The 111,569-nt window shown below is 67.8% G+C and carries 105 protein-coding genes, 2 tRNA genes, 1 pseudogene and 1 riboswitch (2 of these 109 only partly in view); of the genes and pseudogenes, 50 read left to right on the forward strand and 58 right to left on the reverse strand.

Annotated features, from left to right (window positions below; translation table 11 throughout):
• The 5 genes from ptsP to AC1RKE_RS03985 form a co-directional block, all read left to right on the forward strand.
• A protein-coding gene (ptsP, locus tag AC1RKE_RS03965) for a phosphoenolpyruvate--protein phosphotransferase (protein ID WP_306414842.1) crosses the window boundary here: on the forward strand, positions 1-980 show its 3' portion. It extends 1,279 nt beyond the left edge of the window; only the last 980 of its 2,259 coding nucleotides appear in the window; the start codon falls outside the window, past its left edge; it ends in the stop codon at positions 978-980.
• 184 nt (positions 981-1,164) lie between these two features.
• Positions 1,165-2,286, forward strand: a complete 1,122-nt coding sequence (locus AC1RKE_RS03970; protein WP_054764258.1) for a helix-turn-helix domain-containing protein — start codon at positions 1,165-1,167, stop codon at positions 2,284-2,286.
• 49 nt (positions 2,287-2,335) lie between these two features.
• Complete coding sequence (gene ispG, locus AC1RKE_RS03975; protein WP_333895531.1) at positions 2,336-3,481, forward strand: flavodoxin-dependent (E)-4-hydroxy-3-methylbut-2-enyl-diphosphate synthase; 1,146 nt, start codon at positions 2,336-2,338, stop codon at positions 3,479-3,481.
• A 118-nt stretch (positions 3,482-3,599) separates the two neighbouring features.
• Positions 3,600-4,058 carry a translation initiation factor 2 gene (locus tag AC1RKE_RS03980; RefSeq protein WP_348683715.1) on the forward strand — a complete coding sequence of 153 codons (459 nt, stop codon included), beginning with the start codon at positions 3,600-3,602 and terminating at the stop codon, positions 4,056-4,058.
• Positions 4,055-4,588 (forward strand): YajG family lipoprotein, encoded by a 534-nt coding sequence (locus AC1RKE_RS03985; protein ID WP_492896447.1) that lies wholly within the window; start codon positions 4,055-4,057, stop codon positions 4,586-4,588. Before AC1RKE_RS03980 ends, AC1RKE_RS03985 begins: the two co-directional genes overlap by 4 nt.
• A 43-nt stretch (positions 4,589-4,631) precedes the next feature.
• Here the strand turns inward: AC1RKE_RS03985 and AC1RKE_RS03990 are convergent, their stop codons facing one another.
• From AC1RKE_RS03990 to AC1RKE_RS04000, 3 genes are read right to left on the reverse strand one after another with little or no spacing between them, the layout of a single operon-like run.
• Positions 4,632-5,408: a TSUP family transporter gene (locus tag AC1RKE_RS03990; protein ID WP_182713878.1), complete on the reverse strand. Its 777-nt coding sequence runs from the start codon at positions 5,406-5,408 to the stop codon at positions 4,632-4,634.
• 15 nt (positions 5,409-5,423) lie between these two features.
• Positions 5,424-5,879 carry an RrF2 family transcriptional regulator gene (locus AC1RKE_RS03995; RefSeq protein WP_191554697.1) on the reverse strand — a complete coding sequence of 152 codons (456 nt, stop codon included), beginning with the start codon at positions 5,877-5,879 and terminating at the stop codon, positions 5,424-5,426.
• Between the two features lie 45 nt (positions 5,880-5,924).
• On the reverse strand, positions 5,925-6,602 hold the full coding sequence (locus AC1RKE_RS04000; protein WP_348685113.1) for a response regulator: 678 nt from the start codon (positions 6,600-6,602) through the stop codon (positions 5,925-5,927).
• Positions 6,603-6,789: 187 nt separating this feature from the next.
• Between AC1RKE_RS04000 and prfA the strand changes: the two genes are divergently transcribed.
• The gene (gene prfA / locus AC1RKE_RS04005; protein ID WP_395941832.1) at positions 6,790-7,857 is read left to right on the forward strand and encodes a peptide chain release factor 1; all 1,068 of its coding nucleotides are present in this window, start codon (positions 6,790-6,792) and stop codon (positions 7,855-7,857) included.
• On the opposite strand, the gene AC1RKE_RS04010 is transcribed toward prfA, so the two are convergent.
• The 11 genes from AC1RKE_RS04010 to AC1RKE_RS04060 form a co-directional block, all read right to left on the reverse strand.
• A complete protein-coding gene (locus tag AC1RKE_RS04010) occupies positions 7,854-8,843 on the reverse strand; it encodes a DUF2167 domain-containing protein (protein WP_348684186.1) in 990 nt (329 codons plus the stop codon). The genes prfA and AC1RKE_RS04010 overlap by 4 nt on opposite strands.
• Positions 8,844-8,968: 125 nt before the next feature.
• On the reverse strand, positions 8,969-9,313 hold the full coding sequence (locus AC1RKE_RS04015; RefSeq protein ID WP_483458129.1) for a hypothetical protein: 345 nt from the start codon (positions 9,311-9,313) through the stop codon (positions 8,969-8,971).
• Positions 9,314-9,537: 224 nt separating this feature from the next.
• Positions 9,538-11,046 (reverse strand): 2-oxoglutarate dehydrogenase complex dihydrolipoyllysine-residue succinyltransferase, encoded by a 1,509-nt coding sequence (odhB, locus tag AC1RKE_RS04020; protein ID WP_348684183.1) that lies wholly within the window; start codon positions 11,044-11,046, stop codon positions 9,538-9,540.
• A gap of 39 nt (positions 11,047-11,085) precedes the next feature.
• Entirely contained in the window at positions 11,086-14,097 is a 3,012-nt protein-coding gene (locus AC1RKE_RS04025; RefSeq protein WP_054764267.1) for a 2-oxoglutarate dehydrogenase E1 component, read from the reverse strand.
• A 222-nt stretch (positions 14,098-14,319) separates the two neighbouring features.
• Entirely contained in the window at positions 14,320-15,222 is a 903-nt protein-coding gene (sucD, locus tag AC1RKE_RS04030) for a succinate--CoA ligase subunit alpha (protein WP_054764268.1), read from the reverse strand.
• Between the two features lie 18 nt (positions 15,223-15,240).
• Positions 15,241-15,663, reverse strand: coding sequence for a PIN domain-containing protein (locus tag AC1RKE_RS04035; protein ID WP_182713871.1), 423 nt, complete (start codon positions 15,661-15,663; stop codon positions 15,241-15,243).
• Entirely contained in the window at positions 15,647-15,904 is a 258-nt protein-coding gene (locus AC1RKE_RS04040; protein WP_054764270.1) for a ribbon-helix-helix protein, CopG family, read from the reverse strand. Before AC1RKE_RS04040 ends, AC1RKE_RS04035 begins: the two co-directional genes overlap by 17 nt.
• A 72-nt stretch (positions 15,905-15,976) precedes the next feature.
• Entirely contained in the window at positions 15,977-16,861 is an 885-nt protein-coding gene (locus AC1RKE_RS04045) for a hypothetical protein (RefSeq protein ID WP_182713870.1), read from the reverse strand.
• A 116-nt stretch (positions 16,862-16,977) separates the two neighbouring features.
• On the reverse strand, positions 16,978-18,168 hold the full coding sequence (gene sucC / locus AC1RKE_RS04050) for an ADP-forming succinate--CoA ligase subunit beta (protein ID WP_201463390.1): 1,191 nt from the start codon (positions 18,166-18,168) through the stop codon (positions 16,978-16,980).
• 87 nt (positions 18,169-18,255) lie between these two features.
• Complete coding sequence (locus AC1RKE_RS04055) at positions 18,256-19,782, reverse strand: spinster family MFS transporter (protein ID WP_228185937.1); 1,527 nt, start codon at positions 19,780-19,782, stop codon at positions 18,256-18,258.
• A gap of 142 nt (positions 19,783-19,924) precedes the next feature.
• Entirely contained in the window at positions 19,925-22,171 is a 2,247-nt protein-coding gene (locus AC1RKE_RS04060) for a TonB-dependent receptor (protein ID WP_054764273.1), read from the reverse strand.
• A 324-nt stretch (positions 22,172-22,495) separates the two neighbouring features.
• Here AC1RKE_RS04060 and AC1RKE_RS04065 point away from each other — a divergent pair, with 324 nt between their 5' ends.
• Positions 22,496-23,257, forward strand: coding sequence for a TetR/AcrR family transcriptional regulator (locus AC1RKE_RS04065; RefSeq protein WP_348683882.1), 762 nt, complete (start codon positions 22,496-22,498; stop codon positions 23,255-23,257).
• Here the strand turns inward: AC1RKE_RS04065 and AC1RKE_RS04070 are convergent.
• Positions 23,250-23,774, reverse strand: a complete 525-nt coding sequence (locus AC1RKE_RS04070; RefSeq protein ID WP_348683880.1) for a DUF2306 domain-containing protein — start codon at positions 23,772-23,774, stop codon at positions 23,250-23,252. The two genes, AC1RKE_RS04065 and AC1RKE_RS04070, sit on opposite strands and share 8 nt — an antisense overlap.
• A 162-nt stretch (positions 23,775-23,936) precedes the next feature.
• Here AC1RKE_RS04070 and AC1RKE_RS04075 point away from each other — a divergent pair, with 162 nt between their 5' ends.
• Complete coding sequence (locus AC1RKE_RS04075) at positions 23,937-24,701, forward strand: LytTR family DNA-binding domain-containing protein (protein ID WP_336968032.1); 765 nt, start codon at positions 23,937-23,939, stop codon at positions 24,699-24,701.
• 14 nt (positions 24,702-24,715) lie between these two features.
• Here the strand turns inward: AC1RKE_RS04075 and AC1RKE_RS04080 are convergent, their stop codons facing one another.
• On the reverse strand, positions 24,716-25,420 hold the full coding sequence (locus AC1RKE_RS04080) for an FMN-dependent NADH-azoreductase (RefSeq protein ID WP_183216581.1): 705 nt from the start codon (positions 25,418-25,420) through the stop codon (positions 24,716-24,718).
• Between the two features lie 92 nt (positions 25,421-25,512).
• Between AC1RKE_RS04080 and AC1RKE_RS04085 the strand changes: the two genes are divergently transcribed.
• Entirely contained in the window at positions 25,513-26,418 is a 906-nt protein-coding gene (locus AC1RKE_RS04085) for a LysR substrate-binding domain-containing protein (protein ID WP_287395206.1), read from the forward strand.
• Positions 26,419-26,439: 21 nt separating this feature from the next.
• Here AC1RKE_RS04085 and AC1RKE_RS04090 read toward each other — a convergent pair whose 3' ends face one another.
• The gene (locus AC1RKE_RS04090; RefSeq protein WP_233455856.1) at positions 26,440-26,898 is read right to left on the reverse strand and encodes a COG3650 family protein; all 459 of its coding nucleotides are present in this window, start codon (positions 26,896-26,898) and stop codon (positions 26,440-26,442) included.
• A gap of 81 nt (positions 26,899-26,979) precedes the next feature.
• Here AC1RKE_RS04090 and AC1RKE_RS04095 point away from each other — a divergent pair, with 81 nt between their 5' ends.
• Entirely contained in the window at positions 26,980-28,134 is a 1,155-nt protein-coding gene (locus AC1RKE_RS04095) for a DNA cytosine methyltransferase (RefSeq protein WP_348683875.1), read from the forward strand.
• A 21-nt stretch (positions 28,135-28,155) separates the two neighbouring features.
• On the opposite strand, the gene AC1RKE_RS04100 is transcribed toward AC1RKE_RS04095, so the two are convergent.
• The 3 genes from AC1RKE_RS04100 to AC1RKE_RS04110 form a co-directional block, all read right to left on the reverse strand.
• Positions 28,156-28,515, reverse strand: a complete 360-nt coding sequence (locus tag AC1RKE_RS04100; protein WP_054764279.1) for a DUF1318 domain-containing protein — start codon at positions 28,513-28,515, stop codon at positions 28,156-28,158.
• Positions 28,516-28,548: 33 nt separating this feature from the next.
• Positions 28,549-28,737 (reverse strand): YnbE family lipoprotein, encoded by a 189-nt coding sequence (locus AC1RKE_RS04105; protein WP_054764280.1) that lies wholly within the window; start codon positions 28,735-28,737, stop codon positions 28,549-28,551.
• A gap of 76 nt (positions 28,738-28,813) precedes the next feature.
• Positions 28,814-32,002 (reverse strand): intermembrane phospholipid transport protein YdbH family protein, encoded by a 3,189-nt coding sequence (locus tag AC1RKE_RS04110; RefSeq protein ID WP_348683872.1) that lies wholly within the window; start codon positions 32,000-32,002, stop codon positions 28,814-28,816.
• A 338-nt stretch (positions 32,003-32,340) separates the two neighbouring features.
• Between AC1RKE_RS04110 and AC1RKE_RS04115 the strand changes: the two genes are divergently transcribed.
• Positions 32,341-33,696 carry a M23 family metallopeptidase gene (locus AC1RKE_RS04115; RefSeq protein ID WP_182713858.1) on the forward strand — a complete coding sequence of 452 codons (1,356 nt, stop codon included), beginning with the start codon at positions 32,341-32,343 and terminating at the stop codon, positions 33,694-33,696.
• 50 nt (positions 33,697-33,746) lie between these two features.
• Here the strand turns inward: AC1RKE_RS04115 and AC1RKE_RS04120 are convergent, their stop codons facing one another.
• Both AC1RKE_RS04120 and AC1RKE_RS04125 read right to left on the reverse strand, forming a co-directional pair.
• On the reverse strand, positions 33,747-34,463 hold the full coding sequence (locus AC1RKE_RS04120; RefSeq protein WP_191554706.1) for a YggS family pyridoxal phosphate-dependent enzyme: 717 nt from the start codon (positions 34,461-34,463) through the stop codon (positions 33,747-33,749).
• The gene (locus AC1RKE_RS04125; protein WP_191554707.1) at positions 34,460-35,164 is read right to left on the reverse strand and encodes a glutamine amidotransferase; all 705 of its coding nucleotides are present in this window, start codon (positions 35,162-35,164) and stop codon (positions 34,460-34,462) included. Before AC1RKE_RS04125 ends, AC1RKE_RS04120 begins: the two co-directional genes overlap by 4 nt.
• Positions 35,165-35,263: 99 nt before the next feature.
• Between AC1RKE_RS04125 and pdxR the strand changes: the two genes are divergently transcribed.
• Complete coding sequence (gene pdxR, locus AC1RKE_RS04130; protein WP_395941834.1) at positions 35,264-36,700, forward strand: MocR-like pyridoxine biosynthesis transcription factor PdxR; 1,437 nt, start codon at positions 35,264-35,266, stop codon at positions 36,698-36,700.
• A gap of 13 nt (positions 36,701-36,713) precedes the next feature.
• On the opposite strand, the gene AC1RKE_RS04135 is transcribed toward pdxR, so the two are convergent.
• Positions 36,714-37,166, reverse strand: a complete 453-nt coding sequence (locus tag AC1RKE_RS04135) for a MarR family winged helix-turn-helix transcriptional regulator (protein WP_182713855.1) — start codon at positions 37,164-37,166, stop codon at positions 36,714-36,716.
• A 63-nt stretch (positions 37,167-37,229) separates the two neighbouring features.
• Here AC1RKE_RS04135 and AC1RKE_RS04140 point away from each other — a divergent pair, with 63 nt between their 5' ends.
• Positions 37,230-38,072 carry a recombinase zinc ribbon domain-containing protein gene (locus tag AC1RKE_RS04140; RefSeq protein WP_182713904.1) on the forward strand — a complete coding sequence of 281 codons (843 nt, stop codon included), beginning with the start codon at positions 37,230-37,232 and terminating at the stop codon, positions 38,070-38,072.
• On the opposite strand, the gene AC1RKE_RS04145 is transcribed toward AC1RKE_RS04140, so the two are convergent.
• Positions 38,043-38,119, reverse strand: a tRNA-Arg gene (locus AC1RKE_RS04145). The two genes, AC1RKE_RS04140 and AC1RKE_RS04145, sit on opposite strands and share 30 nt — an antisense overlap.
• Positions 38,120-38,263: 144 nt before the next feature.
• Here AC1RKE_RS04145 and AC1RKE_RS04150 point away from each other — a divergent pair.
• A complete protein-coding gene (locus AC1RKE_RS04150; protein ID WP_348684890.1) occupies positions 38,264-40,009 on the forward strand; it encodes a gamma-glutamyltransferase family protein in 1,746 nt (581 codons plus the stop codon).
• Between the two features lie 19 nt (positions 40,010-40,028).
• Here the strand turns inward: AC1RKE_RS04150 and AC1RKE_RS04155 are convergent, their stop codons facing one another.
• Both AC1RKE_RS04155 and AC1RKE_RS04160 read right to left on the reverse strand, forming a co-directional pair.
• Positions 40,029-40,859 carry a lipid A-modifier LpxR family protein gene (locus AC1RKE_RS04155; RefSeq protein ID WP_224764248.1) on the reverse strand — a complete coding sequence of 277 codons (831 nt, stop codon included), beginning with the start codon at positions 40,857-40,859 and terminating at the stop codon, positions 40,029-40,031.
• Between the two features lie 217 nt (positions 40,860-41,076).
• On the reverse strand, positions 41,077-42,966 hold the full coding sequence (locus tag AC1RKE_RS04160; protein ID WP_152949170.1) for a ribonucleoside-diphosphate reductase subunit alpha: 1,890 nt from the start codon (positions 42,964-42,966) through the stop codon (positions 41,077-41,079).
• Positions 42,967-43,240: 274 nt separating this feature from the next.
• Between AC1RKE_RS04160 and AC1RKE_RS04165 the strand changes: the two genes are divergently transcribed.
• The 3 genes from AC1RKE_RS04165 (at position 43,241) to AC1RKE_RS04175 (ending at position 46,257) form a co-directional block, all read left to right on the forward strand.
• Complete coding sequence (locus AC1RKE_RS04165) at positions 43,241-44,023, forward strand: phosphatase PAP2 family protein (protein WP_348683193.1); 783 nt, start codon at positions 43,241-43,243, stop codon at positions 44,021-44,023.
• An 82-nt stretch (positions 44,024-44,105) separates the two neighbouring features.
• A complete protein-coding gene (locus AC1RKE_RS04170) occupies positions 44,106-45,425 on the forward strand; it encodes an acetyl-CoA hydrolase/transferase family protein (protein ID WP_348683194.1) in 1,320 nt (439 codons plus the stop codon).
• Between the two features lie 56 nt (positions 45,426-45,481).
• Positions 45,482-45,663, forward strand: a riboswitch (yybP-ykoY riboswitch).
• A 30-nt stretch (positions 45,664-45,693) separates the two neighbouring features.
• Positions 45,694-46,257, forward strand: a complete 564-nt coding sequence (locus AC1RKE_RS04175; RefSeq protein ID WP_182713849.1) for a TMEM165/GDT1 family protein — start codon at positions 45,694-45,696, stop codon at positions 46,255-46,257.
• Positions 46,258-46,315: 58 nt separating this feature from the next.
• Here the strand turns inward: AC1RKE_RS04175 and AC1RKE_RS04180 are convergent.
• Positions 46,316-46,898 (reverse strand): annotated as a pseudogene (locus AC1RKE_RS04180) (GDP-mannose pyrophosphatase).
• Between the two features lie 22 nt (positions 46,899-46,920).
• Positions 46,921-48,159, reverse strand: coding sequence for an argininosuccinate synthase (locus tag AC1RKE_RS04185; RefSeq protein ID WP_348683196.1), 1,239 nt, complete (start codon positions 48,157-48,159; stop codon positions 46,921-46,923).
• A 196-nt stretch (positions 48,160-48,355) separates the two neighbouring features.
• Between AC1RKE_RS04185 and AC1RKE_RS04190 the strand changes: the two genes are divergently transcribed.
• Positions 48,356-51,220 (forward strand): M16 family metallopeptidase, encoded by a 2,865-nt coding sequence (locus tag AC1RKE_RS04190; RefSeq protein ID WP_152949175.1) that lies wholly within the window; start codon positions 48,356-48,358, stop codon positions 51,218-51,220.
• A gap of 80 nt (positions 51,221-51,300) precedes the next feature.
• On the opposite strand, the gene secA is transcribed toward AC1RKE_RS04190, so the two are convergent.
• Positions 51,301-54,150 carry a preprotein translocase subunit SecA gene (secA, locus tag AC1RKE_RS04195; protein ID WP_182713846.1) on the reverse strand — a complete coding sequence of 950 codons (2,850 nt, stop codon included), beginning with the start codon at positions 54,148-54,150 and terminating at the stop codon, positions 51,301-51,303.
• A gap of 339 nt (positions 54,151-54,489) precedes the next feature.
• On the opposite strand from secA, the gene AC1RKE_RS04200 reads away from it, so the two are divergent.
• Genes AC1RKE_RS04200 through AC1RKE_RS04215 form a run of 4 tightly spaced genes read left to right on the forward strand, consistent with a single transcriptional unit; the run spans position 54,490 to position 57,429 of the window.
• The gene (locus tag AC1RKE_RS04200; RefSeq protein ID WP_348683211.1) at positions 54,490-55,419 is read left to right on the forward strand and encodes a peptidylprolyl isomerase; all 930 of its coding nucleotides are present in this window, start codon (positions 54,490-54,492) and stop codon (positions 55,417-55,419) included.
• A 1-nt stretch (position 55,420) separates the two neighbouring features.
• Complete coding sequence (argJ, locus tag AC1RKE_RS04205; RefSeq protein WP_348683197.1) at positions 55,421-56,815, forward strand: bifunctional glutamate N-acetyltransferase/amino-acid acetyltransferase ArgJ; 1,395 nt, start codon at positions 55,421-55,423, stop codon at positions 56,813-56,815.
• A complete protein-coding gene (locus AC1RKE_RS04210) occupies positions 56,812-57,225 on the forward strand; it encodes a (deoxy)nucleoside triphosphate pyrophosphohydrolase (protein ID WP_228184942.1) in 414 nt (137 codons plus the stop codon). Before argJ ends, AC1RKE_RS04210 begins: the two co-directional genes overlap by 4 nt.
• 24 nt (positions 57,226-57,249) lie before the next feature.
• The gene (locus AC1RKE_RS04215; protein ID WP_054764294.1) at positions 57,250-57,429 is read left to right on the forward strand and encodes a Flp family type IVb pilin; all 180 of its coding nucleotides are present in this window, start codon (positions 57,250-57,252) and stop codon (positions 57,427-57,429) included.
• Between the two features lie 18 nt (positions 57,430-57,447).
• Here AC1RKE_RS04215 and AC1RKE_RS04220 read toward each other — a convergent pair whose 3' ends face one another.
• A complete protein-coding gene (locus AC1RKE_RS04220) occupies positions 57,448-58,377 on the reverse strand; it encodes a methyltransferase domain-containing protein (protein WP_348683199.1) in 930 nt (309 codons plus the stop codon).
• Here AC1RKE_RS04220 and AC1RKE_RS04225 point away from each other — a divergent pair.
• Genes AC1RKE_RS04225 through AC1RKE_RS04255 form a run of 7 tightly spaced genes read left to right on the forward strand, consistent with a single transcriptional unit; the run spans position 58,376 to position 62,614 of the window.
• Positions 58,376-59,182 (forward strand): ComFC family protein, encoded by an 807-nt coding sequence (locus AC1RKE_RS04225; RefSeq protein WP_348683200.1) that lies wholly within the window; start codon positions 58,376-58,378, stop codon positions 59,180-59,182. The genes AC1RKE_RS04220 and AC1RKE_RS04225 overlap by 2 nt on opposite strands.
• 59 nt (positions 59,183-59,241) lie before the next feature.
• Positions 59,242-59,499 carry a glutaredoxin 3 gene (gene grxC / locus AC1RKE_RS04230; RefSeq protein ID WP_348683202.1) on the forward strand — a complete coding sequence of 86 codons (258 nt, stop codon included), beginning with the start codon at positions 59,242-59,244 and terminating at the stop codon, positions 59,497-59,499.
• 4 nt (positions 59,500-59,503) lie between these two features.
• Complete coding sequence (locus tag AC1RKE_RS04235; RefSeq protein WP_348683203.1) at positions 59,504-60,343, forward strand: carbon-nitrogen hydrolase family protein; 840 nt, start codon at positions 59,504-59,506, stop codon at positions 60,341-60,343.
• Between the two features lie 18 nt (positions 60,344-60,361).
• Positions 60,362-60,796, forward strand: a complete 435-nt coding sequence (locus AC1RKE_RS04240) for a DUF1178 family protein (protein ID WP_182713721.1) — start codon at positions 60,362-60,364, stop codon at positions 60,794-60,796.
• 1 nt (position 60,797) lies between these two features.
• On the forward strand, positions 60,798-61,622 hold the full coding sequence (locus AC1RKE_RS04245; RefSeq protein ID WP_348683205.1) for an AraC family transcriptional regulator: 825 nt from the start codon (positions 60,798-60,800) through the stop codon (positions 61,620-61,622).
• Between the two features lie 33 nt (positions 61,623-61,655).
• Positions 61,656-62,126, forward strand: coding sequence for a DUF6265 family protein (locus tag AC1RKE_RS04250; RefSeq protein WP_348683207.1), 471 nt, complete (start codon positions 61,656-61,658; stop codon positions 62,124-62,126).
• Entirely contained in the window at positions 62,081-62,614 is a 534-nt protein-coding gene (locus tag AC1RKE_RS04255; RefSeq protein WP_395941875.1) for a GNAT family N-acetyltransferase, read from the forward strand. Before AC1RKE_RS04250 ends, AC1RKE_RS04255 begins: the two co-directional genes overlap by 46 nt.
• Here AC1RKE_RS04255 and AC1RKE_RS04260 read toward each other — a convergent pair.
• Positions 62,611-62,922 (reverse strand): UrcA family protein, encoded by a 312-nt coding sequence (locus AC1RKE_RS04260; protein ID WP_152949181.1) that lies wholly within the window; start codon positions 62,920-62,922, stop codon positions 62,611-62,613. The genes AC1RKE_RS04255 and AC1RKE_RS04260 overlap by 4 nt on opposite strands.
• Before the next feature lie 222 nt (positions 62,923-63,144).
• On the opposite strand from AC1RKE_RS04260, the gene typA reads away from it, so the two are divergent.
• The 6 genes from typA (at position 63,145) to AC1RKE_RS04290 (ending at position 71,770) form a co-directional block, all read left to right on the forward strand.
• On the forward strand, positions 63,145-64,977 hold the full coding sequence (typA, locus tag AC1RKE_RS04265) for a translational GTPase TypA (protein ID WP_152949182.1): 1,833 nt from the start codon (positions 63,145-63,147) through the stop codon (positions 64,975-64,977).
• Between the two features lie 44 nt (positions 64,978-65,021).
• Positions 65,022-67,724: a [protein-PII] uridylyltransferase gene (gene glnD, locus AC1RKE_RS04270; protein WP_191558678.1), complete on the forward strand. Its 2,703-nt coding sequence runs from the start codon at positions 65,022-65,024 to the stop codon at positions 67,722-67,724.
• A 36-nt stretch (positions 67,725-67,760) separates the two neighbouring features.
• Positions 67,761-69,356, forward strand: a complete 1,596-nt coding sequence (gene murJ / locus AC1RKE_RS04275; protein ID WP_348683960.1) for a murein biosynthesis integral membrane protein MurJ — start codon at positions 67,761-67,763, stop codon at positions 69,354-69,356.
• Between the two features lie 123 nt (positions 69,357-69,479).
• The gene (trpS, locus tag AC1RKE_RS04280) at positions 69,480-70,520 is read left to right on the forward strand and encodes a tryptophan--tRNA ligase (RefSeq protein ID WP_348683962.1); all 1,041 of its coding nucleotides are present in this window, start codon (positions 69,480-69,482) and stop codon (positions 70,518-70,520) included.
• Between the two features lie 75 nt (positions 70,521-70,595).
• Positions 70,596-71,291: a GNAT family N-acetyltransferase gene (locus tag AC1RKE_RS04285; protein WP_348683964.1), complete on the forward strand. Its 696-nt coding sequence runs from the start codon at positions 70,596-70,598 to the stop codon at positions 71,289-71,291.
• 14 nt (positions 71,292-71,305) lie between these two features.
• A complete protein-coding gene (locus AC1RKE_RS04290) occupies positions 71,306-71,770 on the forward strand; it encodes an OsmC family protein (protein ID WP_191554723.1) in 465 nt (154 codons plus the stop codon).
• A gap of 1 nt (position 71,771) precedes the next feature.
• Here the strand turns inward: AC1RKE_RS04290 and AC1RKE_RS04295 are convergent, their stop codons facing one another.
• The 4 genes from AC1RKE_RS04295 to AC1RKE_RS04310 are packed head-to-tail and all read right to left on the reverse strand — an operon-like array spanning position 71,772 to position 74,172.
• Positions 71,772-71,900, reverse strand: a complete 129-nt coding sequence (locus AC1RKE_RS04295; protein WP_260171187.1) for a hypothetical protein — start codon at positions 71,898-71,900, stop codon at positions 71,772-71,774.
• 58 nt (positions 71,901-71,958) lie between these two features.
• Positions 71,959-72,909 (reverse strand): NAD(P)/FAD-dependent oxidoreductase, encoded by a 951-nt coding sequence (locus tag AC1RKE_RS04300; RefSeq protein WP_228184930.1) that lies wholly within the window; start codon positions 72,907-72,909, stop codon positions 71,959-71,961.
• A complete protein-coding gene (locus AC1RKE_RS04305; RefSeq protein ID WP_183216538.1) occupies positions 72,910-73,365 on the reverse strand; it encodes an Rrf2 family transcriptional regulator in 456 nt (151 codons plus the stop codon).
• 57 nt (positions 73,366-73,422) lie between these two features.
• The gene (locus AC1RKE_RS04310) at positions 73,423-74,172 is read right to left on the reverse strand and encodes a dienelactone hydrolase family protein (protein WP_333895561.1); all 750 of its coding nucleotides are present in this window, start codon (positions 74,170-74,172) and stop codon (positions 73,423-73,425) included.
• Between the two features lie 108 nt (positions 74,173-74,280).
• Here AC1RKE_RS04310 and AC1RKE_RS04315 point away from each other — a divergent pair, with 108 nt between their 5' ends.
• Both AC1RKE_RS04315 and AC1RKE_RS04320 read left to right on the forward strand, forming a co-directional pair.
• Positions 74,281-74,919 (forward strand): PadR family transcriptional regulator, encoded by a 639-nt coding sequence (locus tag AC1RKE_RS04315; RefSeq protein WP_191554726.1) that lies wholly within the window; start codon positions 74,281-74,283, stop codon positions 74,917-74,919.
• On the forward strand, positions 74,916-75,725 hold the full coding sequence (locus AC1RKE_RS04320) for a siderophore-interacting protein (RefSeq protein ID WP_395941874.1): 810 nt from the start codon (positions 74,916-74,918) through the stop codon (positions 75,723-75,725). Before AC1RKE_RS04315 ends, AC1RKE_RS04320 begins: the two co-directional genes overlap by 4 nt.
• Here AC1RKE_RS04320 and AC1RKE_RS04325 read toward each other — a convergent pair.
• Positions 75,712-76,335, reverse strand: a complete 624-nt coding sequence (locus AC1RKE_RS04325; RefSeq protein ID WP_395941873.1) for an alpha-ketoglutarate-dependent dioxygenase AlkB — start codon at positions 76,333-76,335, stop codon at positions 75,712-75,714. The two genes, AC1RKE_RS04320 and AC1RKE_RS04325, sit on opposite strands and share 14 nt — an antisense overlap.
• Before the next feature lie 236 nt (positions 76,336-76,571).
• On the opposite strand from AC1RKE_RS04325, the gene dnaK reads away from it, so the two are divergent.
• From dnaK to dapB, 3 genes are all read left to right on the forward strand, one after another.
• Positions 76,572-78,470 carry a molecular chaperone DnaK gene (gene dnaK / locus AC1RKE_RS04330; RefSeq protein WP_054764313.1) on the forward strand — a complete coding sequence of 633 codons (1,899 nt, stop codon included), beginning with the start codon at positions 76,572-76,574 and terminating at the stop codon, positions 78,468-78,470.
• A gap of 173 nt (positions 78,471-78,643) precedes the next feature.
• Positions 78,644-79,843, forward strand: coding sequence for a molecular chaperone DnaJ (gene dnaJ, locus AC1RKE_RS04335; RefSeq protein ID WP_287396811.1), 1,200 nt, complete (start codon positions 78,644-78,646; stop codon positions 79,841-79,843).
• Positions 79,840-80,589, forward strand: coding sequence for a 4-hydroxy-tetrahydrodipicolinate reductase (gene dapB / locus AC1RKE_RS04340; RefSeq protein WP_201463420.1), 750 nt, complete (start codon positions 79,840-79,842; stop codon positions 80,587-80,589). The genes dnaJ and dapB overlap by 4 nt, the downstream gene beginning before the upstream one ends.
• Before the next feature lie 31 nt (positions 80,590-80,620).
• On the opposite strand, the gene AC1RKE_RS04345 is transcribed toward dapB, so the two are convergent.
• Positions 80,621-80,986, reverse strand: a complete 366-nt coding sequence (locus tag AC1RKE_RS04345) for a hypothetical protein (protein ID WP_182713730.1) — start codon at positions 80,984-80,986, stop codon at positions 80,621-80,623.
• A gap of 135 nt (positions 80,987-81,121) precedes the next feature.
• Between AC1RKE_RS04345 and AC1RKE_RS04350 the strand changes: the two genes are divergently transcribed.
• Together AC1RKE_RS04350 and AC1RKE_RS04355 are read left to right on the forward strand one after the other, a co-directional pair.
• A complete protein-coding gene (locus AC1RKE_RS04350; protein WP_054764317.1) occupies positions 81,122-82,060 on the forward strand; it encodes a DMT family transporter in 939 nt (312 codons plus the stop codon).
• 210 nt (positions 82,061-82,270) lie between these two features.
• Positions 82,271-83,314, forward strand: a complete 1,044-nt coding sequence (locus tag AC1RKE_RS04355) for an aspartate-semialdehyde dehydrogenase (RefSeq protein WP_395941872.1) — start codon at positions 82,271-82,273, stop codon at positions 83,312-83,314.
• Between the two features lie 16 nt (positions 83,315-83,330).
• Here the strand turns inward: AC1RKE_RS04355 and truA are convergent, their stop codons facing one another.
• From truA to AC1RKE_RS04405, 10 genes are all read right to left on the reverse strand, one after another.
• On the reverse strand, positions 83,331-84,074 hold the full coding sequence (gene truA / locus AC1RKE_RS04360) for a tRNA pseudouridine(38-40) synthase TruA (protein ID WP_348685422.1): 744 nt from the start codon (positions 84,072-84,074) through the stop codon (positions 83,331-83,333).
• Positions 84,074-84,997, reverse strand: a complete 924-nt coding sequence (fmt, locus tag AC1RKE_RS04365) for a methionyl-tRNA formyltransferase (protein WP_395941871.1) — start codon at positions 84,995-84,997, stop codon at positions 84,074-84,076. The genes truA and fmt overlap by 1 nt, the downstream gene beginning before the upstream one ends.
• Before the next feature lie 18 nt (positions 84,998-85,015).
• Entirely contained in the window at positions 85,016-85,258 is a 243-nt protein-coding gene (locus AC1RKE_RS04370; protein WP_183216513.1) for a hypothetical protein, read from the reverse strand.
• Positions 85,258-85,836, reverse strand: a complete 579-nt coding sequence (gene def / locus AC1RKE_RS04375) for a peptide deformylase (protein ID WP_348685457.1) — start codon at positions 85,834-85,836, stop codon at positions 85,258-85,260. Before def ends, AC1RKE_RS04370 begins: the two co-directional genes overlap by 1 nt.
• A 64-nt stretch (positions 85,837-85,900) precedes the next feature.
• Positions 85,901-86,158 (reverse strand): hypothetical protein, encoded by a 258-nt coding sequence (locus AC1RKE_RS04380; RefSeq protein ID WP_228184917.1) that lies wholly within the window; start codon positions 86,156-86,158, stop codon positions 85,901-85,903.
• A 68-nt stretch (positions 86,159-86,226) separates the two neighbouring features.
• On the reverse strand, positions 86,227-86,628 hold the full coding sequence (locus tag AC1RKE_RS04385) for an acyl-CoA thioesterase (protein WP_395941870.1): 402 nt from the start codon (positions 86,626-86,628) through the stop codon (positions 86,227-86,229).
• A 113-nt stretch (positions 86,629-86,741) separates the two neighbouring features.
• On the reverse strand, positions 86,742-87,404 hold the full coding sequence (locus AC1RKE_RS04390) for a hypothetical protein (RefSeq protein ID WP_348683316.1): 663 nt from the start codon (positions 87,402-87,404) through the stop codon (positions 86,742-86,744).
• 5 nt (positions 87,405-87,409) lie between these two features.
• Entirely contained in the window at positions 87,410-88,582 is a 1,173-nt protein-coding gene (locus AC1RKE_RS04395) for a polysaccharide biosynthesis/export family protein (protein ID WP_348683315.1), read from the reverse strand.
• A 31-nt stretch (positions 88,583-88,613) separates the two neighbouring features.
• Complete coding sequence (locus AC1RKE_RS04400; protein WP_348683314.1) at positions 88,614-89,903, reverse strand: glycosyltransferase family 4 protein; 1,290 nt, start codon at positions 89,901-89,903, stop codon at positions 88,614-88,616.
• Between the two features lie 7 nt (positions 89,904-89,910).
• On the reverse strand, positions 89,911-90,903 hold the full coding sequence (locus AC1RKE_RS04405; RefSeq protein WP_348683313.1) for a KpsF/GutQ family sugar-phosphate isomerase: 993 nt from the start codon (positions 90,901-90,903) through the stop codon (positions 89,911-89,913).
• 167 nt (positions 90,904-91,070) lie between these two features.
• On the opposite strand from AC1RKE_RS04405, the gene otsB reads away from it, so the two are divergent.
• From otsB to AC1RKE_RS04420, 3 genes are read left to right on the forward strand one after another with little or no spacing between them, the layout of a single operon-like run.
• Entirely contained in the window at positions 91,071-91,829 is a 759-nt protein-coding gene (otsB, locus tag AC1RKE_RS04410) for a trehalose-phosphatase (RefSeq protein ID WP_348683311.1), read from the forward strand.
• A gap of 4 nt (positions 91,830-91,833) precedes the next feature.
• Positions 91,834-93,618 (forward strand): glycoside hydrolase family 15 protein, encoded by a 1,785-nt coding sequence (locus AC1RKE_RS04415; protein WP_054764327.1) that lies wholly within the window; start codon positions 91,834-91,836, stop codon positions 93,616-93,618.
• 42 nt (positions 93,619-93,660) lie between these two features.
• Positions 93,661-95,073 carry an alpha,alpha-trehalose-phosphate synthase (UDP-forming) gene (locus AC1RKE_RS04420; protein ID WP_348683308.1) on the forward strand — a complete coding sequence of 471 codons (1,413 nt, stop codon included), beginning with the start codon at positions 93,661-93,663 and terminating at the stop codon, positions 95,071-95,073.
• A gap of 13 nt (positions 95,074-95,086) precedes the next feature.
• On the opposite strand, the gene AC1RKE_RS04425 is transcribed toward AC1RKE_RS04420, so the two are convergent.
• The 6 genes from AC1RKE_RS04425 to AC1RKE_RS04450 form a co-directional block, all read right to left on the reverse strand.
• A complete protein-coding gene (locus AC1RKE_RS04425; protein WP_348683306.1) occupies positions 95,087-96,073 on the reverse strand; it encodes an esterase-like activity of phytase family protein in 987 nt (328 codons plus the stop codon).
• Positions 96,070-97,953, reverse strand: a complete 1,884-nt coding sequence (gene cobT / locus AC1RKE_RS04430; protein WP_348683304.1) for a cobaltochelatase subunit CobT — start codon at positions 97,951-97,953, stop codon at positions 96,070-96,072. Before cobT ends, AC1RKE_RS04425 begins: the two co-directional genes overlap by 4 nt.
• A gap of 41 nt (positions 97,954-97,994) precedes the next feature.
• Entirely contained in the window at positions 97,995-99,236 is a 1,242-nt protein-coding gene (locus tag AC1RKE_RS04435; RefSeq protein WP_054764331.1) for a DUF418 domain-containing protein, read from the reverse strand.
• Positions 99,237-99,286: 50 nt separating this feature from the next.
• Complete coding sequence (locus AC1RKE_RS04440; RefSeq protein ID WP_182713746.1) at positions 99,287-99,832, reverse strand: phthalate transporter; 546 nt, start codon at positions 99,830-99,832, stop codon at positions 99,287-99,289.
• Positions 99,829-100,710 (reverse strand): 3-hydroxybutyryl-CoA dehydrogenase, encoded by an 882-nt coding sequence (locus AC1RKE_RS04445; protein ID WP_152949199.1) that lies wholly within the window; start codon positions 100,708-100,710, stop codon positions 99,829-99,831. The genes AC1RKE_RS04440 and AC1RKE_RS04445 overlap by 4 nt, the downstream gene beginning before the upstream one ends.
• 106 nt (positions 100,711-100,816) lie before the next feature.
• Entirely contained in the window at positions 100,817-101,122 is a 306-nt protein-coding gene (locus tag AC1RKE_RS04450) for a YggT family protein (protein ID WP_054764334.1), read from the reverse strand.
• A 164-nt stretch (positions 101,123-101,286) separates the two neighbouring features.
• Here AC1RKE_RS04450 and AC1RKE_RS04455 point away from each other — a divergent pair.
• Positions 101,287-101,362 (forward strand) — tRNA-Ala (locus AC1RKE_RS04455).
• Positions 101,363-101,376: 14 nt separating this feature from the next.
• Here the strand turns inward: AC1RKE_RS04455 and AC1RKE_RS04460 are convergent.
• On the reverse strand, positions 101,377-101,754 hold the full coding sequence (locus tag AC1RKE_RS04460) for a hypothetical protein (RefSeq protein WP_152949200.1): 378 nt from the start codon (positions 101,752-101,754) through the stop codon (positions 101,377-101,379).
• Positions 101,755-102,035: 281 nt separating this feature from the next.
• Here AC1RKE_RS04460 and AC1RKE_RS04465 point away from each other — a divergent pair, with 281 nt between their 5' ends.
• Together AC1RKE_RS04465 and AC1RKE_RS04470 are read left to right on the forward strand one after the other, a co-directional pair.
• On the forward strand, positions 102,036-104,639 hold the full coding sequence (locus AC1RKE_RS04465) for a TonB-dependent receptor (RefSeq protein ID WP_395941869.1): 2,604 nt from the start codon (positions 102,036-102,038) through the stop codon (positions 104,637-104,639).
• A 66-nt stretch (positions 104,640-104,705) separates the two neighbouring features.
• On the forward strand, positions 104,706-105,539 hold the full coding sequence (locus AC1RKE_RS04470) for a hypothetical protein (protein WP_348684373.1): 834 nt from the start codon (positions 104,706-104,708) through the stop codon (positions 105,537-105,539).
• 4 nt (positions 105,540-105,543) lie between these two features.
• Here the strand turns inward: AC1RKE_RS04470 and AC1RKE_RS04475 are convergent, their stop codons facing one another.
• From AC1RKE_RS04475 to fsa, 3 genes are read right to left on the reverse strand one after another with little or no spacing between them, the layout of a single operon-like run.
• Positions 105,544-106,482 (reverse strand): tyrosine recombinase XerC, encoded by a 939-nt coding sequence (locus tag AC1RKE_RS04475; protein ID WP_348684374.1) that lies wholly within the window; start codon positions 106,480-106,482, stop codon positions 105,544-105,546.
• Positions 106,464-107,177, reverse strand: a complete 714-nt coding sequence (locus tag AC1RKE_RS04480; RefSeq protein ID WP_183216704.1) for a DUF484 family protein — start codon at positions 107,175-107,177, stop codon at positions 106,464-106,466. The genes AC1RKE_RS04475 and AC1RKE_RS04480 overlap by 19 nt, the downstream gene beginning before the upstream one ends.
• Before the next feature lie 36 nt (positions 107,178-107,213).
• The gene (gene fsa, locus AC1RKE_RS04485) at positions 107,214-107,867 is read right to left on the reverse strand and encodes a fructose-6-phosphate aldolase (protein WP_287398013.1); all 654 of its coding nucleotides are present in this window, start codon (positions 107,865-107,867) and stop codon (positions 107,214-107,216) included.
• A gap of 30 nt (positions 107,868-107,897) precedes the next feature.
• Between fsa and AC1RKE_RS04490 the strand changes: the two genes are divergently transcribed.
• Entirely contained in the window at positions 107,898-110,060 is a 2,163-nt protein-coding gene (locus AC1RKE_RS04490) for a primosomal protein N' (protein ID WP_348684375.1), read from the forward strand.
• 40 nt (positions 110,061-110,100) lie between these two features.
• On the opposite strand, the gene AC1RKE_RS04495 is transcribed toward AC1RKE_RS04490, so the two are convergent.
• Complete coding sequence (locus AC1RKE_RS04495; protein ID WP_201463433.1) at positions 110,101-110,514, reverse strand: Tat pathway signal protein; 414 nt, start codon at positions 110,512-110,514, stop codon at positions 110,101-110,103.
• 136 nt (positions 110,515-110,650) lie between these two features.
• Here AC1RKE_RS04495 and ahcY point away from each other — a divergent pair, with 136 nt between their 5' ends.
• On the forward strand, positions 110,651-111,569 hold the 5' portion of the coding sequence (ahcY, locus tag AC1RKE_RS04500; RefSeq protein WP_182713753.1) for an adenosylhomocysteinase. 473 nt of this gene lie beyond the right edge of the window; 919 of the gene's 1,392 nt are visible here — the first part of the coding sequence; it begins with the start codon at positions 110,651-110,653; the stop codon falls past the right edge of the window.

Genomic DNA, 111,569 nt, shown 5'->3' on the forward strand with positions numbered 1-111,569 from the left:
GGGCCCAGTTCGCCCAGTTGCGCGACACCCCCGCCGTGACCCTGGACGGCCAGCGGATCAGCCTTCTGACCAACGCCGGCCTGGCGGTGGATCTGGAGAATCTGAACGAGACGGGGGCGGAAGGCATCGGCCTGTTCCGCACCGAATTCCAGTTCATGGTCTCGGACGAACTGCCCCGGCTGGACGCCCAGACCGCCCTTTACAAGCTGGTGCTGGACGCCGCCGGCGACCGGCCCGTCACCTTCCGCACCCTGGACATCGGCGGCGACAAGGTCCTGCCCTATCTGGAGGCCGAGCGGGAGGAGAACCCCGCCCTGGGCCGACGCGCCATCCGCCTGGGCCTGGACCGGCCGTCCCTGCTGCGGATGCAACTTCGGGCCCTGCTGACGGCGGCGGCGGGCCGCGAACTGCGCGTCATGTTCCCGATGATCGCGACGGTGGACGAGTTCCGGGCCGCGCGCGAACTGGTCGACGTCGAATGCGCCTGGGCCCGGCGGCGCGGCCGCGCCCTGCCCGCCCTGTTGCGCGTCGGCGCCATGGTCGAATGCCCGTCCCTGCTGTGGCATTTGGACGCGCTTCTGCCCCTGACCGACTTCGTCTCGATCGGCACCAACGACCTGTTCCAGTACATGTACGCCGCCGACCGGACCAATCCCCTGGTGTCGGACCGCTACGACCCTCTGTCGCCGCCCACCTTGCGTGCGCTCCAGACCATCCAGAAGGCGTGCGCCGACACCGGCACCCCGGTCTCGATCTGCGGCGAGCTGGCGGGCCGGCCGCTGGAGGCCTTCGCCCTGATCACCCTGGGCTTCACCCGCCTGTCGGCGCCTGCGGGCGGGGTCGGGCCGGTCAAACGGATGATCCTGTCGGCCGATCTGACGGCCGCACGGCGCGGCCTGAACAATCTGCTGAACCTCTCCACCGGTTCGATCCGCAACGAGATCGAATCCCTGGCCCGGAAGTTGAACGTCGCCGCCTGAGGATTGGCGCGCGCATCCCGATTCGGGAAACGCCGTTGATGGGGCTGACGATATGGTTTATCCACAGAACGCATGGGGTCCGCCGAAGGGGAGAGGCGCGTCCCGTCGCGAAGACATGCTACCGGACGGGTCCGTTGCGAGTACGGGGCGGCTCTCTGTCGTTCCGAGTGTGGGGTCAGGCGTCATGGCGCTGGATGCGGGGAACGCCCCCGAAGAGTTCAAGGCTCATCCGGACTGGAAGGACCTCGCGCCCTCCATCACCGAGGCCGCGACTCTGGGCGACGGCCTGCGCCGCGCCCGCGAACAGTCGGGAAAGTCCCTGGCCGATCTCTCCGCCGAAACCAAGGTCCATACCCGCTTCCTGATCGCTCTGGAGCAGAACGACTGGTCGTCCCTGCCCTCGCGCGTCTTCGCCATCGGCTATGTGCGGGGCTATGCGGCGGCCCTGGGGCTGGACGAACAGCTGGCCGTGGAGCGGTTCAAGCGCGAAAGCCCGGACACCTCCGCCCCGTTGAAGGCGCCGATCGGCATCGCCTTTGAGGACGTCAAACGCTATTCGCCGCGGATCATCGGTCTCGTCGCCATAGTGGCCGTCGCCCTGATCGGCTGGAACGTGTTTCAGCGCCTCAACATCCACCAGGAGGTCCGCCCGTCCGACATCGCCGCCGTGCCGGAAAGCTGGCGGCTGGGAGAGGTGCCCGGCCAGGCCGCCCCGATCGCGCTGGGCGCCCCCAGGGCTGCGCCGCCGGACCAGACGACGCCCGCCCTCTATGTCACGCCCGGCCTTGAGGCTCAGCTGACCGGGATCGATCCGAACGATCCGGCGGTGATCGCGGCGGCCCAGGCGGCGGACGCCGCTCCGGTGCAGAAGGCGTTCAATCCGCGCGGCGCCGTCTACGGCGCCCCGGCCACCGCGTCGCAGGTGGTCATTCAGGCCAAGAAGGCCGGCGCCCTGGTGGTCCGTTTGGGCGGGGGTCAGGCCCTGTTCGCCCGCCAGATGGCGCCGGGAGAGGCCTGGCGCGCCCCCATGGGCGTCAACGCCACGATCGACGTGTCTGATCCAGCCGCCTTCGACGTCTATCTGAACGGCGAGCACAGCGGCGTCCTGCCCGCCCTTCTGACCCCGTTGGCCCAGCTGAACAGCCGCGCCGAACAGGCGGCCCGGCAGGTGGCGGAGGAGCAGGCGCGCCGTCAGGCCCAGCTTCAGGCCGAACGCTCGGCTCAGTTTCTGCGCACTCAGGACGCCGCGCCGCCCGTTGACGCGGCCGCCAATCCCGGCGTCGGCGCCGCCGTGACGGCGAACTGATCGTCACGCCGGTGGTCGCAAAGCCGCAAAGCGCCTATATGGGCCGGAGATGAGCGACCACACTTCAGAACTCGGCCACGTCCGTCCCTGGCGCCATATCGAACGGCGCAAGAGCCGTCAGATCCGCGTCGGCTCCGTCCTGGTCGGCGGCGACGCCCCGATCAGCGTCCAGTCTATGACCAATACGCCGACGTCCGACGCGGCGGCGACGATCGATCAGATCCGCCAGCTGGAAGAGGCCGGCGCCGACATCGTTCGCGTCTCCTGCCCCGACGTTGAATCGACCCAGGCGTTTCGCACCATCGTCCGCGAAGCCAAGGTTCCCTTGGTCGCCGACATCCATTTCCACTACAAGCGCGGCATCGAGGCGGCCGAGGCCGGCGCCGCCTGCCTGCGCATCAATCCGGGCAATATCGGCAGCCCCGACCGGGTCCGCGACGTCATCCAGGCCGCCCGCGACAACGGCTGCTCCATGCGGATCGGCGTCAACGCCGGTTCTCTGGAGAAGGAGCTGCTGGAGAAGTACGGCGAGCCCTGCCCCGACGCCATGGTCGAGAGCGCCCTGAACCACGCCCGCATCCTGCAGGACAACGACTTCCACGAGTTCAAGATCTCGGTGAAGGCGTCGGACCCCTTCCTGACCGTCGCCGCCTATCAACAGCTGGCGGAGGCCATCGACTGCCCCCTGCACCTGGGCGTGACCGAGGCGGGGCCGCTGCGCACAGGGACGATCAAGTCGTCCATCGGCCTGGGCTCCATGCTGTGGGCGGGGATCGGCGACACCATCCGCGTCTCCCTGGCCGCCGATCCGGTCGAGGAGATCAAGGTCGGTTTCGACATTCTGAAGTCGCTGGGCCTGCGTCACCGGGGCGTCAACATCATCGCCTGCCCCTCCTGCGCGCGTCAGGGCTTCAACGTCATCGAGACGGTCGGCCTGCTGGAGGAGAAGCTGGCCCATATCTCGACGCCGATGAGCCTGTCGGTCATCGGCTGCGTCGTGAACGGCCCGGGAGAGGCCCTCTATACCGACATCGGCTTCACCGGCGGCGGCAAGGGCGCGGGCATGGTCTATCTGAACGGCAAGATCGCCCACAAACAGGCCAATGACGGCATGATCGACCATATCGTCGAGCTGGTGGAACAGAAGGCGGCCGAGTTGGAGGCCGCCCGAACCGCACCTGCTGCGGCGGAATAATCCATTTACACACCCATAGATTGACGTTTTTCGCGTCAGGATTGACTACGCCGCCCCCAAGTGCAAGGTGAAGCCTATGGCCGCCTGGGGAGCGGGCCTGTCTTCTCTTGGGGGTTTCATGATTTCCGACTTCATAACGCACGCCGGCGTGCGCGCCTTCCTGCTCGCCGGCGTGGCCTTTTCCTTGCCCGCCTGCGCCACCGTGACGCGCGGCTCCAGCCAGCAGTTCACGGTTCAGAGCACGCCGCCGGGCGCGCAGGTCAGCACCTCGAACGGCTTCGAATGCCAGGCTACGCCCTGCACCTTCCGCATGCCGCGCAAGGATGCATTCCGCATCACCGTGTCCAAGGACGGCTATGTTTCGCAGACCTATGACATCACCAGCAGCGTGTCAGGCGCCGGCGGCACGGCCATGGCGGGCAACATCCTGATCGGGGGCCTGATCGGCGGGGCGATCGACGCCACCTCGGGCGCCATGAATGATCTGAAGCCCAATCCGCTGATCGTCACCCTGCGCACCCCGGCCGAAGAAGCCGCCGCGCCCGCCGCAGGCGCCCAGGCGGCGACCCAACAATGATGTTGCGTCGTCTCGCCATGGCCGGCTGCGCGGCCGGGTTCTTAGGCCTAGCCGCCTGCGCCAGTCCGTCCAACCCCGCCATGATGACCCTGCCGGCCACCGCCGGTCTGACCGCCTCTTCAGGCGATCTGGGCTATCGCTCGGTGACGACCGTGACCGTTTCCGGCGGTCAGGCCACCAATCCGATGTGGACGTCCGAAGTCTCCAACGCCGACTTCAAGACGGCGCTGGAAAACTCCCTGGCCGCCGCCGGCTACATGGGAAGCGAAGGGCCGGCCATGACGGTCGCGGCCTCTCTGATCGACCTGAAGCAGCCCCTGGCGGGCTTCGACATGTCGGTGACGAGCCAGGTCCGCTACACGGTGTCCCAGGCAGACCGCACCGTCTTCGATGAAACGGTGGCCGCCACGGGGACGGCGACCATGGGCCAGGCCTTCATGGGGGTCGAACGTCTGCGGATGGCGAACGAGGCGTCCATTCGCGAAAACATCAAGGCCTTCCTGACCCGCTTCCGCGCCCGCGCGCGTTAAGCCGCCTTTCGGCGACGGCGGCCCGCCGCCGTCGCCCCTCGCTTCAGATGACCTTGAACAGCCTCAGCGCCTGATAGCCCGCCGACAGCAGAACCACGGCCCCGACCCCATAGGTCAGCACTCGGCGCGGCGCGATCCGCGCGATAATCCCGGCGAAGGGTGCGGCGATCAGCCCGCCCAGGATCAGGCCCAGCACCGCCATGGCGTGGGTGGCGACGCCCTCGGCCTGGTCCCAGTGGCCGGTCAGCAGGGCCGCCAGGAAGGTGGCGGAGATGGCGGAGGTGACGAAGAACTCGGCCGTATTGGTGGTGCCGATCGAGGCGCGCGGGTCCTGGCCCGATCCCACCAGGGTCGTCGTGACCGTCGGCCCCCAGCCGCCGCCGCCGACGGCGTCGAAGAAGCCCCCGACCACCCCCAGGGGACCGGCCAGTTTCAACGGAAACAGTCGCGCGCGCGTCTGGCGGGTGGCGCGCCAGATGATCACACCGCCCATGATCGCCAGATAGGCGGTGATCCAGGGCTTGATCAGGTCGCCGTCGATGCTGGTGAGGACGAAGGCGCCCAGGCCGCCGCCGACCACCCCGCCCAGGGCCAGGGGGGCGAACAGCTTCCAATTCACATTCTTATTCACCGTGTGCGACCCCGCAGACGCAGCCGTGGTGAAGACTTCTGCGGCATGAACGCTCGCCGACGCCGTCGCGGGCGGCACGCCGAACGACAGCAGGACCGTGGAGGAGATCACCCCATAGGCCATGCCCAGGGCGCCATCGACGACCTGGGCCAAGAACCCGACGCACAGAAACAGCAGGAAGTCTTGCATGGCCCCTCCAGAGGGTCACGAGGTTGGGGCTTTATCTCCTACTGGGTCAATAGGAGAAAACTTCGCTGCGGCTTGTAGAAGGGTTCGCGTCTCGAATACGGCGGCGACGGCGTCCCGACCGTCCTGCAAGACCGAACGCAGAGGGCAGGTGTCCACATCGGGGCAGGTTTCGCAAGGCCCGAAGGCGGTGCGGGATGCACAGGGCGCGAGCGCCAAAGGCCCTTCCAGCGCCCGGATCACGTCGGCGAAGCTGATGCGGTCGGCCGGCGCGGCCAGGGCGTAGCCGCCGGTCCTCCCGCGTTTGGACACGAGCAGATGCCGCCGACGCAGGTCCAGCAATATGGCTTCCAGGAACTTTCGCGGCGCCGCGGCGGCCTCGGCGATCTCGCCGATGGTGGCGGGCCCCCCGCCCGGCAGGCCGGCGAGATGCACCATGGCGCGGAGGGCGTAGCGGGATCGGTTCGACAGCATGCCGTCTGATCGCCCGCCCACCGGCCGGACGCAAGCGCCTCGCTGTCAGTCCTCGCGTCGCCTACCGGCCAGGGCCGCCAGAATCTGCGCCCCCGTATAGGGTTTGAACACGACAGTCTCGGCCGGATCGGCGCGGCGGACCGCCTCGACGTCACCCGACGTCAGCACCACCCGCATGTCCCAGCGTCGTTTCAATCGCTCCGCCAGTCCCCTTCCCGTCGCCCCGTCCGACAGATTGACGTCCAACAGGGCGGCGTCGATGGCGTGCAGCGCCGCGGCCGCCTCAGCCGGCGCCGCGCTGTGGAACGGCCCGACCACCCTGTGCCCGGCCTCGGTCAGAAGCTCGGTCAAGGCGGCTGCGGCGTCTGGATCGTCTTCAACGACCAGCACCGTCAGTGGGCCTGTTTCGACGGGGGCTGGGGTCTGGGTCGGCGCAGGGGCCGGTTCGGCGACCGGTTGGTCCGACGCCCGCCCCACCGTCCGGCTGATGACGGCGCGCAGATCGCGCCAGACCATGGCGGCGGTACGGTCGACGGCCAGGCCGTGTCGAACCGCCAGGGCATCCAGTTCGCGCCTGCGGCTCGGCGACAGATCGCCCCCTCGCTCCGCCAGGCGCCGGTCGTAGAGGCGGCAGAGTTCCTCCACGTCATGATCGACCGGCGGTTCCGCCGACCGGATGGGGTAGGGGGTTTCAGAAGCGCGATGGGGCAGGCGGTCGAACATGGCGTCCTTCTCACAGCGTCGGCGACTCCACGGCCAGCTAAACCCGGACCATGACGTTCGCCACCTCGGCTGACGCCATCGTTATCATAGTTCACGAACCCGGCGCCGGGCGGCGTTGCGATGATCGACATCGCCCCCCCAGGCGGGCTAAGGACGGCCCCTCTCATTGTCCCAGGATGGTTCCGCCTTGCGTCTGCCCCAGGCCCGTCTCGATCAGGTGCTCGACCGTTTCCACGAGGTGGAGGCCCGGATGGGCGCGGCGACCGACGGGGCCGAGATCGTCCGCCTGTCCAAGGAACACGCCGAGCTGAAGCCCGTCGCCGACGCGGTCCAGGGCCTGGCCCGGCTCCGCGCCGAAATGGCCGATCTGGAGGTGATGGCGTCCGACCCCGAAATGGCCGCCATGGCCCAGGAGGAGCTGCGCGACCTGACCGAGCGCCTGCCGCAGTTGGAGCGCGACGTGGCCCTGCTGCTGGCCCCGCGCGACGCCGATGAAAACGCCTCGGCCGTGCTGGAGGTCCGCGCCGGCACCGGCGGAGACGAGGCGGCCCTGTTCGCCGGCGACCTGTTCCGCATGTATTCGCGCTATGCCTCCACCCGGGGCTGGCGGGTCGAGGTCGACAGCGTCTCCGAGGGCGACGCCGGCGGCTACAAGGAAATCGTCGCCACCGTCACCGGCGAAGGCGTCTTCGGCCGACTGAAGTTCGAGAGCGGCGTCCACCGGGTCCAGCGCGTGCCGACCACCGAGGCCGGCGGCCGCATCCACACCTCGGCCGCCACCGTCGCCGTCCTGCCCGAGGTCGAGGATGTCGAGATCGAGATCCGCGACCAGGACATCCGCATCGACACCTTCCGCAGCTCGGGCGCGGGGGGTCAGCACGTCAACAAGACCGACTCGGCCGTGCGGATCACTCACCTGCCGACCGGCATCGTCGTCACCTCGTCCGAAAAGTCCCAGCACGTGAACCGGGACAAGGCGATGAAGAACCTGCGGGTCCGCCTGTACGACATGCAGCGCCAGGCCAAGGATCTGGCCCGCGCCGACTCGCGCAAGTCCCAGGTGGGGTCTGGCGACCGGTCCGAACGGATCCGCACCTACAACTTCCCGCAAGGGCGGGTGACCGACCACCGCATCGGCCTGACCCTGCACAGCCTGCCCCAGGTGTTGGAGGGCGACATCGACCCCCTGCTGGACGCCCTGATCGCCGAGGACCAGGCCACCCGCCTGGCCGATCTGGAGGCCGAGTTCGGCTAGGCCTGGTTTTCGCCTGGGTCCGCGTCGTCCGCGCCTCCCCTTGGCGTGGGATCGGGCTCGGTTTCTTTAACGATGATCGTGTGCGACCCTGCCGGGACCTTGCCGCCCTTGCCAAACTGTCGTCGCAGCCACGTCCAGGCGGCCCCTATCCCGACCAGGATGAACGCGGCGCCCTTTTTCAGGAAAAGCAGAAGGACGCCTAGGAAGCCGACCTTCTTCGCCACCGCAAGCGCAGCGCCGCCGGCTAGGAGCCCTGCCACGCCATAGGCGGCCTTGTGATCCTGACCCGGCTGGTAATCGGTATAGCGCGACCCCGCATCGAAAATAGCGGTGTTCATCAGGGCCGTCGCCGCCGGTCCCACCTCCGCCAGGTCATCCAAACCGGCGACGATGTTCAGGCTCAACACCCCCCGCCGTCCCAACACACGAACATCATAGTTAAGCGTAGAATCCTGATTGCCGCCGAACTTTAGGACCTTCGCCCATATTAGGTTGTGCTTTTGGGCGTCATAACTCGGAGGTTGAGCCCATCCTGCCAGATGCACAGTCTCAAACCCGTTGGCCTGGCGCTGACGATTATTCTCGTCTTCACCTTCGCGTAGCGTCGTGAGGAGTTGGTCGGGGTCGATCTCGGCGGCGTCCTCGTCCGACACATAGCCGTCGCCCGTGTAGGTCACCACCGCGCCCCATGTGTCATCTAGCGGGGAAAGGCCCTTAGGGAAAATCATACCCAGGACGCCTTCAACAGCCGACGGCGGATTGCCCCAAAGTTCCGTAAGCACGCGGCGGGAGTCCGCCCTATCGAGAAAATAGTAGTCGTCACCAAGCTGCAGCGAAGCGTCAGCGGCGGGAATCGCGATGTGGCCAGAGCGCGGCTTCAGACTCGCGACAATTGCTTCCAACCGCGCCTGTTCGGCGGCTGCCTGCTCAGACGCCACTGGCGTCTCGGCGGCCAGCACACCTGTCGCAGCCAGCACGAAATACATTACGGCCAACGCCGCCATGACCCGTCTAAACATTCTTCCCCCCCAAGCGTGACCATATCGCACGCTTTACGCAGGGTTGCGAGACTGATCGGGCTGGCTATTCTGAGAAACTCGTGAGCCCCTATTCAGCCCAGCACACCGACCGTCGGAAGCCACAGCACGATCCCGGTGGCGGCGGTGTAGCCGGTAAAGGCGTGGACCGACTGGCGGCGTCCGCTGACGGCCTCAGGCTCCCCGATACGAGAGACATGATCGGTCCAGAGCAGGTACAGCGCCTGGACCGTCCATCCCGCCATGAAGGCGACGACAGCCCAGCCGCTGAGGGCCGCCAGGGCCGCGCCAGAAAGCATGACCAGCACGCCGGCCAGAACAATCACGCCGTCCCCGACATGCTCGGCGATGGGGATGGCGACCAGGCCCGACAAGGCCCTTTGCAGACGCCAGTTAAGCCAAGCCTGATACAGAAGCATCAGCCCGCCCAAGACGTAGAACACCCCTATCGCGCGCGCCGCCCATTCCATGGCGGGAATAGGGCGCGCCTTTTGGGCGATTTGTCAGTGCGGAAGAACCCGTAGTCACGCAATGACTGCACCTCTGACGTCGCCAAGACACAAACGCCGATATTCGACACTTAGGCGTTGGCCCGGCGTGAGGCCAACAAAAAAGGCGGCGAAATCGCCGCCTTTTCAGTTTCTTACAGGTCCAGCAGGGCCCGCTGCGGGTCTTCCAGCAGCTCCTTGATCCGCACCAGGAAGGTCACGGCCTCCTTGCCGTCGACGATGCGGTGGTCATAGCTGAGGGCCAGATACATCATCGGCCGGATCTTGACCTCGCCGTTGATGGCCATCGGACGCTGGACGATGTTGTGCATGCCCAGGATGCCGGACTGGGGCGCGTTCAGGATCGGCGTCGACATCAGCGACCCATAGGTGCCGCCGTTGGTGATGGTGAAGGTGCCGCCCTGCAGCTGGTCCATGGTCAGGGCGCCGTCGCGGGCGGCCTTGCCCAGGGCGCCGATGCCCTTTTCGATACCGGCCAGGCTCAGGGTGTCGGCGTCGCGCAGCACCGGAACCACCAGACCCTTGTCGGTGCCGACGGCGACGCCGATGTCATAGTGGTTCTTGTAGATGATGTCCGTGCCGTCGATCTCGGCGTTGACTGCGGGGATTTCCTGAAGCGCGGCGACCACCGCCTTGGTGAAGAAGGACATGAAGCCCAGCTTCACCCCGTGGCGCTTCTCGAAGACTTCCTTGTACTGGGCGCGCAGGGCCATGACATTGGTCATGTCCACCTCGTTGAAGGTGGTCAGCTGGGCGGCCGTATTCTGGGATTCCTTCAGGCGACGGGCGATGGTCTGACGCAGGCGCGTCATCTTCACCCGCTCCTCGCGCGGGGCCAGGGCGCGCGGGGCCGAAGGTGCGGCGGCCGGCGCCGGAGCGGCCGCAGCGGCCCCGATCGCGGCGATGGCGTCGCCCTTGGTGATGTTGCCCTTGGGTCCGGTGGCGGAAATCGCCTTGGGGTCCAGGTTGTTTTCAGCGACCACGCGCTGGACGGCCGGCGAAAGGGTCTCGTTCTTCACCTGGGCCGAACCGGTATTGGCCGGAGCGGCGACCGGCGCCGGGGCGGCGGCGGCGGGCGCAGCAGCGGCTGCGCCGGAGCCCGACACCGAACCGATCTTCTGGCCCGGCGTGACCGTCGCGCCTTCGTCGGCGGCGATGGTCAGGACGCCGTCGGCGGGCGCCGACACCTCGACCGCGACCTTGTCCGTTTCGATCTCGACCAGCAGTTCGTCCTTCTTGACCGTCTCGCCGCTCTTCTTGAGCCACTTGCCCATGGAGCCTTCGGCGACGCTCTCGCCCATGACCGGAACGGTGATGTCGATGCTGGAGGCGGCGGCGGCCGGCGCGGCCTTGGCCTCGCCCTTGGCGGCCTTGGCGGGGGCAGCGGCTGGGGCGGCGGCGGCCGCGCCCCCTTCGGTCACCGAACCCAGGACCGTGCCGGGCGCCACGGTGTCGCCCTCGGCGGCGTTGATGGCGCCCAAGACGCCGTCGGCCGGAGCCACGACTTCCAGAGAGACCTTGTCGGTCTCCAGTTCGACGAGCAGTTCGTCCTTCTTGACCGCGTCGCCGACCTTCTTGGTCCATTTCGCGATGGTGGCTTCGGTGACGGATTCACCGAGGGCGGGGGTCAGGATGTCGGCCATGTCGGGTCCAGCTGTCTCTAGGTCTGTCTTAAACGCTTATCAGGCGAAGGCTTCGTTGGTGAAGGCCTCGAGCTCCTTCAGGTGCCGGCTCATCAGGCCGGCGGCCGTGGAGGCCGAGCCGGGCCGTCCGACATAGCGGGCGCGCTTGGCCGCGACGTCCAGCTTGTCCAGCGTCAGCTCCAGCCACGGATCGACGAAGGTCCAGCCGCCCATGTTCTTCGGCTCTTCCTGGCACCAGACCAGTTCGGCCTTCGGGAAGCGGGCCAGTTCCTTGCGCAGCGACTGGATCGGCCACGGATAGAACTGTTCCAGACGCAGGATGTAGACGTCGTCCACCGCCTGGCCTTCCTTCATCTTCTTCTCGCGCACGTCCAGCAGGTCGTAATAGACCTTGCCCGAGCACAGGATCACGCGGCGGATGTCCTTGTCCGCCTTGATCTTGATCCCGGCGACCTCGGGGCGGGTCTGGGCGTCGTCGTGCAGCACGCGGTGGAAGGACGAACCCTCGGCCAGGTCGCGCAGCGGCGAGACCGCCTTCTTGTGCCGCAGCAGCGACTTGGGCGTCATCAGGATCAGCGGCTTGCGGAACGGCCGGTGCATCTGGCGACGCAGGATGTGGAAATAGTTGGCCGGGGTCGTGCAGTTGGCGACCTGGATATTGTCCTCGGCGCAGGCCTGGAGGAAGCGCTCCAGGCGGGCGGAGGAGTGTTCCGGCCCCTGGCCTTCATAGCCGTGCGGCAGCAGCATGGTCAGGCCGCTCATACGCAGCCACTTGCGTTCCCCGGAGGTGATGAACTGGTCGATCACCACCTGGGCGCCGTTCACGAAGTCGCCGAACTGGCCTTCCCACAGCACCAGGGTGTTCGGGTCGGCCAGGGAATAGCCGTACTCGAAGCCCAGCACCGCCTCTTCCGACAGGGCCGAGTCGATGACCTCAAAATTGGCCTGGCCTTCGCGCAGATTGTTCAGCGGCATGTACCGCTCTTCGGTCGTCTGGTCGATGATGCCCGAGTGGCGCTGGGAGAAGGTGCCGCGCACCGAATCCTGGCCGGACAGGCGCACGGGGAAGCCCTCGTCCACCAGTGAGGCGAAGGCCAGGCTCTCGGCCGTGGCCCAGTCCAGGCCCTCGCCGGTCGAGACCGCCTCGCGGCGAGCCTCGATGACCCGCTTCAGCGTCTTGTGCATGTCGACGCTGTTGGGAATGGTGGTCAGGCGCGCGCCCAGGTCCTGGAGCTTGGCCAGGGGCACCGCCGTATCGCCGCGCAGCTCCTCCTTGGCGGCGCCCATGCCCTTCCACTGGCCGTCCAGCCAGTCGGCCTTGTCCGCCTTGAAGGTCTTGCCCGCCTCGAACTGTTCGTCGAGGAATTTCTCGAACCGCTCGATCTCGGCGTCGACCTCGGCCTGGGAAATCACGCCCTCTGCGATCAGGCGCTGCGAATAGAGTTCGCGCGTCGAGGGCTGGGCGCGGATCTTCGAATACATCAGCGGCTGGGTGAAGGTCGGGTCGTCGCCTTCGTTGTGGCCGAACCGGCGATAGCAGAACATGTCCACCACCGCGTCCTTGTGGAACTTCTGGCGGTATTCCGTCGCCACCTTGGCGGCGAAGACGACCGCTTCCGGATCGTCGCCGTTCACGTGGAAGATCGGCGCCTGGACCATCAGGGCGACGTCCGACGGATAGGGCGACGAGCGCGAGTTCCGCGGGCTGGTGGTGAAGCCGATCTGGTTGTTGATGACGAAATGCAGGGTGCCGCCGGTGCGGTAGCCCTTCAGCCCCATCAGGGCGAAACATTCGGCCACCACGCCCTGGCCGGCGAAGGCGGCGTCGCCGTGGATCAGCAGGGGCACGACCTTGGAGCGGTCCAGAGCCCATTCGGCCTCGGGCTTGCCGGCGTTGGCCTCTCGGATGTCGAAGGCCTGTTTGGCGCGCGCCTTGCCCAGGACGACCGGGTTGACGATTTCGAGGTGCGACGGGTTGGCGGTCAGCGACAGGTGGACGTGGTTGCCGTCGAACTCTCGGTTCGAGGAGGCGCCCATGTGATATTTGACGTCGCCCGAGCCTTCGATGTCGCTCGGCACGGCCGAGCCGCCCTGGAACTCGTGGAAGATGACCTTGTAGGGCTTGCCCATTACGGCGGCCAGCACGTTCAGGCGGCCGCGGTGGGCCATGCCCAGCACCACCTCGTCGACGCCCAGATTGCCGCCGCGCTTGATCACCTGCTCCAGGGCCGGGACCATGGCCTCGCCGCCGTCCAGGCCGAACCGCTTGGTGCCGGGGAAGCGTTTGTGCAGGAAGCGCTCGAAGCCCTCCGCCTCGATCAGCTTGTTCAGGATGGCCAGCTTGCCTTCCTTGGTGAAGGCGTTCTGCTCGAACTTGTCCGGCCCCTCGAACCGCTGCTGAAGCCAGGCCTTCTCCTCCGGCTCGGCGATATGCATGTACTGGATGCCGATATTGCCGCAGTAGGTGCGCTTCAGAATGTCCAGCACCTGGCGGATGGTGCCGGTCTGCAGGCCCAGCACGCCGTCCAGGAAGATCGGCCGATCCAGGTCGGCGCCGCTGAAGCCGTAGAATTCCGGCGTCAATTCAGGATTTTCCACCGGCTGTTCGATGCCCAGCGGGTCCAGATTGGCCTGGAGGTGGCCGCGCACGCGATAGCTGCGGATCAGCATCAGGGCGCGGATGGAATCGTGGGCGGCGGCGCGGATCGCCTCGGGCGAGGCCTCGGCCGGCGCGGCTTTGGAGGCTGCGGGCGCCGGGGCGCCGGGCTTCTTGGGATCAGGCTTAGGCGCCGGCCAGCGGCCGTCGAAGACGGCGGTCGCCTCGGTCGGCTCGGCGACGGCGGCGCGGCCCCAGCCGCCGGCCTCGGCCGAGGCCTTCACGGCGGCGGCGTTGTCGCGCAACTGGTCGAAGAAGGCCTTCCATTCCGCCGAGACCGAGCCGGGATCATTGGCCCATTTCTCGTGCAGCTCCTCGATATAGGCCGCGTTGGACCCGTAGAGGAAGGAGGTCTCGGCAAAGACCTGGTTCAGCCGACCCGCATCGTCCGCCATTGTTCTCGTCTATTCCCTGGCCCCCGCGGACACATCTCCGTGAGGGGCGCGCCCGTCATATAGGCCCGCTTTCCTTATGGGTCATGACCGAAACGGGGCAATTCGGTGAGAAATTGGTCGCATGCCGAAAGAAAAACGCCCCCGGCCGAAGCCGAGGGCGTCCAATCCTGCCGAGACCGGCATTTTTGATGCGTGAGGCGATGCCTACGCCGCTTACGGGTCTCAGCCCTTCAGCACTTCCACCAGGGTCTTGCCCAGACGGGCCGGCGATTGCGACATGCGGATGCCGGCGGCCTCCATCGCCGCGATCTTGGATTCCGCATCGCCCTTGCCGCCCGAGACGACGGCGCCGGCGTGGCCCATGGTGCGGCCCTTGGGCGCCGTGCGACCGGCGATGAAGCCGGCCATCGGCTTCTTGCGGCCCTTCTTGGCCTCGTCGATCAGGAACTGGGCGGCGTCTTCTTCCGCGCCGCCGCCGATTTCACCGATCATGATGATCGAGGTGGTTTCGGGATCGGCCAGGAACATCTCCAGCACGTCGATGAATTCGGTGCCCTTGACCGGGTCGCCGCCGATGCCCACGGCCGTGGTCTGACCCAGGCCCTCATTGGTGGTCTGGAACACGGCCTCATAGGTCAGGGTGCCCGAACGCGACACGATGCCGACCGAGCCCTTCTTGAAGATATTGCCCGGCATGATGCCGATCTTGCACTCGTCCGGCGTCAGGACGCCCGGGCAGTTCGGGCCCAAGAGGCGGGAGTTGGAGCCTTCCAGCCGGCGCTTGACCTTGACCATGTCCATCACCGGAATGCCCTCGGTGATGCAGGTGATGAAGGGGATTTCGGCGTCGATGGCTTCGATGATGGCGGCGGCGGCGCCTGACGGCGGGACATAGATGACCGAGGCGTCGGCGCCCGTGGCGTCCTTGGCTTCGGCGACCGAGGCGTAGATCGGCAGGGTTTCGCCGTGTGAACCGGTCCAGTTCGTGCCGCCCTTGGTCGGGTGGACGCCGGCGACCATCTGGGTGCCGTGATAGGCCAGGGCCTGTTCGGTGTGGAAGCCGCCGGTCTTGCCGGTCAGGCCCTGGACGATGATCTTGGTGTCTTTGTTGACGAGGATGGACATGGAGTCTCGCTTGTTGGGTTAGGCGGGAAGGAAGGGGTTTTCGACACGGACCGACCCATAGGTCTGACCGTGATTGAGGTCTTCGGAATAGAGCACCTTGGCGCCCAGCCGTTCGGCGGCGGCGATGATGGCGCCGTCCCAGTAGGAAATCATGTAACGCTGGGCGTTCTCGATACCGCTGCGGACCACCCTGTAGTCGATGGGCTGGAAGGGCTTCTTGGACAACCGAAACACCCACTCCTGCGCCTCCTCCGGAGTCAGAGGGCGCGCACCCTTGCGTTGGGCGGTGACATAGAATTCGGCCAGAACCTGACCCGAGGTGCCGAAGCGTCGGGTCAGAAGTTCAAGCGCACGATCGTACTTCGCCGGTTCATCGACAGAACCGAGCGCGGCGTAGATCAGGATGTTGGTGTCCAGGAAGACGTCAGCGCCAGCGATCAAAACGAGGCTCGCCGCTATATGCATCTTCTCTGGCGGGGCGCCAGTCGCCCATCCGGCCTTCGCTTTCGCGGGCCAGCTTCAGCAAGGCTTCGGTCGCCTCGTCGTGTTCCGTTTCTTCCTCGACCAGTCGAGCCAGGAAACCGCGCACCATCTCATTGACGCTGGTCCGCTTCATAGCGGCCAGAACACGCACCTTGTCGAGCAGGGCGTCATCTATGGCGAGGGTGATGTTGCGGGTCATGTTCGCGAGCGGGGCGGCTTACACGGGTTATGTGGAGCACATAGGCCGCGTGGACAGACCAGGCAAGCCCGGTCAGATATTCAGTAACAACCCGAGCCGTCGCAAGATCGCCTGCTGCCAGGGTTTCAGGGCGTAGAGGTCCGCGAACAGGGCGGCTTCCTCACCCGCTTCTCGCGCCTGAACATAGGCCGCCTGCTGGCGGCGGCGACGGCGCCCCATTTCGGCGGTGTCGCCCGCCGCGACGCGCCGGTCCCACTTGGCCCGCCAGGCGTCCAAGCCGATGGCGTCGTGATGCAGCAGCCAGGCCGTGCGCCCCGTCCCGGGATCGCGCGCCCGCGCCGCCTTCAACGGCCGGTCCCCGCGCTTGGACTCATGGATGCAGACCATGACGTCAGGCAGGCCACGCCGCACCGCGTGCTTGCCCATGTGATGCGCCAGAAGACCACGAACGAAGAAGCGCCCGCGTCCAGGATAGATCAGGTCTGCGAACTGGTCCGACAAAGGGCCGTGATAGGGTTTGCGCGCCAGCGTGGCTCCATACTCGCGCGTCAGGTCGTCGCCGGCCCGCCACACCGCCTCGAGCGAGGGGAAGATGACCGCCTCGCGTTCGGCCGCCACGGCGCCGAGCACAGCGGAGACGTCGACATCGCCCAGGATCATCTCGTCGATGTCCACGACCAGCAGCCAATCGGAGGCCAGGGTGGAATAGGCCTCGGCATAGACGACCCTCTGGCGATCCTCGACCGCCTGGGGCCGACCACCGCGCGTCGCCCAGAAGGCCGCGTCGCAGACTATAAGATCCTTGGGATCGAGCCCGACCTGGACCGGGTCAGGTGCATCCTCGCCGTCGAAATAGATTCTGATCCGCGCCGGGTGCTTAGCCCGATAATGGTCGGTGAAGGCCGCGAGATGACGCGCGGGCGCCAAAGCCATCGCGACCACTTCGAAATCCGGCAAGGCTCCCTCCGTCCATAGGCGACGACTATGGCGGGGCGTCGCAGCCCTCCGCAACGAGAAACGGCGACGCTGCAAGCAGCGCCGCCGTCAGAGCATCAAAGACGATCTCTTGACGTTTAGCCGACCGCCGCGACGATCTTCTGGGCGGCGTCGTCCAGGTCGTCGGCGGCCTGGATGGTCAGGCCGGACTCGTTCAGGATTTTCTTGCCCAGTTCGGCGTTGGTGCCTTCCAGACGCACGACCAGCGGCACCTTCAGGCCCACTTCCTTCACGGCCGCGACCACGCCCTCGGCGATGACGTCGCACTTCATGATGCCGCCGAAGATGTTGACCAGGATACCCTGGACGTTCGGGTCGGCGGTGATGATCTTGAAGGCCGCCGCGACCTTCTCCTTGCCGGCGCCGCCGCCGACGTCGCAGAAGTTGGCCGGCTCCTTGCCGTACAGTTTGATGATGTCCATCGTCGCCATGGCCAGGCCGGCGCCGTTGACCATGCAGCCGATGTTGCCGTCCAGCGAGACATAGGCGAGGTCCCACTTGGAGGCTTCGATTTCCTTGGCGTCTTCTTCCGTCTCATCGCGCAGGGCGCGGATGTCCTCGTGGCGGAACAGGGCGTTGCCGTCGAAGCTGACCTTGGCGTCCAGGACGCGCAGATGGCCGTCCTTCATGACGATCAGCGGGTTCACCTCCAGCATGTCCATGTCCTTCTCGACGAAGGCCTTGTACAGGGCGGGGAACAGCGACTTGCCGTCTTCGGCTGCGGCGCCCGTCAGGCCGTAGGCGGCGTTGATGGCGGCGACGTCGGCGTCGGTCACGCCCGTGGCGGGGTCGATGACGATGTTCTGGATTTTCTCGGGCGTGTCGTGGGCGACGGTTTCGATGTCCATGCCGCCTTCGGTCGAGACGACGAAGGCGATGCGGCCATAGGCGCGATCAACCAGCAGCGAGCAATACAGTTCACGATCAATGTCGGCGCCGTCTTCGATATAGAGGCGGTTGACCTGTTTGCCGGCCTCGCCCGTCTGGGCGGTGACCAGGGTGTTGCCCAGCATCTCCTTGGCGTGGGCGACGACTTCCTCGATCGAGAAGGCCAGACGCACGCCGCCCTTGGCGTCGGCCGGCAGTTCCTTGAACTTGCCCTTGCCGCGGCCCCCGGCGTGGATTTGCGACTTCACCACATAGAGCGGGCCAGGCAGTTGCTTGGCGGCGGCCTCGGCCTGATCGGCCGAGGTGATGGGCACGCCTGCGGCGACGGGGGCGCCGAAGCCCTTGAGAACCTGCTTGGCCTGATATTCGTGGATGTTCATGGAGACCGCCGCAATCTTTGCTGGGAAGAGTTTGCGGGGCTTATAGGCCCCGCGCCTTCGCAGGTGCAACCGTCTGATTATGACCCTTTAGTCCACCCAGTCCCGCTTCAGCGTCCGCGAGGCCCCAAACAGCAGAATGGCCGCCAGCACATAGAAGCTCATGCCGGTGTAGATGGCCCACCTCAGGCTCTCCTCTCCGAACCGGGGCGCCAGGAGGTCGCTCATCCAGCCGAAATAGTAGAAGCCGACCGCGATCCCCAGCAGATTGTTGATCAGCAGAAACAGGGCCGAGGCGGTGGAGCGCATGGCCGCCGGGACCAGATGCTGGACCGCCGCCGTGATCGGCCCCAGCCAGGCCAGGTTCAACCCCGTGGGCAGAAGGAAGATCAGGAAGGCCAGGATCAGCTGCTGCGCATGGCTGCCCCCGCCCGGCAGGACGAGGCCGATCAGCCAGGGCGAGTTCATCGCCAGGATGAAACAGGGCGCCGAGATCAGAAAGGCCACGGCCGGGGTCAGGGGATAGGCGCCCTTGCCCTTCTTCGACAGCTTGTCGGCGATCATTCCGCCCAGCCAAATGCCCAGGAGGCCGCCGATCAGGGCGATGCCCGAATAGTACCAGCTGGTCTGGCGCAGGCTCAGGTCGAAACTGCGCATGAAGAACAGGGGCAACCAGCCGGCGACGCCATAGCCGCATACGGAGGACGAGGCCGCGCCCAGGGCCAGCAGCCAGAAGCTGGGCTTCTTGATCACGACCGATGCGGTGCGCCGCGCGACCATCAAGGAGGCGCCGATCACCCCAGCCAGCAGGCCGCCGAAGGCGAGCACCAGCGGATTGCCGAGCGACAGACCCAGCAGCCAGTCCAGCCCCCCCAGGACCAGAAGACCGGCGCCCAGGCCCAGCATGATCTGGGCCGCGATCTTGCCCGCCCGATCCGTCCCGACCGGCGCGGCGGCCAGGGCCGCGACCTGGGCTTCGGTCTTCACTGCATCGGTTCCGCCGCGCTTGGGATCCTTGACCGTCAGCCGCAGCAGGGGCGCGACCAGCAGACCCGACAGGCCGACGACGATGAAGGCCGTGCGCCAGCCGTAGGTCGCCGCCAGCAGTCCCCCAACCAGGGTGCCCGCGGCCATGCCCAGCGGAATCCCGAAGGCGAAGGCGGCCAGGGCCCGCGCTCTCTGATGCGGCGGGAAATAGTCGGCGATCAGCGAATAGGCCGGCGCCACCCCGCCCGCCTCGCCCACGCCCACCCCCATCCGGCACAGGAACAGCTGGCCGAACGAGCCGGCCATGCCGCACAGGGCGGTGAAGCCGGACCAGACGGCGAGCGCCCCGGTCATGATCCACACCCGGCTGAACCGGTCGGCCAGCCAGGCCAGGGGAATGGCCAGGGTCGAATAGACCGAGGCGAAGGCGATGCCGCCCAACAGACCGAACTGGCTGTCGGACATGCCGAACTCTTCCTTCAGCGGCGCCGCCAGAATGCCGATGATCTGCCGATCCAGGAAGTTCAGCATGTAGATCAGGATCAGCACCGCCAGCACATAGTAGCGGTAGCCGGGCCGCTCAGGCCGCTCGGGCCGCGCATCCTGGACCGTCAGCGTCTCCGTCGTCATCGGCGTTTCCCCTCGGCGTCTTGTTGTTCGTTGCGGAGAGCCTAGCCGCAAGTCCGCCCTGTGCAAAATAGGCCTGGCGGAGCGAAAAGGGGCGGCGGCCCGGAGACCGCCGCCCCTCGTCGTCAGGCGTGATGAATGGGGATCAGAACTTCAGACCCAGGGTCGCCGTGACGGTGCGCGGCGGGCCGTAGAAGCCGATGATCGAGTCGCCGGTCAGGGCGCCGGGGAAGGTGTAGCCGCCGACGCGATAGCGTTCGTCGCCCAGGTTCTTGCCGTGGACGCCGAAGGTCAGGCGGTCATCGGACGAGGTCCAGACGATGCTGGCGTCATACATCCAGTAGGCATCCTGATCGAGCAGCGGCGCGGGCGTCTCGAACTGTTGGTAGGCACCGCGATAGGCGATCGACGGGATGAAGGCGATCGACGAGCCGTTCTCCATGACCCAGTTGTAGTTGGCCGAGATCGATCCGGTCCATTCCGGCGTGTTCTGGAAGTCGCGCTGCGACGACACATCGACGAAACAGCCGACAACTGTGGGGCAGGTCGTGTTCAGCGGGCCTGTCGGGATGTAGGCCAGGAACTCGTCGAACTTGGCGTCGATGTAGCTCAGCGAGGCGTTGAACGTCAGGGCGTCGGTGGCGCGCAAGCGGCCTTCGAACTCCCAACCGCGGATCGAGGACGAGCCGACATTGTCCACCACCGAGGCGATCGTCGCGCCGGCCGGATACTGGGTCGTGATCTGCTGGTTCTCGTAGCTGGAATCGAAGATCGCGGTGGCGAAGGTCAGGCGACGATCCAGCAGCGAACCCTTCAGCCCGATCTCGTAGGTCTCGACCGTTTCCGGCGCATAGCCGTTGACGGTGGCGGGATACAGGACCGCATCGCCGCGCATGTCGAAGCCGCCCGATTTGAAGCCCTCGCCCCACGAGGCATAGGCCGTCAGGTCGGGGCCGAACTTGTAGTTGACCGCGATGCGGGGCGTGAACTTCTCGAACTCGCGCGTGCGGGTGTAGTTGGTGCGGGGAGCCTCGCCCAAGAACGGCACGGCAGTCGTATTGCCGAAATAGGGGCTGCGGATACCCAAGTAACGCTGACGGAAGACCGTACCTTCTTTCTCGTCCTTGGTGAAGCGACCGCCGACCGAGACCGACAGGGCGTCGGTGACGTCATAGGAGAAGTCGGCGAAGACGGCGTAGCTCTTGGTCGCCACCGAACCCGAGGTCAGGGTCGTCAGATTGGCCAGACCCACGACGGTGTCGAACGCGCCAGAGGCGTTGGCGTCCATATAGTAGACGCCGGCGACGCCGTTCAGACGGCCCGCGCTGACCAGAACCTGGAATTCCTGGCTGAACTGGTCGTCGTCATAGGCGGCGGGGATGTCGAGGATGGGCTGGGGCAGGTTGTCGAAGTCGATATTGCCGCGCGTCAGGCCTTCACGATAGGCGGTGATCGACTTGAAGGTGAACATGTCGCTCATCTCCCACTCGCCGGTCAGCGACACGCCGCGCGTCTGGACGCGGTTCTTGTCGCCGGCGCCGGCGTTGGTGTCATAGACATCGGCGGGCGACGGGGCGAACTCGCGGTGGCCGTGGCGCGCGTTGGAGTCGTCGTTCACCAGATCGCCGGCCAGACGGAAGAACAGGCTGTCGGTCGGGCTCCACTCCGCGCTGGCGCGGAAGGCGGTCACGTCCTTGTTGTAGTGTTCGTTGCCGGTGTTCAGGTTCTTGCCGTAGCCGTCGCGTAGATAGCGGGCCAAGGCGGCCGAGACCTTGAACTCGTCGCTGAAGGGCAGTTGGGCGCTGGCGATCACGTCGCGCTGGTTATAGCTGCCGTAGGAGGCGCGCAGGCGTCCCTCGGGCTCGTCGGCATTGATGCGGCTGGTCACGTATTTGATGGCGCCGCCGATGGTGTTGCGGCCATAAAGCGTGCCTTGCGGTCCGCGCAGCACCTCGACCCGCTCCACGTCGAAGATGTCCAGAACGGCGGCCTGCGGACGGGCCACATAGACGTCGTCGATATACAGGCCGACGCCGGGATCGAAGCCCCACAGCGGATCCTGCTGGCCCACGCCGCGAATGAAGGAGATAAGGGTCGAGTTCGAGCCCCGCGCGGCGTTCAGCGTCAGGCTGGGCGTCGAGCGCGCCAGTTCGGTGATGTCCAGGGCGCCGCGCGCCTCAAGCTGTTCGCCGGTGACGGCGGTCACGGCGACAGGCACATCCTGCAGGCTTTCCGCGCGGCGGCGCGCGGTGACGACGATGTCGTCGACGGTGGCGGCGTCCTGAGCATTCGCGGCCTGAGCGGTCGCCTCCGCGTCCTGGGCGACCGTGGCCCCCGCCAGCACGCCCCACGCCGCGCCGGCCAGCAGCGCGCACTTCACATGACGATTCATGATCCTTAACCCCTTTGTCGTTTCCAGCCTGGTTGACGCTTTTATTCAGCGTTCAATGATTTTCTTGAACCTGACCCGGTTTCGACCGTCTGTCAAACCCCGGGGCTGCCGCAACGTCGTCATCCGCCCACACGGACCGTGCAGCGTGGCGCCGTTGCACCGGCGCCGGCCCTGGCCTAGAGCCTGATCCGTTGAGGAGGAACCGCTTCGCGGTTCCGCTGAAACGGTGAATCAGGCTCCAGATTAAAGCGAGAGCATGATTCACGCTTCTGTCGGAACCGCAAAGCGGTTCCGTCCGAAACGATCATGCTCTAGCGTCGCCGCATGAGCCAGATCCCCGCCGCGCCCCGTCCCGTCGCCGCCGCCCGGCGCAAGACGGCCGCGCCGGATGCGACGCCTGCGCGGCGCGGCCGTCCGCCCAAGGCCCAGGCCAAGGCGGCGGGTGAAACCCGCGAGCTGATCCTGGATGCGGCCGAGGATCTGTTTTCCAAACACGGCTTCTACGGCGTCACCATCCGCGAGGTGGCGCGCGAGGCCGGCGTCGACACCGCCCTGGTCCACTATTATTTCGGAGCCAAGCGAGACCTGTTCGATGCGGTCTTCCTGCGTCGGGCCGAGGTGTGGAACAACGAACGGGTCGCCGCCATCGATCGCTACGCCGCCCAGGCTGAAGAGTCGGGACGCCCCATGACCCTGGAGGGTCTGCTCGAAGCCTTTCTGCGCCCCCCGTTCGAATGGTCGCTTAAGGGCGGGCCGGGCTGGAAACATTATTCCGCCCTGGTGGCCCAGACCAACGCCAACCCGACCTTCGGCGGCGAGACCATGGCCCGCTATTTCGACCCGGCCATCCGCCGGCTGATCGAACTGATCGCCCAGGTCCTGCCCGAGGCCAGCGAGGTGGATCTCTACTGGGGCTATCACAATCTGTCGGGCGCCCTGACCCTGACCCTGGGCGAGACCGGACGTCTGGACCGACTGTCCGGCGGCCGCGCCCGATCCGGGGATCTTCAGACGGCCGGCGACTATATGGTCCGGTTCGCTGCGGCCGGCTTTCGCGCCGTGGCGGGGCTGTCGCCTTCTAGCTGAAGAAGACCGCCCACATCAGCCGGCCCGGCAGGAAGGTCAGAAGGCCCGCCACGATCAGTCCTCCGACGAACATGGAGGTCATGGCCCGCCGATGGACCTGCACCCTGTGGCGACGGGCGGCGTAGACCGCCATGGGCAGGCCGACCACCGTCCAACCGCTGAGCAGATGGATCAAGGACAGGCCCGCAGGCCCGCCGGGATTGATGGCGTGAATGAAGAAGGAGCTGATCGCCGTCGTTCCCATCGCCGCCACCCAGGCCCAGCCCAGCGTCCGGTGCAGCCGCGTGCCCTTCACCCCGATCAGCAGCACGATCCCGATCGCCAGGGCCGTCAGGGCGGCCGCCACATGAACTTGGATCGCCGTCGGCGCGGCGGCCAAGAGGTCCAGCTTCGGCGCGTGCGGACGGAAGCCCAGCCGTGCGATCTGACCATCGTCTCGGGTCAGATAGAAGAGGATCGGAACGCCGAGCAGGAGAAGACCGGCGGCGGACGGCAGATGACGGGCGAGGCGGGACATGGGACGAAGGCTCCGGGAAAACTCGCCCCCTTCCTGATGGGGCTGCGATCGCCGCGCACCCGTCTCTGCGCGAACGACCACATCGACTTCGCGAACGTCCGCCCCCTTCCGCCCTGAAGGAAATCATGGTTTCAGATCGGCCTTGGAAGACAGAAGGCCCTCATGACGTCACCCGCCGCCGACCGCCGTCGAACCTTTCTGCGCGGGCTTGTCGTGGCTGTCCTGGTCGGCGTCTTCCTGGCCTCGACCGGCGCCTTCGGCAGCGCCGGCGCGCCCTATCTGGAACGGCTGGCCTATTGGGTTCTGATGATGATCCTCGGCGGCCTTTGGGGCCACCTGTGCAGCGGTTTGGTCACGCGCTTCATCGACGTGGACGACCGGCCGTGGCTGACGGTCGGCCTGATGACGGCGGTCATCACCGGCCCGCTGAGCCTGATCGTCTGGGCCGCGACGGGCCTCTTCTTCGCCCAGCGGCTTTACCCGCTGTCCGCCCTGCCCCAGCTGTTCGGCCCGGTCCTGATCGTCACCCTGGCGGTGACGACGGTCAATGTCTTCCTGGGCCGCGCCCAGCCGGTTCAGACCCACGCCGCGCCGCCCAGCCAGCCGACCCGTCCGGCGCGCTTTCTGGATCGCCTGCCCCCCAGGCTGAAGGGCGCGACCCTCTACGCCGTTCAGGCCGAGGACCACTATCTGCGCCTTCACACCGATCGCGGCTCGGACCTGATCCTGATGCGCCTGTCCGACGCGGTCGAAGAGTTGGAGGGACTGGAAGGCGCCCGCACCCACCGCAGCTGGTGGGTGGCCCGTTCGGCCGTGCGCGGCGTCGAGCGCGGCGACGGCCGCGCCACCCTGACCTTGGAGGGCGGGCTGAACGTCCCGGTCAGCCGCCGCTACGCCCGCACCCTGCGCGAAGCCGACTGGTGGTGAAGCGTCGGGCCGCCTCAAGTGGCGGGGTACTCTGCCATGGCCAACTGATCGACCAAAGCATCCACGGACATCTCGGCTTCCGAGATCGAGGCGGCGAGACGATCGTCGGAAAACTCGTCGTATTCAACGGCGACGACTTCGCTTTCGTAAAGACCGATGTAGGCAAGGGGAATCTTCAGCCCCGCCTCCACGAGATTCATGTGCGCCAAACGGCCGTCCGGTCCATAACCATAGTCACCACGCGCCGTCAGAATGATCAGACGCTTGCCTGTCGGCAGCATAGGCCAATAGGGAACGTCTGATCGCGCGCGATCGAAACCGAAGGTCACCCCGACACGCACCACATTGTCGATCCAAGCCTTTAGCGGTGCGGGCAATCCGAAATTGTACATGGGCGCGCCGATGACGACGAGATCCGCCTTCATCAAGGCGTCAGTCAAGGCGTCGCTCTCCGCCAATACGACCTTCTGAGCTTCCGTGCGCAGTTCAGGCGGACAGAAGGCGGCGGCGATCCAGGCCTGGCTCACCGGCGTCGGCGGCGTCCGTCCCACGTCAAGATAATCGACGATGTCCTGCGGCCTCATCTCCCTCCAACGATGGATGAAACGTCGACTGAGGCGGCGGGTATGCGATCCATGCTTGTCGCGCCCGGACTCTCCCTGCCGTGCGCTGGAGTCGATGTGAAGCAGGCGAATTGGGTCTAGGATGGAGGGGCTCATGACAAGCTGAACTCACGTGATATGGAAGACATGCGAGCTTATTTTTCTGTAGGTAGGGTTGACGAACGCAAAATTTTCGATGGATGGGTGAAATGGATTCATCCGTAGTGACACAGCGAAGACTGCCGCCCCTGGGGGCTTTGCGCGCGTTCGAGGCGGCCGCCCGACGTCTGAGCTTCCGGCGCGCGGCCGAAGAGCTTTGCGTGACGCCGACCGCTGTCAGCCATCAGGTCCGCCTTTTGGAAGAGTGGCTGGGACAGCCGCTCTTCCTTCGCCTAGTCCGCCGGGTGGTCTTGACGAAGGCCGGCGAAACGCTTCTTCCAACCCTCCAGGGCGGCTTCGACGCCTTCGAACGAACGCTTGCGGACATCCGGCAGCACGACCGGCGAAAGGCGGTGACCTTGACCGCGCCCGTCCTCTTCACCGCGCGGCGGCTGATCCCGGCCCTCGCAGATTTCCAGGCCGGCGATTTGGATTTGCGGCTCCACGCGAGCGACGCCGTGGTCGATCTCAACGGAGGCGGAGCCGATCTGGCGGTGCGCTATGGAGCCGGCCCCTTTTCCGGCTTGGTGTCAGAACCGCTCGTCTCGGAACGTTTCGGCGTGGTCAGCAGCCCTCGTCTCCGCCTGACCCGCGTCGACGACCTGTTTAGCGTCCCCTTGCTTCATATCGACTGGAGACGCGCCGGGGACGACCCCGATTGGAAGCGATGGGCGACGGAGGCTGGGCTAAGCGGATTGGCCGTGGAAAAGGGCGCTCGCTTCTCTGACGACACCCATGCGTTGGCCGCCGCGACAGCGGGCCGGGGCGCCGCAATCGCGGCCCTTGAGCTGGCGCGACCCGAGCTGGAAGCGGGGCTTCTGGTCAATCCCTTCGGTCCGATTCTCCAGGGGCAACCATACCATTTGGCCGCGACCCCTGAAGCTTGGGAGGACGAAAGGGTTCAGGCGGTGGCGTCTTGGCTCAGACAGGCGATCATCGGGGCAGCGGCCGACTGAAGATAGGCGCCTAGCTGTGACTCAGCCGGCCTCGTCTCTGGTTGCCAACGCCGCCACCGAGGCGGCGCAGCCGGTCAGGGTGTCGTCGCCGATCTCGACCTTGGCCGTCAGCGGATAGGCGCGATCGCTCATGCCGTCCGAACATTCCGTGGCGATCAGGACGACGTTTAGCGCTTCGTTCAGATCGGTCGAGGTGGCGTAGGTCGCAACCGTGCCCTGCACCGTGGCGCCCCGGTTCGGCGCATGCTGCGCCGGCTGATCCACACGGGTGTAGGTCAGGCCGTCCGGCGTGATTTCGACGCTCCAGAAGGGTTCGGTTCCGAGAGCGCGCACCGGCTTGCCCAGATCGACGCCCGCCAGCACGGGGGCGGGCTCGGGCGGCGGCGCCGCCTCCGGCGCTTGATCCTTGCGATCATAGCAGCCCGCCAGCAGGGGCAGGACCAGAATGATCGCCGTCAGGGCGGCGGGGATCGGGCGCATGCGGAGACCTCTCTCGATTGGCCAGCAAGTGTGGGCGACATCCTCTTCGGTCAAGGGCGGCGGCTGAGTTATGGTGCGGGAATGTCGATTCGCCTGACCGCATACGAGTTCTTCGCCGGCGGCGGTTTGGCCGGCCTCGGCCTGAACGGGGCGAATCCCGGCGGCGTCTCGGGAATAGAGACCGTCTTCGCCAATGACATGGACCGGGCCAAGGCGGCCGCCTTCACGGCCAATCATCCACGGATCCCGTTTCATCTGGGCGACGTCTGGGACCTGACGACGGCGGACCTGCCCGGCGCGCCGGACCTGGCCTGGGCTTCGTCCCCCTGCCAGGACGTCAGCCTGGCGGGTGGGCGCGGCGGGCTGACGGCGGGGCGGTCCGGCGCCTTCTGGGGTTTCTGGCGTCTGATCGAGGGCTTGTCGCGCGAGGGACGCGCGCCCGGGATCATCGTTCTGGAGAATGTAATCGGTCTGTTGACCTCGGGCGCAGCGCAGGGCGAGGACTTCGCCGCCGTCTGCACGGCCATGGCGGCCGGCGGCTGGCGGATCGGGGCCTTGGAGATGGACGCCGCCCACTGGCTGCCCCAGTCGCGCCCGCGTCTGTTCGTCGTCGCCATGGCCGAAGAGATTGCTGCGGCGGCGCCGCAGACGCGCGCGCCGAACGGGCCTTTCCACTCGTCCCGGCTGATCGCGGCTGAGGCCCGTCTGCCGCAGGCGGCGCGTGACGCCTGGACCTGGTGGAGCCTGCCGGTCCCCTCGCGCCGCAATCTTGATCTCGACGCCCTGCTCGAACCGGACGAGACCGCCGTCTGGCTCGACGACGGCGAGGCGATCCTGGCCCTGGCCGCTCCGCTGCACCGCGCCCGGCTGGAGGCGGCGATCGCCTCGGGCCGGCGCACGGTCGGCGCGGCCTATCGCCGGGTTCGCCGAGAAAACGGCCGCAAGGTCCAGCGGCTCGAAATCCGGTTCGACGGCCTGGCGGGCTGCCTCAGAACGCCGGCCGGCGGTTCGTCGCGCCAATATGTCGTCGTCTGCGACGGGGGACGCGCTCGGGTGCGGCGGCTGACCGGCCGCGAGGCGGCGCGCCTGATGGGCGTGTCGGACGACTATCTGTTGCCGCCCAGCCAGAGCGCGGCCCTGAAGCTGATGGGCGACGCCGTCGCCGTGCCGGTGGTGCGCGCCCTGGCGGAGGGACTGCTGAAGCCCGCGCTTTCGGCGCGGCGAGCGGCGGCCTGAGGCGTCAGGCCGCCCAAGACCTCAGCGCTGGACCCACTGGCCCTGGGCGTTTCGATACCATTGGCCGGCCGGAATCCGGGGCAGAAGCTGGCTCTGGAACATCCGGGCCCCGGCCACGTCGGGGGTGGCGCCCGCCTCGGCGGCGCTGCGGGCGTAGGCGGCGCGGCGGCCGGCGTTGGTCGCTTCGACGGCCGCGCGCAGATCGGCGTCGGCGCTTGAGGTGCGGAAGCCCAGATAGCCGTCCGCCTGTTCACCCACGACCCCGGCGGCCTTGGCCTGATCGATCATGGCCTTTTGGGCGCTGGTCTGAGCCAGGGCGGCGCCGGCCATGGAGACGGCGGCGGCGACGGCGCCGACGGCGATAAATCTGCGAAAGCTCATGTCAGCCTGTCCTTTCAGGAAAAAGCGAGGCGATCAGAAGAGGTTGGGGTTCTGTTGCAGCAGTTGCTGCAACTCTTGATCCAGCCGGACACGCACGTCTGCGTCCAATTTGGCGTAGATCTGGATGGGCGCAACCTCCAGACGGACCGTCGGGGCGCAGGCCGCGACGGCCGCGGCGGCGGCTCCGAGGCCCAGTCCGGCCAACTGGCGCTTGGTGATCATGGCTTAGACTCCGGCTCGATCAGGTTTGAAGATGCAATAGCACGGCTGCGCGTGAACGGTCTCTGAATGGCCGGGTTCACGGCGCCGCCTCTTCCTGCTGCCCTTGGCGGGCGCGATTCACCGCCAGCAGATCCGAGAACAGCTGATTGGCGTTCAGGGTCGTGTCCAGCGTCAGGTCGATCTGGGTGCCGGACGGCAGGGGCAGTTCCCGCTTGAGGAATTCGCGACTGATCAACTCCGCCAGGGTCAGACGCAGTTCCTGACGTTGGGGCGGCGCGTGCCGGCCGCGAATACGGAACAGAACCGACAGCCGCCCGCCGTCCAGACTGTTCACATCGGCGCTGAGCACGTCGAAGGCCAGGTTCTCCATCGCCTGATAGGCCAGATCCTCGACCATGTTCGGCGGCACATCCCCGCCTCCGCCGGCGTCCACGTCGGTCAGCACCTCGCGCTTGATCGACAGCCGTCCCGGCTGGACCGCCGCCAGGGACCCGTTGCGGATCGTCAAGCCGGTCTTGGGATCCATGGTGAAGGGCAGACGGCCCGAGACCACCGCATCCAGCACCACCTTGTCGTCGAAACCGGTGTCGGCCACCACATCGCCCAGTTGGACCCGGTCCAGCACCACCACCCCGTCATAGGGCTGGGCGGCGTCCAGCGGCACGACGAACGGCTCCACCGAGACGACGCCGCCGCCGGCTTGAACCGAGCCTGCGGAGATCTTGATCCCGGCTGCGTCGACGGCGAAGGTCAGGTCCAGATCCGTCGCCTCCGTCCCCACGGCCAGACTGTCCACCGTCAGCTTCTGATCCGGCGCGGTGATCAGCGGCGTCAGGCTGGTGAAGACGATGTCGCCCTTGACGCCCTTGACCGCCCCGGCCGGGCTGACGAAGTCCAGCCCCGGCACGCTCAGACGCCCGCTCGACGTGGGTTCGGCGGTCTTGGTCCAGTCGAACCGGCCCTCGAAGGCGACCGAACCGGTCACGGGCGACTGCACCAGGTCTGCAACCAGGGGCGTCAGCATGGCTGGTTGCAGGCCGCCCTCGACGAAGGTCACCTGGGGAACCGAAATCTGGAGGCCGCCGGCGCCGCTGCGGCCGTCGTGGGTCAAGGTCAACCGCCCCAAGGCGGCCCCCGCCGCCTTGCCGGTCCCTTCCAGGTCGAAACCGCCGCGCCACACCTCCTCGGCCAGCCGCACCTGTCCGACGGCGGCGAGCGGTTCGAACCGCTTCGGGGTCAGGGCGTCCACCGCCCGCGCCTGGGTCACCGTCGCCGTCAGCCCCACGCCGGAGGATGCGCCCTCCACCGTCACCCGACCGGCGGCCCCTTCGAACCGCATGCCCAGGAAGGGCGCCTGGGCCGAAAGGCGATCAAAGCCGCCGACGACGCGCCAGACCCCCTCCTTGGCGCTGAGCAAGGGCGCGTCCGTGGGACAGAGGGCGCCGGCGACTTCATGGACGTCGTTCTCGTCCAGCTCCAGCCGTTCGACCGTCAGGTCCACACATTCGGGGGTGGTGTAGGTGATCCGTCCGTCCGCAAGGGCCAGAAGCCCCCGCGTCCGGGCGTCGATCCCGCGCGCCACGTCGAAATCCAGTCGCGCACGGCCGTCCAGTTGAGCCTCGAAGCCGGCGTCGGTCAGCCGCCACTGCGGCACGTCCACCTCCATTTCCGGCAGTCCCCGTCCCCGCGTCGCCGTCAACCTCAGCGCGCCGCCGCCCAGCCGTCCCGGCTCGGCGGCGTAGGCGGTCTGGCCCGCCGGCTGCGACAGGGTCAACACGCCGCCGTTGGCGGGCTTGGCCGTGACCGGTCGCAGGACGCTGGCCTCCGTCCCGGCCGACCCTGTGACCAGGCGAACCGCCGGGGCGTTCAGGGCGAAACCGCCCAACGCCCGCTTCATCTCGGCCAGTTCGGCGATGTCGTCGGGCCCGACCGGCCCGAACAGGGGCCAGGCGCCGTCCGCCGACCGGATTGCGCCCTGGGCGACGATGCGGACCGCCTCGTCCTTGACGACGTCCAGGCTCAGATCGGCGGTCCCACGCCTTAACGTCAGGTCGCCCCAGCCGATACGGTCGAAGCCGGCCTTGACCGGCCCGGTCGCCTCGAAAGCCGCGTCGCGCCCGCCCAACGTCAAGGCTCCGGAACGGATCGAAAGACCGCGCGCCTCGACCCCGCCCGCCGCGCCGGCCTCGGCGGTCAGGACCAGCGGCGTCTCCAGCCCCCAGCCCAGGGCGTCTGCGCGCTTGACCTCAAGGCGTCCGCCCTCCGCCCGGACCCGCGCCTGCGTCGCCTTCAGCCGGGGACCGTCCACGGCCGCCGCCGCCAAGGCCAGGCCGGTCTCGCCGTCCAGCTGGAAGTCTTCGATCCATCCGGCGGTTCGACCGTCGAACCGGGCCTGGATCTCTGCATCACGCGCCTGGGTCGCCCCCAGGCCGAGAACCTCGCCCGTCAAACGCGCATGGAGGCGCGCGCGACCATCGCCGCGTCGCGTCTTCAAATCCGGATAAGGCAGGTCTCCGTCCAGGCTCAGCAGGGCCCGACGCCCGCTCAGGCCGGCGCCGACGAAACGCTCGGCCTCACCACGCAATTTCAATTTCACCCGGTCGCCGGTCGTCGTCAGATCGATCGCAGCGGCGAACCCCTGGGCCTGAACCTCGCCGCTTTGAAGCACGGTCGCCGGAACCGCCGCCTTCAGCCGCATCAGCTTGCCGTCGTCCACCCGCGCATCGCCCAGAATCCGCACGGCGCCGTAGTCCGTCTCCAACAGCGCCCGGCCGTCTTCGACGATGACCAGGGGCGCGCGCGCATCCGGACGCGGCGGGCCGCCCGTGAAGGATTTGATCACCGGGTCCAGCGATCCGAACGCCAGCTTCCCGTCCTTCCAACTGGCGCGCATCACCGGCCTGACCAGTCGAACGCGGCTGGGCGTCACTCCCAGCCCCGTCTTCGACCAGGGCCAGGCCACGGCGTAGTCCACCTCGACCCGCTCGACCGTCACGTCCGGATTTTTGGGATCGCCGATGCGGATACGCCCGACGAAGCCGTCCAGCTCGATCCGCTCGACCTCGACCTCCGCCTGGACCCCGCGCCGGTCCAGCCAACCCACCAGGACCTCGCGCGCCGCCGCTCGACGATTCAGATAAAGCGCCGCCAGCAGGAGGGCGACGACCAGCACCCCAACGCCGGCGACGCGGCCGAGCCGACGCAGCGGATCGTTCCGCCGGGACGGCGGACGCGACCGGTCGGATGGCGTCGTCGTATCGGTCAAACGTCCAGACCGGAAAGCGAAAGAACCATTTTCCAGACCGCCATCGCTGCCCCCGATGAAGATTTACGCCCCAAGCGTCGCCTTGAAGACGCGCGTCCGCAACGTCCGTTCTCATCTTCCGTTGCAGCCAAGCGGGGCGACAAGAGGGCAACCTATGGAACGGGGGCAGGACGACTACGCACCCTTACGGGCTTGAGCCGTCTCTTAACGCCTTGTAAGCAACCGCCTTCCCAAAGTGGAACAGGCGAGGTATAGGCCTAGCCTTCGCATTTTCAGGAATGCGGCGCAGTTTGGTGACTATGGTTTGACGCCTCTGGCGTTGCAGCACGACGAGACCGATGGCTCAGTTCGACCCTCGCCGACAGCCGATGCGCCTCGCCCCGCACGCTCTGACCGCCGCCGCCGCGGTCTCGGTGGCGCTTCTGGCCGGCAGAGTCTATCAACCCGCCAGGGCTGAAGAAGTTCCCGTCCCCTCCTCGGCCCAGATGGCCGCCATGGAGGTTCAGGCCTTCGCCGCCGCCAATGCTCCGGCCGGCATGACCGCCCCGGAGGCCGTTCCCGTCCAGATCCGTCGCGGCGAAACCTTTGAAGAGGCCGTGCGCCGCACCGGCGTCGCCCCGGAAGAGGCCAGCGCCGTCGCCGCCACCGTCGCCAACGCCTTCGACCTGTCCGACCTGCGCGCCGGCCTTCGTTTCGAGACCGCCATCGCCAAGCCGCGCGACGGCCGAGGCGACGCCCGCCTGATCGGCCTGACCATGCGAACCGGCCCGGCCAGCCAGCTGACGGTGTCGCGCAGCTTCGACGGCGCCCTGCGCCTGCGCTCGCTTGAGGAAAAGGTCACCCACGAGACCGTGGTGCTGAAGGGGGACGTCGAACGCTCCCTGTCCGCCAGCGCCCGCGAACTGGGCGCCACCGCCTCCATCGTCCGCGCCGCCAGCCGACTGTTCGCCACCAAGTTCGACATGCAACGCGACATCCGCGCCTCGGACGAGTTCACCATGGTCTTCGACCGGGACGTGACCGAGGCCGGCCGCACCGTCGCCGTGGGCGATCTGGTCTATGCCGAACTGCGCGGCGTGACCTTCTATCGCTTCAAGCCGGCCGGCGCCAAAGAGGCGCAGTTCTTCGACGCCTCGGGCAAGAACCTGCGTTCGGCCATGATGCGCACCCCGCTGCAGAACTTCCGGCGCGTGTCGTCGGGCTTCGGCTTCCGGACCCATCCGATTTCCGGCTATCGCAAGATGCACCAGGGCATCGACTTCGCCGCCGGCACCGGGACGCCGGTCGTCGCCCCCGCCGACGGCGTGGTGGTCGAGGCGCGCCGCTGGGGCGGCTACGGCAACTGGCTGCGCATTCGCCATAACAACGGTCTGGAAAGCGGCTACGGCCACCTGTCCCGCTACGGCGCCGGCATCCGCGCCGGCCAGCGGGTCAGCCAGGGCCAGATCGTCGCCTATGTCGGCTCGACCGGCGCCTCCACCGGTCCGCACCTTCACTATGAAATTTGGCGCAACGGACAACGGATCAATCCGGCCGGCGTCAAAACCCAGGAGGGCACCGAACTGTCCGGCGCCGACCTGGCCGCCTTCCGCGCCGAAAAAGCTCGGATCGACCGCATCATCGCCTCCGGCGGCCAAAAACGCCCTGCCCTCCAGCAAGCCTCCGCCGACGGTCTGCGCGCCGCCCAGGGATAATCTCGACCGGCTGACGAAGCGGCGATAGGGATTGGGGCGACGTCTGACTTTCAGGACGGCCAATAGTGCGAATCCGGCAGCGGGCGCGGACCGAACACCGCCTGGCCCACGCGCACGATGGTCGCCCCCTCTTCGATCGCCCAAGGATAGTCGCCCGACATGCCCATCGAGAGATCGGCAAGCGCGGCGCCCTGCGGCGCGTCCTGGCGCGCCCGGTCACGGACGTCGCGTAGCAGGCGAAAGCAGCGCCGCACCTCGGCCTCGTCCGGCGTAAAGGTGGCGAGCGTCATGAAGCCCTTGGGGCGTATTGCGTCACACGCCGCCACATCCTTGAGGAAGGCCGATACGTCCTGCGGCGCCAACCCGTATTTGCTTGCCTCACCGGAGGTATTGACCTGGACCAGCACATCAAGGCCTCGGCCGAGATGCTGAAGCCGCTTGTCCAGCGCTTCGGCGAGCGACAGGCGGTCAAGCGACTGCACCTCATCAGCGAAGCGCAGCACGTCCTTGACCTTGTTGGTTTGCAAGTGACCGATCATCGACCAGCGTACCGGCAGGTCGGCCAATGCTTCGGCCTTGCTGCGTCCTTCCTGAACCTTGTTCTCGCCAAGGTCGGTCTGGCCTTCCCAAATCGCCTCGCGTATCCGCTCAGGCGAGACGGTCTTGGAGACGAGGACGAGGCGGACCGCATCGGGCGCGCGGCCCGAGCGCGCCGCCGCCTCCCGGATCGTCGCGCGGGTTTTCTCCAGATTGGCGGCGACCGTCATGCCCGCAGCGCCTGCAGCCAATCGGACAGCATCTTGCGGCCGCCGTCGCGAAGGGCAGGCCCGAATTTGGCGGCGTCCTCGCGTATTTGGCAGAGGTCGATGCCGGCCGCCGCCAGCTCACACGCATGGCCGATCAGCCAGCGTTCGAACCCATCTGACACGTCCGCCTCGGGATGGAACTGGACGCCGAGGATATTGGGACCAAACGAGAAGGCCTGATTAACGCAGAGCGGCGTCTGCGCCAATCGCTCGCCTCCGGCAGGCATGCTGAACACATCGCCGTGCCAGTGCAGTACCGGCACATCGGCGAGATGGCGCAGTGGCCCGGCCGCGCCCGCGGGCGTGAGCGTCAGGGGGGCGAAGCCGATCTCCTTGGCGCCGGTCGACGCGACAGCGGCGCCGAGCGCCGCCGCGACCAACTGCGCGCCGAGGCAGATGCCGAGTGTCGGGCGCCCTTCGGCGAGCCGCGCGCGCAGAAAGTTCAGTTCCTCGGCTAGGAACGGATAACGCTCGGCCTCATACACGCCGATCGGGCCGCCCAGCACGATCACCAGCGCGGTCTTGACCGGGTCCAGCGTCCACAACGCATCCACGCCGATGTCGTAATAGTGGACCTTGTAACCTGCGGCCTCCAGCACCGTCTGAAACGATCCCAGATCCTCGAATGCGACATGCCGGAGCGCGACGGCGGTTCGGAGCATGACGGCTGCTCTCCTGATTTGATTGGACCTTTCAGATTCAGTAAAGCGAAGCTGGATGGTCAATCATGGCCAGTTTTCAGAATTTCGACAGGCCAGTTGATGCAGGAAATCGTCTTTGGCCTGAACGAGGCGTCTGGGCAGCCGGTATTCCTCCGACTTTCACAGGCGATTATCGAGGCGATCGAGCAAGGCCGGCTGAAGCCCGGCCAGCGCCTGCCGGGTACGCGCACGCTGGCGGCCACGCTGAAACTCCATCGCAACACGGTCGATGCGGCCTATCACGAAGCAGCGACGCAGGGATGGCTCGTCACCGAGGCGGCGCGCGGCACCTTCGTCGCCCGCGACCTGCCGATCGAGAGCGGCGCCCGGCGCAACGGCTCCCCGCCGCCTGCCGCACAGCCCACGAAGCCGTCCCGTGTCGCGGCCGATCGCGACATGCTGCGCTTTTCCGATGGCGTTCCGGACGCCCGTCTACTGCCCTCTGCCGAACTTGCCCGCGCCTTGCGTCACGCGCTCGGCCGGCCCGATTTCCTGACGGCGAGCGGCTATGGCGATCCGCGCGGCGCGCCGGCCCTGCGCGACGCCCTGGCCGGGCATCTCGCCAGCGAACGCGGCATGACTGTTTCGGCGGACGACCTCATCGTCACACGTGGCAGCCAAATGGCGCTGTTTCTGGCCGCGAACGTCCTGCTGTCGCCCGGCGAGGCGATTGCGGTGGAGGAGCCGGGCTACCCGCTCGCCGTCTCCGCCTTCCGCGCGGCCGGCGCCCGCGTCGTGCCGATCCCGGTCGATGGCGAAGGCCTATCGCTCACGCATCTGGAGGCCGCGCTCGCCGCCACGCCGGGACTGCGCGCGGTCTATGTCACGCCCCATCACCAATATCCGACGACGGTGACAATGAGCGCCGCGCGGCGGATCGGCCTGATAGACCTTGCCGGTCGTCACCCCCTCGCGATCATTGAGGACGATTACGATCACGAATACCGTTTCGACGGCCGGCCTGTGCTGCCGCTCGCCGCGCGTGCCGGTTCCGGGGTGAAACTGGTCTATGTCGGGTCGTTGTCCAAGGTGCTGGCGCCCGGTATCCGGCTCGGCTACGCCGCCGGACCAAGGAGCCTCGTGCAGCGGATGGCCGACACGCGGCAGGCGATCGACCGGCAGGGCGACATGCCGATCGAACATGCGGTCGCGACCCTGTTCGCCGAGGGCGATCTCGGCCGTCATGTCCGCAAGACCCGCCGCATCTACCGCTCGCGGCGCGATCATCTCGCCATGCTCCTGGGCGACAGGTTGGGAAGCCGGCTGTCCTTCGCGATCCCGGCGGGCGGCCTCGCCTTATGGGCGCGGTTGGCGGATGGCGTCGACGCCGAGTGCTGGAGCAAGACGGCCCGCGGCCTCGGCCTTGCGGTGACGCCGGGCGTCGCGCTCTGCATCGATACTGCGACGGCGCGCCAGGCGTTCCGTCTCGGCTTTGCGAACCTCGACGAAGACGAAATCACGCGCGCGGTCGAATTGCTGACGACAGCAGCGCCTTAACCGATCCCCTCCCTTAGGCGGACTTCGACTCCTCGAAGCAAGCCAGCCATTTGGCGAGCAGCCTGTCGAGTTCGGCGCTTTCCCTCTTGTCCAAACCCTCCATCAGGCGATGCTGGTTCGCGACGTGCTCGCCGATCAATGCGTCGATCAGGGTGAAGCCTTCGTCCGTCAGAGCCACGACGCTTGCCCGGCCGTCGCTGGGATCAGGTGAGCGCGAGACCAGCCCCGCCCTTTCCAGACGGTCGATCCGATTGGTCATCGTGCCGGAGGTAACCATCGTCCAGTCGATCAGGGCGGACGGGCTAAGCGCATAGGGCGGCCCGGACCGGCGCAGCGTGGCGAGCACGTCAAAGCTCGCTGCGTTCAACCCCCCCGCTGCAAAAACGGCATTGCGAGGCCAAGGGCTGGGAAGCGACGGCGGAGTATGTCGAGCCGGGCAACACCGCCTCCGACGACCGCCGCCCATCCTTCCAATCCATGGTTGAGGCGGCCCTGACCAAGCCGCCCGCCTTTGTCCGAGCACGCCGTCATGGCGGTGCCGCCGATTGTCTCAAAGGCGGACTATGAGGCCGTTCGGGCGCGCTTGGCTTCCCGGAACCCGAAGTGGACGCCGCCGCGTGTCTCGACGGGGCCGAACCTGCTGACCGGAATCTGCTTCTGCGGCGCCTGCGGCGGCGCCATGACACTGCGGACAGGAAAGGGCCAGGCGGGCGGCCAGTATCGCTACTACGCCTGTTCGACCAAGGCTCGCATGGGCGAGGCGGGATGCACGGGCTTGGCCGTCCCCATGGACAAGCTGGACGACGCCATTATCGACCACCTGGAAACCCGGCTGCTCGATCCGGACAGACTTGCCGCGCTGATGGAGCAGCTTTTGGATCGTCGGGAGGAATGGGCTGACCAAAGGCGCAGCCATATCGCGGAGATGCGCAAGCGCGCGACTGAGGCGGAGGCCAAGCTCAATCGGTTCTACGAGGCTATCGAGAACGGTCTGCTGTCGCCGGACGACGCCTCGCTGAAGGATCGGGTCGCTGAACTCTCCGGCGTTCGCGATCAGGCCCGAGCAGACGCTGAGCGGATCAGCGCGTCCGTGGAGCGGCTGGCGCCTACGATTACGCCGGACGCCCTAAACCGATTTGCCAGCGCCGCGCGGCGCAAGCTGCGGGATCGCACCAGCGGCTATCGGCGGGATCACCTGCGCGCCCTGACGCAGCGGGTGGAGGTCATCAGCAAGACCGAGGCGCGCATCATCGGCTCACGAACCGAGCTTCTGCGGGCCTTGGCGTCTAGCGATGGTGGGAGTTACGCCGCCGCTGGCGGATTTCTCGGTTTTAAACCGAAGTGGCGCACCCGAAGAGATTCGAACTCCTGACCCCCAGATTCGTAGTCTGGTGCTCTATCCAGCTGAGCTACGGGTGCGTCTGCCTTGCGGCGAGGGCGGGTCTTTAGCCGCTGAACGGGGTGGACGCAAGCGGGGGAATGCAGTTTCTGTAGCGGGGTTGATCGGCGTGGTCCCCTGGCGGGCCTCGTCGCCCGGACCTCTCCCCCTGTCGGACCGCCTGAATGTTGTTTTTGCGTCGTCGTCTCGTGTCCCTGTTGGTCGCGGCGGTTTCCGTCCCGACGCTTTTGGCCGGATGCCAGACCCCGGCCGCGGCGCCTTCGCTGGAGGCGCGGTCGGACCCGGCCGGGGCCCCGTCGATCGCGCGCGGGCCGTTCGTCGCCGCCGCCAACCCGCTGGCGGTCGAGGCCGGGATGAAGGTGCTGCGCCGGGGCGGCTCGGCGGTGGATGCGGCGGTCGCCGTCCAGGCGGTGCTGGGGCTGGTGGAACCCCAATCGTCGGGCCTGGGGGGCGGGGCCTTTCTGATGAGCTATGAGGCCAAGACCGGCCGGATCACCGCCTATGACGGGCGCGAGACGGCCCCCGCCTCGGCCACGCCCGAACTGTTCTATGAGGACGGCGAGCCCCTGCCCTTCATCGACGCCATACTGTCGGGCCGATCGGCCGGAGCGCCGGGGGCGGTGGCCATGCTGGCCATGGCCCATCAGGATCAGGGACGGCTGGCCTGGCGCGATCTGTTCGATGACGCCGAACGGCTGGCGCGCGACGGCTTTGTGGTCAGTCCGCGCCTGGCGGGCATGATCAATGGGTCATCGCCCCAGGCCAAGACCCGTTGGGCGACCGCCCTGTTCACCGGCCCAGACGGCCGCCGCTACCGGACCGGGGACGTGATGCGCAATCCGGCCTACGCCCGGACGGTTCAGGCTCTGGCGACCGAGGGGCCCGGCGTCTTCTACGGAGGGCGCATCGGCCGGGAGATCGCCCGCACCGTCGCCGAGGGTCCGCGGCCGGGCGGCCTGACCGAGGCGGACATCGCCGCCTATCGTCCGCTGCGCCGGGACGCCCTGTGTCGGCCCTATCGGATCTATGTGATCTGCGTTCCGCCCCCGCCGTCCAGCGGGGTGGCCCTGTTGCAGTTCCTGGCCATGGCGGAACACACGCCCGACATCCGGAAGGGCGCCGACAGCCCCGAAGCCTGGGTGGCCTTCGGGCGTCTGCAACGACTGATGTATGCGGACCGCGACCGCTATGTCGGCGACGCCGATTTTGTCGGGGTGCCGGTCGCCGGGCTGCTGGACCCCGCCTATGTGGCCCAGCGCGCGGCCCTAGTGCCGGAAATCGACGGGCCGGTTCCGGCGGGCGCGCCGCCCGGCTCTCCGCCGCGCAGTGCGGACGCCACGGCCGAGCCGGGCGGAACCTCGCACATGGTCATCGTCGATGCGGACGGGAATGCGGTCAGCATGACCACCACGGTCGAAAGCATCTTCGGCGACGGGCGGGTGGTCGAGGGCTTCTTCCTGAACAATCAGCTGACCGACTTTTCCTTCACCCCGACCGAAGACGGCCGTCCGGCGGCCAACGCCGTAGCGGCGGGCAAGCGGCCGCGCTCGTCCATGACCCCCGTTCTGATCCTGGATCAGCAGGGGCGTCTGGTCGGGGCGATCGGGTCGCCCGGCGGGTCCAGCATCCTGGCCTATGTGGCCAAGGCCCTGGTCGGGATGATCGACTGGAACCTGCCGGTCCAGGAGGCGATCGCCCTGCCGAATCTGGTGGTGCGGGGCGGTTCGGTCGGCGCTGATACGGCGCAGATCCCGCCGGACATCGCCCAAGCCCTGGGAGCGGCCGGCATGGGGCTGAGGTCCAACGCCACGGAGACCTCGGGCCTGCATGGGGCGATGTGGCGCGACGGCCGCTGGGACGGCGGGGCCGATCCTCGGCGGGAGGGGGTCGCGGTGTCGGAAGCGCCTTGAGGCCCGGAGCCGGACGCGGTCAGCGGCGGGGCTTGATCGAGAGCTGGAAGGCGATCAGCCCTTCATCCACATCGGTGTCCAGCCCGTTCATGCCGCGCAGCCCCTTGCCGGCGTCGATTTCGCGATAGACCAGCCCGACCGAGGTCTGGATGGCGCCCCGGCGATAGGCCACGCCTACGGAGGCGTCGCCCAGGAAGGCCCCGCGGTCCTGAGTATAGCCCGACCGGGCGTAGTCGCCGTCGCGTGTGCGGGCGAAATTATAGCCGACGGCGCGGCCCGAGCCGGCGGCGTACAGGTACCAGCGCGGACGCTGGCCGAACCGGGCGTCGCCGTCGGGCGCCAGGCGGTCCAGCCCCTCGCCGATCTTCAAAGTGGCGCCGGCCTCGGCCGATCCGCCCTCGCTGCCCAGGCCGACGCCGGCATGGGGCGTCAGACTGACCTCCAGGCCAGAGGCCGTGCGGCCGACCGCGCTGCGGAAGCCGCGCACATAGCGCAGATCATAGGCTTCGGGCTCCAGAACGGCCCGGTCCTGGAGGGTGACCGGCAGAGGGGAGCCGTCGGCGCGTGTCAGGCGGCCCGCGGTCTCTAGGCTGAGCCGATCGGTGAAGCCTTGGCGGTCGATCCAGATGTCGCGGCGGGTGCTGGCGGCGATCCCTTGAGCCTCGCCCGAGATCGCCAGGGGCGTCTTCATCTCGATCTCAGGGCCGAAGGGCGCGTCGGGAGAGACCCGAAAACTCTGCTGTTCGTTCAACCGAGCCGTGACGTTCGATCCGGTTTCGGGTGCGGCGTCAAAGGCGTCGGGGACCCAGGCCTGGGCGCGAGCATCGACCGCGCCGGCGGACGCCAGCACGCTTGCCACTCCAAACAACCAGGCCGCTACACGCATTCGGTCTCCCCACCGTCCGCTGTTCTCCAGCTTGCACCATGCAGGGCGGGAGTCCAACAGACATTTTCACGACATTCTTTGGTCGTTTTTCAACGCCGCGCCTTGTGGCGGGTTCCGAACACGAAAAAAGGGCTCCGTGACCACGGAGCCCTTTCACGCCAGTTGCTGCGGCGCAGGAGGCCTATTGGCAGGCCAGACACTCGTCGTAGTCGGTCTTGGGCATGGAGAAGAGGTCTGGCTGGTTCGGGTCGATCTCGGCCTCGGCCTTGTCCTCGGCGCCGGCGAAGGCGGCGCGCTGAACCGACTTGGATCGCAGATAGTACAGGGACTTCACGCCGCGTTCCCAGGCCGACCAGTGCAGCATGTGCAGGTCCCACTTGTTGACGTCGCCGGGGATGAAGAGGTTCAGCGACTGGGCCTGGCAGATTTCCGGGGCGCGGTCGGCGGCCAGTTCCACCACCCAGCGCTGGTCCAGTTCGAAGGCGGTCTTGAAGATCCCCTTCTCGTCCTCGCTGAGGGCGTCCAGATGCTGGACCGAGCCCTCGTGCTGGAGGATGGAGCTCCAGACCGCCTCGGTGTTGATCCCCTTCTCGTCCAGCAGACGCTCCAGATAGGGGTTCTTGACGGCAAAGGAGCCCGACAGGGTCTTGTGGGTGTAGATATTGGCCGGGATCGGCTCGATGCCGGCCGACGTCCCGCCGCAGATGATCGAGATCGAGGCGGTCGGGGCGATGGCCAGCTTGTGGCTGAACCGCTCCATCACGCCGCGCTCCTCGGCGTCCAGGCAGGGGCCCTTCTCCTCGGCCAGGATGCGGCTGGCCTTGTCGGCCTCGCGACGCAGGTGCTTGAACAGGCGCATGTTCCACGACTTGGCCATGGCGCTCTCGAAGGCCACGCCCTGTGACTGCAGGAAGGAGTGGAAGCCCATCAGGCCCAGGCCCACCGAACGCTCGCGCTTGGCCGAATAGACGGCGGCGGCCATGGCGGGCGGGGCGCGGCGGATGAAGTCTTCCAGAACATTGTCCAGGAAGCGCATCAGGTCCTCGACGAAGCGGGGCTCCTCGCGCCATTCCAGGAAGGTCTCGGCGTTGACCGACGACAGGCAGCAGACGGCGGTCCGGTCCACGCCCAGGTGGTCGCGGCCGGTGTGCAGCATGATCTCGGCGCACAGGTTGGACTGTTTGACCTTCAGCCCCAGCTCCCGCTGGTGCGGCGCCATCTGGCGGTTCACCGTGTCGGAGAAGATCATATAGGGCTCGCCGGTCTGCATCCGGATGTCGAGCAGCTTGGTCCACAGCGAGCGGGCGTCGACGGTCTTCAGCACCTCGCCGGTCTTGGGCGAGCGCAGGCCGAAGGTGGAGCCGGTCTTCACCGCCTCCATGAACTCGTCGGTGACGTTGACGCCGTGGTGCAGGTTCAGGGAGCGACGGTTGAAGTCGCCCGACGGTTTGCGGATCTCGAGGAACTCCTCGATCTCCGGGTGGTGGATGTCCAGATAGACGGCGGCCGAGCCGCGCCGCAGCGACCCCTGGCTGATCGCCAGGGTCAGGCTGTCCATCACGCGGATGAAGGGGATGATGCCCGAGGTCTTGCCCGCGCCCTTGACCTTCTCGCCGATCGAGCGGACGCCGCCCCAGTAGGTGCCGATGCCGCCGCCGTTCGAGGCCAAGGCGACGTTCTCGTTCCAAACGCTCTGGATGCCGTCCAGACTGTCGCCGACGGCGTTCAGGAAGCAGGAGATCGGCAGGCCGCGATCGGCGCCGCCGTTCGACAGGACCGGGGTCGCCGGCATGAACCACAGGCGGCTCATATAGTCATACAGGCGCTGGGCGTGGTCGGCGTCGTCCGAGAAGGCGGTCGAGACGCGGGCGAACATGTCCTGATAGCTCTCGCCCGGCAGCAGGTAGCGGTCCTCCAGCGTCTTCTTGCCGAAATCGGTCAGCAGGGCGTCGCGCGAACGATCCACCTGGACCGATTTCACGACGGTCAGATGAGGTTTCTCAGGCGCCGCGTTCGTCGCAACACCTTGGAATTCCGCCGTCTTCAAAGCCTCGCCGCCAGCCATAGTCATCTGCGTCCTGAACAATAAACTGCCTAGAGCCACCTGCGCCGTAACCACATCATCTAGTGGCTCCAACGCTCCCCGAGCCCACATATAGGGCGCACATGCCTAATAAGCCGTCAACGTCTTGACGCTCGCTTTGTCGGCGAATCGGTCGGACAAGTCGGCCTCGCCTGGGGAAAGTTCAGCGCGCAAGCCAGCAAACCCCTCACGGGCCTTCGCGGCCGCGACATCACGAAGGCGTGATCGGAACTTCGGCCCAGCTTGGCCGTTTCGACGCCCCATGGCCGTTTCCGACTTCCGTCCCTTTTTGATACGCCTGCTAACGGTCGCGCGCGCCGAGACGGCCGCTCTGACGGCCCTGTTCGTCGCCGCCTTGGGCGTGACGGCGTTCGTCGAGATCGCTGACGACATGACCGAGGCCGACGGTCAGAGCTTTGATCGCCAGGTGCTGGGCCTGATGCGGCCCTATGCCGACGATCCCGGCCGCCCCTGGGGGCCGTGGTGGCTGAAGGAGGCGGCGGCGGACCTCACATCGCTGGGCGGCATATCGGTGCTGGGCCTGTTCGCCCTGATCGTCGTCCTCTTTCTGCTGAGCCAGAGGAAATGGCTGTCGTCGCTGCTGCTGGTCCTGGGGCTGACGGGCGGCGTCATGCTGAGCGAGGGGCTGAAGGCGGTGTTCGAACGCGAGCGTCCGCCCCAGGCGCTTCAGGCGGTCGAGACGATCAACGCCAGCTTTCCCTCCGGTCACGCCCTGCTCGCGACAGTCTTCTATCTGAGCGTGGCCGTCATGCTGACCCGCGCCTTTCCTCGCAGGCGGTTCAAGATCTTCGTCCTGGGCGTCGGCATGGTCATGGCCCTGCTGGTCGGCCTGACCCGCATCTATCTGGGCGCCCACTGGGCGACGGACGTCTTCGCCGGCTGGGCCGTGGGCTCGGCCTGGGCCATGCTTCTGTGGCTGGCCGCCTATGGGGTCGCGCGTTGGCAGAAGCGTCGCCGGGCGCCCTTGCAGGACGAACCGTCTCCGACGGCGGACCAGACGCCCGGCGATCCGACCAAAGTCTAGAACCCGCTCAACCGCAGGAGGCCGCATAGTCGGCGCCGACGACGCCTCGTCCGAACAGGGGCGCGCAAACGGGAGAGACGCCATGGATCACGCCGCCTTCTACGCCGAGCGGCTGAAGACGCCGGACCAGGCTGCGGCCCTGATCCGATCCGGCGCCAGGATCGCCATGGGCCTGGGCGTGTCCCAGCCCCCGGCCCTGCTGAAGGCCCTGGCCGAACGGGCAGAGCGCGGCGAGGTCGAGGATGTGAACCTCTATTATCTGCTCTCCACCGCCATCGCCGGCGATACGGTGCTGCGTTACGAACTGATGGACCGCATCCGGCCCTGGAGCCTGTTCCACAGCGCCGTCGAACGCCGGCTGGAGCAGCGTGCCTTCGAGGAGGGGCGGCCCAGCCCGGTCCAGTTCATCCCGACCGGCTTCCAGCAGTCGCCCCGCCTGCTGTGCGACGAGGTCGACGTCGACACCTTGGTCTGCACCGTCTCGCCGATGGACGCGGACGGCTTCTTCTCCTTCGGCACCAATACCGACTACGCCAAGCCGGTGTCGGAGACGGCCCGCACCATCGTGGTCGAGGTCAATCCGCATATGCCGCGCGTGTACGGCGACTGCACCGTCCATGTTTCCCGGGTGTCCGGAATCGTCGAACACGCCGCTCCGCTTCTGGCCGTGCCCAGGGCCGAGCCCCAACCGGCCGACCTGGCCATCGGCCGGATCATCGCCGACCTGGTCGAGGACGGCGCGACATTGCAGATGGGGATCGGCGCCCTGCCCAACGCCGTCTGCGACGCCCTGAAGAACCACCGCGACCTGGGCGTCCACACCGAAATGCTGACACCGGGCCTGGTCGAGCTGATGCAGGTCGGGGTGGCGAACCATACCCGCAAGACCCTGCACCCCGGCGTCGGGGTCTTCGCCTTCTCGATGGGCGACCAGAACACCTATGACTTCCTGCACGAGAACCGGGGGCTGGAGGCCCGGCCTGTCTCCTATGTCAACGATCCGGCCGTCATCGCCCGCAACGCCAGGATGGTCTCGGTCAACGCCACGCTACAGATCGACCTGAGCGGCGCCTGCTGTTCGGAGTATCTGAACGGCCGCCAGTTCACCGCCTCGGGCGGACAGCTGGACTTCGTGCGCGGCGCCTATGGCTCCGACGGCGGCAAGTCGATCATCGCCTGTCATGCGACGGCGGCCAGGGGGAGCTGCTCGCGCATCGTCGCCCGGCTGGACGGCCCGGTCACCACGCCCCGCAACGACGTGCATATCGTCGTCACCGAGCACGGGTGGGCCAACCTGAAGGGCCGATCGACCGGCGAGCGGGCCCGCGCCCTGATCGCCCTCGCCGCGCCCGAGTTCCGCGACGGCCTCACGGCCGAGGCCAGGCGGCAGGGTCTGATCTGAACCCCTTCTTGCGAGTCGTTATCAGCTTTTCATTTCCGACCTCCTGGCCTAAACCCCGCCCCGTCATCGGGGAGTAGCCGCCCGCAACCATCAGCGGGGCCCGCGTCAACATACTTCCTCTCCCGGAGAGGATGGCGCGGGAACGGTCCAGGGTCTTTCAGATCCGGATCACGGCAAGACCGGCGGCTTTCGCAGGGACGTCCATGCGGGGCTCGGCTGCGAACGCCACAGGTCCGTCCGCCGAGGCTCCCGCGCATATAGGTTCCCGTTGGAAGCCTTCCTCATTTCGACCGGCCTGGTCTCCATCGCGGAGATCGGGGACAAGACCATGTTGCTGTCCATCGTGATGGCGGCGACCTGGCGACGGCCCACGCCCATCATCCTGGGCATTCTGGCGGCCACCCTGCTGAACCACGCCTTCGCCGCCCTGGCCGGCACCGTCCTGGCCCATTTCATCACGGGCGAGTGGATGCGCTGGATCGTCGGCCTCGCCTTTCTGGGTTTCGCGGCCTGGGCCCTGATCCCCGACACCCTGGACGAACAGAAGGGCGAGGTTCAGCGCGGCTTCTGGGCCATCTTCTGGACCACCGCCTCGGCCTTCTTCCTGATCGAGATGGGCGACAAGACCCAGGTGGCCACCGCCATGCTGGCCGCCCGATTCGAGAATCTGCCGGTGGTGGTCGCCGGCTCGACCCTGGGCATGATGCTGGTCAACGGGCCCGCCGTCCTGCTGGGCGAGACGGCGGCGAAGAAGCTGCCGCTGAAATGGATCCGGTTCGCCGCCGCGGCCGGTTTCGCCGCGACGGGCCTGTGGATTCTGCTGACGCCTTAGAGCCTGATCGGTTGAAGCGGGATCGCTTCGCGATCCCGCTGAAGCCGTTAGGCATGCTTCAGCGGAAGACCGTCAAAGCGAGGTGCTGCAACAGCATGATGGTTTTGGCGTCGCGGATGCGGCCGTCGGCGATCATGGCCAGGGCCTCGTCCACGGTCGGCTCCAGCACCTCGATGTCCTCGCCCTCGTCCGGATGGCCGCCGCCGTCGCCGATCCGCATGGATCGCATCATATTCGGCGACGAAGAAGTGCAGGATTTCGGTGACGGAGCCGGGGCTCATGAAGGCCTCGAAGACCTTGCGGACCGCGCCGAGGCGATAGCCCAGCTCCTCCTCGACCTCGGCGCGGATTCGCACCTCGGGCTGGGCGTCGTCCAGCAGACCGGCCGCCGCCTCGATCAGCAGGTCGTCATAGCCGTTCAGATAGGCCGGCAGGCGGAACTGGCGCACCAGCAGCACGGTGCGCGCCGCCGGATTATAGGGCAGAAGCACCGCCCCATTGCCCCGGTCGTAATGCTCCCGCTCCTGGGTCTGCCAGACGCCGTCGCGCCGTTTCCAGTCGAAACGGGTCGTCTTCAGCACATACCAGTTGTCCGAGAGAAGCCGGGTCTGATGGATCCTGATGCGGTCCTTTACGGTCATTCGGCTTCTCCCGCGACGCAGCCTAGCCCTGGCGCGCGCCGCGCTTGGCTAGAACACGCAGGCGGAGCGCATTCAGCTTGATGAAGCCGGCGGCGTCCTTGTGGTCATAGGCCTGGACGCCTTCTTCGAAGGTCACCAGATCCTGGTCGTACAGGCTGTTGGGGCTCTCGCGGCCGATGACCGAGACATTGCCCTTGTAGAGCTTGACCTTGACCGTGCCGGAGACCTTCTCCTGGCTCTTGTCGATGGCGGCCTGCAGCATCTCGCGCTCGGGCGAGAACCAGAAGCCGTTGTAGATCAGCTCGGCGTATTTCGGCATCAGCTGGTCCTTCAGGTGCATGGAGCCGCCGTCCAGGGTGATGCTTTCGATGCCGCGGTGGGCCGCGATCAGGATGGTCCCGCCGGGGGTCTCATAGACGCCGCGCGACTTCATGCCGACGAAACGGTTCTCGACCAGGTCCAGACGGCCGATGCCGTTGTCGTGACCGTACTGGTTCAGGGCGGTCAGGATGGTCGCGGGGCTCATGGCCTCGCCGTTGATCGAGACGGCGTCGCCCTTCTCGAAACCGATCTCGATGACCGTGGCCTTGTCCGGCGCGTCCTCGGGCGAGATGGTGCGCTGGTGGACGAACTCGGGCGCCTCGACCGCCGGGTCTTCCAACACCTTGCCCTCGGAGGAGGAGTGGAGAAGGTTGGCGTCGACCGAGAAGGGCGCTTCGCCGCGCTTGTCCTTGGCGATCGGGATCTGGTTCTTCTCGGCGAAGTCCAGCAGGGCCTCGCGGCTGCGGAACGCCCACTCGCGCCAGGGGGCGATGACGCGGATGTCCGGCTCCAGGGCGTAATAGCCCAGTTCGAAGCGGACCTGGTCGTTGCCCTTGCCGGTCGCGCCGTGACAGACGGCGTCGGCGCCGACCTGACGGGCGATCTCGATCTGGCGCTTGGAGATCAGCGGACGGGCGATGGAGGTGCCCAGCAGATAGTCGCCCTCGTACTGGGCGTTGGCGCGGAACATAGGGAAGACGAAGTCGCGCACGAATTCCTCGCGCAGGTCGTCGATGAAGATGTTCTCGGGCTTGATGCCCAACTTCAGCGCCTTCTCGCGTGCGGGGCCAAGCTCCTCGCCCTGGCCCAGGTCGGCGGTGAAGGTCACGACCTCGGCGTTATATTCGGTCTGCAGCCACTTCAGGATGATCGAGGTGTCCAGACCGCCCGAATAGGCGAGGACGACTTTCTTCACGGGCTTGTCGGCGGGGGCGGACATGGCGGCTCTTTCGGTAAACTCGACGGCGCGATGGGGAGAATTGACGCGCGCATAAGACCGGGGGTCCGGCGATGCAACCTTTTCCGGGGCGGCCCCACGGAAAGATGAAGCTTTGTTCATGTTCATTCGGTCGCGTTGCCAGTGGATCGACCGTCGTTATGGTCGTCGTCCATCTGTCACCAAGGATGTCGAACCCATGCGTCGCGCCTCTTGCTTCGTCGCCGCTGCCGCCCTTCTGGCGGTCTCCACCCCGGTCTGGGCCTCAAACGCCGCCGCGTCGGCCCCCGTAGCCTCGGCCCAGGCCGCCGCGCCCGCCCTGCGGGCCGCACCGGTGTCCGAACTGGTCGCCGAGGTGGACATTCCCTACACCCGCTTCACCCTGGACAACGGCCTGACCGTTCTGGTGCATGAAGACCACAAGGCCCCGGTCGTGGCCGTATCGGTCTGGTACAACGTCGGCTCCAAGGACGAGCCTGAGGGCAAGACGGGCTTCGCCCACCTGTTCGAACACCTGATGTTCGGCGGCTCGGAGAATGCGCCGGGCAGCTATTTCACCCCGATGCGCAACATGGGCGCGACGGACATGAACGGGACCACCTGGTTCGACCGCACCAACTATTTCGAGACGGTTCCGACCCCGGCGCTGGAACAGGCCCTGTTCATGGAAAGCGACCGCATGGGTTATATGCTGGGCGCCATCAGCCAGGAGACGCTCGATCTGCAGCGCGGCGTGGTCCAGAACGAGAAGCGCCAGGGCGACAACCAGCCCTACGGCCTGAACGAATACAAGCAGCTTGAGGCCCTGTTCCCGGAGGGCCACCCTTATCGCCACTCGACCATCGGCTCGATGGCCGACCTGGACGCGGCCTCGATGGAGACGGTGCGGGACTGGTTCCGCTCCAACTATGGTCCGAACAACGCCGTCCTGGTCCTGGCCGGCGACATCACCCCGGCCAAGGCGCGGGAGCTGACCGAGAAGTATTTCGGCCCGATTCCGCGCGGCCCGGTCAACACCCCGGCCCAGGCCTCCGTACCGACCCTGCCGGCGCCGGTCAGCGAAACCACCCACGACCGCGTCTCCAACGCCCGAATTCAGATCAGCTGGGCCGTGCCCGGCCTGTTGGACGCGGACACCGTGCCGCTCAGCATCGGCGCCTCGGTCCTGGGCGGCCTGGCCAGCTCGCGGCTGGATAATGAACTGGTGCGCGGGGAGCAGACCGCCGTCTCGGTCAGCGCGAACAACGGCGCCTTCCACCGCGTCGGCATGTTCGAAATCACCGTCGACGTGAAGCCGGGCCAGGACCCGGCGGCCGTCGAGGCCCGCGCCCGCCAGATCCTGAACGATCTGATCGCCAACGGCCCGACGGCGGCCGAGGTGGAACGGGTCAAGACCCAGTACGTCTCGCGCACGGTTCAAGGTCTGGAACAGGTCGGCGGCTTCGGCGGCAAGGCCGTGGCCCTGGCTGAGGGCCAGCTCTACGCCGGCGATCCGGAGCACTACAAGAAGGAGCTCCAGGCCTATGCGGCGGCCACCCCCGCCCAGGTCCAGGCGGCCATGCAGAAATGGCTGACCCGTCCGGCCTATACACTGACCACCCTGCCGGGCGAGCGTGAGGCCTATCAGGAGGCGGCGGAGGCTCCCTCGGGCGCCAACCGCACCCCGGCGCCCCCGATCGAGCGCGTGGCCCGCATGCCCAAGCCCGAGATCGCCGCCGTCGCCAACGTCGACTTCCCCACTGTGGAGCGCACGCGCCTGTCGAACGGGGTCGAGGTGGTCTACGCCCAGCGCGACGCCGTGCCTGCGACCAAGATCGCCATCGAGTTCGACGCGGGCATCGCCGCCGACGAGGCGTCCAAGCTGGGGCTGCAGACCCTGATGCTGGACCTGATGGACGAGGGCACCCGCAGCATGAACGCCACCCAGCTGGCCGAGGCGCAAGAAACCCTCGGCGCCGCCATCTCGACCGGCGCCTCGATGGACCGATCGGTGGTCCAGTTGTCGGCCGTGACCCCAAACCTGGAGCCCTCGGTCGCCCTGCTGGCCGAGGTGGTCAAGACCCCCGCCTTCGCCGCATCCGAGCTGGAGCGGCTGCGCGCCACCCGCCTGGCCCGCATCGCCGCTGAGCGCACCCAGCCGGCCGCCCTGGCCAACCGCGCCCTGCCCGAACTGATCTACGGCTCGGCCAACCCCTATGGCCGCCCGTTCAGCGGCAACGGCGACGAGGCCAGCGTCAAGGCCATCACCGAGGCCGACATCCGCGCCGACTACGCCGAGTGGATCCGGCCCGACAACGCCAAGATCTTCGTGGTCTCGGACAAGCCTCTGGCGGAGATCAAGCCTCTGCTCGACGCCCAGTTCGGCCATTGGGTCCCCTCGGCCACCCCCAAGGGCGTGAAGGATTATTCCGCGCCGATCCCCGCGACCCCGTCGAAGATCGTGCTGATCGACCGGCCGCAGTCGCCTCAGTCCTACATCATGGGCGGGACGGTCTTGTCGGCCAAGGGCTCGGACGACCTGCTGGTCTTCAACGCCGCCAACAATGTGCTGGGCAACGACTTCCTGTCGCGCATCAACTCGGACCTGCGCGAGACCAAGGGGTGGTCTTACGGCGTCAACGCCTCGACCGCCGGCTTCGTCGGCCGCGTGCCCTATCTGATCACCGCCCCGGTCCAGGCCGACCAGACCGGGCCGGCCATCACCGCCCTGAACGCCCAGTTCAACGACTTCCTGAAGGGCGGCAAGGGCGTGACGCCGGCTGAGCTGGAGCGGACCGTCAACGGCAATACCCGCCGTCTGGCCGGCAGCTATGAAACCTCCTTGGCGGTTCTGAACGCCATGCGGGTCAACGACATGCTGGGCCGTCCGGACGACTATCCGGAAACGGTGGCCGCTCGCACCAACGCCCTGACGACGGCCGAACTGGACGCCGCCGCCCAGGCCGCGCTCGACCCGTCCCGCTTCGTCTGGGTGGTCGTCGGCGACGCCTCGGTGGTCAAGCCCCAGCTCGACGCCCTGGGCCTGCCGGTCGAGGTTCGCTCGGCGAGCGGCGCCGCCCAGTAAGAGCCTCGTCAGTCGCAAACGACAAAGGCCCGGAGCATTTGCTCCGGGCCTTCTTTTTCGTCCTTACCGCGCCGAAAGGCTCAGATCAGGGCGCCGTGGCAGTGTTTGAACTTGCGGCCCGAGCCGCAGGGGCAGGGTGCATTGCGGCCGGTCATCTCCCAGCCCGGCGGAAGCGCCTCGACCGGCAGTTTCGACCGGTCGTCGCCGATCAGCTGGCCTTCGGGGTTCTGAGCGGCCGGATCGGCCATCTCATTTTCGCCGGTGCCGGGGTTCAGGTGGATTTCCTGGAACTCAGGCAGTTCAGGCGGCGCCTGGAAGCGGAACTCCACCGTCATCAGCCAGCGGGTGACGTTGTGGCGCAGGTCGTAGAGCAGACCTTCGAACAGGTTGAAGGCCTCGGTCTTATACTCCTGCAACGGGTCGCGCTGGCCGTAGCCGCGCAGGCCGATCACGCCGCGCAGATGGTCCAGATGGACCAGGTGTTCGCGCCACTGCATGTCGATCATCTGCAGCATGAATTGCTTTTCCAGGCCGCGCGTCTGTTCGGCGCCGATCAGCTCCAGACGTTCGGCCGCGCGGGCGTCGGCGGCGGCGAGCAGCCGCTCCTCGATCTCCTCGTTGGAGACGCCTTCCTCGGCTGCCCAGTCGTGGAGCGGCAGCTCCAGCCCCAGGGTCGAGCGGACCTTTTCATCCAGGCCGTCGATGTCCCACTGTTCGGCATAGGCCTTGGGCGGCATGTAGCGTTCGACCAGGTCGGACACCACGTCGCGGCGGAAGTCGCCGACCAGTTCGGACAGATCCTCGGAATCCATGAACTCCTGGCGCTGTTCGAACACGGCCTTGCGCTGGTCGTTCACGACGTCGTCGTACTTCAGCAGATTCTTGCGGATGTCGTAGTTGCGGGTCTCGACCCGCTTCTGGGCGGTCTCGATGGCGCGGTTCAACCAGGGGTGGGTGATGGCCTCGCCTTCCGCGACCCCGAAGGTCTTCATGATCGAGTCCAGACGATCGCCGGCGAAGATGCGCAGCAGGTCGTCCTCGCAGGACAGATAGAATTTCGACACGCCCGGGTCGCCCTGGCGGCCGGTGCGGCCGCGCAGCTGGTTGTCGATCCGGCGGCTCTCATGGCGTTCGGTGCCCAGGACGAACAGACCGCCGGCGGCCAGGGCCTTCTCGCGGTTGACGGCAATCTCGGCCTTGAACTCGGCCTCCTTGGCCGCGTGCATCTCGGGCGTGACCTCGACGGCCATGTTCCGCTGTTCCAGCAGCCATTTCTGCATCTTCATCTCGAGGTTGCCCCCGAGCTGGATGTCGGTGCCGCGGCCGGCCATGTTGGTGGCGATGGTCACCGCGCCCGGCAGACCGGCGTCGGCGACGATATAGGCCTCCTGCTCATGCTGGCGCGCGTTCAGGACCGAGTGCGGAATGCCGCGCAGCTTGGTCTCATAGGTGATGTCATAGGCGGCGTCGCCGATCTTCTCGGCCTCCTTGGCCTTGCCCTCGTACTGGGGCTTCAGCTTGCGCGAGACCTCGACCTTGTACTCATAGGTGCGCAGCAGCTCGGACAGTTGTTCGGAGCGCTCGATCGAGACCGTGCCGACCAGGATGGGCTGGCCCGCCAGGTGACATTCGGCGATCTGTCGGGCGATGGCCTGGCTCTTTTCCGCATGGGTCCGATAGACTTCGTCGTCATAGTCCTTGCGCTGGATCGGCCGGTTGGTCGGCACCTCCAGCACCTCCATCTTGTAGATGTCGCCGAACTCCTGGGCCTCGGTCGCGGCCGTGCCGGTCATGCCGGACAGCTTCTGATACAGGCGGAAATAGTTCTGGATCGTGACCGAGGCCAGGGTCTGGTTCTCGGGCTGGATCTTGACGTCCTCCTTGGCCTCGATGGCCTGGTGCAGGCCTTCGGACAGGCGCCGGCCGGTCATCATCCGGCCGGTGAACTCGTCGATCAGAATGATCTCGCCGCCCTTGATGATATAATCCTTGTCCCGCTGATACAGGGTGTTGGCGCGCAGGGCCTGGTTGGAGTGGTGGACCAGGCTGATGTTGGCGGCGTCGTAAAGACCGGTGGTGTCGGGGGCGAAGTGGCCGCCCTTCTCCAGGGCCTCTTCCAGACGCTCGGAGCCCAGCTCGGTCAGCAGAACCTGCTTCTGCTTCTCGTCCAGCTCATAGGTGTCCTTGTCCTTGATCAGATCTTTGATCAGGGCGTCCAGCACCTTGTACAGGTCCGACCGGTCCTCGGTGGGGCCCGAGATGATCAGGGGCGTGCGCGCCTCGTCGATCAGGATGGAGTCGACCTCGTCGACGATGGCGAAGTTGTGGGGGCGCTGCACCATCTCGCGCCGGTCATAGACCAGGTTGTCGCGCAGATAGTCGAAGCCGAACTCATTATTGGTGCCGTAGGTCACGTCGGCCGCGTAGGCGGCCTGGCGCTGGCCCTGGGACAGGCCGTTGACGATGACCCCGACCTCAAGACCCAGGAAGCGATAGACCCGGCCCATGGTCTCGGCGTCGCGGCGGGCCAGATAGTCGTTGACGGTGATGACGTGGACGCCCTTGCCTTCCAGGGCGTTCAGATAGACCGGCGCCACGGCGACCAGGGTCTTGCCTTCGCCGGTCCGCATTTCGGCGATGCCGCCCTCATGCAGGATCATGCCGCCCGCCAGCTGGACGTCATATTGACGCTGGCCCAGCACCCGCTTGGACGCCTCGCGCACGACGGCGAAGGCTTCCGGCAGGATCTTGTCCAGGCTTTCGCCATTGCTCAGACGGTCGCGGAAAGCGTCAGTCATCATCCGCAGCTCGTCGTCCGACAGGGCGGCGAACTTGGGCTCTAGCGCATTGATGCGCTGGGCATGGTCCTGGAAAGCCTTGACCTTGCGGTCGTTGGAAGAGCCGAAGAGTTTCTTGGCGAAGCCGAGCATGTCAGATCCGGTAAAGGTCGAGCGTCATTAAGGAGCGGCTCTGAAATCCCGTGAGGGGCGGCGAGGATCGCGCCCCAAGCGGCGTTCGGACCGATGACGACCCCGCCGCGCCGACACAGGCGCGCGCGAAGGGCCGCGCAGACGATCAAAACCCCTCGACTTGGGCGCAGGCGGGACTTAAGCACCGCCCTAACCCCTGTCAACGCGGGGGCTTTCGGCCGCCTTCGACGGAGCGTCCCCTTGATCCCATTCCGGCGCCTCCATTTCCGACACGCCCCTTCCCGAGGAGGCCTTGGATCGGTCGGCGGCATCGCCTTGGTCGCCGCGACGGCCTTGGCGATGATGCTGGCCGCCTGTTCGCGCGGCGGCGACGACGATCGGGCGCCGCAGCCGGGCGACCGGCAGGTAGCCAAGGTTCAGGACCAGATCATCTGGGCCTCGGACGTCAAGCGCGAGGCGGTGGCGCAGGGTCTGGTCGGGGAAGGCGAGCCCCTGGATGTGACCTCCGAGCTTTTCCGCCGGGTTCTGGACGAGGTGGTCGATCAGAAGCTGCTGGCGCGCGAAGCGGAGCGCCGTCGCCTGGACGCCTCACCTCTGGCGCAGCGGCGGCTGGAGGCGACCCGCGAACGGATTCTAGGCGACATGCTGGTCGAGAGCGTCGTCAACGGCGCCATCTCCGATCAGGCGATCCAGACGCTTTACAATGAGCAGCTGCGCCTGGCGAAGACGTCCGAGGAGATCCGGGTCCGCCTGATCCTGTCGCGCACCAAGCCCGAGGCGGACGCCGTCATCGGCATTCTGGGCCAGGGCGCCAGCTTCGAGGCCGTGGCCATGGAGCGGTCGATCGACGAGGCCACCCGCTTTTCTGGCGGCGACCTGGGCTATTCCACCCTGGACGTCATGCCCCAGGCCTATGCCGGCGCCCTGCGTGACAAGCCGGCCGGTTCGACCGTCGGTCCCTTCCAGACCGAGGGCGGCTGGGCCGTGCTGCGGGTCGAGGACCGGCGCAAGGAAAACCCGCCGACTCTGGAACAGGCTCGGCCGCAAATCGTCCGCTACCTGACCTATGAAGGGGTGAGACGCCTGTTGGAACAGCTGCGCGACAAGGCCAAGGTCGATATTCTGCTGCCCGGCGGTTCCGGCGCGGGTGACGAGGAGCCGGCGTCGGCGCCGTCGGGGGGCCTGCCCCGCCCCGCTTCCGCCCCCGCTTCCGCCCCGCCTTCCGCCCCGCCTTCCGCGTCTGACACCCCCCTCTCACCGGCCGCCTGACATGACCAAGACCCCCACGACCGGCCAGAAGATCGAACAGGCGTTCGAAAAGGCGCTGGACCCCTTCGCTGCAGCCCTGAAGCGCGCCACCCGCCCGGCCGAGGCCGCCGCCGCGCCCGCCGCCCCAGCCGCCGGAAAGCCCGGCCTGGCCGTCTCGCCCCTGGCTGTGCCCTTCCCGACCATTCCCCCTATCGGCGGGGTCGAGATCGCCACGGCCCGCGCCGGCTTCTACAAGCATGAACGCGACGACCTGGTCGTTTTCCGGTTCGCGCGCGGCACCAGCTGCGCCGGGGTCTTCACCCGCCACAAGATCGGCTCGGCGCCGGTCGACTGGTGCAAGAAGCATCTGGGCGGCGCTGAGGGCGGCAAGGACGTGCGCGCCCTGGTGATCAACGCCGGCTGCGCCAACGCCTTCACCGGCAAGGCCGGCGCCGACGCCGCGCGGCGGGCGGCCTCCGAGGTCGCCAAACGGTTCGGGTGCCGCCAGCGGGACGTGATGATGGCCTCGACCGGGGTCATCGGCGTGGTGCTGGACGACAAGAAGATCGTGTCCAAACTGCCGGACATCGAAGCCGGTCTGGACGCCGACCTCCATCCGTCCGAACAGTGGGCCCGCGCCGGGCGCGGCATCATGACCACCGACACCTTCCCCAAGGGCTCCTACGCCGAGGCCGAGATCGAGGGGTACAAGGTCCGGATCGCCGGGATCGCCAAGGGGTCGGGCATGATCGCGCCAGACATGGCGACCATGCTGGCCTTCATCGTCACCGACGCCGACATCCATCCGAACGTGCTGAAGGCCCTGCTGGGCCTGCACGTCCGCACCACCTTCAACTCGGTGACGGTGGACGGCGACACCTCGACCAACGACACGGCCCTGCTGTTCGCCACCGGAACCTCGGGCGCGCCGCGGATCGGCCGGGTCGGCGACCGGCGGCTGAAGAGCTTCTCGGCCGCCCTGGACAAGGTCATGCTGGATCTGGCGCACCAGCTGGTGCGCGACGGCGAGGGGGCGACCAAGTTCGTCAAGGTGACGGTGGACGGCGCCGCCAGCCCCGCCTCGGCCCGCAAGCTGGCCAAGTCGATCGCCGACAGCCCCCTGGTCAAGACCGCCATCGCCGGCCAGGACGCCAACTGGGGCCGGGTGGTCATGGCCGTGGGCAAGACCGAGGAGCCGGTGGACCGCGACCGTCTGGCGATCAGGTTCGGCCCTCACCAGGCCGCCGTCGATGGCGCCCCGTCCCCAACCTACGACGAGGCCAAGATGACCGCCTATATGAAGAATCCCGAGATCGACATCACGGTCGACGTCGGCGCGGGCCGAGCCTCGGCCACGGTTTGGACCTGCGATCTGACCAAGGGCTATATCGAGATCAACGGCGATTACCGCTCGTGACGGATCGGCCGCTTCCCACCGTCCTCGTCGTCGCCGTCGCCCTGATCGACATTGACGGACGGGTGCTGATCGCCAAAAGGCCCGAGGGCAAGACGCTGGCCGGCCTGTGGGAGTTTCCCGGCGGCAAGGTCGAGCCCGGCGAACGGCCCGAGGCGGCTCTCATCCGAGAACTGAGCGAGGAACTGGGCATAGAGGTCAGCGAATCCTGCCTGGCGCCCTTCGTCTTCGCCAGCCACGCTTATGATTCCTTTCACCTGTTGATGCCACTGTATCTGTGTCGCCGGTGGAACGGCGTGGTCGCCGCGCGTGAACACGCCGCCCTGGCCTGGGTCAGACCGAACCAGCTTTCGGACTATCCCATGCCGCCGGCGGACGAACCCCTGGTCGCCTGGCTGCGCGACCTGTTGTGACCACCGCCGTCCATGGAGCGGGACATGAACGGATTCATCGCCCGGTTCCTGAGCGACGAGCGCGGCGCGACCGCCATTGAATACGGTCTGATCTGCGGCTTGATCTTCGTCGCCATCCTGGGCGGTTTGAACGCCCTGGGGGGGGCCAACGGCGCCCTCTACAAAGACGTCATGCAGAAGATCGCGGACGCCCTGGGACGCTGACGCGTTCCCGCAGCGCGATCAGGCCGGATCGCCCTCCTCCCCCGTCAACTCCTTGACCCCCAAGGCGTCGGCCAGCCGGACCTTGGCCGAGCCGCGCGGCAGCGGCTTCTGCTGGCTCTCGTGCGGCTTCCAACCGGCCAGGTGAATGATTTCGAAGGTGGCGGAGATCCGCCCGTCCGCGTCGCCGTAGCGTTCGGCGTAAAGATGCGCCGCACGGCTGATGATTGCGCGATTCAGGGGGCGGATCGGCCCGTGCAGCACATTGGTCTCGCCCATGGCGCGGAGATCGCGGACCAGGGCGAACATGTCCGGATAGCGCACCACGAAACGGTCCACGTCCGAGACCGGCAGGGCGAAGCCGGCGCGTTGGAGAAGGGCGGCCCCGTCATAACCGTCGGCGAAGGGCGAAACACGCGCCTGGGCCCCGCCGCGTTCGGCCAGCTCGGCCTCGGTCAGGACGGCCCGGAGCTCCTTCAGGGCGCCCGCCCCGAACAAGGCGCCCAGAAACAGCCCGTCCGGTTTCAAGGTGCGCCGGATCTGGGCCAATGCGCCGGGCAGGTCGTTGGCCCAGTGGAGATTGAGCAGGGAGACGATCAGATCCGTCGTCCCGTCTTCCAGCGGCAGGGCGTCGCGACCGGGCGCGGCCCGCTCGGCCCGCGAGGTCGGAGCGACGATCCGCCCCACCCGATCCGCCGCTTCGCTGGACGCGAGGGCCCGGGCGAAGGGGCCCGGATGGGCGGACAGATCGACCGCGACGGGAAAGTCGCGCAATATGGCCTCGAGACTGCCGACCGCGTTTTCGGCCGCGCGGACGTGAAGAAAATCGGCCTGCGTCAGCCGCCTTTCAGACCGCGCCAGTCGCGCCTCTCGACGCCCGGCGTCAAAGATGCGCGGGGGGGCGGTCGTCGGCGGCACGGCGTCGGGGCCGGAGGAGGGGGAAAGGCTCATGGACCTTCAGGATGGGGGTTTGGGGCGCGCCTGGGAAGGGGCGGCGCGTCATTTGCGGCGGGCCGGCCTGGACTTCGCGCGGGGACTGGCCGATCTGGTCCTGCCGCCCCTGGCGCATGACAGCCCCGAGGCCACGGCCGCTGCCGGCCTGACGCCCGACGCCTGGAGCCGCATACGGTTCTTGGAGGCGCCGGTGTGCGACGGCTGCGGCGCGGCCTTCGAATTCGACGGCGGCCCTTTCGCCGAAACCCGCTGCGCAGCCTGCATCGCCCAACCCTATGTCTTCGCCCGCGCCCGCGCCGCCTGCGTCTATGACGAGGCGTCCCGAAGCCTGATCCTGCGCTTCAAACACGGGGACCAGCAGCAGTTCGCCGCCCTGTTCGCGCGCTGGATCAGCCGAGCGGGCGCTGAACTGGTCGCTGAGGCCGACGCCGTGGTCCCCGTGCCCCTGCACCCGTTGCGACTGCTGTCGCGCCGGTTCAACCAGGCCGCCGAGATCGCCCGCCCCCTGGCCCGGCGCGCCGGGCTGGATTATCTGCCCGACGCCCTGATCCGGGCCAGCCATACGGCGAGCCAGGGCGGCAAGAGCCGCCGCGGCCGACGGCTGAACGTGAAAAAGGCCTTCGCCGTGACCGAGGCCGGGCGACGCCGCCTGAAGGGACGCCGCATCCTTCTGATCGACGATGTGTTGACCACGGGCGCGACCGGCGAGGCCTGCGCGCGCGCCCTGCTCGACGCCGGGGCGCGGGCCGTGGATCTAGCCGTGATCGCACGGGTGCGAAACGCCCGTGAACTGACTATGTAGTTCCTATCGCTCCCCGCGCGGCTCGCTGCTTGAGGGACGCCCTTATCTGGAGTTCTGATTTGGCTGACGTCGTCATCTACACCAAGCCCGGCTGCCCCTATTGCTACAGCGCCATGGCGCTGCTGAAGAAGAAGGGCGTCGACTATTCGGAGATCGTCGCCTCCAACGACCCCGAAAAGAAGGCCGAGATGGTCGAGAAGTCGGGCGGGCGCATGACCTTCCCCCAGATCTTCATCGACGGTCAGCACGTCGGCGGCTCGGACGACATCCACGCCCTGGACCGCGACGGCAAGCTCGACCCGCTTCTGACGGCCTGATGCGATGAGCGGCGGGCTCGACATCGCCCTGATCCAGACCCGCACGCCGGCGACGGCCGAGGCGGCTTTGGCCCATGTCGAGCCCCTGATCCGCGAGGCGGCGGCGGGCGGGGCGAAATTCGTCCTGACGCCGGAAGGGACCAATCTCCTGGAGCAGCGCCGCGACCGACGCGACGCCGCGATAACGGATGAAGAGGCTGACGTCGCCGTCCTGGGCCTGCGCCGTCTGGCGGCGGAGCTGGGGATCTGGCTGCTGATCGGCTCGGCCATCGTTCGGTCCGGCCAAACGGGCGACGGGCGAGCGGCCAACCGGTCGCTGCTGGTCGATCCGGCGGGCGCGATCACGGCCCGGTACGACAAGCTGCACGTCTTCGACGTCGAACTGCCCAATGGCGAAAAATATCGCGAAAGCGCCACGGTGCGGCCCGGCGACGGGGCGGCGGTCGCCGACACGCCCTGGGGGCGGCTGGGCCTGACCATCTGCTACGACATCCGCTTCCCCCACCTGCACCGCCAGCTGGCCAAGGCCGGGGCCTCGATGATCGCCGTGCCCGCCGCCTTTACGGTTCCGACCGGAGAAGCCCATTGGGAGGTGCTGCTGCGCGCGCGGGCCATAGAAGCCGGCGCCTTCGTCCTGGCCCCGGCCCAGGGCGGGCTACATGAGGACGGTCGCCGCACCTGGGGCCGCTCGACGGTCGTGGGCCCCTGGGGCGAGATTCTGGCCAAGGCGGATCACGACGACCCTTGCGTTCTTAAGGCCAAGCTGGACATGGAGGCGGCGGCCAAGGCCCGAACGGCCGTGCCCGCTCTGACCCACGATCGCGACTTTCTGCCCGCCCGCTGATTCAGCCCCTGACCACCCATGATCCGATACGCTCTCAACTGCGATCAGGCCCACGGTTTCGAAGCCTGGTTCGGCTCGTCCGCCGACTATGACGACCAGGCCGCGCGCGGTCTGGTCGAATGCCCCTTCTGCGGCTCGCGTTCGGTGCAGAAGGCGATCATGGCCCCGGCGGTCAGCGGCACGCGCAAGTCAGACGCGGCCCCCGAGATCGCGGCCCGGATGCAGACCATGATGATGGAGGCCGCGCGCGAGGTGCGCGCCCATGTCGAGGCGAACTTCGACTATGTCGGCGACGCCTTCGCCCGCGAGGCCCGCGACATCCATGAAGGCCGGTCCGAAAAGCGCGAGATCTACGGCGAGGCCACGCCCGCCGAGGTGAAGAAGCTGAAGGAGGACGGCGTCCCGGTCGCCCCCCTGCCCGCCCCGCCGCCGGACCCCTCCAAGGTCAACTGAGGTGACCTCGGGGGAGGAGCGGTATCAGGAGTTCGCGCCGCCAGCGGCCCTGCGGCCCTTCGTCCGCGTGATCTGGACCTACGCCGCCCCCGATCCCAGTCCAACCGTCCAGCGCATCGCGCCTGACGGCTGCCCCGAACTGGTGTTCGACCTCGGCGCCCCCTACGCCGAACAGGGCGAGGACGGTGCTTTCCACCTGCAGCCCCCGGCCCTGTTCGCCGGACAGATGACCTGTCCCCTGGCCATGAAGCCGACCGGTCCCATCGAACTGGTGTCCGTCCGGTTCGAACCGGACGGGGCGCGTGACTTTCTGGGTCGACCGCTGGTCGAGGCGACCGACAGACGGCTGGACATGGTCGAACGCCTCATCGGGTTCGATCCGCCGCCGGGCGATCCGACGGGCCAGGCGGAGGCCTTCGTCGCCTGGCTGACCCGCCAGAAGCAGCACGGGGACTGGACGATCGACCCGATCGTTCGCCCAGAGATCGATGAGGCGGCCGCCGAGCGGCCCGCGCCGCCTCGGTCGTCGGGGGCGCAACGGGCGCTTCAGCGGCGCTTCGCCGACCGGGTCGGTGTCTCGCCCCGCCTGCTGCGTTCGATTTTCCGCTTTCGCCGGGTGTTCGACCACGCCGCACAGCCGGACGGCGAGGCTCAGAGCTGGCTCGAAGCGGGGCTACAGGCCGGCTATTTCGACCAACCGCAGATGGCCCGCGATTTCCGGCGCTTCCTGGGCTGCACCGCCACGGAATGGGCCCGGGAGCAGCACGCCCTGGCCCGAGCCATAGCGTCGCAAACCTACAAGCCGTCGAGCCCGCACGCCGCCTAGCCTGTCGACATCGACCGGAGAGGGAAACCCACCATGCTGACCCCGCTGCTTCTCGCCGCCGCCCTTCAGACCGCGCCGGATCTGCGTCCCGATCTGGGCTGGATGGCCGGCTACTGGCTGTCCTGCGAACCGGGCCGCGAAGTGTCCGAGACCTGGACCGATCCACGCCTGAACCTGATGCTGGGGACCTCGCTGACCGTCCGCGGCGGACGGGCCGGGTGGGAGCTGTCGCGCATCGCCCCGGTCGATCCGAACCCGGCCGCGCCCCTGGCCTATTTCGCCCAGCCGGAGGGCCAGCCTGCCGCCGTCTTTCCGGTGATCGTCTCCGGGCCCAGCCGGGTGGTGTTCGAACAGGCGGCCGACGACGACTTTCCAAAACGGGTCGTCTATGAACGCGACGGCGATGTCCTGAACGCCCGGATCGAAGGCGTGCTGGACGGCCAGGAGAGGATTATTCGATGGCGGTTCCAGAAGGCGGAGCTGAACGCGCGCTGCCCCAGCTAGTCTGGCGGCCCATGCGGCCGGGCGATATCGACGCCGTGGTCGAGATCGCCCGTCTGTCCTTCCCCGATCATTTCGAGGCAGGGGCCTGTTTCGAGAACCGGCTGGCCCTTTATCCGCGCGGCTGTTTCGTCCTGGCGGACGGGGACGCCCCGGCGCAGGGCTATCTGATCGCCTATCCCTGGCGGGCCGACGGGGCGCCGCCCTTGAACACGGTGATCGAAGGCCTGCCGACGGACCCGGCTGTCCTCTATCTACACGACCTGGCCCTGCACCCCGAGACGCGGGGCGGCGGGCTGACGCACGCGGTGGTCGAACGGCTGGCGGAACTGGCGACGGAGGACGGCTGGCCCGCCGTCGCCCTGGTGGCCGTCAATGACGCCGTCGCCTTCTGGTCCCGCCACGGCTTCGTTGAGCAGACGGCGCCGGGCATGGCCGCCAAATTGGCCAGCTACGGCGCCGACGCCCGCTATATGGTGCGTCGTCTCTAAAACTGGTTCAGCAGGCGACGCCCGCCGGCCTTGACGAACAGGCGGCGTTCGGAAGCAGGCAGCTGATAATAGGCGCGGCGCCGCATTTCCCGCTCGCACACCTGCGGCAGCCCCAGGTCGCTAGGCGTCAGAACCGCCCGATGCTGGGCGCACCAGTCTCGGCTGGCCGTCTGAATTCGATCGGCCAGAACCGCTGCGTCCCCCGTCCGGCCCATGCTCAGCCCCTTGGCGTCCACGCGCATGTCCGGCGCGCCGCCGGGCGCCAGAACGGCCGCCGCCAGCATCAATCCCATTAAGCCCGTCATCATCGTCTCCCTTGTCCAAACGGTCACGCCGTCGAGGGGTAGAGGAGTGGGCTCGACCGCGCGGATGCGGCGTCCGGAATGAAATATCGGTAAGGCGGCGGCAGGCGGCGAAACGCCCGCTCTGGTCTTTCCGTCCACATGGCTGTAAGAGGCGCGCGCTCCCTGCACGCCTTTTCATGACCAGCGGCCGCCCGCATCTCGGCCGCGCCTTTTCGCGATTATCAAATGAACCTGCGCAACGTCGCCATCATCGCCCACGTCGACCACGGCAAGACGACCCTGGTGGACCAACTTCTGGCCCAGTCCGGCGTCTTCCGAGCCAATGAGGCGACGACCGAGCGCGCCATGGACTCCAACGACCAGGAGAAGGAACGGGGCATCACCATCCTGGCCAAATGCACCTCGGTGCTCTGGAACGGCGAGGCCGGCGAAACCCGGATCAACATCATCGACACCCCCGGCCACGCCGACTTCGGCGGCGAGGTGGAGCGGATTCTGGGCATGGTGGACGGCTGCGTCCTGCTGGTCGACGCCGAGGAAGGCGTCATGCCCCAGACCAAGTTCGTGCTGACCAAGGCGCTGAAGATGGGCCTGCGCCCCATCCTCTGCATCAACAAGGTCGACCGCGCCCACGCCGATCCGGACCGGGTCCACAACGAGACCTTCGACCTGTTCGCCGCCATCGGCGCGACCGACGAACAGCTGGACTTCCCCCACATCTACGCCTCGGGCCGCAACGGCTGGGCGACGCTGGACCTGAACCAGCCGAACGACAATCTGGCGCCCCTGTTCGACCTGATCGTCCGTCACGTCCCGCCGCCCAAGCAGCAGCAGAACGTCGACAAGCCGTTCCAGATTCTGAACGTCCTGATCGAATCCGACCCCTTCCTGGGCCGTCTGCTGACGGGCCGGATCGAGAGCGGCAAGGCCGTGCCCGGCATGGCCATCAAGGCCCTGGACCGCGACGGCAAGGAGATCGAGCGCGGTCGCATCACCAAGGTCCTGGCCTTCCGCGGCCTGAAGCGCCAGCCGCTGGACGAGGGCTCCGAGGCCGGCGACATCGTCGCCATCGCGGGCATGTCCAAGGCGACCGTGGCCGACACCCTGTGCGCCCTGGAAGTCACCGAGGCCCTTCCCGCCCAGCCGATCGACCCGCCGACCATCTCGATGACCGTCTCGGTCAACGACAGCCCCCTGGCCGGTCGCGAGGGCGACAAGGTCCAGTCGCGCGTCATCCGCGACCGCCTGCTGAAGGAGGCCGAGGCCAACGTCGCCATCCGCGTCACCACCACCGAAGGCGGCGACGCCTATGAGGTGGCCGGCCGCGGCGAACTGCAGCTGGGCGTTCTGATCGAGAACATGCGCCGCGAAGGCTTCGAACTGTCGATCTCGCGTCCGCGCGTGGTCTTCCAGGAAGGGCCCAACGGCGAGAAGATGGAGCCGATCGAGGACGTCATGATCGACGTCGACGACGAATTCTCGGGCATCGTCATCGAGAAGCTGTCGGCCCGTAAGGCCGAAATGACTGACATGGGTCCGTCGGGCGCCGGCAAGACCCGTATCCAGCTGAAGTGCCCGTCGCGCTCCCTGATCGGCTATCAGGGCGAGTTCCTGACCGATACGCGCGGTTCGGGCGTGCTGAACCGGGTGTTCAGCCACTATGAGCCGCACAAGGGCGCCATCGCCGGCCGTCTGAAGGGCGTGCTGATCTCGAACTCCGACGGCGAGACCGCCGCCTTCGCCCTGTGGAACCTGGAAGACCGCGGCGTCATGTTCGTCGGCGCCGGCGAAAAGACCTACCAGGGCATGATCATCGGCGAAAACGCGCGCTGGGACGACCTGGACGTCAACCCGATCAAGGGCAAGCAGCTGACCAACGTCCGCGCCGCCGGCAAGGACGAGGCCGTGCGCCTGACCCCTGCGCGCCAGATGTCGCTGGAACAGGCCATCGCCTATATCGACGACGACGAGCTGGTCGAGGTGACGCCGAAGTCCATCCGTCTGCGCAAACAGGTGCTGAACCCGTCGTTCCGCAAGAAGCGCGTTCGCCCCGAGTAATCCTTCACTGACGCATAGGGGTTCGGCGCCTATATGGGCCGGACATGACCCTCGTTCCGCCCAGTCTGGATGACCGCCTTGACGAGGCCGCCCGCGCGAAAGACCCGCGCGCGGCGGTCTCTGTCGTTCTGCGCGAAGCCTATGACGTCGCCCGCGCTCGCGCCGAGCGCAAGCTGGACGGCGGAATGAAGGGGCGGGAAGTCGCCCGCCTCTACGCCAGGGCCGCCGACGACATGCTGTCGGCCCTGTGGCGCGTGGCGACCGAGGTCCTGTTCCCGGTTTCCCCGGTCGAGAGCGAGCGTCTGTCCCTGGTGGCCGTGGGCGGTTACGGCCGGGGCGTGCTGGCGCCCTATTCCGACCTGGACCTGTTGTTCCTGCGGCCCGCCAAGGCGACGCCGCGCGGGGGCACAGTGATCGAATTCGTCCTTTATGTTCTGTGGGATCTGGGCATCAAGGTCGGGCCTTCCGTGCGATCGGTGGAGGAGTGCCTGAGCCTGTCGCGCACGGACATGACGGTGCGGACCACCCTCTTGGAGGCGCGCCATCTGGCGGGGGACGCGCGCCTGTCCGAGCTGATGATCGGCCGGTTCCGCGACATGGTGGCCAAGGCCGACCCCCGTCCCTTCATCGCCGCCAAGCTGGAGGAACGCGCCGCCCGGCACCAGAAGGCCGGCGTGACCCGTTACAAGGTCGAGCCGAACGTCAAGGACGGCAAGGGAGGCTTGCGCGACCTCAACACCCTGTACTGGATCGCCCGATCCCTGGCGCCGGACAGCCGACTGGGCGCGGCGGTGATGGACGAACTGTTCACCCCGCGCGAACGCCGGACGTCCGACGACGCCTTCGACTTCCTGTGGCGAGTGCGGATCCATCTGCATCTGGTCGCCGGGCGGGCGGAGGAGAAGCTGACCTTCGACATGCAGCCCGAGGTCGCCCGGCGCATGGGCTGGCAGGGTCGGGGCGACGAGCCGGCGGTCGAGCGGTTCATGCGGCGCTATTTCCTCTACGCTCGTGACGTCGGCGCCCTGACGCGGGCCATGTCGGCCAAGCTGGAGGCGCGGCACCAGAAGACGGCCCAGGGTCTGTCGCGCCTGATCGCCTTTCGACCCAGTCGCCGAAAACTGGACATCGAGGGCTTCTGGATCGACCAGGGGCGGCTGTCGGTCGAGGACGCCTCGGTGTTCGAACGCGATCCGGTCAAGCTGTTGACCCTGTTCGTCTGCGCCGACCGGCACGATCTCGACCTGCACCCCGACGCCTTCTCCGCCGTGACCCGCTCCCTGTCGCTGGTGACGCCCCGTCTGCGACGCGATCCGGTGGCGTCGCGGGCCTTCCTTGACGTCCTGGCGCATGGTCAGAGGCCCTATCGCACCCTGACCATCATGAACGAGACGGGGCTGCTGGGGCGGTTCCTGCCGGAATGGGGGCGGATCGTCGGCCAGACCCAGTTCAACATGTACCACGCCTATACGGTGGACGAGCACACCCTCCAGGCCATCGGCGTCATCAACGACATCGCCCGGGGCAAGTTGAAGGCCGACCACCCGATGGCCAGCGAGATCGTGCACCTGATCTCGGACATGGAAGCCCTGATGCTGGGCATGCTGCTGCACGACGTCGGCAAGGGGGGCGAGCGCGGCCAGCTGGAGGACGGGGCCATCGCCGCGCGCCGGGCCTGCGAGCGACTGGGCGTCGATCCGCGCCGCATCGAACTGGTGGTCTGGCTGGTGCGCAGCCACCTGGCCCTGTCCGACTACGCCCAGAAGCGCGACCTGTCCGATCCGGGCACCATCCGCGCCTTCGCCGAACTGGTGGGCGATCCGGAGCGGCTGCGGATGCTGCTGGTCCTGACCGTGGCCGACATCCGCGCCGTTGGGCCGGGGGTCTGGAACGGCTGGAAGGGCCAACTGATGCGGACCCTCTATGACCAGGTCGCCGCCCTGTTCCGGGGCGAAGACGTGGCGCGCGCGGATCCGCTGGCGGCCCATCCGGCCCTGGTGGAGCGGGCGCGCCAGACCGGCGCCGCCGCCCAGGCCGCCCCCCTGACGCCGGTCGAGGGTCTGCCGGTCCAGGCCACGGAAATCTCCATCGCCGCCCTGGACCGGCCCGGCCTGTTCGCCGACCTGGCCCAGACCATGGCCGCCCTGGGCGCCGACGTCACGGACGCCCGGGTGGCGACCACGGACGAGGGAGTGGTGCTGGACGTCTTTCGGGTTCAGGACGGGGCGGGCCTGCCCTACGGCCAGGCCGAGCCGCGCCGGCTGAACGCCCTGATCGAGGCGCTGGAGAAGGCCGCGCGCGGCGAGGGCCGCATCGGCAAGGCGCCCGCCCCCGCCGGCAACGCCAGAAAGGCCGCCTTCGAGGTCCGGCCCGTGGTCATGGTCGATCACCACGCCAGCGAGACCGCCACCGTGGTCGAGGTCTCGGGCGCCGACCGGCCCGGCCTGCTTGCGGCCCTGTCGCGGGTCTTCAGCGACGAAGGGCTGAACATCCGCTCGGCCCATGTCGCCTCCTATGGCGAGCGGGCGGTGGACAGCTTCTATGTGGTCGATCGCAAGGGTCGGAAGATCACCTCGGAACAGCGGGTCGCCGAACTGCGCGCGGCCCTGGAAGCGGTACTGGACAGCCGCGCCCCGGCGCCGGAGGGCCGCAAGGTCGCCTCGGCCCGCGCCAGCGCGCGCGACGTCTCCGAACTGGGGCGGCGGACCCGCGCCAAATCCGTATCGCCGCCGACGGAAGCGCGCTAAGCCTCGCCTTTCTCCAGCCTTCCTCCCCCGGTCCGCATGAGCCTCGCCCGCAACACCCTGGTTCAGTCCAGCCTGACCCTGGGCAGTCGAATTCTGGGATTTGTCCGCGACATGGCGCTGGCGGCGCGCTTCGGCCAGGGGCCGATGATGGACGCCTTCACCACGGCCTTGATGCTGCCCAACATGTTCCGCCGCCTGTTCGCCGAGGGCGCCTTCGCCCAGGCCTTTGTCCCCGTCTACGGCGGGGTCCGGGCGCGCGAGGGCGAAGAGGCCGCCGCCGTCACCGCATCCGAGGCGCTCAGCTTCATGCTGGCGGTGGTCGCCGGCTTCTGCATCCTGCTTCAGGTCGTGATGCCCTGGATCATGCCCTGGCTGCTGTCGGCCTATCAGGGTCGACCCGAGGTGCTGCGCGCCGCTGTGATCGCGACCCAGCTGGCCATGCCCTATCTGGCCTGTATGACCGCGGCCTCGCTGCTGTCAGGGGTGTTGAACACCGGCGGACGGTTTGCGCTGTCGGCCGCCGTACCGGTGTTTCTGAACCTGTGCACCCTGGCCGCCCTGCTGCCGCCGATGTTCCTGCCGATCCCGCAGGAGACCGTGCTGCTGATGGTGACGGCTGCGGTGACGGTGTCAGGCGTCATTCAGACGGGCCTCTTGTGGTGGGGCGTGCGGCGGCTGGGCGTGCGACTCAGGATCGGCCTGCCCCGGATCACGCCCAATGTCCGCCACACCCTGGCTCTGGCCGTGCCCGGCGCCCTGGCGGGAGGCGCCCTGCAGATCAACTCCCTGGTGTCGCAGTTCCTGACCGGATCGGACGAAGGCGCGCGGTCGGTGCTCTATAACGCCGACCGGCTGTACCAGCTTCCCCTAGGTCTGGTCGGGGTCGCCATCGGCCTCGCTTTGGTGCCGCGCCTGACCAAGGCCTTCGTCTCCGGGGATCACGTGGGCGGGCAGAAGACGCTGGATGACGGGATCAACCTGGCCATGGCCTTCACCCTGCCGGCCGCCGTGGCCCTGTTCGTCATCCCCTTCTTCATCATCGACGCCACGGTGACGCGCGGCGCCTTCACCAGCGCCGACGCCGCCCGAACCGCCGATGTGCTGCGCCAATTCGCCTGGGGCGTGCCGGCCTTCGTCCTGGCCAAGGTTCTGACCCCGCCCTTCTTCGCGCGCCAGGACACGCGCCGGCCGATGATCTTCGCGGTGGTCAGCGTGGTCATCACCGTCGTCCTAGGCTCGGGCCTGTTCTTCTGGTTCAGCGCCCAGGGCTGGGACGGGGTGCTGGGCCTGGCGATCGCCACCAGCGTCTCGGCCTGGATCAATGTCGGCCTGTTGGCCGGGGTTCTGGTTCGCGAGAACAGCTGGCGGCCGTCGCCGGCCTTCGTTTCCCGGCTCTCGCGCGTCCTGGCCGCCAGCGCGGTCATGGCCGGCCTGCTGCTGCTGGCGGGGATCAACTACGGACTGCTCAGCCGTTTGTTTCTGGCCAAGGAGATCGCCGTGCTGGTGGTCTGCGGCCTGGGCGCGGGCGTCTATGGCGTCTGTCTTCTGGCCTTCCGCGCCGTCACCGTGGCGGAGCTGAAGGCGACCCTGCGCCGCGAGCCCGGCGGTTCGGCCGCCTCCGGTCTGGACTGAACCTCTTCGAGGCGATAAGCGCGAGCCATGATCCTTTCGGGCCTGATCTCCACCTGGCGATGGCGCGGCTGAACCGCCGCCCCCTTCGTCACGCCTGATTCCGACTTTCCGAGACCCGACCCCATGACCGATCAAACCCCTCCGGCCCTCTACACCGGCCCGCGCCGTATCCTGTCCGGCATCCAGGCCTCCGGCGCCCTGCACCTGGGCAACTATCTGGGCGCCCTGAAGCGGTTCGTCGAACTGCAGGACCAGGGCGCGCCGGTCTTCGTCTTCGTCGCAGACCTGCACGCCATCACCGTCTGGCAGGAGCCCGACAAGCTGGCGGCCCAGACGCGCGAGATCGCCGCCGCCTATCTGGCCTCGGGTCTGGACCCGGCCCGGTCGATCATCTTCCCGCAATCGGCCGTGCGCGCCCATGCCGAACTGGCCTGGATGTTCAACTGCGTCGCCCGCCTGGGCTGGCTGGACCGGATGACCCAGTTCAAGGAGAAGTCGGGCAAGCACAAGGAGCGGGCCTCGGTCGGCCTCTATACCTATCCCGTGCTCCAGGCCGCAGACATCCTGCTGTACAAGGCCACGGAAGTGCCGGTCGGCGAGGACCAGAAACAGCATCTGGAACTGACCCGCGACATCGCCGCCAAGTTCAACAACGACTTCGGCGCGCCCGGCTTCTTCCCCCTGCCCGATCCGGTGATCCAGGGACCGGCGACCCGGGTCATGAGCCTGCGCGACGGGGCGGCCAAGATGTCCAAGTCGGACCCGTCCGACAACAGCCGCATCAATCTGACCGACGACGCCGACACGATCGCCGCCAAGATCCGCAAGGCCAAGACCGACCCGGAGCCCCTGCCGGAAACCCTGGACGGTCTGAACGACCGGCCGGAGGCCAAGAACCTGGTGGCCATCTACGCCGCCCTGGCCGGGCTGACGCGCGAACAGGTGATCGAACAGTTCGGCGGCCAGGGCTTCGGCGCCTTCAAGCCGGCTCTTGCGGACCTCGCCGTCTCGGCCCTGGCGCCGGTCACGGCCGAGATGCGCCGGCTGATGGACGATCCCGTAGAGATCGACCGGGTGCTGAAGGCCGGGGCCGAGCGCGCCGCCGAAATCGCCGATCCGGTGGTGGAAGAGGTCAAGAAAATCGTCGGCTTCTGGCGGGCTTAGGCGGCCGGCGGTTTCCGGACGCGGCGTTGCGGCGACCGGTTCCGCCGCCGCGTCTCCGGGACTAGAAGCCCCGCCATGAGCCATCCCCTCGATCGCGCCGTCTGGAACGCCCTGACCACCCGTCTGTCGTCCTTCGCGACGCCGGAGTCCGATACGCGCGCCGTGCGGATCGACCCCGAGGTGGGGGTCTTTCTGTCCGCCGCCGACGCCTCGCCCCAGAGCCGCGCCCGGCTGAGCGAACTGGCGCGACTCCATCCAGGCGCGGGCCTGGTCGAGCGCGCCGACGGACCTATGGCCGACGTCCTGCCGGACGGGATCGCCGTGGCTCGCCGCATCAACCTGGTGCAGATGACCGCCGGAGCCCTGACCCCGTCCAAGGCCCCGACCATCGCCTTCGAGACCCTGACTGCGGCCGACGCCCCGGCCATGCTGGCCCTGGCGACCCTGACCCGGCCCGGCCCCTTCCGTTCGAGAACGCGCGAACTGGGCCCCTTCGTCGGGATCAGGCGCGACGGCGAACTGGTCGCCATGGCGGGTCGGCGGCTGCGCGTGGACGGCTTCACCGAACTGAGCGGGGTCTGCACCCACCCCGACCATCGCGGCCAGGGCTATGCGGCCGCCCTGTCGCGGGCGGTGGTCGGCGAGATCCTCGCCTCGGGCGAGGCGGCCTTCCTGCACGCCTTCGCCGACCATCCGGCGACCATCGCCTTTTACCAGTCTCTGGGCTTCGAGGTTCGGGCGCCGATGGTCTATACGATCCTGGCCGACTGAAGGAGGAGATCACCATGGGGGTTTATGAGGCGAAGGTCGCCTGGAGCCGCGGCGATCAGCCCTTCCTGGACAAGCGTTACAGCCGCGCCCATTCCTGGACCTTTGACGGCGGGGCGGTCGTGCCGGGGTCCTCGGCGCCGGCCAGCGTGCCCCTGCCGATGTCCGATCCTTCCGCCGTCGATCCCGAAGAGGCGATGATCGCCTCCCTGTCCAGCTGCCACATGCTGTGGTTCCTGGCCTTCGCCGCCAACGCCGGCCTGGTGGTCGACACCTATGTCGACGAGGCTTTCGGCAAGATGGGCAAGAACGACCAAGGGCGCGGCTATATCGCCGAAGTGACCTTGAACCCATGCACCAGTTTCACGGGTCGCGTGCCGACGCAGGACGAGTTGGACGCCTTGCACCACCAGGCCCACGACCATTGCGAAATGGCCCACTCCGTACGCGCGACGATCACGACGATCGCGACGATCGGCTGACCTAGCCGTTCAGCGCCATTGCCATGAAGACCGGCGCGCCGAGAATGCCGACCGCCCCGACGAGCGCAACAAGGCCGCCCAGAACGAGCAGCCCTTTGAGCGCGATGGATGTCTTGGCGGAAACTTGCATGCGCACAACCTAGCCTGATCAGACTCGCGCGGAAGGCGACATGTTGTCGCCGCGCCAATCAGGCCGCGCGCTGCGTCTCCTCCTCCACCAGCGAGCGGAACAGGGCGTGGCCGGCGATCATGCCGTCCGAGGTCGCCAGGGTGATGTTGGACGCGGCCCGCGCCAGGTCGCCGGCGGCGAAGACGCCCGGCTGGGTCGTCTGCTGCATCCCGTCCACCTTGATCACCCGGCCCATGGGCGTGTCGGTCATTTCGCACCCCAGGCGCTCGGCGAAAGGATTGCCGACCTGGATCTGGGCGCCGACGAAGAGGGCCTTTAACGCCACAAACCGCCCGTCGGCCAGGCGCGCGCCCGTCAGGGTGGGGGCGTCCCCCTCCAGCCGCTCTATGGGCGTGGTCTCGATGGTCACGCCGCGCCGGTACAGCAGATGGGCGTCCTCGGGCGACAGTCCGACCTCCAGCCCCATGAACAGGGTGACCTGGCCCCACTCCGCCACGGTGGCGGCGTACTGGACCGCATGGTCGCCGCGCCCCAGCACCCCGATCGAGCCGCCGCCGATCTCATAGCCGTGGCACCAGGGACAGTGGAGCGCCGTCCGGCCCCAGCGTTCCTTGACGCCCGGAATGTCCGGCAGCACGTCCTCGACCCCGTGCGACAGCAGCAGACGGCGGCCGGTGGTCCGCGTCCCGTCGGCGAAGACGACCGAAAAGCCGCCGTCGATCCGCTCGACCTCGACCGCCTCGGCCATGCGAAAGGCTGCGGTAGGATAGGCGGCGACCTGGGCCCGAGCGGCGGCGGCGATCTCGGCCCCCGGCCTGCCGTCCTGGCTCAAAAACCCATGGGCGCGCGCGGCGAACCTGTTGCGCGGCTTTCCGTCGTCAATGACCAGCACCCGACGACGGGCGCGGACCAGTTGCTGGGCGGCGGACAGGCCGGCGTAGGAGCCGCCCAGGATCAGGGCTTCGTGCGGCATGGGCTCACTCGGGACGATGGAGGTTGAGATGGGCATTCAGCAGATCCTTTTTGGGTGGTCGGCCATTCGGCGCGCGAAGTCCGCCGCCAGATCGGCCAGGGTGATCTCGTTCAGCCGTGCGACCAGCAGGGCGCGGGCCTCGGCGTAGGTCTCGGCCAGGGCGTCGTTGACCGCCGCCTCGACCAGACAACCGTCGGCCTCGACCGGCGGGGTTTCGGGAAACAGACCGGGCTCGCCCAGGGCCGTATTGACCTGGCCAAGGGTGACCTGATCCAGGGGCCGGGCCAGCCGCCAGCCGCCACCACGCCCCTTTTCCGAGACCACCAGCCCCTGTTCGCGCAGACCCGCCATGGTCCGGCGCACCACGACTGGATGGGTCGACAGGCAGACAGCCAGCTGATCCGACGTCATGGACGCGCCGGTCCTCGCCTCGTACTCGGCCATGTGCAGCAGGGCGTGGAGAATGTTGGAGAGGCGGGAGTCCCTTTTCATGTAACTTCAATTGTTACGTGAGGGGCCCGACGTCAAGACGGGAGCTGGGGGTATTTTTCAGACGTGCGGCGCGACGTCGGTCAGAAAGGCGCGGAAGCGGCGCAGGGATTCCTCGGTCAGGTCCGGGTCGTGGCGCATCGGGCCGTTGTTGGTCGGTTCGTCGAAGGCGTGGGTGCCGGCGGCGACCCAGCTCTCGACCTCGGCGCCGCAGTTGCGGATCATGGCGTTGACCAGTTCGGCGTTGCGCACCGTGGTCAGATGGTCGCGTTTGCAGGTGACGGCCAGCACCCGGGGGCAATGCCGCCAGGGCTTCATCCGGTTGAAGGCGAAGGGCCCGATATAGGGATAGGCCAGCCAGACGGCGCGAACACCCGACAGGTCGGCCGCGCCGGGATCGGCCACGCCCAGGGTGTTGGGCGCAGGGCCGGCGCTCATCATCTCCATGATCGACCAGCCGCCGTGGCTCCAGCCGGCTAGGGCCAGCCGGGTCGCGTCCACGTCCGGTCGGGCCGAAATCCCCTGGATCGCCGCCAGGACGTCGCCGGCCCGCTCGTATCCCCGGAAGGCCAGGCCGGTGCAGACCGCCGTCAGGGTGAAGGCCCGGCCCCATCCGCGCGGCCCATAGGAATCGACGATGAAGGCCCGCCAGCCGGCCGCCTTCGCCGCCTCCGCATAGCGGGGCAGATGGCTGCGCAGACCGCCGCAGCCGTGGAACAGCAGGACCGCTGGGCGGGGCCGGTCGTCGTCGGGCCCGACGACGGTCAGGTGGGGTTCGAGGCGGGCCCAGCGGCGTTTCAGATCGTCCATCCTGGACATACGCCGCAGCGGCGCGCCGAAAACCAGCCCCCCTTGCGGATTTCGATATTTCGATATATCTGAAAACTCATGAATAGATATATCGAAAAGGAAGCGATGATGAGGACCACGGGGATGTTCTACGGCCGCAACGGATGCGGCGAAAAACACGGCCGTCACGGCTTCGGCCACGGCTTCGGAATGGGGTTGGGGCGAGGCATGCGCGGCGGACGCGGCGCGGGCTTCGGTCCGGGCTGGGGCGGCGAAGGGCGAGGGCGCGGCCATGGGCCCGGACGCCACGGCGGCGGCCGCCTGTTCGATCATGGAACCCTGCGCTGGGTTCTGCTGTCGCTGATCGCGGAAAAGCCCAGCCACGGCTATGAGTTGATCAAGGCGGTCGAGACGAAACTGGGCGGCGCCTATTCGCCCAGCCCCGGCGTCATCTATCCCAGCCTGACCCTACTGGAGGAAATGGGCGCGCTGGACTCCGAGGCCCAGGGCGGCAAGAAACTCTATTCGATCACCGAGGCCGGGCGCGCCCTGCTGGCCGAGAACGAGGCGATCCTGCGCGCCGCCGAGGCCACGATGGACAAGTTCGCCGCCCGCGCCCTCAGGCCGACCGCCATCCAGGACGCCATCGGCCGCCTGCGCCACACGATTCACGGCCGTCTGACGGGCGAGACCGCCCTGACCGAGGCCCAGATTCAGACCATCGCCGCCATACTGAACGAGGCCGCCGACAAGGTGGAACGGGCATGACCGGGCTCTTGCGCATCCCGCGTCGCGTGCGGCACGAGTTGAAGTTCCGCACCCTGACCGTCGCCTTGATCGAGGATCTGACGCCGACCTATCGCCGCATCGTGCTGGAAGGCGCGGATCTGGACGGCTTCGTCTCCCTGGGCTTCGACGACCATGTGAAGATCTTCCCGGTCGCCGAGGGTCAGGCGCCGGTCCTGCCGACGCTCGGGCCGGACGGTCCAGTCTTCGCCGAGCCGCGCCCGGTGATGCGCGACTACACCCCCCGCGCCTATGACGCCGCCGCCCGTCGCCTGACCCTGGACTTCGTCACCGGCCACGGCGGTCCGGCGACCGAATGGGCCATGGCGGCGAAGACCGGCTCGCTCCTGGGCGTCGGCGGGCCGCGCGGCTCCTTCATCGTCCCCACCGCCTATGCCGATCATGTGCTGATCGGCGACGAGACCGCCCTTCCGGCCATCGCCCGCCGTCTGGAGGAACTGCCCGCCGGCGCGCGCGCCCATGTGGTGGTCGAGGTTGCGGATGTGGAGTCGACCTGGACCTTCGAAAGCGCCGCAGATGTCGCCGTCACCTGGGCGATCCGCGACGGCGCGCCCCGAGGCCGCTCCGACGCCTTGCTGACGGCGGCGGATCGGGCCGTGACCGAGGTGGATCGCACGGACGCCTATGTCTGGATCGCCGCCGAATCCGCCGTAACCAAGGCCCTGCGCACACGTGTGCTGACGCTCGGCTTTTCGGCCAAGTCGATGAAGGCCGCCGGCTACTGGCGCCTGGGCGGCGCCGGCGCCCACGAGGTCATCGAGGACTGATCCCCGCCACGCGCAGGGTCAGATTCAGCCGTCCCCCGCCCGGGATCAGGCGCGACGAGCCCGCCAGGACGCGGTCGACCCCGTGCCGGGCCAGTCGCGCCGGCCCGGTCAGGGCGCAGACGTCGCCGCTGTCCAGCCGCAGCGTCGCAGTGCGACCGCCCTCGACCGCCCCGATACGGAACAGGGCCGCCTCGCCCAGCGACACCGAAAGAACCGGAGCCGTCAGGTCCGCCTCGTCCCTGTCCTGGTGCAGGCCCATCTTCGCCCCCTCGCGGTACAGATTGACCAGACAGGCGTCCGGCTGCTGAGGCCCGCCGACGGTCGCCCGCCACAAGTCGAGCAGCACCGGCGGAATATCCGGCCAGGCCCGCCCGGTCTGCGGGTGCGTCGGCTGATAGCGATAGCCGCTGCGGTCCGAGACCCAGCCCAGCGGCCCGAAATTGCTCATCTGCACCGAAAACGGCCGCCCGCCAGGGGTGATCGGCCGATAAAGGGGCGCAGCCTCCAGACGCGCGAACACCGCATCGACCAGATCGGCCTGGGCCGGACCGTCCAGGGCGCCGGGCCACAGGCGGAAGCCTTGAACGGCGGTTTGGACCTCTGAAATCATGCTGAAACCGGGGACATGGCCTCATCCTGCGGGAAAACCGGGGCCGGCGCATCGCTGAATCGCAGAACGCCCTTGCAGGCCTAGGGGACTTTCCCATATCGGGGCCAGCTTCGGAGAAACCCCGCGAAACCTGGGGCTATCCGGCACCATCACGCCAACCCACAGGGGGCGGTCACGCGCGGCGCTTCATCCAAGGCCGCCGCATCGCCCGCCGATACGGAGAGAACAGTACGCCCATGGCCAAGATTATCGGCATCGACCTCGGCACCACCAACTCCTGCGTGGCCGTCATGGACGGCAAGAACCCCAAGGTCATCGAGAACGCCGAAGGCGCCCGCACCACCCCCTCGGTGGTCGCCCTTCAGGACGGCGGCGAGACCCTGGTGGGTCAGCCGGCCAAGCGTCAGGCCGTCACCAACCCGGCCAACACCTTCTTCGCCATCAAGCGCCTGATCGGCCGCAACTTCGACGATCCCGTCGTGGCGAAGGACAAGGGCATGGTGCCCTATGAGATCGTCAAGGGTCCGAACGGCGACGCCTGGGTGCGTGCGCACGGCAAGGACTATTCGCCCCAGCAGATTTCGGCCTTCACCCTGACCAAGATGAAGGAGGCCGCCGAGGCCTATCTGGGCGAGAAGGTGACCCAGGCCGTCATCACCGTCCCGGCCTATTTCAACGACAGCCAGCGCCAAGCCACCAAGGACGCCGGCAAGATCGCCGGTCTGGAAGTCCTGCGCATCATCAACGAGCCGACTGCGGCCGCCCTGGCCTATGGCCTGGAGAAGAACGACGGCCAGAAGATCGCGGTCTATGACCTGGGCGGCGGCACCTTCGACGTCTCCATCCTGGAGATCGGCGACGGCGTCTTTGAGGTGAAGTCGACCAACGGCGACACCTTCCTGGGCGGCGAGGACTTCGACCTGCGCCTGGTCGACTATCTGGCCGACGAGTTCAAGAAGGAGCAGGGCGTCGACCTGCGCCAGGACAAGCTGGCCCTGCAGCGCCTGAAGGAAGAGGCCGAGAAGGCCAAGAAGGAACTGTCCTCGACCACCCAGTACGAGGTCAATCTGCCGTTCATCACCATGAACGCCTCGGGCCCGCTGCACCTGAACATCAAGCTGTCGCGCGCCAAGCTGGAGGCCCTGGTCGACGACCTGGTCGCCCGCACCATCGAGCCGTGCAAGAAGGCCCTGGCCGACGCCGGCCTGAAGGCGTCGGACATCGACGAGGTCGTCCTGGTCGGCGGCATGACCCGCATGCCCAAGGTTCAGGAGGCCGTGAAGGCCTTCTTCGGCAAGGAGCCGCACAAGGGGGTGAACCCCGATGAAGTCGTGGCCCTGGGCGCCGCGGTTCAGGCCGGGGTGCTGCAAGGCGACGTCAAGGACGTGCTGCTGCTGGACGTGACGCCCCTGACCCTGGGCATCGAGACCCTGGGCGGCGTCTTCACGCCCCTGATCGAGCGCAACACCACCATCCCGACCAAGAAGAGCCAGACCTTCTCGACCGCCGACGACAACCAGTCGGCCGTGACGATCCGGGTCTTCCAGGGCGAGCGGCCGATGGCGGCGGACAACAAGCTCCTGGGTCAGTTCGACCTGATGGGCATCCCCCCGGCGCCGCGCGGCATGCCGCAGATCGAGGTCGCCTTCGACATCGACGCCAACGGCATCGTCAACGTCTCGGCGAAGGACAAGGCGACCAACAAGGAACAGTCGATCCGCATCCAGGCCAACGGCGGCCTGTCGGACGCCGACATCGAGAAGATGGTCAAGGAAGCCGAGGCCAACGCCGCCGCCGACAAGGCCCGCAAGGACCTGGTCGAGGCCCAGAACGCCGCCGACAGCCTGATCCACTCGACCGAAAAGGCCCTGGCCGACCACGGCGACAAGGTCGAGGCCGACGTCAAGACCGCGATCGAGACCGCTCTGGCCGATCTGAAGACCGCCCGCGAGGGTACGGACGCCGAGGACATCCGCGCCAAGACCAACACCCTGGTCCAGGCCTCGATGAAGCTGGGCGAAGCCATGTACGCCGCCCAACAAGGCACGCCCGCCGAAGGCCAGCCGGCTGACGACGGCGTGGTGGATGCGGAGTTCGAGGACGTCTCGGACACCGACGAGAAGAAGAGCGCCTGATCCGCAACAGGTCGCTGAAATGATACGGCCCCGCTTGTCTTGCGATAGGCGGGGTCTTTTCATGAAACTTGCATCAAGCGTTCCGGCCCCCATGTCAGCCGGGACACCGCCTTTTCCAGAGCCCGCAGAGGTTCGGGCCGGGCGGCAGGGGAAGTAATGAGGACTGACGCCCGATGGCGCGTGACTATTACGAAATTCTGGGCGTCGAGCGGACGATCGACGCCGCCGGCCTGAAATCGGCCTATCGCAAGCTGGCGATGATCCATCACCCGGACCGGAACGGCGGCTCGGAAGAGTCCATGGCCAAGTTCAAGGAGATTTCCGAGGCCTATACGGTTCTGTCCGACGACCAGAAGCGGGCGGCCTATGACCGGTTCGGCCACGCCGGGGTCAACGGCGGCGGGGGCGGCAATCCCTTCGGTCAGGGCCAGGGCTTCTCCGATCTGAACGACATCTTCTCCCAGGTCTTCGGCGACGCCTTCGGGGACGCTTTCGGCGGCCGCCAGGGCCGGGGCCAGCAGGGCGGACCGCGCCGCGGTTCGGACCTGCGCTACGACCTGGAGATTTCGCTGGAGCAGGCCTATCGCGGGGCCGAAGTCCAGATCGACGTGCCCGCCACCCTGACCTGCGAGACCTGCGAGGGTTCGGGGGCCAAGCCGGGCACCAAGCCCGTCACCTGCACCACCTGCAACGGCGCCGGCCGCGTGCGCCAGGCCAACGGCTTCTTCCAGGTCGAGCGGACCTGCCCCCGTTGCCACGGCGCGGGCCAGATGATCGCCGACCCCTGCACGACCTGCCACGGGCACGGCCAGGTGCGGAAGACTCGCACCCTAAACCTGAAGATCCCCGCCGGCGTCGACGACGGTTCGCGCATCCGCCTGACCGGCGAGGGCGACGCCGGCCAGCGCGGCGGCCCGCGCGGCGACCTGTACGTCTTCCTGTCGGTGACGCCGCACGACCTGTTCGAGCGCGACAACCTCGACCTGCTGGTCACCGTGCCCGTGCCGATGACGGTGGCGGCCCTGGGCGGCGAGATCGACGCCCCCTGCCTGGTCTCCGACGCCTGCGACGGCAAGTGCAAGGCCGCCGTCCAGGTGCCCGCCGGCGCCCAGACCGGCAAGACCGTGCGGATCAAGGGCAAGGGCATGCCCCATCTGAACGGCCGCACGCGCGGCGATCTGGTCGTCGAACTGTTCGTCGAGACCCCCACCGACCTGACCCCCCGTCAGAAGGAATTGCTGCAAGAGCTTGCCCTGTCCTTCGGCGAGGCGCAGAACCCCCGGAATTCCAGCTTCGCCGGCAAGGCGAAGCGCTTCTGGGCCGACATCCTGGGCAGCCAGGATGCGGACGGGTCGAAAGAGAACGCGGCTTGAGCGCAATCTTCCACGCCGGCATTTCCGGCTATCGCGGCCGGATGGGCCGCGCGGTGTCACAGGTTCTGGATGCGCGCGAGGACGTGGTCGTCGCCGCCCGGTTCGACTGGGGCGAGACGGCCGACATCTCTCTGTGCGACGTCATCATCGACTTTTCGACGCCCGACGCCTCGGTCGCCCTCGCCCAGTCTGCGGCCGAGCGCGGCGGTCCGGCCCTGGTCATCGGCTCCACCGGCTTCACCCCGGCCCAAGAGGCCGAGCTGATGAAGGCCGCCGAGAAGATCGCCATCGTCAAGAGCGGCAACTTCTCCCTGGGCGTGAACATCCTGATCGGCCTGGTCCAGCATGCGGCCCAGCGTCTGGACGCCCAGGACTGGGACATCGAGATCACCGAGGCCCACCACCGCCGCAAGGTGGATTCTCCCTCCGGCACCGCCCTGATGCTGGGCGAGGCCGCCGCCGAGGGCCGCTTCACGGATCTGGCCGAGATCCGCTCCAAACCCTATGACGGCGTCCAGGGCGAGCGCGAGACCGGCAAGATCGGCTTCTCCTCGATCCGGGGCGGCGGCATCATCGGCGAACATACGGTGCTGTTCGCCTCGGAAGACGAGGTCCTGACCCTCAGCCATTCGGCCATCGACCGGTCGCTGTTCGCCAAGGGGGCCGTCGCGGCGGCCGCCTGGGTCCGCACCCGCCGACCCGGCCTTTACGATATGCAGGACGTGCTGGGCTTCCGGCAGGCTTGAATCCGCGCCCGGCCGCCCGAGCCCGCTGAACTCAGTGCAGCACCCTGCGGCGCCCGAAGGCCGCGCCCGTCAGCAAGGTCTTGATGAAGAAGAAGACGGCGATGACGATGGCGTAGCCCAGGAACAGGGCCAGGCCCGTCAGCCAAAACCCCGCCGTCAGGATGGCCGGCAGGGCGAAGTCGCCGCCGTTCAGGACGGGCAGGACGGCCAGGACGATCAGATGAACCAGGGTCGCCCCCAGGGCCGTCGATCCCAAGGATCGCCAGTCGACCATCATCAGGGCGGCGATCACGGCGATGATCAAACCCATGACCTGATTGACGCCGTCGAAACCGGCGCTGGCCAGGCCCAAGAGGCCGTTCAGAAATTGACCGATCTGATCCAGCAGATTTTCCATAGAGCGCCTCCGAACCCTGTCGATGTTGCAGCGAAGCTTGCCGATCCGGAGGCTTAACGCGGCCGGATGGAAATCGCTCCGCCGGGGTGGGCGGCGGCGACGGGAAGGCCTATGGGTTCGTCCGACAGGAGCGGCATGAGCAAGACGACCGGAAGCGAAGACATTGCGAGGGGCATCGCCCTTCGAATCGCCGCGGCGGGCGCCTTTTCCATCATGGCGGCGGTTCTGAAACTGGCCTCCCTGGACGGGGTCACCGCGCCGGAGATGCTGTTCTACCGCGCCTTCTTCGGCCTGCCGGTGGTGTTGATCTGGGTGCTGACCCAGCCGGGCGGCCTGGCGGGCCTGGCCACGCGCCGCCCCCTGGCGCATCTGGGCCGCAGCGCCCTGGGCGTCGCCTCCATCCTGTGCGTCTTCCAGACCCTGACGCTTCTGCCGCTGGCCGAGGCCACGACCATCAGCTTCACCGCCCCGATCTTCGCCACCATCCTGTCCTTCCTCATTCTGAAGGAGGCGGTCGGCCCCCGGCGCTGGGCGGCGGTAGCGGTCGGATTCATTGGAGTGCTGATCGTCACCCGCCCCCTGTCGCTTGTTTCCGGGGCGAACTCAGCCCCCTTGCCTTTGGCCGGCGTCGGCTTCGGCCTGGCCGCCGCCCTTCTGACGGCGGCGGTCACGATCACCCTGCGGCAGCTGCGCGACACCGAACATGTGGCGGCGATCGTCTTTTGGTTCTTCGTCTGCTCGTCCATCGTCGGCGCCCTGCTTCTGCCCTTCGTCGGCCGGATGCACGCCCTGACGACCTTCGCCCTCCTGGCCGGGTCGGGCGTGGCGGGCGGCGTCGCCCAGCTGTTGATGACCGCCTCCCTGCAAAAGGCGCCCGTCGCCGTCGTAGCCCCGTTCGACTATCTGCAGATCCTCGGCGCGGTCGCCTTCGGCGCTTGGCTGATGAAGACCACCCCGACCGCCGACACCCTGGCCGGCGCCGCCCTGATCGCCGCCAGCGGCCTCTATACGGCTTGGCGTGAACGGGTCCGCCGCCGCCAGGCCCTGTTGCAGACGACCGCCCCGCCCGTCTGAGGTTTACACATCGCAGTTTCGGCCCTAGAGAGCTTGGCCGTGACCGCCTCCATGACCAAAGCGATTACCCTGAAAACCACCGGCTTCGGCGGGGCGGTTTCGGGTATGCGCGAGGTCTGAAGCGCCGAACCCCGATCCCAAGCCCCGCCGATGCGCGGGGCGGTCGATCCGGCTGAACCCCGCGCCTCCATCCCTCCAGGAGACGCATGAATGTCCTTTTCCCCGTCCAATCCGCCCCATGTGGGCATCGTCGGCGCCACCGGCCTCGTCGGCGAGATGATGCGCGGCCTGCTGGCCGAGCGGAACTTCCCCCTGGCCTCGCTACGCCTGTTCGCCTCGGCCCGGTCGGCGGGCAAGACCATCCGCTTCGGCGAGACCGACATTGTGGTCGAGGATGCGGCGACGGCGGACTACGCCGGGCTGGACATCGTCTTCTTCTCGGCCGGCGGGGATACCTCCAAGGCTCTGGCGCCCAAGGTGGCGGCCGCTGGGGCGGTGGTGATCGACAACTCGTCCGCCTGGCGCAGCGACCCCCAGGTGCCGCTGGTGGTCGCCGAGGTGAACCCCCACGCCCTGGCTGACCTGCCCAAGGGGATCATCGCCAACCCCAACTGCACCACCATGGCCGCCATGCCGGTGCTGAAGCCCCTGCATGACGCGGCGGGGCTGAAGCGCCTGACCGTCTCGACCTATCAGGCCGTCTCGGGCGGCGGGATCGAGGGCATTCGCGTGCTGGAGGACCAGTCGCGGGCCACCGTGGGGCAGGGCGCGGCCCTGGCCCGCGACGGCGGGGCCGTGGACTTCGGCGCGCCTGAAAAGTGGATCGTGCCGATCGCCGCCAACGTCGTGGCCCTGAACTACAAGCTGGGCGAGGACGGCTATACCGACGAGGAGCTGAAGCTGCGGGACGAGAGCCGCAAGATCCTGGACATTCCCGGCCTGCCGGTCTCGGGCACCTGCGTCCGGGTGCCGGTCTTCACCGGCCACTCCCTGTCGATCAACGCCGAGTTCGAGCGCGCGATGTCGGTCGAGACGGCGCTGGACTTGCTGGCTCAAGCGCCGGGCGTGGTGGTCACGGCCGTGCCGAACCCGCTGGAGGCCGCAGGCCAGGACCCAGTCTTCGTCGGTCGGGTGCGTCCCGACCCGACGGTCGAGCACGGCCTCGCCCTATTCGTCTCGAACGACAATCTGAGGAAGGGCGCGGCCCTGAACGCGGTTCAGATCGCCGAGGTGCTGGTTCAGCAGCGCGGCTGACCGGTCTAGGCGGGGTTCAGTCGTAGCGCACGCCGCTGAGATAGAGCCCCGCCGAGGGGGCGACGGGGCCGCACCGGGCGCGGTCCTTCGCCTCCAGCGCCGCCTTGACGTCATGGGCGGTCCAGCGGCCCAGGCCCACCTCGACCAGGGTCCCGGCCATCGACCGGACCTGGCGGTGCAGGAAGCTGCGGGCCTGGAAGACCAGATGCACCTCCTCGCCGAACCGGCTGACGCGGGCCACGTCCAGGGTCTTGACCGGCGACTTGGACTGGCAGCCCACGTCGCGGAAGGTGGTGAAGTCGTGCAGGCCGACCAGGACCTGGGCCGCATGGTGCATGGCCTCGGCGTCCAGGCTCTTCTTGACGTGCCAGACGCGGTCGCGCTCCAAAACGGGTTGAGGCCGGCGGTTCAGGATCCGGTACAGATAGCCCCGGCCGGTGGCGGAGAAGCGGGCGTGCCAGTCGGGATCGGGCGCGTATTCGGCCGACAGGACGCAGACGTCCTGTTTGATAAGATGGGCGTTGACGGCGTTCAGCACCGTATCGACCGGCCAGTCGCGCTCCAGATCGGCGTGGATGACCTGGGCCGTCGCATGGACGCCGGTGTCGGTGCGGCCGGCGGCGGCGATCCGCACCCGCTCGCCTGAAAAGGCCAGTATGGCGGCCTCGACCGCGCCCTGCACCGTCGGCTGGTCTTCCTGAGCCTGAAAGCCGTTGTAGGCCGTGCCGTCGTATTCGAGGATCAGCTTGTAGCGCGGCATCAGCCGAGCACGGTCCCGACCGGCAGGGCAAAGCCGCGCAGCATCTCATCGGCCGATTGCGCCGCCTTGCCCTCGCGCTGAACCCGGATCAGCCGCACCGCGCCGGTTCCGCAGGCCACGGTCAGGGCCTCGTCCAGCGCCGCGCCGGGCGCGCCAGAACCGTCGGCGACGGCCGACAGCAGGGCCTTGATCCGAACCGGACCAGCGTCTGAGGGGGCCTCGAACCAGGCGCCGGGGAAGGGCGACAGGCCGCGGATATGGGCGTCGACCTCGGCCGCCGGACGGGTCCAGTCGATCCGGGCCTCGGCGGGGGTGATCTTCTTCGCATAGGTCGGCTCGCCGACCTGTTCGGTCGGGGTGACGCCGCCGCGCTCGATGGCGGCCAGGGCGCGGGGCCACAGGGCGGCGCCGACATGGGCCATGCGCTCGGACAGGCTGGCGGCCGTGTCGTCGGGCCGGATGTCCATGATTTCGCTGAGCAGGATCGGCCCTTCGTCCAGGCCCAGGCTCATCTGCATGATCTGGACCCCGGTCTCGGCGTCGCCGGCCATGATGGCCCTCTGGATCGGCGCCGCGCCGCGCCAGCGGGGCAGCAGCGAGCCGTGCAGGTTCAGGCATCCCAGCCGGGGCGCGGCCAGCACCTCAGCGTTGAGGATCTGGCCGTAGGCGACGACGCAGGCGGCGTCGAGGTCCAGGCTCTGGAAGTCGGCGACGGCCTCGGGCGACTTCATGCTTTCAGGCGTGAAGACCGGCAGGCCCATGGTTTCGGCGAAGGCGTGAACCGGCGACGGCGTCAGCTTCTGGCCCCGGCCCCTGGGGCGCGGCGGCTGCGAATAGACGGCGACGATCTCGTGGCCCGAGGCGAGAAGCTCGGCCAGGGACGGCACGGCGAAATCGGGAGTTCCCATGAAGGCAAGGCGCATGGGCACGCCTTTAGAGGTTTACTGCCAGCGAGTGAAGACGCCGCCGCCCTCGTCCCATTCGCCGCCCGCGTCCAGAGCGTCGTCGAAATCGAGCAGCCGGTCCAGCAGCAGGCCCGCCACCACGCCCAGCAGGGCCACGCCCGCCAGGGTCGCAACCCCGGCGACGCCGATCTTCTGGCTGCGGGTCAGGCGACGGCGCCCTTGGGTGTCGATCACCAGGGACTGGCCGCGGCGGATGGGGCGAGGGCTGCGCTTTGTCATCAGGCGGCGATCCTGTCCTTGGCGGCCTTCTTGACCTTGGTCACGGCGCGTTCCCGCTTCAGCCGCGACAGGTGGTCGATGAAGAGCACGCCGTTAAGATGGTCCATCTCGTGCTGGATGCAGACGGCGTAGAGGCCCGAAGCCTCTTCCTCCACCGACTGACCGTCACGGTTCAGATAGCGAATGCGGACGCGGGCCGGGCGTTCCACCTTGTCGAAATACTCGGGGATGGACAGGCAGCCCTCTTCATAGGTGTAGAGTTCGTCCGACGCCCACAGGATCTCCGGATTGGCGAAGAAGCGCGGGTTCCGGCGCGCCTCGGCGGCCTCCGGCGTGTCTTCCTCTTCCGTTTCGCACACGGCGCCGTCGCGATCGCCCAGATCCATGACGATGACCCGGTCCAGGGCGCCGACCTGAACGGCGGCCAGGCCGATGCCGGGCGCCGCGTACATGGTCTCCAGCATGTCGTCCATCAGGGCGCGCACGGCGTCATCGACAGCGGCGACCGGTTGGGACACCTGTTTCAGGATCGCCAGGTCGGCGGCGTTGTCGATGGTGAGGATACGTCGGATGGCCATGGTCGGGACGTAGGCGCGACCCGGCGACAGGTCAAGATTTCCGCCGTCGGAGGGGCCAGCCCCCTCAAGCGCGCAGGATGACGCTCAAGACCCCCCACACCGTCCAGCCGACCGCGCAGGCCAGGACGACGGCGCCCAGACCCATGGCCTTAAAACGGCTCTTGGCCAGGGCTGCGAACCTTTGAGGGTCCTCAGCGCGGCGGATCGTCTGACGCCTATGGCCGCGCGTCTGGATTTCGCCGGTGGAGACCGCGCGAATCCAAGGGATGGCTTCGCGCAGGATCAGAAACAGACCGGCGACATAGGCAGCGATGATGATCATGACGTCCCCCGGTCGAAACTAATCTGAAGCCGGAGACGGAGTCGAGGCCTGGCGGGCGGCCTGCGGCTCTATTCCTTGCCCGGCAGGGGGCGCGGCTTGCGGTTCTGGTCGATGGCCACATAGGTGAAGACGCCCTGGGTCACGCGCACAGACGTAGCCAGCGGCTGACCGCGCGACCGCTTCCAGGCCTCGACATGGATGCGGATCGAGGTGCGGCCCGTGCCGATGACCTTGGCGTAGATGCTGACCTCGTCGCCGACGGAGACGGGCTGATGAAACACCATGCCGTCCAGAGCCACGGTGGCGCAGCGGCCCTGGGCCATTTCGAAAGCGGGGGTCGCCCCCGCCACGTCCATCTGGGCCAGCAACCAGCCGCCGAAGATGTCGCCTTCGGGGTTGGTGTCGGCCGGCATGGCGATGATCCGGCCGACCGGCTGGGTTTCGGGGGGGAACTGGGGCGCGTCGGACATGGGAGGCTCTGGCGTTCGAGGACAGCTCGCTCTTAGATCAAGTTTGCGCGATACAAAACAGAGCCGGCAATATTGTTGCGAGTTACGCCGCCTGCAGAAACGGGCCGCCCGCCTCAGCCCGGCTTGGCGGGCTTATCCGCCGTTGCAGCGGAGGCGGCCTTGGACCGGCGCTTCCTAGGGGGCATGGCTGCCGGTTCGGTCGAGGGTTTGGCCGAAGGCTTGCGGGGCGTCTTGCGGGGCTTGGGTGCGCGTGGGGCCGCCGACGCAGGCGCGGCCTTGGCGTCCCTCAACGCCCGCCAGGCCCCGCCGAGTTCCATGGCGACCAGCAGATGATCTTCGGTCAGAACACCCCTCCGCGCGAGGCGCAGATCGGCGATCTCGTTCAGCAACCGTGACGCCGCGCGCAGGTCGGGACGATCGGATCGCGCGCCCAGATCCTGAAGCCGGGCGAAGCGCCAACCCGTCTCCGGCGGATGCTCCAAGGCCAGGGCGAATCGCACCTGAGGCGTCAGATTCGCAGCGACGAAATCCCAGACGGTCTGGTTCGGCGCCCGACGATAATGGCCGGGGCGGGTCGGGAGGCCGGCGCCGGCGTAGACCTCCAGGGCGCCCGCCTCGATCTCATCCAGCGCCTGATCCAGAGGCGAGGGATCCCCCGAGGGGATTTCCGCAGGACGGACGAAGGGGTCTGCGGCGACGGCCGGATCGACCGTACCAGTCCCGACGGCGGCGGCGCGCCCCGTCAGCCGGGACAGAAGGGCGCGCCACGCCTGCACGGGCGTCAGTCGACGTTGATCGCGCTGGTCACCGACACGTCATAGACGACGCGGGTCACGCTCTGAACGAACTCGAAGAACTTGCGCGCCTCTGCGGCGCCGGCCAGGGGCACATAGATCACGTCCTCGGGCATGATCTCCAGATTGGTGGCGGCGAAGACGTTGGCGGCGTTGTTGAAGTCCAGCTGATAGACCACCGGCACCCCCTTGGGCGTGGCCGGCTGGTTGATTCCCAGAGCCTGGGCCACCTCCGGTCGCTCGAAGCGGAAGACCAGAACGCGCCGGGCGTTGGCGGTGGCGGTGTTCAGCCCTCCGACCTTGGACATGGCGCCCGTCAGGGTCATGGGTCCGGCGGGCATGTCGACCTGCGTCACGGCGTTCAGTGCGCCGAAGGTGGAGAACCGACGCGGCTTGTACTGGACGTTGATCACGTCGCCCTTTTGCAGGCGCACGTTCTCGCTGAACTCGGTCGTCACGGCCGACAGGGGGGCGGTGTAGGTCTGCCCGCCGCGCTGGATGCTGATCGTCAGATCGTCAGTCGGGCGGGCCGATCCGCCGGCGGCGGCGATGACGTCCAGAATCCGGTCGCTGTTGACGCCCAGCGGCGCACGCCCCGGCTGGCGAACGTCGCCCAGGACGTTGACGGTGTTGGAGGCGTTGCCGGAGATCCCCACCAGAACCTGGGGATTGGCGACCTTGCCGACCAGGGCGCGGCGGATCGCGGCCGCCGCCTGGGTCGAGGTCAGGCCGACGACGCGGACCGGACCGGCGAAGGGCACGGAGACCGAGCCGCTGCGATCGACCGTGACGCCCGGAAGGGCCTGGGAACCGCCAGACAAGGTGGGCAGGCTGCGAGCCGTTGTGGATCCACCGCCCAGGCTGCCACCAAACAGGGCGCCTGAAGGATCATAGATCGAGATCGCCAGCGTATCGCCCTCGCCGATCACATCGACCGGCTGTTCGCTGGAGGCGGCGGCCAGGGTGCCGAAAAACTGAGGCGGCACCGCCTTCATCCGCTCCGTGACCTCATAGGTCAGGGGCACCAGGGCGTAGCTCCCCAGGGCCTGGGACGTAGAAGCCCCAGCGTCGATGGAGGCGCCCGAGGGCCCGTCGCGCGGCAGGGTGGAGCACCCGCTCAGTATGGCGACGATGGCAAGCGGCAGGATGGTGCGAGTCATGGAAACGGATCGGCCCTTGTTCGCGCGTTGATTACCCGCCTTTCGCACCGCCCGCCAGAGGCGAGGCCGCCGCCAGGCCGACCGCCCGAGCGACGATGTCGAAATGGGCTTCCCACGACGGCGCAGCGCGAGCCTCCGAGGGGGCGGGCGGAGACGTCATGGTCGCCCGCTCGATCGCCGCCAGCCAGCCCAGCCCGTCCAGGGGATCAATCAACTCGGCTCGGGGCGTCAGTTCCCTGTGCGGCGGAATGTCGGAGGCGATCAGGGGGCGGCCCATGGCCACCGCCTCGACCGCAGGCAGGTCGAACCCCTCGACCGACGACGGCGCCAGCACCGCCCGCGCGCCCCGCATCAGGCGCGCCAGCACCTCGTCGGACAGGTTGGCCGCCTGGTGAACGATCCCCCGCAGATTGGGCGAGCGCTGCAGATGATCCAGCACCGCCTCATTCTCCCAGCCGTAGCGCCCGACCAGGACCAGGGAGGGGGTGCGTTCGCCCAGCCGTTCCTCCAGCCGCCGCCACAAGGTCAGCAACAGGGCCAGGTTCTTGCGCGCCTCTATGGTGCCCACATGGACGAAATAAGGACGGCTGGTCGCCACCGCATCGCCGGCGACGAAGGCCGGTTCCAGGCCCAGGTGCGCCACATGGACCGGCGGCTGCGGCAAACCTTCTCGCGCCGCAAAGGCCCGCAACTCGTCGCGGGTATAGGCCGAGTTGACGATCACCCGACTGGCGTGACGCAGGGCGTGGGTCACTCGGGCGTGGTGTTTGGCGCCGTCGCCCGGCCGACAGAACTCCGGATGGGTGATGGGGATCAGATCATGGATCAGAACGACCCGTTCCACACCCGCCGCTTCCAGATCCCTCAGAGCGTCGGCCTGATGCAGGGTCGTATGGCCCACGTTCAGATAGAGGTCGGCGGCCGGCAGGGGCGCGACGTGACGGGATTTGAAGAACTGTTTCAACACCCGTCCCTTGTCCGCCGGCTTCTCACGCTCCGGCGGGGGCGGGGGACTGATGACAGACTCAGCGGGTCGGGCGGGGGCGGCCAGGGCCTCGAGCAACAAGGCTTCATGCGCCACGTCGGCAGGGGCGACGCCCGCCCCGCTCCAACGCGCGCGCAGATCGACCACGAAGTCCCGGAACCACTCGGGCTGGACGGCGACCAGGCGGTTCTTGCGCCCGCGAACCGGCAGGGTGAGGACGTCGGGCCGTGACAGCAGCCATTCGGCATAGGCCAGACAGACGCGATCGACGCCAGTGGGGGCGGAACGTTCGGCCCGGCTCATCAGCCGGCTGGCGTCATAGAGGATACGCATCATCAGCGGCTCAGGCGACGTAGCCGGCCTGCATCAGTTCCGCGATATGGACGATGGCGGTCGGCCGCCCCTCCTCCACCACAAACAGATTGGAAATCTTGTTCGCGGTCAGCAGGTCGACGACGTCGCTCATCCGCGCGTCCGGATCGACCGTGATCGGATTGGCCCCCATGATGTCGGCGGCGGTCAGGCCGGTGATGTCGCGCTGGAAGGCGCGACGCAGGTCACCGTCGGTGACGATCCCCGCCAAGGCGCCGTCCGCCTTCAAGACGGCGACCGCCCCCTTTCGGCCTTCCGTAATGGCTGAGACCACTTCGCTGAAGCTGGCGCTCAGCGGCACGCTGGCCGGGGCCGCGGCATTGTCGCCCATCCATTCCCGCACGCTTTGCAGGCTCATGCCCAAGGCGCCGCCGGGGTGGTGCAGACCGAAATCCAGGGCGCTGAACCCGCGCCGGTCCATCAGCACCATGGCCAGGGCGTCGCCCAGGGCCAGGGTCATCAGGGTCGAGGTGGTCGGCGCCAGGCCGTTCGGACAGGCCTCAGCCACCTTGGGCATGGTCAGGCAGACCGCAGCGTTGCGGCCCAGGAAGCTGGTCGGGCGCTGGGTGATGGCGATGACCGGAATGCCGTTGCGCTGGCAGAAGATCAGCGGATCGCGCAGTTCGCGGCTCTCGCCCGAGTTGGAGATGGCCAGGACCGTCACATCCGGTCGCAGCATGCCCAGGTCGCCGTGGCTCATCTCCGCCGGATGGACGAAGAAGGCGTTCGTGCCGGTGGACGCCAGGGTGGCGGCGATCTTGCCGCCGATATGGCCGGACTTGCCGATGCCGGTGACGACCACATAGCCGGGACGGCTCATGATCACATCCACCGCCCGGGCGATCGAGACGTCGATCGTCCGCTCCAGCGCTTCCAGCGCCTCGATGTTCAGCCGCATCACCTCGCGAGCGCGGCCGGTCATGGCGGCTATGTCTTCGGACGAAGAATGGGCGATCTCGGTCATGTTTCGTCAGGCCCGCGGCCGGGCTCTCCTTGTTTCAACGCACGGCCGCAGACAGTCCCCTCGGCGGCGCGCACAGCCTCTTTCAGACGACTTTGTCGCTTTCGGGTCAACCTTTGCCGCTTTGGCGCGTTATAGGGCCTGGGGAAGCCGTAAAGAGTCAGATACCTATGCCGTCTCACGCCGGAGCCGCCGATCTGTTGTTGCCCCGACCGCCGGTCGTCGCCCAGGGAATCGCCCTGTTCCTCGACCTGGACGGCGTCCTTGCGCCCATGGCGCCGACGCCGGACGAGGTCGGTCCCGTGGCCCGCCGCACGGCCGTGCTGAAGGCGGTGCAGCATCGCCTCGACGGCCGGGTGGCCGTGGTCAGCGGCCGCACCATAAGAGAGATCGACCGGATCACCGACCGGGCCCTAGAGTCCGCCTCGGGCGTTCATGGACTGGAGCGTCGCCTGAAAGGCGGCCCGGTCCAGAGGACGACGGCCGACGCCGCTGTCGCCAAGGCTTTGGACGCCTTTCACGCCTTCGCCGCTGACCGGCAGGGGGTGATCGTCGAGGACAAGGGAGTCTCTGCAGGCCTGCATTATCGACTGGCGCCTGACCAGGGCGCGGCGGCGCAGCGACTGGCCCGGCAGCTGCAGGCCGAGACGGGCCTGACGCTGCAGCCTGGCCATATGGTGCTGGAATTGAAGACGCCGGGCGCCGACAAGGGCACAGCCGTCGCCGCCTTCATGCAGGAGGGGCCGTTCAAGGGGGCGACCCCCGTCATGCTCGGCGACGACCTGACCGACGAACATGGTTTCGAGGCCGCCGCCACCCTGGGCGGCTATGGCGTGCTCGTGGGGCCTGAGCGCGAAACCGCGGCCCGCTATCGCCTCGACGATGTGAACGACGTCCTGACCTGGCTGGAAGCGGTGGCGGGGGCCTGAATCGATGACGCCCAATCTCGATCTCTTCCCCATCGGCAATTGCGCGATCAGCGCCCTGATCGACCGTCAGGGCCGGTTCGTCTGGGCCTGCGCCCCGCGCGTCGACGGCGACCCCGTCTTTTCGGCCCTGATGAACGGAGAAGCGCCCGAGCATGGCTATTGGTCCGTCGAGCTGGAGGGGCTGAAACACGTCAGCCAGGCCTATGTCCGCAATACGCCGGTGCTCAAGACCGTTCTGACGGCCGAAGACGGGGCCGCGGTGGAGATCATCGACTTCGCCCCGCGCCATCCGAAACATTCGCGAACCTACCGCCCCCTCGCCTTCGGGCGGATCATTCGACCGCTGCACGGCACGCCGCGTATCCGCGTCCGGCTGCGCCCCTCGTCCGACTGGGGCGCGCGGCGGGCGCCCCACACCTCGGGCTCCAATCACATCCGGTTCCTATGCCCGGACGTCACCTTCCGTCTGACGACCGACTGTCCCGTCTCTCACGTTCTGGAGGAGCGGATCTTTCGGCTGGAACGGCCGCACGCCTTCTTCTTCGGCCCGGACGAGGGCTATGATCAGGATGTGGGACCGGGGGTTCAGGCCGCGCTGGACCGCACGGTCGCCTATTGGCAGGACTGGGTCCGCAAACTCTATCTGCCGCTGGACTATCAGGAGGCCGTCATCCGTGCGGCCATCACCCTGAAGCTCTGCGCCTATGAAGAGACCGGCGCCATCGTCGCGGCCATGACCACCTCCGTTCCCGAATTCAAAGAGAGCGGGCGCAACTGGGACTATCGCTACTGCTGGATCCGCGACGCCTATTATACGGTGCGGGCGCTGAACCGGCTGGGGGCGGTCGACATTCTCGAGAACTACTTGGGCTATCTGCGCAATCTGGTTGACGCCTCGGCCGGCGGCCATGTCCAGCCGGTCTATGGGGTGGGGCTGGAGCCGGGCATCGGCGAGAGCATCGTCGATACGGTCGAGGGCTATCGCGGCATGAAGCCGGTGCGGATCGGCAATCAGGCCCATGAGCACCTGCAGCACGACGTCTATGGCCAGATCGTCCTGCCCCTGGTCCAGGCCTTCTATGACCAACGCCTGCTGCGTCCCGGAACGATCGAGGATTTCCACGCTCTGGAGAAGGTCGGCGAGCGGGCCTTCGCCATGCACGACCAGACCGACGCAGGGCTTTGGGAGTTCCGCACCATCGCGCGGGTTCACACCTATTCCTCCGTCATGTGCTGGGCGGCCTGCGACCGTCTGGCCAAGGCGGCGGATCATCTGGGCCTGCAGGCCCGCGCCGACGTCTGGCGTCAGCGGGCGGCGGCCATCCGAGAGCGGATCGAGGCGGAAACCTTCCTGACGGACGAGGGGCGTTTCGCCGCCAGTTTCGGCGGACGCGAACTGGACGCCTCCCTGCTGCAGCTGACGGACCTGGGCTTTCTGGACGCGCATGATCCGCGCCAGGTGGCCACCTTCGATGCAATCGAGCGGGATCTGAAAAAAGGACCCTTCCTGTTCCGCTATGTCGAGCCGGACGACTTCGGCGAGCCGGAGACCGCGTTCAACTTCTGCACCTTCTGGTTCATCGAAGCCCTGCATCAGAACGGCCGGGTGGAGGAGGCGCGCGCCATATTCGAAGAGATGCTGGCCCGTCGCACCCAGGCCGGCCTGTTGAGCGAAGACATTTCCGTCGAGGACGGGGAGCTGTGGGGCAACTATCCCCAGACCTACTCCCTGGTCGGGATCATCAATTGCGCCGTGATGTTGAGCCGATCCTGGACCGACGTGCGTTGATCTTTCTGGTCCCGGGGCTGGGATCGCTGCCGAAGTGAAGTCATGAGCCGTCTCATCGTCGTATCCAACCGGGTCTCGGCCCCGACCGATCCCGCTGCGGGCTCCGCCGGCGGGCTGGCCATGGCCCTGTCTGCGGCCCTGCGAAAATACGACGGCCTCTGGTTCGGCTGGTCTGGAGAGACGATCGACAGCTTCACCGGCGAGATGAAGGTGGAGGACCGCGCCGGCGTGACCGTCGGACTGGTCGATCTGGAGCCCCAGGACGTCGAGGAATATTACAACGGCTACGCCAACAAGACCCTGTGGCCGCTGTTCCACCACCGGATCGACCTGGCCCAGTACGAACGCTCCTACGGCGAGGGTTATGAGCGGGTGAACCGCCGCTTCGCCGAGGTTCTGGCGCCGGTGATCAAGCCGGACGACGTCATCTGGATCCACGACTACCATATGATCCCCATGGCGCGGGATCTGCGTCGTCTGGGCGTCCGCAACCGGATCGGCTTCTTCCTGCACACCCCCTGGCCGACGCGCCAGCTGCTGGTGACCCTGCCGCATCACCGGCGGCTGGTGGAGTCCATGTTCGACTTCGATCTGATCGGCTTCCATACGCGCGAATGGTGCGACCTCTTCACCGACTATGTGGTCAGCGAGGCCCAGGGCGAGCTGTTCGGTCATGGCGGGCTGGAGTGTTTCGGTCGCCGGGTTCAGACCGGCGTCTTCCCCATCGGCATCGATGTGGACGGCTTCCTGGCGGCGAAGAACTCGACCCTCGGGGCCCGGACCTATGATCGGATGGCGGCCTCGGCGGCCTTCCGCGCCATGATCGTCGGCGTGGACCGGCTCGACTATTCCAAGGGGCTGGAGGAGCGGCTGCTGGGCTATGAGCAGTTTTTGCAGGACAATCCGTCGATGCGTGGCGAGGTCTTCCTGCTCCAGGTCACGCCGATCTCGCGGGACGATGTGGATTCCTATCAGGACATGCGGGCGCGGCTGGACGCCCTGGCCGGGCGGGTCAACGGGGCCTTCGCCGACATGGATTGGCAGCCGATCCGCTATCTGAACCGCACCTACCGCCGCGACCAGCTGGCGGGGATTTATCGCGCCGCCAGGGTTGGGCTGGTGACGCCGCTGCGCGACGGGATGAACCTGGTCGCCAAGGAATATGTCGCCGCCCAGAACCCCGACGATCCCGGCGTCCTGATCCTGTCCCGGTTCGCGGGGGCGGCGGAACAGATGCGTGAGGCGCTTCTGGTCAATCCCTACAGCCGCGAGGAGCTGTCGGACGCCATCCAGAAGGCCTTGACCATGCCCCTGGCCGAGCGGGTGCGGCGATGGGAGGCCCTGATGCAGGTGGTGCGCGACACCGACGTGGGCATCTGGCGCGACGCCTTCGTCAAGGCCCTGCTGGCGGTCGAGACCGAGCCGGAAAAGGCCCAATGGGCCGGGGCGGCCTGATCTAGCGCCGCATCTAGCGAATATCGAAGGCCAGGAGCAGGGTGCGCTGGGCCGGATTGGCGTTGTCGTCCGACAGTAGATAGAGCCGGGTCGCCTGGCCGCGCCGCTCAGCGGCGACGCCTTCGAAATTGTCTGTCGTGCCGGGCAGTTTCAATTCGATCAGGACAGGTCCCACCGTGCCCTCCGCCGACAGGCGACGCACCCGCGCCCGCATGTCGATCGGCGGCGTATAGCGGCGTTGCACCAGAAACCAGCCTTCGCCGGTCGGGTCGCGGTCCAGGCCCGTGGGGCGATAGTCGCCGTCCAGCAGGTTCTGTGACACGGTCGGCCCCGCCCCTCGGCATCCGCCCGATGTACAGTCCCACACGCCGCCGCCTTCTCCGACCACCCGCCAACCGTCCTCGCCGCGACGTGTCAAACCTGCGGCGAGGCCCTCCATCCCCTCATTGTCCGGGAAGGGAAATTCCGGCGACGGCGCCGGGGTTGGCTCCCGTATCCCAGACAGGGGGCCATAGTTCCAAATTCGATGGCGACGTTCGAAACTGACCAGCAGGTCGCCGGAGCGCGTCAAAGCCAGCCCTTCCGCATCGCCGTCGATCTTGGAGGCTATGGGCCGTCCGTCCTCCAACGTCAGTTCGCGCGACGCCAGTCTGTCCAAGCCGATCAGACGGCCGCGCGCGTCCAGGCGCAAGACGCCGCGAACCAGATCCCCCGCGTCGGACACGGCGACAAAACCGCCGTCTCCGCTCAGTTTGAGATCGGAAAGCCCGTGCAGCGGCGATTCAGGGCCGGCCACGATCTCGATGCCGCCCGCGAAACGCACGCCGGGCGCCAGCACGGCGCCGGGCAGGCCTAGGCCGACCGGCTTCAACTCGGCGGGTGCGAAGGTCCAGCCGTCGTGGTCCGACGGGGACGGCTGGGGCGGGCCCAGGGTCGCGGCGCAGGCCGTCAGGGCCAGGGCCGCCCAGGCCGCCGCGAGACGCGGTAGACGACGTCTCATGCGGCGATCTTCTGACGCGGCCGGCGGGCGGGCGTCGCCGCGACGTCCGCCTCGAACAGTTCGGCCAGTTTTTCGGTCATGGCGCCGGCCAACTGCTCCACGTCGACGATGGTCAGGGCCTTGCGGTACCAGCGGGTCACGTCATGGCCGATGCCGATGGCCAACAGTTCGACCGGCGAGCGATCCTCGATCTCGGCGATGACCTGGCGCAGGTGTTTGTCCAGATAGAGGGCGGCGTTGGCCGACTGGGTCGAGTCGTCGACAGGCGAGCCGTCGGAAATGACCATCAGGATGCGGCGCTGCTCGGTGCGGGCCAGCAGGCGATTGTGCGCCCATTGCAGGGCCTCGCCGTCGATGTTCTCCTTCAGCAGGCCCTCGCGCATCATCAGGCCCAGATTCTTCTTGGCCCGGCGCCAGGGCGCGTCGGCGGCCTTGTAGATGATGTGGCGCAGGTCGTTCAGCCGGCCGGGATTGGCGGGTTTGCCCGCGCTGATCCAGGCCTCGCGGCTCTGTCCGCCCTTCCAGGCGCGGGTGGTGAAGCCCAGGATCTCGACCTTGACGCCGCAACGCTCCAGCGTGCGGGCCAGAATGTCGGCGCAGACCGCCGCCACCATGATCGGCCGCCCGCGCATCGAACCCGAATTGTCGAGCAGCAGGGTCACGACCGTATCGCGGAACGGGCTCTCGCTCTCGGCCTTGAAGGACAGGGGGGCGGTCGGGTCGGTGACGATCCGGGTCAAGCGGGCCGTGTCCAGCATCCCCTCTTCCAGATCGAAGGTCCACGAGCGGTTCTGCTGCGCCAGCAGACGGCGCTGCAGCTTATTGGCCAGGCGGGAGACGACGCTGGCCAGCAGGGTCAGCTGTTGGTCCAGCAGATTGCGCAGCCGCTCCAGCTCCATCGGATCGCACAGGTCGGCGGCGTCCACCACCTCGTCATAGGCGGTGGTGAAGACGCGGTAGAAGTCGACCGCCCGGCCGTCGTCGGCGGTCTGCTGGCGATTGGGCTGCTGGCCCTCGTTCAGCTCCGGCCCGTCCTCGGCGCCGTCGCCCTCCGGATCGGCGGGCGCGCCCTCAGGGCGGCTCTCGCGCTCCTGCTCCGACGATTGATCGTCGGCGTCGCCCTCCATGGACTGGGAGCCCTCGCCGCCCTCCTCCTCCTCGTCCTCGTCCGGCCGGTCGTCGGCGTCGGGTTCCGGGGAATCGGGCTCCTGCTCGCCCGGATCGTCTGAGGCGTCCTCGCCCTGGCCGTCGCCCGGGTCCAGGTTCAGGGCGCGCAGCACTTCGCGCATCTTTTCGGCGAACAGAGCCTGGTCGCCGGCGGTCGCGGTCAGGGCGTCCAGCTGATCGCCCGCCTTGGCCTCTATGCCGGCTCGAACCAGATCCAGCAGGGATTTGGTTCCGTCGGGCGAAGGCCGGCCCGTCAGCCGTTCACGCACCAGGAGAGCCACGGCCTCCGAAACCGGCGCCCGTTCGGGCTCGAGGATGCGAAGCGCCCCGGTCTTCTCCAGCCGCGTCACCAGGGCGGCGTCCAGATTGTCCCTGACCCCCGCCAGGAATTCGGAGCCCACCGCCTCGACCCGCGCCTGTTCAACCGCGTCGAAAACCTCGGCCGCCTGGGTGTCGGCGGGGCGCATACGGGCGTCGATCCCCGCGTCATGATTGGCCAAACGCAGGGCCAGGCGGTCGGCCTGGCCTCGCAGGGACGCGCTCTCGTTACCGGAGGGGTCGCGTGGGGGATGCGGCAGAGTCAGAATCCCGCCAGCCAGCTTGGGTCCGTCCGACCCGAACACCACCTCCAGCTCAGGCTGCTCGGCCAGGGCGCGGGCGGCGTGGCTGAGCGCGCGTTTGAAGGTTTCGGCGGGAGTGTCCGGGGCGGCCATGCTCCTCAGTTAATCTTTTCACGCCGCTGATAAAAGCGCGATCAGGCGGCTTTTCGGATCGGCACGCGCCGCCCATAGGTCAGGCAGCGCCACACCCATTCCAGCGGCCCCATTCTGAACCGCGCCAGCCACAGCGGAGACCAGATCAGCTGGACCGCCCAAACGGCCGCCACCAAGCCCCACATGCCGACATAGTCCACCTGACCGAACAGACGCGGCCCCCAAGGCATGTAAAAGAGGGTGGTCATGATCAGCGTCTGGCTCAGATAGTTGGTGAGGGCCATCTGCCCCACCGGCCGAAGCGGGGCGACCAGCCAGGCCGGTCCGCGCGTGGTCACGAGCACGATCAGGCTGACATAGGCCAGGGTCACCAGGATCGGGAAGGCCGCGACCGCCTCCGCCAGCCCTTGCGTCGGATGGGCGTCGGGCGCGGCCATGATTTCGGTCCAATGGGTCGTCGCCACAAGGGCCAGGACCGCGCTCCCGACCGCCAGGACGAAGAGATAGAGCCAGGTCGGCGCCCGGCCGCTGAGGAAACCCGCCTTGAACAGACCCATGCCGGTCATCATCAGGGCGACGGTCGAAAAGACGAACATGGCCAGGCTGGCGCCCTGGAGGAAGAACCAGGCGGTCAGGTTCTGGCCCATGGCCCCGGCCCAGCCGCTGCGATAGGCGGCGATGGCGGCGGCGACGGCCTCCTGGCTGTTCTGCGGCTGGCCCTGTTTCATCGCCTCGACCACTTCTGCGGGGCCGGCGACCATCAGCCAGCTCAACCCCGCCTGCATCGCCCCCAGCGCCAGGGTGACCCCCAGCCCGACCCCGATCAGAACGGGGGCGGAGAAGGACCGCATCAGCATGACGAACAGGCCGGACCAGGCGTAGAGCAGAAGGACGTCGCCGTACCAGAAGGCCAGGCCGTGGATCAGGGCGATCACAGCCAGCCAGAACAGGCGCCGGCGCAGCAGCCGCCCCCGCGCCGCATCGCTTCGTTCACCGCCCACCAGAAAGATCGAAGCGCCAAACAACATGGCGAAGAGGGTGATGAACTTCTGGTGGAAGAAGACGTCCATCGCCCAACGGGCCACGGCGTTGGCGCCCGTCACAGGAAAGGGGCTGAGGTCCGCATCGCCATAGACCATGAAGGGCAGGCCGAAGGAGACGACGTTCACCGCCAATATGCCCAGGACCGCCAGCCCCCGCATCACGTCCAGAGAAGCGATACGGGCCGGCGCCTCGACCGGCGCCAATCCGGTCGGTTCCGTCGTCTGGTTCACCGTCGACATTCACAGCCTCCCCCGAAGCGTTTCAGCGCCTGAGCGGCGCTCGGATAATCTTAGCGACGCCGCCCGACCTCGATCGTCGGGCGCGCCTCAAAGGCGATGAAGGCCACGCAAAGACCCGCCCACAGGGCATAGCTGACCCCGACGATCATGGCGATGGGCAGGCCGCCCACGCCGAAGATCAGGAGGGTCGTCTCGGTCGCGCCGAGACCCTGCATCAGGTCGCCCGCCTCCAGCCAGCCCAGGACCACCATCACCAGGCTGACAACCACCTGGACCAGGGCCGCAGTCAGGCCGCCGAACAGCATGAAGCGCCAGACCACGCCCAGGCGCGACCCGGGCCGACCCTCGCGACGGCGTTCCTGATTGATCCGCCAAAGGCCCGCAGGAACGGCCGCCAGACCGATCAGCAGCACCAGAATCCGCCAGTCGATGTCACGCCCCATCCCGATCGCGTTGGGCGGCCAGAAGGGCAGGGTCAGAATCAGCGGGGGCCAGGCGGCGCCGGCCAGAGAGGCCAGGATCGGATAGAGCGGCGCCGGCCGCGACTGGATGGTCGCCTGGCCCGGCAGGTCGGCATAGGTCTCGAACCGGCTCATCGCGTCGGCGCCGGCGTCTCGCCGGAATAGTCATAGAAGCCGCGCCCGCTCTTGCGGCCCAGCCAGCCGGCCTCGACATATTTCACCAGCAGCGGACAGGGGCGGTATTTGCTGTCGGCGAGCCCGTCGTACAGGACGTTCATGATGGCCAGGACCACGTCCAGTCCCATGAAGTCCGCCAGCTCCAGCGGCCCCATCGGATGGTTGGCGCCCAGGCGCAGCGCCTTGTCGATGGAGGCGACGTTGCCGACCCCTTCATACAGGGCGAAGATCGCCTCATTCATCATCGGCACCAGGATCCGGTTGACGATGAAGGCCGGGAAATCCTCGGCGTCGGTCGTGGTCTTGCCCAGGCTCTCGGCGAAATCTACGGCCGCCGCGTGGGTCTCGGCCGAGGTGGCGATGCCGCGCACGATCTCGACCAGTCGCATGATCGGCGCCGGCTTCATGAAGTGCAGGCCGATGAACCGGTCGGGCCGGTCCGAGGCCGAGGCCAGTCGGGTGATCGAAATGGAGGAGGTGTTGGAGGCCAAAAGGGTCTGCGGGCCCAGATGGGGGGCGACCTCGGCGTAGAGGGCCTTCTTGACCGCCTCGTCCTCCAGCGCCGCCTCGATGACCAGGTCCGCGTCAGACACCGCCTCGGCCATGTCCGTCGTGACGGCGATCCGGGCCAGGGCGGCGTCGGCCTCGGCCTGGGTCACCAGATGGCGGCCGACGTGGCGCGACAGGCTGGCGGCGATCTCGCCCTGGGCCAGCGGCAGCCGCGCGGGCGCCACGTCGTAGAGTCGGACCGAATAGCCGCCCAGGGCCACCGCATGGGCGATGCCTGCGCCCATCTGTCCGGCGCCCAGGACGGCGACTGTGGTGATCGTGCTCATGAACCGTGGTCAATAATGGTCGGGGCCGGCACCTTTAGGAAGCTGGCGGCCGGGCGCAAGGGCGGAATCGCCGTCTCGCGTCGGAATCTCCCGCCGCCGTGGCGCCTCAGCCCAACATGCCGATCAGGACCGGGGCCGCCGAGGCGTTGAACAGGATGCGGACGAACTGAAGCAGCAGCAGGACGACGATGGGCGAAATGTCGATCCCGCCCAGCGGCGGAATGATCCGCCGGAAGGGTTCCAGAATGGGGGCGGTGATCCGGTCCAGGAAGTCGGCGACCTGGCTGACGAACCGGTTGCGATGGTTGATCACGTCGAAGGCGAACAGCCAGCTCAAGATCGCCTGGATGATGATGAACCAGACCATCAGGCCGATGACGGTGTTCACAAGCCAGACCAGGGCGGTGCCCATATGTATTCTCCTGCAAGGCGCGAACCTCGGCTTCTAGCCGTCCCCCGCCCATCCGACAATCTTCTGCGGTCGCCTGCGCGGATTGCGCGCACAAGCCCGTTGACACCACGCCCGCCCGCCTTCTATGTCCCGCGCTCGCCTGGAGGCCTGCTCCTGACTGGAACGGGGCCGTAGCTCAGTTGGTAGAGCGCGTCGTTCGCAATGACGAGGTCAGGGGTTCGACTCCCCTCGGCTCCACCAGGCGTCCTTAGAGCCTATTTCAGCACCACATAGCCGCGCTCGACCATGCGACGCAGGGCTTCATAGACCTCGGCGAGTTCGTCGAAGGCGGTGCGGGCGGCGGTCAGGCGGGCGACCTGGTCGGGGGTGACGGGCGAGCCTGAATGGGCCAGACGCAGGGCCTCGGCCGCCCATTTGGCGCGAGCGCCGGCGGTCAGGACCGCCAATTTCTGAAGCGAGGCGGCGTCCAGACCGGTCAGGGTATGGCCGATCAGCTCCTTATTGGCGACATAGGCGGCGTAGTCGATCTGCTCCAACTGGCCGCGCAGGCGGCGCTGCTCGTGCGGATCGGTGTCCTGCGGTTCGAAATGGTCGCTGTGGCGACGCACGCTCGAAGTCATCTTGGTCGACATGGGCCGGCCCTCCACGGCCGACCAGACGTTTCCGGCGGCCACATTGACAAGAGGGTGCGCCGCTTCGGTTAACGTCCCGTTTGCGCCGAGGCGGCTCAGGTTTTGACAATCGACCGACTGTCGCAATCTCCGCACAGCCTCGGGTCGCAAAGGGCGCGTAGCGGCGAAATCGCCATCGAATCTCCACCCACTGTTGTCGGGCGCGACACAGAACAGACGCCTGCACGTCGCCTCCGCCCCCTATGCGAGCCCCGTCGAAATTCGACGTTGGGGGATAGAACATGTGTTTTTCGTCACAGAGCCGGCAACGGTTTCTGCTCGCCACCACCGCCCTGATCAGCGCCGGACTTGCGGCCAGCGCCCAGGCCCAGGTTCAGGACAACCCGACCGCCGAGGTCGATGAGATCGTCGTGACCGGCCAGCGCGAGGCGCAGCGCGCCGCCATCGCCGTGAAACGCGCTGAGTTCGAGGTGATGGACGCCGTCTCCGCCGACGACATCGGCAAGCTGCCGGACCACAACACCGCCGCCGCCCTGCGCCGCATTCCCGGCGTCTCGGTGATGGAGGATCAGGGCGAGCCGCGCTGGCCGATCCTTCGGGGCCTGGCCTCCACCTACAACCGCACGACCATCGACGGCGCCTTCGTGGGTTCGGTGGATGAAAGCGCCCGCACCGTGCCGATGGACATCGTGCCCTCCGTGATGGCCGGCCGGGTCGAGGTGATCAAGACGGTCACGCCCGAGAACGACGGCAACGCCATCGGCGGCGTGATCAATGTCGCCACCCGCAGCGCGTTCGACGCCGCCAAACCCTTCTTCAACGGCATGGCCTCCTACGGCGTCTATGAACAGCACGGCGACGTCCGCAACGACGATCCGTCCTATCGCCTGGCCTTCGCCGCCGGTCGCCGCTTCGGCGCGGCCGACGAATGGGGCGTGGTGATCGGCGCCTCCCACGAGCAGCTCGACTACGACATTCCCCAGGCGGAATCGGCCGCGCCTTCGATCCGCGAATACGACGCGGCCGGCAAGCCGGTGAACTCGGGCGCTCCGACCGGCAACGGAATCCAGGTGCCGACCCAGCTGCGCCTGTTCTGGTACAACAACACCAAGCAGCGTTCGGGCGCGAACGGAAAGCTGGAATGGCGGCCGAGCGTCGATTTCCGCTGGGAGGCCTCGGCCCTGTACGCCCGGATGGAGGACGATGAGGAGCGGACCGAGTTCCGCACCGAGCCGGTCGGCAATGTGACCAACCAGACCCGCACCTCGGGAACCTTCGCCACGGGCCGCAACATCATCGGTCTGAACCAGCCCATCACCCGTCGCGAGATCGGCCTGGGCCGCACCGCCTTCCGGTGGGACGCCGCCCCGCAATGGCGGCTGGACGGCGATCTGGTCTATTCACAGGCGGGCTCAGAGACCCCCAACACCTCGATGGAGTTCCGCACGGCGTCGAACGCCAACTTCGGCTTCCGCTACGACACCTCGAACTTTTTCCCGGTGTTCACGCCGACCAATCCGACGGCCTTCCGCGATCCCACCCTGTTCAATCTCCAGCAACGGCGCGTGTCCTTGCTGCGGACCGATGAAGACACCACCCAGGCGCGGTTCAACCTGGCCTTCGACGACGGCGGCGAGACGCGGAACCTGAAGGCGAAGGTCGGCGCCGTGTGGCGCTCCAACGATCGCAGCTATCGGTCCAGCCGCACCGACTACACGGCTAAGCCGGGCTTCATCTATACCCTGGATCAGGTCGATCGGCCCGGTCCGGACAAGCTGATCGAAGGCCAGTATCGTCTGACGCCGCGCATCGACGTCGCCACGGCGGAGGCCTTCTATGCGGCCAACGCAGACAGCTTCAACGTCAAGACCGCCGCCCCGACCGGCGACTATGACGTCACCGAGGACGTCTTCGCCGGCTACGCCCAGGCCAGCTACAGGGTCGGCGACCTGACCCTGCTGGGCGGACTGCGCTATGAGAAGACCGAGGTCAGTTCGGACGCCGCCCGCCTATCCGGCGGCGTCCTGACGCCGGTGTCGAACAGCGGCGACTATGACAACTGGCTGCCCAGCCTGCACCTGCGCTGGAATCTGCGTCAGAACATGGTCGTCCGCGCCGCCTGGACCAACACCATCGGCCGGCCGGACTTCGGTTCGCTGGCCGCCAGCGAGAGCATCAGCTTCGACGGCTCGCAGCCGACCCTGTCCCGCGGCAACCCCGGCCTGAAGGCGCGCGAGAGCGAAGGTCTGGACCTGTCGTTTGAATACTATCCGACCGACGGGCTGATGTCGGTCGCCCTGTTCACCAAGGACATCGACAACGAGATCTTCACTCTCAGCTCGGTCCAGAACCTGGACGTGGGCCGGGGCGTGGAGGCGGTGATCGTCTCGACGCCGACGAACGCCGAAACGGCCAAGATTCGCGGCGTCGAAGTCGCCTTCCAGCAGGCCCTGACCATGCTGCCGGCGCCGTTCGACGGCCTGGGCGTCAGCGCCAACGCCACCTTCCTGGACACGGAGTTCACCTTCCTGACCACGGCGGGCAAGCGTCACACGGGTCTGTTCCAGCAGCCGGCGACCACCACCAATGAATCGATCTGGTATCAGCGCGGCCCCATCGAGGCCCGCGTCTCGCACAACTATATCGGCGGCTTCCTGGAAACGATCAACGACACCATTCCGAACGCCGACCAGTATTGGAAGGGGCGCCACGTCTATGACGCCTCGGTCAGCTGGCGCTTCGGCAACGGCCTCACCGTCTTCGTGGAAGGCCAGAACCTGTCCAACTCGGGCCGTCGCGAAGTGACCGGCCCGGGTCGAACCTATCTTCAGGAATCGGCGAACTACGGCCGGACCTACTGGGTCGGCCTCTCCGCCAGCTTCTGATCCCCGCCACGCAAGGGGCCGCCTCCCCCAGGAGGCGGCCCCTGTCCTTTTGAAGGAACCTCCGTCATGCTCGCTTCAATGCTCTTGTGTCTGCTTGTCTCCGCCGCCCAGGCCGCGCCGACGGGCGGAGGCGACGCGGTCGCGCCGATCGTTCTCGCGGGCGAGGCTCAGACCCTGCGTCGCTATGAGGCCGAGGCGCGTCAGGGCGCGGCGGTGGGACCCGATGACGTCTACGCCGTCTCCAACTGGTCGATTGTGCGCTATGACAAGAAGACGGGCGCCAAACAGGCCGAATGGACCGGCGACCGCGCCCGATTTCCGCACATCAACTCCTGCGCCGTGATCGACGGCGAACTGGTCTGCGCCAGCTCCAACTTTCCCGCCGTTCCTCAGATCAGCACGGTGGAGGTCTTCGACGCCGTCGACCTGCATCACAAGCGCAGCGTCGCCCTGGGTCTGGGGACGGGTTCGATCACCTGGGTTGATCGACATGACGGCGCCTGGTGGGCCATGTTCGCCAACTATGACGGTCGCGGGGGCGAGGCGCCGCGCGACCACCGCCACACCACCCTGGTGCGGTTCGACGACCAGTGGCGACGGCTGGAGGCCTGGGGGCTTCCGGCCTCCATTCTGGAGCGGATTGCGCCGATGAGCATTTCCGGCGGCGGCTGGGGACCGGACGGACGTCTCTATCTGACCGGCCACGACCGGCCCGAACTCTATGTCGTCGCCCTGCCCGAAGGCGGGGGAGTTCTGGATCATCTGGAGACCCTCGGCATAGAGGCCGAGGGACAGGCGATCGACTGGGATGAAAGCGAGCCCGGCGTCCTCTACGGCATCACCCGGCGAACACGGGAAATCCTGGCGATGCGCACGCCCGTCACGACCACGGCGCCCTGATCCGTCAGGCGCCGCTCGCGCGCGGATGGGCGGCGGAATAGGCGCTCAACAGGCGCTCCGCATCGACGCCGGTGTATTTCTGAGTGGTGGACAGGCTGGCGTGGCCCAGCAGTTCCTGGATCGAGCGCAGATCGGCGCCGGCCCCCAGCAGATGGGTCGCGAAACTGTGGCGCAAGGCGTGGGGGGTGGTGCGTTCGGGCAGGCCCAGCCGGCCGCGCAGTCGCTGGACCGAGGCTTGAACGTGGCGCGGGCTGAGCGGGCCGCCACGCCGAGCCCGGAACAGGGGGTCGGCGGGCTGAAGGATGAAGGGCAGCAGGGCCAGATAGGCATCCGCCGCCGATCGCACGGCGGGCAGGACCGGGACGATCCGGGTCTTCGATCCCTTACCGACGATCCGCAGGGTGTCGCCCAAAGGAGCCTCTGCGCGAGTCAGGGACAGGGCTTCGGAAATCCGCAGCCCGCAGCCGTAGAGAAGGCTGAGCACTGCGCGGTCGCGGGCGGCCTCCCAAGGCTCCGCGTCGGGATCGGCGTCCGGTTCGGCCAGCAGGCCGCGCGCCTGGTCCTCGCTGACGGGGCGGGGCAGGGCCGGCTTGATCCGGGGACCCCGCACCTGGGCCAGCTGGGGGGCGGGCGTGTCCAGCCGCCGGTCCAGGAAGGCGTGAAAGCCCCGGACGGCCGACAGGGTCTGGCTGAGCGATCGCGCCGCCAGGGGATGATCGCCGCTGCGGCGGTCGGCTAAATGCGCACGCACCTCGGCGGCGGTGATGGTTCCCATGGCCTTCAGCGTCAGGGTCTCGCCGCGATGGCGTTCGAGAAAGGCGACATAGAGCCGGCCGATATGGCCATAGGCCTCAAGGGTGCGGGGCGACAGCCGTCGCTCGTGCGCCAGATGCTCCAGCCAGGCGAGCAGGGCCTCGGCGGCGGTCAGTTCAACACCGGCCATCGCTCGGCCATTCGCTCGACCACCCGCGCCAGAAAGGCCGCCAGTTCGCAGCCCATGTTGGGGGTGAAACCCTCGGGCTCGGGCGAGCCGAAGGCGCACAGGCAGGATCGAGGCGGCTCGCCCGGCGTCAGATGCGGGGCCATGCGGACCAGGGCGACGGACTGGACCTGATCCCCGGCCGCGCCGAACAGGTCCAAGCCCTCGAACATGGGGCCGAGCCAGGTCAGGCCGTGTTCGCCCAGCAGATTGTCCACGGCGCCTGGCTCGAGCGCGCGCCAGCCGAACGGCACGCCGCCCGGCTTCTCCAGGGCGATGGCCGCGCCGGCCAGGCCGAACCGGCCCTGGGCCGCCGCATCCAGCCGTCGCGCCAGGTCGGAATGATTGCGCGCCTCCATCAGGTCCAGGGCGGCCACATGCGTCTGGGTCTGGGCGGCGAAATTGGCGCGGGCGATCATCTCGACCTCGCGCCGGGCGCCGGCCTCGCGCTCGACCACCGCCTCGAGGCGCGTCAGGGCGGCGGCGCCGAACTCGACCACATTGCGTCCGTGCGGACGCAGGCCGATCTCTTCCAGCAAGGAACGATCGTCCAGCAGGGTCTGGGAATGGGTCTGGAGCCAGCCGCGCACCTCGGGCCAGGTCAGGCCGTCGCCCAGATGGGGAACCGGCTGCGCTTCAGCGGTTTCGAAAAGGTCCAATGAGCCGCTCAACAGACCTTCTCCGTGACGCGTGAGTTACAGGATGGACTGACCGGTCTTGGCCCAGTCCGCCACAAAGGCATCAAGACCCTTGTCGGTTAACGGGTGCTTTACCAGGGCCTTGAAAGTGTCGGCGCCGAAGGTGGCGGCGTCCGATCCGGCCACAGCGGCGGCGGCCACATGGGCCACGTTGCGCAGCGAGGCGGCCAGGATCTGGGTCTCGAAACCGTGGACGTCGTACATCACCCGGATTTCTTCCAACAGGGCGATCCCGTCGGCGCCGTTGTCCTCCAGCCGCCCGACGAAGGGCGAGACGAAGGTGGCGCCCGCCTTGGCGGCCAGCAGGGCCTGGGCGGCCGAGAAGCACAGGGTGACGTTGGTCTTGATCCCCTTGTCGGCGAAGACGCGGCAGGCGCGCAGACCGTCCCAGGTCAGGGGCAGTTTGACGACCACATTGGGGGCGATGGCGGCCAGCTTGTCGCCCTCCTTGACCATGGTCTCGAAATCGAGCGAGACGGCCTCGGCGGAAATCGGGCCCTCGACCAGGGCGCAGATTTCGGCGATGACCTCGGCGATGTTCCGACCCGACTTGGCGATCAGCGACGGATTGGTGGTGACGCCGTCCACCATGCCGGTGGGAACCATGTCCTTGATGACGGCGACGTCGGCGGTATCGAGAAAGAGTTTCATGGACGGCTTCATAGCCGAGGGCGCAGTTCGGTGAAAGTCGCCTCGGTCCTCATTCCCCTGCCCGTGCCGGAAGCCTTCGATTACGAAGTTCCCGAGGCGCTGAGCCTGGCGCGCGGCGATCAGGTCGCCGTCCCCTTGGGTCCGCGCCTGATCCGGGGCGTGGTGGCCGAGGTGTTCGAGACCACCGGCTCGAACCGGCGGCTGAAGGCGGTGGACTCGAAACTGGACGACCCCGCCCTGCCGGCAGGGGTGATGGACTTCGTCGAATGGGCCGGGCGCTGGACCCTGTCCCCCCCCGGAGAGATGGCGGCCACCGCGCTGAAGGGGCTGCGCGCGCCGCGTCCCCGGCCGGAACGGAGGGTGCGGCGGGTCGGCGACCGTCAGCCGGCCCGCGCCACCCCCGCGCGAACGGGCGTGCTGGAGGCCCTGGGCGCGCGATCAATGACGGCCGCCGATCTGGCGCGGGACGCCGGCGTGTCGGCGGGCGTGGTGAAGGGATTGATCGACGAGGGGGTTCTGGAGATCGTCGAGATCGCCGCTGAAGCCGCCTTCGCCCCGCCCGATCCCGACCATGCGCCGGCGACCTTGAACGGCGACCAGGCGGCGGCGGCTTCAGCCCTGGCGGCCGGGGCGACCCAGGGCGGGTTTCGACCCTTTCTGCTGGACGGGGTCACGGGGTCCGGCAAGACCGAAGCCTATCTGGAGGCGATCGCGCGGGTGCTGCGCGCCGATCCGGCGGCGCAGATCCTGATCCTCCTGCCTGAAATCGCCCTGACCCAGGCCCTGATCGAACGGATTGCAGCCCGCTTCGGCGCGGCCCCGGCAGAGTGGCATTCCGGCGTCGCCCCGCCCCGCCGCCGCCAGGTGTGGGAGGCGACCATCGCGGGCCGTTGCAACATCGTGGTCGGCGCCCGGTCCGCCCTGTTCCTGCCCTTCGTCAATCTGCGCCTGATCATCGTCGACGAAGAGCATGACGGGTCGTTCAAACAGGAAGAGGGTCTGGTCTATCACGGCCGGGACCTGGCCGTGGCGCGGGCGCGGATCGAGGGGGCGGCCGTGGTCCTGGCCTCGGCGACCCCGTCGCTGGAGACGCTGTGGAATGCGCAGAACGGCCGCTACGACTGGTTGAAGCTGGGCGCGCGGCATGGGACCGCCGTCCTGCCGGACATCGACCTGATCGACCTGCGCGCGGCGCCTCCGGATCCGCAGACCTGGCTGTCGCAGAGCCTGAGGGAGGCGATCGGCGAAACCCTGGCGCGCGGCGAACAGACGCTGCTGTTCCTGAACCGGCGCGGCTATGCCCCCGTGGTCCTGTGCCGCGCCTGCGGGCACAGGCTGACGGCGCCGGACACCGACAGCTGGCTGGTCGAACATCGCTACACCGGCCGACTGGTCTGTCACCTGACCGGCTTCTCCATGGCCCGGCCGAAACTCTGCCCGTCGTGCGGGGCCGAAGACAGTCTGGTCTCGGTCGGACCCGGCGTCGAACGGGTCGAGGAGGAGGTGCGCCAGCTGTTCCCCGAGGCGCGGACGGCGGTGTTCAGCTCCGACACCGCGCCCGACGCCAAATCGGCCCGGGCCCTGATCCAGCGGATGACCGACGGCGAGATCGACATACTGGTCGCCACCCAGGCGGCCGCCAAGGGCCACAACTTCCCCCGCCTGACCCTGGTCGGGGTGGTGGATGCGGATCTGGGCCTGAGGGGCGGCGATCTGCGGGCGGCCGAGCGCACCTATCAGCTCTTGGCCCAGGCGACGGGACGGGCGGGCCGGGCGGATCGGCCGGGACGGGCCCTGTTGCAGACCTGGACCCCCGAACATCCGGTGCTTCAGGCCCTGGCGGCCGGCGACCGGGACGCCTTCGTCGAGGCGGAGATGGCCGAGCGGGAGGCGGCGTCCCTGCCCCCCTTCGGCCGGCTGGCGGCGATCATCCTGTCCAGCGAGAATGCGCAGGCGGTGGAGAAGACCGCCGCCGACCTGGCCCAGACCATTCCCAACGCCGAACGGCTGGAGGTCTATGGCCCCGCCGACGCGCCCCTAGCCCTGGTGCGCGGCCGTCGGCGCAAGCGGCTCTTGGTGCGCGCGGATCGCGACGTCGATCTGCAGGCCTTTCTGCGCGCCTGGCTGCAGCGGGTGAAGGTTCCCGCCTCGGTCCGGCTGGCCGTGGACGTCGATCCCTATTCCTTCCTCTGAGGGGGCCTCTGAGGTGGACGCGGCCGTCCGAGACGGCGGATCAGATCGCCATGACCGTGCCCAGCAGCAACCGGGCGCCGGGGCGGCCCAGGGTGGCGTTGGTCGCCGCCTGCAAGGCGTTGGCCAGGCGGTCGATGTCGGGCGCCGCGCCGGGCCGCAGCCCTGCGGCGAACTGCTGAGCGGCGGTGTTATAGGCGGCGCGGAGGCGGGGCGTGGACTGCTGGGCGCGAAGACGCAGGGCCGCGTCAGGCACGTCCAGACCGGTTTCGATCGACAGAACCCCTCGACGCCCGGTCAGCCCGGTGATGGAGGCGGTCACGACCGGCAGTCGGAAATAGGTTTCGGCGGAGGCGCCGCCGCCCTCCTTGCTCGAAGAGGCTGCGGCGGGCTCCGGCGAGGCCGAGGCGGCGGCCGTTGCGACAAGGGCGAGACCGAGGAGGGCGCGGCGTTCCATGGCGTGACCCTAACGCGCGGCGCTTAATAAACGGCTACGCCCTCGCATATAAGGACATCCTTATATGTTTATTGCTCCTTCAGGCCTGCCGGGCTATGAGGCGCGCAATACCCCCTTACGGCCAGGAGCCCCTGCCATGACCGACTACATCATCCGCGACATCTCTCTGGCCGACTGGGGCCAGAAGGAAATCGCCATCGCCGAGACGGAAATGCCGGGCCTGATGGCGCTGCGCGCCGAGTTCGGCAAGGACCAGCCGCTGAAGGGCGCCCGGATCGCCGGCAGCCTGCACATGACCATCCAGACGGCGGTTCTGATCCAGACGCTGGAAGCCCTGGGCGCCGAGGTGCGCTGGGCCTCGTGCAACATCTTCTCGACCCAGGATCACGCCGCCGCCGCGATCGCCGCGGCCGGCACCCCGGTCTTCGCCGTCAAGGGCGAGACCCTGGAGGAATACTGGGACTACGCCCACAAGATTTTCGAATGGGCGGACGGCGGCTATCCGAACCTGATCCTGGACGACGGCGGCGACGCCACCCTGCTGTGCGTGCTCGGTCCGAAGGCCGAGAAGGACCCCTCGGTCCTCGACAACCCGACCAATGAGGAAGAAGAAGCCCTCTACAAGGTCATGAAGCGGTATCTGAAGGAGAAGCCCGGCTTCTATTCGGCCATCCGCGACGCCATCGGCGGCGTGTCGGAAGAGACCACCACCGGCGTCCACCGCCTGTACCAGATGTCGGAGCGCGGCGAACTGCCCTTCCCGGCCATCAACGTCAACGACAGCGTGACCAAGTCCAAGTTCGACAATCTGTACGGCTGCCGTGAATCCCTGGTCGACGCCATCCGTCGCGGCACCGACGTCATGCTGTCGGGCAAGGTGGCCGTGGTCTGCGGCTACGGCGACGTGGGCAAGGGCTCGGCGGCCTCGCTGCGTCAGGGCGGCGCCCGCGTGATCGTGACCGAGATCGACCCGATCTGCGCCCTGCAGGCGGCCATGGAAGGCTATGAGGTCCAGACCCTGGACGACGTCGCAGACAAGGCCGACATCTTCGTCA

Source organism: Brevundimonas sp. GW822-FHT03E11 (genome assembly GCF_058801445.1).

Bases quoted from the DNA above. Each gene is read 5' to 3' on its own strand.
- AC1RKE_RS03970 (WP_054764258.1), top strand. From the start codon at position 1,165: ATGGCGCTGGATGCGGGGAACGCCCCCGAAGAGTTCAAGGCTCATCCG.
- ispG (WP_333895531.1), top strand. From the start codon at position 2,336: ATGAGCGACCACACTTCAGAACTCGGCCACGTCCGTCCCTGGCGCCAT.
- AC1RKE_RS03980 (WP_348683715.1), top strand. From the start codon at position 3,600: ATGATTTCCGACTTCATAACGCACGCCGGCGTGCGCGCCTTCCTGCTC.
- AC1RKE_RS03985 (WP_492896447.1), top strand. From the start codon at position 4,055: ATGATGTTGCGTCGTCTCGCCATGGCCGGCTGCGCGGCCGGGTTCTTA.
- AC1RKE_RS03990 (WP_182713878.1), bottom strand. From the start codon at position 5,408: ATGCAAGACTTCCTGCTGTTTCTGTGCGTCGGGTTCTTGGCCCAGGTC.
- AC1RKE_RS03995 (WP_191554697.1), bottom strand. From the start codon at position 5,879: ATGCTGTCGAACCGATCCCGCTACGCCCTCCGCGCCATGGTGCATCTC.
- AC1RKE_RS04000 (WP_348685113.1), bottom strand. From the start codon at position 6,602: ATGTTCGACCGCCTGCCCCATCGCGCTTCTGAAACCCCCTACCCCATC.
- AC1RKE_RS04010 (WP_348684186.1), bottom strand. From the start codon at position 8,843: ATGTATTTCGTGCTGGCTGCGACAGGTGTGCTGGCCGCCGAGACGCCA.
- AC1RKE_RS04015 (WP_483458129.1), bottom strand. From the start codon at position 9,313: ATGCTTCTGTATCAGGCTTGGCTTAACTGGCGTCTGCAAAGGGCCTTG.
- odhB (WP_348684183.1), bottom strand. From the start codon at position 11,046: ATGGCCGACATCCTGACCCCCGCCCTCGGTGAATCCGTCACCGAAGCC.
- AC1RKE_RS04025 (WP_054764267.1), bottom strand. From the start codon at position 14,097: ATGGCGGACGATGCGGGTCGGCTGAACCAGGTCTTTGCCGAGACCTCC.
- sucD (WP_054764268.1), bottom strand. From the start codon at position 15,222: ATGTCCATCCTCGTCAACAAAGACACCAAGATCATCGTCCAGGGCCTG.
- AC1RKE_RS04040 (WP_054764270.1), bottom strand. From the start codon at position 15,904: ATGACCCGCAACATCACCCTCGCCATAGATGACGCCCTGCTCGACAAG.
- sucC (WP_201463390.1), bottom strand. From the start codon at position 18,168: ATGAACATCCACGAATATCAGGCCAAGCAGGTTCTCAAGGGCTTCGGC.
- AC1RKE_RS04055 (WP_228185937.1), bottom strand. From the start codon at position 19,782: ATGACGACGGAGACGCTGACGGTCCAGGATGCGCGGCCCGAGCGGCCT.
- AC1RKE_RS04060 (WP_054764273.1), bottom strand. From the start codon at position 22,171: ATGAATCGTCATGTGAAGTGCGCGCTGCTGGCCGGCGCGGCGTGGGGC.
- AC1RKE_RS04065 (WP_348683882.1), top strand. From the start codon at position 22,496: ATGAGCCAGATCCCCGCCGCGCCCCGTCCCGTCGCCGCCGCCCGGCGC.
- AC1RKE_RS04070 (WP_348683880.1), bottom strand. From the start codon at position 23,774: ATGTCCCGCCTCGCCCGTCATCTGCCGTCCGCCGCCGGTCTTCTCCTG.
- AC1RKE_RS04075 (WP_336968032.1), top strand. From the start codon at position 23,937: ATGACGTCACCCGCCGCCGACCGCCGTCGAACCTTTCTGCGCGGGCTT.
- AC1RKE_RS04080 (WP_183216581.1), bottom strand. From the start codon at position 25,420: ATGAGCCCCTCCATCCTAGACCCAATTCGCCTGCTTCACATCGACTCC.
- AC1RKE_RS04085 (WP_287395206.1), top strand. From the start codon at position 25,513: ATGGATTCATCCGTAGTGACACAGCGAAGACTGCCGCCCCTGGGGGCT.
- AC1RKE_RS04090 (WP_233455856.1), bottom strand. From the start codon at position 26,898: ATGCGCCCGATCCCCGCCGCCCTGACGGCGATCATTCTGGTCCTGCCC.
- AC1RKE_RS04095 (WP_348683875.1), top strand. From the start codon at position 26,980: ATGTCGATTCGCCTGACCGCATACGAGTTCTTCGCCGGCGGCGGTTTG.
- AC1RKE_RS04100 (WP_054764279.1), bottom strand. From the start codon at position 28,515: ATGAGCTTTCGCAGATTTATCGCCGTCGGCGCCGTCGCCGCCGCCGTC.
- AC1RKE_RS04105 (WP_054764280.1), bottom strand. From the start codon at position 28,737: ATGATCACCAAGCGCCAGTTGGCCGGACTGGGCCTCGGAGCCGCCGCC.
- AC1RKE_RS04115 (WP_182713858.1), top strand. From the start codon at position 32,341: ATGGCTCAGTTCGACCCTCGCCGACAGCCGATGCGCCTCGCCCCGCAC.
- AC1RKE_RS04120 (WP_191554706.1), bottom strand. From the start codon at position 34,463: ATGACGGTCGCCGCCAATCTGGAGAAAACCCGCGCGACGATCCGGGAG.
- AC1RKE_RS04125 (WP_191554707.1), bottom strand. From the start codon at position 35,164: ATGCTCCGAACCGCCGTCGCGCTCCGGCATGTCGCATTCGAGGATCTG.
- pdxR (WP_395941834.1), top strand. From the start codon at position 35,264: ATGCAGGAAATCGTCTTTGGCCTGAACGAGGCGTCTGGGCAGCCGGTA.
- AC1RKE_RS04135 (WP_182713855.1), bottom strand. From the start codon at position 37,166: ATGGGCGGCGGTCGTCGGAGGCGGTGTTGCCCGGCTCGACATACTCCG.
- AC1RKE_RS04140 (WP_182713904.1), top strand. From the start codon at position 37,230: ATGGCGGTGCCGCCGATTGTCTCAAAGGCGGACTATGAGGCCGTTCGG.
- AC1RKE_RS04150 (WP_348684890.1), top strand. From the start codon at position 38,264: ATGTTGTTTTTGCGTCGTCGTCTCGTGTCCCTGTTGGTCGCGGCGGTT.
- AC1RKE_RS04160 (WP_152949170.1), bottom strand. From the start codon at position 42,966: ATGACTATGGCTGGCGGCGAGGCTTTGAAGACGGCGGAATTCCAAGGT.
- AC1RKE_RS04165 (WP_348683193.1), top strand. From the start codon at position 43,241: ATGGCCGTTTCCGACTTCCGTCCCTTTTTGATACGCCTGCTAACGGTC.
- AC1RKE_RS04170 (WP_348683194.1), top strand. From the start codon at position 44,106: ATGGATCACGCCGCCTTCTACGCCGAGCGGCTGAAGACGCCGGACCAG.
- AC1RKE_RS04185 (WP_348683196.1), bottom strand. From the start codon at position 48,159: ATGTCCGCCCCCGCCGACAAGCCCGTGAAGAAAGTCGTCCTCGCCTAT.
- AC1RKE_RS04190 (WP_152949175.1), top strand. From the start codon at position 48,356: ATGCGTCGCGCCTCTTGCTTCGTCGCCGCTGCCGCCCTTCTGGCGGTC.
- secA (WP_182713846.1), bottom strand. From the start codon at position 54,150: ATGCTCGGCTTCGCCAAGAAACTCTTCGGCTCTTCCAACGACCGCAAG.
- AC1RKE_RS04200 (WP_348683211.1), top strand. From the start codon at position 54,490: ATGATGCTGGCCGCCTGTTCGCGCGGCGGCGACGACGATCGGGCGCCG.
- argJ (WP_348683197.1), top strand. From the start codon at position 55,421: ATGACCAAGACCCCCACGACCGGCCAGAAGATCGAACAGGCGTTCGAA.
- AC1RKE_RS04215 (WP_054764294.1), top strand. From the start codon at position 57,250: ATGAACGGATTCATCGCCCGGTTCCTGAGCGACGAGCGCGGCGCGACC.
- AC1RKE_RS04225 (WP_348683200.1), top strand. From the start codon at position 58,376: ATGGACCTTCAGGATGGGGGTTTGGGGCGCGCCTGGGAAGGGGCGGCG.
- AC1RKE_RS04220 (WP_348683199.1), bottom strand. From the start codon at position 58,377: ATGAGCCTTTCCCCCTCCTCCGGCCCCGACGCCGTGCCGCCGACGACC.
- AC1RKE_RS04235 (WP_348683203.1), top strand. From the start codon at position 59,504: ATGAGCGGCGGGCTCGACATCGCCCTGATCCAGACCCGCACGCCGGCG.
- AC1RKE_RS04240 (WP_182713721.1), top strand. From the start codon at position 60,362: ATGATCCGATACGCTCTCAACTGCGATCAGGCCCACGGTTTCGAAGCC.
- AC1RKE_RS04250 (WP_348683207.1), top strand. From the start codon at position 61,656: ATGCTGACCCCGCTGCTTCTCGCCGCCGCCCTTCAGACCGCGCCGGAT.
- AC1RKE_RS04255 (WP_395941875.1), top strand. From the start codon at position 62,081: ATGGCGGTTCCAGAAGGCGGAGCTGAACGCGCGCTGCCCCAGCTAGTC.
- AC1RKE_RS04260 (WP_152949181.1), bottom strand. From the start codon at position 62,922: ATGATGACGGGCTTAATGGGATTGATGCTGGCGGCGGCCGTTCTGGCG.
- typA (WP_152949182.1), top strand. From the start codon at position 63,145: ATGAACCTGCGCAACGTCGCCATCATCGCCCACGTCGACCACGGCAAG.
- glnD (WP_191558678.1), top strand. From the start codon at position 65,022: ATGACCCTCGTTCCGCCCAGTCTGGATGACCGCCTTGACGAGGCCGCC.
- murJ (WP_348683960.1), top strand. From the start codon at position 67,761: ATGAGCCTCGCCCGCAACACCCTGGTTCAGTCCAGCCTGACCCTGGGC.
- trpS (WP_348683962.1), top strand. From the start codon at position 69,480: ATGACCGATCAAACCCCTCCGGCCCTCTACACCGGCCCGCGCCGTATC.
- AC1RKE_RS04285 (WP_348683964.1), top strand. From the start codon at position 70,596: ATGAGCCATCCCCTCGATCGCGCCGTCTGGAACGCCCTGACCACCCGT.
- AC1RKE_RS04290 (WP_191554723.1), top strand. From the start codon at position 71,306: ATGGGGGTTTATGAGGCGAAGGTCGCCTGGAGCCGCGGCGATCAGCCC.
- AC1RKE_RS04295 (WP_260171187.1), bottom strand. From the start codon at position 71,900: ATGCAAGTTTCCGCCAAGACATCCATCGCGCTCAAAGGGCTGCTCGTT.
- AC1RKE_RS04300 (WP_228184930.1), bottom strand. From the start codon at position 72,909: ATGCCCATCTCAACCTCCATCGTCCCGAGTGAGCCCATGCCGCACGAA.
- AC1RKE_RS04305 (WP_183216538.1), bottom strand. From the start codon at position 73,365: ATGAAAAGGGACTCCCGCCTCTCCAACATTCTCCACGCCCTGCTGCAC.
- AC1RKE_RS04310 (WP_333895561.1), bottom strand. From the start codon at position 74,172: ATGGACGATCTGAAACGCCGCTGGGCCCGCCTCGAACCCCACCTGACC.
- AC1RKE_RS04315 (WP_191554726.1), top strand. From the start codon at position 74,281: ATGAGGACCACGGGGATGTTCTACGGCCGCAACGGATGCGGCGAAAAA.
- AC1RKE_RS04320 (WP_395941874.1), top strand. From the start codon at position 74,916: ATGACCGGGCTCTTGCGCATCCCGCGTCGCGTGCGGCACGAGTTGAAG.
- AC1RKE_RS04325 (WP_395941873.1), bottom strand. From the start codon at position 76,335: ATGATTTCAGAGGTCCAAACCGCCGTTCAAGGCTTCCGCCTGTGGCCC.
- dnaK (WP_054764313.1), top strand. From the start codon at position 76,572: ATGGCCAAGATTATCGGCATCGACCTCGGCACCACCAACTCCTGCGTG.
- dnaJ (WP_287396811.1), top strand. From the start codon at position 78,644: ATGGCGCGTGACTATTACGAAATTCTGGGCGTCGAGCGGACGATCGAC.
- AC1RKE_RS04345 (WP_182713730.1), bottom strand. From the start codon at position 80,986: ATGGAAAATCTGCTGGATCAGATCGGTCAATTTCTGAACGGCCTCTTG.
- AC1RKE_RS04350 (WP_054764317.1), top strand. From the start codon at position 81,122: ATGAGCAAGACGACCGGAAGCGAAGACATTGCGAGGGGCATCGCCCTT.
- AC1RKE_RS04355 (WP_395941872.1), top strand. From the start codon at position 82,271: ATGTCCTTTTCCCCGTCCAATCCGCCCCATGTGGGCATCGTCGGCGCC.
- truA (WP_348685422.1), bottom strand. From the start codon at position 84,074: ATGCCGCGCTACAAGCTGATCCTCGAATACGACGGCACGGCCTACAAC.
- fmt (WP_395941871.1), bottom strand. From the start codon at position 84,997: ATGCGCCTTGCCTTCATGGGAACTCCCGATTTCGCCGTGCCGTCCCTG.
- AC1RKE_RS04370 (WP_183216513.1), bottom strand. From the start codon at position 85,258: ATGACAAAGCGCAGCCCTCGCCCCATCCGCCGCGGCCAGTCCCTGGTG.
- def (WP_348685457.1), bottom strand. From the start codon at position 85,836: ATGGCCATCCGACGTATCCTCACCATCGACAACGCCGCCGACCTGGCG.
- AC1RKE_RS04380 (WP_228184917.1), bottom strand. From the start codon at position 86,158: ATGATCATCATCGCTGCCTATGTCGCCGGTCTGTTTCTGATCCTGCGC.
- AC1RKE_RS04385 (WP_395941870.1), bottom strand. From the start codon at position 86,628: ATGTCCGACGCGCCCCAGTTCCCCCCCGAAACCCAGCCGGTCGGCCGG.
- AC1RKE_RS04395 (WP_348683315.1), bottom strand. From the start codon at position 88,582: ATGACTCGCACCATCCTGCCGCTTGCCATCGTCGCCATACTGAGCGGG.
- AC1RKE_RS04400 (WP_348683314.1), bottom strand. From the start codon at position 89,903: ATGATGCGTATCCTCTATGACGCCAGCCGGCTGATGAGCCGGGCCGAA.
- AC1RKE_RS04405 (WP_348683313.1), bottom strand. From the start codon at position 90,903: ATGACCGAGATCGCCCATTCTTCGTCCGAAGACATAGCCGCCATGACC.
- otsB (WP_348683311.1), top strand. From the start codon at position 91,071: ATGCCGTCTCACGCCGGAGCCGCCGATCTGTTGTTGCCCCGACCGCCG.
- AC1RKE_RS04415 (WP_054764327.1), top strand. From the start codon at position 91,834: ATGACGCCCAATCTCGATCTCTTCCCCATCGGCAATTGCGCGATCAGC.
- AC1RKE_RS04420 (WP_348683308.1), top strand. From the start codon at position 93,661: ATGAGCCGTCTCATCGTCGTATCCAACCGGGTCTCGGCCCCGACCGAT.
- AC1RKE_RS04425 (WP_348683306.1), bottom strand. From the start codon at position 96,073: ATGAGACGTCGTCTACCGCGTCTCGCGGCGGCCTGGGCGGCCCTGGCC.
- cobT (WP_348683304.1), bottom strand. From the start codon at position 97,953: ATGGCCGCCCCGGACACTCCCGCCGAAACCTTCAAACGCGCGCTCAGC.
- AC1RKE_RS04435 (WP_054764331.1), bottom strand. From the start codon at position 99,236: ATGTCGACGGTGAACCAGACGACGGAACCGACCGGATTGGCGCCGGTC.
- AC1RKE_RS04440 (WP_182713746.1), bottom strand. From the start codon at position 99,832: ATGAGCCGGTTCGAGACCTATGCCGACCTGCCGGGCCAGGCGACCATC.
- AC1RKE_RS04445 (WP_152949199.1), bottom strand. From the start codon at position 100,710: ATGAGCACGATCACCACAGTCGCCGTCCTGGGCGCCGGACAGATGGGC.
- AC1RKE_RS04450 (WP_054764334.1), bottom strand. From the start codon at position 101,122: ATGGGCACCGCCCTGGTCTGGCTTGTGAACACCGTCATCGGCCTGATG.
- AC1RKE_RS04460 (WP_152949200.1), bottom strand. From the start codon at position 101,754: ATGTCGACCAAGATGACTTCGAGCGTGCGTCGCCACAGCGACCATTTC.
- AC1RKE_RS04465 (WP_395941869.1), top strand. From the start codon at position 102,036: ATGTGTTTTTCGTCACAGAGCCGGCAACGGTTTCTGCTCGCCACCACC.
- AC1RKE_RS04470 (WP_348684373.1), top strand. From the start codon at position 104,706: ATGCTCGCTTCAATGCTCTTGTGTCTGCTTGTCTCCGCCGCCCAGGCC.
- AC1RKE_RS04475 (WP_348684374.1), bottom strand. From the start codon at position 106,482: ATGGCCGGTGTTGAACTGACCGCCGCCGAGGCCCTGCTCGCCTGGCTG.
- fsa (WP_287398013.1), bottom strand. From the start codon at position 107,867: ATGAAACTCTTTCTCGATACCGCCGACGTCGCCGTCATCAAGGACATG.
- AC1RKE_RS04495 (WP_201463433.1), bottom strand. From the start codon at position 110,514: ATGGAACGCCGCGCCCTCCTCGGTCTCGCCCTTGTCGCAACGGCCGCC.